This is a genomic window from Magnetospirillum sp. (genome assembly GCA_027532905.1).
Classification (GTDB): domain Bacteria; phylum Pseudomonadota; class Alphaproteobacteria; order CACIAM-22H2; family CACIAM-22H2; genus Tagaea.
Map to the genome: position 1 here is coordinate 1 of JAPZUA010000002.1, position 115343 is coordinate 115343.

A 115343-nucleotide genomic window follows, 5' to 3' on the forward strand; every position below is an offset into this window, starting at 1 on the left:
CATTGAAGTGGTCCTCCCTGAGGTATGGTTTTGGAGAAGGAGGAACAGGCAATGGCAAGGAAAAGACATACGCCAGAAGAGATCGTCGCGAAGCTAAGGCAGGTCGATGTGCTTATGGCCCAGGGGCGGCCGGTTGCAGAGGCCGTTCGATCGATAGGGGTAACGGAGGTTACGTGCTATCGGTGGCGCAATGAATACGGCGGATTGAAGGGCGACCAGTCATGCCGGATCCAAGGAGTTGGCTCTTTTCCACCTGCGCCAGGGTTACAGTCGAAAGTCAATTCCTCTGCCTTTGAGTAAATGCTGGGCCAACCTGAAAATTTTTCACTGATTTCAATATCAGTCATAAGTCTTCTTAATAGTAGAAAATCGAGCGGCAATTGACTATACAGCCTCGTGAAATGTCTGCGTTGCCCAAATGAACGGAAACACCCCAATGAAGAACATCCCCATTGCGCCAAAAATCTACGCCGCTCTGTTGCTGCTGTCTGTGGTGGCCGCCGCATTGTCAGTCAGCGGAATCCGCGCACTCTCGGACCTCAAAGGCGACGTAAACGTAATCACCGGCGAGGCCACGCGCATTCTGCACGGCGGGCGGGGCACGGCAAATTTGCTTGCTTATGCCCGTGCAGTCGAGTTTTTGCCGATCGAATTGACGGCCGACGCGCGCACAAGAATGGAAGCGTTGGTCGAGGATGAGCATCGCCGCTTTATCGCGCGGCTCGACCAGTTGCAGCCGCTGCTCGTGTCGGAGGAGCCGCGAGCGGCGCTCACGCGGGCGCGCGCGATCCTGGCACGCCATAAGGCTCAAGCTGACACGATCAAAAAACTGTCGCGCGACGGAAAGTTCGAGGAAGCCGGCAAGATTGCTTATGAGATCAGCGGCCTGATCGACGAAGTCCGCATACAGATTCGCCCGATCGAAGACCGAAGCCTGGCCGGATTTACTGCGGCAGCGAAAACGGCAGAGGACAATTATCAGAGCGCCAAAACGCTATCGATCAGCCTCGCCGCCGGCGGGATACTGGGGGCATTGCTTCTGGGCACGGCGGTTATCTTCATCGGCATTCTGATGCCGCTCAAGCGCATCATGGGCGCGATGCGCGAAACGGCCGCCGGCAATTTGGATATCGCGATCCCGCATAAGGACCAGACTGAAGAAGTTGGCAAACTCGCAGCGGCTCTGCAGGTGTTTCAAGACGCCGGCAAGGAGAAGCTGCGGCTGGAAGTCGAACAGAAAGCTGCCTCGGCCGAAGCCGAGCGCCTCAAGAAAAAGGCGCTACTCGACATGGCCGAAACGGTCGAGCGCGAAACTTCGGCGGCGGTCGAATCAATCGCCGCGACCACACGCCAAGTCGACAATGCTGCCCAAGGCATGACGAAGCTGGCACAGGGCGTGTCGACCGACAGTCAGTCGGTCGCGGCGGCGTCGGAAGAAGCGCTCGTGAACGTGCAGACCGTATCGTCGGCGGCCGAGGAGCTTTCGGCTTCGATCCGCGAGATCTCGGGCCAAGTCGCGCGCGCCTCGAGTGTAACCAAACACGCGGTCGCCAGTGGCGAAAAAGCGCAAACGACAATCCGCTCGCTGTCCGAAGCGGTCGCGAAGATCTCGGAGGTGACCAAGCTCATCGGCCAGATCGCGGGCCAAACCAATCTGCTGGCCCTCAACGCGACGATCGAAGCGGCGCGTGCGGGCGATGCCGGCAAGGGTTTTGCCGTCGTGGCCTCGGAGGTCAAGAACCTCGCGAACCAGACGGGCCGATCGACCGAAGACATCGACCGCCAGGTCGGCGAAATCCAGGCGGCGACCGAAGCGGCCGTGGCCGCCGTTGCCGAAATCGGCGAACGCATCCGCGAGGTGGACGAAGTGGCAGGCGCCATCGCGGCCGCAATGGAAGAGCAGGGGGCGGCTACGCAGGAAATTGCGCGCAATGTCGGTCAAACCGCCGAAGCCTCGCGCGAGGTGTCGTCGAAGATCCAAAACGTCAGCCGCGAAGCAGATTCGGTCGGCAACTCGGCGGCCGAGGTGCGGGCCGCCATCGCGTCGGTCACCAAAAACGTCGAAGGCTTGCGCCAGATCCTCGTGCGCGTGGTCCGCACATCCACGCAAGACGCCAACCGGCGCAAGTTCCCGCGTTTTGCGATCCAGGCCGGCGTTGACGTCTACGACGGCAGCGGGGCGCGCATCGAGGGCACGCTGGTCGATGCCTCGGAGGGTGGAGCGCACGTGCGCACGGCGCATGCGATGCGCAACGGCGAGCGCGGTACGCTGCGATTCGACGGTCTGTCGCACACGCTGGCCTTCGCCGTGCGCGAGCGGGTGAACGACCAGATCCATGTCGAGTTCGAGAAGCCGCCCGCCGACTACGCGCAATGGCTTGCCCGCCGCAGTGCGGGCCTCGCGGCGCTATAAGCGCGGGGTCCAAACAGCGTCAAGTTCCCCCGCGCCGCGCTTGGCACCGGAATTCAATCGCGTGCCGCCGGCGTCGGCATTAAGGAACACAGCGTCGGCGCGATGCTGGTTGACCAATGTCCGCGGCAATTGTCCCGACGTTGGCGCGACCATTGTCGCGACGAGGAAAGACAGCACTAAAACGACCGTCACTTCAGCTATTGCAACCTCGTGTTGTATCAATGGTGGAACGCGACGAAGATCGAAAGCCGTTTGCACTCGGTCATGCGCGTCTTGGAGAGAGCGTGCTGCGCGTGCAGGACACAAGCCACGGTCTTGGCGCCACATTCGAACAGTGTCATCTGGGCGACGACCAGCCCGATCTCGGATAACTGACCAAGCAGATTCCTGATCTCGACGAAGACTTTTAGATGATGGTGCATCGCGATCTTCGCCGGGTCATCGCACTACGGCACACAGCCGACGCAATTGGTGCGTCACTTCGGCTTGAAGCACGCGTCTTCGCCGGCCGGCAATCCGGGCAGATTACCGGGACGGTCGAGTGGCCATCGGGCCAATGCGTAATTTTCCTACATTTATCGGCCCGCTCAGGCATACGGGAATTATTGGCTTGCGTTGAGTTCTTTTTTGGGTTTATGACAGTAATGTGACAATTTAGGCATCGCTTGCTTGTTATGTCTCCTAAAAACGTAACAAAACTACACAGGGCGCGGCGCCTTTGGCGCGGGCTCCGAAGCGGAGGAAACCATGGTCAGGAAATCGATTGCGATCACTGTTGTGACGCTTGGCTGGTGCGTCGTGTCGGCGAGCCCCGCTTCGGCGCAAGGAACCCTCAATCTTGCGTGTTCGGTTCAGGTGGAATGGTGTCAGGCCGTGGCCACACGTTTCCAGGTAGCGACGGGCATCACCGTCAACATGACGCAGCGCGGTTCGGGTGAAGCCCTGGCCCAGTTGCGCGCCGAAGCGCAGAACCCGCGCACCGACGTTTGGTTCGGCGGCACCGGCGATCCGCATTTGATCGCAGCGGAAGAGAACCTTACTGCCGAGCACCGGTCGGCGGCGAACGACCAGTTGCAGCCGTGGGCACTGCGCCAGTACGAGATTTCCAAAGGTCGGTCGATCGGGATCTACTCGGGCGCCGTTGGATTTGGCTTCAACAGAGAGTTGCTCGCCAAGAAAAACATTCCGGCCCCGACGAGCTGGTCAGATCTGCTGAAGCCGATCTACAAAGACGAAGTCCAGATCGCCAACCCGAATTCGTCGGGTACGGCCTATGTCGTGATCGCGACGCTCGTGCAGCTGATGGGCGAGGCCAACGCGTTCGACTACCTCGCGGCACTCCACAAGAACGTCAATGCCTACGCGCGCTCCGGGACCGGCCCCATAAAGGCGGTCGCGCGCGGGGAGACGGCTGTTTCGATATCCTTCGTGCACGATGCCGTGACGGAATCCAACGCAGGATTTCCGGTGGGCTGGGCGACGCCCAGCGAAGGTACGGGATACGAAATCGGTTCGATGTCGATCGTCCGCGGGGCGCGAAACATCGCGCAAGCGCGTCGCTTCTACGACTGGGCACTGACGCCCGAAGCCCAGCGCCTCGGCTTCGAGGCGGCCGGCCAGCTGCAGATGCCATCCAACAAATCGGCGCCGTTACCACCCAATGCGCCCGACCTCTCGAAGCTGCGTCTTGTCGAGTACGACTTCGTCAAATATGGCCAAGCGTCCGAGCGGCGTCGCTTGCTGGCGAAGTGGGACAAGGACATCGGCTCGCTGCCGCGCTGAAAGTCGGTTGCGGACGCGAACGCGCGTGGCCGCGAAGGGAAAGCGCGCGATGAAGCGGATCGATCCAGCCTTCATCTGGTGGCTCGTTGCAGCCATCGGCTTCGCCGTGCTGCCGTGGCATATGGCGCAAGAGAAACTTGCGCTTACCGGCTACTTTGCCGCATTCGCGCAAGACGCCGATGCGGCATCCGCCTTCGCGCAGGCGGCAGCTTACGGGCGCTGGTGGTTCTGGCCCGTTGCGGCAGCACTTGTTCTCGCGGTGCCGGCTTTCGCCTTCGATCTGCCGCGAAGTGCGCGCGCGAACTGGCTTCTTGCCGCCGGGCTCGTCGGGTGCGGCATGGTCGCCGCGCAAGGCTGGCTGATCGGCGTACGCGGGTGGCGCTACGACGGGCTCGAGAGCGCTTTCGGGGTTCTGGACGAGCGCCAGTTCGGTATCGGCTGGGGCGGCACGCTCGTATTCTTCGCTTTCATGATGATGGTGACGGACGGATTGGCGCTGAAGGGGCGATTCGGCGGCGACCGTTTCGTGTCCGCAAGCGTCGGAATTCTGGCCGCGTCGATTGCGCTCTTCACCGTGTGGCCGGTAGCCACGATGCTCAGCCAGATGTTTTCGGCACCGACGGGACTTTCCCTGGTTGAGGCGACGGCCGAACGCCTGTTCGCGCCGAAGATTTGGAGCCTCGCTTGCGTCGTGTCGGCGTCGAACTGCGGCGTTGCCTGGAACACGATCGTGTTGGCGCTTTCGACCGCATCTTGCGCCACGTTATTGGGACTCGCGTTCGCCTTGGTCGTCACGCGGACCGGCTTTCGCTTCAAGCGTCCGCTGCGCATGCTCACCGTGATGCCGATCATCACACCGCCCTTTGTCATCAGTCTCGGCCTGATTTTGATTTTCGGCCGTTCGGGTCTCGTGAATCAGGCCGCGAGCGCTTGGTTCGGCATTGAACTCGGCCGCTGGATCTACGGCTTCGAAGGCGTTCTTCTAGCGCAGGTCTTCAGTTTCACGCCAACGGCCTTTCTCGTTTTGATCGGCGTCGTCGAAGGTATTTCGCCGACGATGGAAGAAGCTTCGCAGACGCTGCGCGCCAGCCGCATGCGTTCTTTCTTTACGGTCACGCTTCCGCTGATGCGGCCGGGCCTTGCGAACGCTTTTCTCATTGTTTTCATCGAGAGCATCGCCGATTTCGGCAATCCGATCGTGCTGGGCGGTTCGTTCGGCGTGCTATCGACCGAAATCTTCTTCGCCGTCGTCGGTGCCCAGGCCGATTTCGGCCGCTCGGCCACGCTCGCCTCCATTCTCCTTCTCTACGCTCTCGGCGCCTTCTTCCTGCAGCGGCACATTGTCGGGCGGGGATCGTATGTTTCGATGTCGGGCAAGGGCGATGCCGGACTCGTCGCACCGCTGCCGGCGCCGATCCGCCGCGCCGCTTTCGCGCTGGCGCTGCCGTGGGCGGCGCTGACAATCATCGTCTATACGCTGGCCCTAGCGGGCGGTTTCGTAACGGTCTGGGGCCGCGACTGGACGCCGACCTTCTCGCATTTCCAGCGCGCATTTTCGTTCGAATTCGCGGCAAGCGGCATCGTCTGGTCTGGCGGCGCATGGAACTCGTTCTGGACGACGATCCAGCTTGCGACCCTCGCTGCACCGGTCACAGCAGGGTTGGGCCTGCTCGCGGCGTGGATCATCGCGCGCCAGCGCTTTGCCGGGCGCGCGATGCTGGAGTTCGCCCTGATGCTCAGCTTCTGCGTGCCCGGGACAGTCATCGGTGTGGCCTACGTGCTAACCTACAATATTCCGCCCGTCGAGATCACCGGAACGGCCGCAATCCTCGTCATCTGCTTCGTCTTCCGCAATATGCCGGTCGGTGTGCGCTCGGGACTTGCGGCGATAAGCCAGCTCGACCGCAGCCTCGACGAAGCGTCGTCGACTTTGCGCGCCTCGACGGCGCGCACGCTTCGCAAAGTGGTACTGCCGCTGCTGAAGCCTGCGATCATCACGGCACTCGTCTACAGCTTCGTGCGTGCGATGACCACGGTGAGTGCGGTGATCTTTCTTGTCTCGGCGCAGCACGAAATGGCGACCGTCTACATCATCAATCGCGTAATCAACGGCGATTACGGGCTCGCCATCGCCTATTCGACGGTGCTGATCGCGCTGATGATGGCGGCGATCGGCCTTATCCAGCTTCTTGTCGGGCGCCGTCGCATCGGTCGGCGCGCTGCGGGTGCGACGCCGCAAGTCGCCGGAGTGCGAGCATGACGAACGAAAAACGCAAGAATGCCGGAGTCAGGCTCGAGGGCATCGTCAAGCGCTACGGCAGCGTGGTCGCAGTCAAGAAGCTGTCGCTGGACATAAAGCCAGGCACTTTGGTGACGCTGCTCGGGCCCTCGGGCTGCGGCAAGACGACCCTGTTGCGCATGGTCGCAGGCCTCGAAACGCCCAGCGAGGGCCGCATCGAAATCGGCGGCACGGACGTGACGGGGCTGTCCGCGCGCGAGCGAAACGTGTCGATGGTTTTCCAGTCCTACGCGCTTTTTCCGCATATGAACGTGGCAGAGAACGTCGCATACGGTCTCATTTCGAGCGGCTTCAACAAGTCCGATGCGGCGGCGAAGGCAGCCAAGGCGTTGGAGACGGTCGGGCTTGCCGGATACGGCGAGCGGTTGCCGTCGGAAATGTCCGGCGGCCAACAGCAGCGCGTCGCAGTGGCGCGCGCACTCGTGCTCGAACCCGACGTGCTGCTGTTCGACGAGCCGCTCTCGAATCTCGACGCACGTCTGCGCCGCTCGATGCGCGAGGAGATACGCGCGCTCCAGCAGAAGCTGGGGCTTACGGCCGTCTACGTCACGCACGACCAGAGCGAGGCGTTGGCGGTTTCCGACACGATCGTGGTGATGCGTGCAGCCGAGATTGCCCAGGCGGGGACCCCTGCCGAACTCTACGATGCGCCGCGCGATGTTTTCGTCGCGACTTTCATGGGCGAGGCGAACCATGTGCGCGCCAATCTGGACGCTAAGGAAGGAGCGGCCGGGCGCGTGGCGCTTGACCGCGCGTTTGTGACGCTGCCGCATCGCGACCTTCCGCTGGGTCCGGTCGATTTGGTCATTCGGCCCGAGGCGATCTCTTTCGCGGATCCGGATGAGGCTGCGGATGCCTTGGAAGGGCAAATTGCGCGCGCAACTTTCATGGGATCGCATGTCGAGTACCACGTGGACACGGCACTCGGCGATCTGTTCGCCATCGTGCCGCGCGCCGCACCGTTTCGTCCCGTCGGCTCGCGCGTGCGCGTCATGCTCGATCAGAAGGGCGCAATCCTTGTGCGGCCTTAGATGAATTCGGCTTTCGGATCACGTCGGACTTATCTTGTGTCGCAGTACTGCCTGCGCGCCGGTGTCTATGGCGGTGTGTTGTGAACGAAGAATGTGCCATTCGCGTGCCTTCGTTGCGGGCCGTATTGTTCGACATCGACGGTACGCTGGTCGATACCGAAGACATTCATTTCGCGACCTGGAACGAGATACTGGCGGAATATGGGATGGTGCTGGATCGAGGGCACTACGACCGGACTTTCGTCGGGCTGACCAGTGGCGACATCGTGTTGCGTAATTTCGCTCACTTGCCTGCCGCCGCTCGCGAAAGCCTGCCGGAACGCAAAGAAGCGCTCTTCCGTTCTAAGCTTTCGGCGTTGTCGCCCACAAAGGGACTCGTCGCGTTTCTCGAACGTATCTTAGCGATGGGGATCCGCGTTGCGGCCGTCACCAATGCGCCGCGCGCCAATGCCGAGCGCATGCTGTCCGGGTTGTCGCTGCGCGAAGTGTTTCAGACATTGATCAGCGGCGAAGAACTGGCGCATGGCAAGCCGGACCCAATGCCCTATGCCGAAGGGTTGATGCGGCTTGGCGTTGAGGCCGGGCAGGCACTCGCCTACGAAGATTCGATAGTCGGCGTCACTTCCGCTGTTGCGGCTGGAATAGCGACCATAGGGGTCGATGCCGCAGGCCATCATCCTATCGAAGGGCACCCACTTCGGGTGGCCGGTGCGCGACGGGTCGTGTGCGACTTCGTCGGCGAGTGGCAGCAGATCGGTCCAGTTTAACGTCTGGTTTCCAAACGTCGCCGACGGAGTTTAACTCGCGCAGTACCGACGCCTCGATGACGTAGAAAGATTCAATCTTTTGGGTCATTCGAATGGAAAGCGCCTCAGGCGTGAACTTGTCAATGATGCTGAATATCCGAAGGGCTGTTCCGTCACGCGTACGGTCCTCAACAAAGTCCTCGGACCATACGTGGATTGACCGTAAGGCCGCAGACGGAAGCACGAACCGTCGTTGAGTCATATTCCTCGCGATAGCCTGAGCCTCCTATCCAGAACTCCTCCTTCAGGTGGGAGCACGTCGGTGGAGGGGAGGTCACGAATGCATGCCCGTATCAGAATTCAAGCGTCGGCGGCTCGGGCGTGTCCGCAGAGTAAGGCTCCGCATCAATCGTGCGGTCCGCCGACGCCGATAATCGAGGCTGATAGCTTGCAAGTCTCGCCAGACCCGGCGGGCGCCGCAAGTTTAGTCGCGGCTCAGAGCGGGCAATCGGATCTCGCGTTTAAGCTTGGCGTCGTAGGCGGCCTGTCGCTCGGTGGAAAGCTGAGCCAGGCGGAAAACCTGTCATGCGAGACTTCAATCGCTACTCTGGTGGGCACATCGCTCCTTTCGGGAATCAGGCTGCAGCTTTTTTCGAGATAGATCCAGACCTCATCGCGTTCCTCGAAGAGAAACGCTCTTTGATCTTTGCATAGACATTAGATGATCTTGGAACGGATGCGCGACGTGACGATCTCGGTGAGAACGACCACGGCAAAGATCGTGGCAAGTACTAACCCGGCTTGGTCCCAATAGAGATTGCTGATCGCCGTATCGAGGGCTACGCCAATGCCGCCCGCACCCACCAGCCCCAGCACGGCGCTTTCGCGAACATTGATGTCCCACCGGAACAGTGCCACCGACCAGAAGGACGGCTCCACCTGCGGCCAAAACCCTTTGAGCAGGATTGCAGGCCGCGAAGCGCCCGTCGCGGTCAGCGCTTCGATCGGCCCGACATGCGATTCGTCGATCGCCTCGCTCAAAAGCTTGCCGACAAAACCGATGGAGCGAAACGCGATCGCGAGCGTGCCCGCCAAGGCACCGGGGCCAAAAATAGCGACGAACAGCAGCGCCCATATTAGCGAATTGACCGAGCGCGACGAGACGAGAATGAGATTGGCAAACTGGTTCAGCAACACCGACTTCGTGATAGTGCGGGAAGCCAGCAGTGCCACAGGTGCAGCCAGCACCAGTGCGATCAATGTTCCGAGCGTCGCGGTATGCAGCGTTTCGACCAGCCCGGTCAACACGGTTGGCCAAAAGCGCCAGTCGAACGGCCACATGCGCTGGAACAGATCGGCCGACTGTGCCGGCGCGTCGTAGAGAAACTCCGGGATCACCTCGATCGTGCGCAACGACCAGACGATGGCAACGGCACTCGCCACATAAACGGCATAGCGCGCCATCCGCTCGGCGGGCGTGAAGCGCTGCCACACACGGGCAATTCCGGTGCCGACGGCGGCACTCACTGGAACACCCGGCGAATGCGCGTCGAGACTACTTCGAACAGCATGATGATGGCGATGATTACAAGAAGAATGGTCAGCACAACATCGTAGTCAAAGCGCTGGTACGCCGTGAACAATGTCGCGCCTATACCGCCGCCGCCAACGATGCCAACCATCGTCGAGTTCCGTAGATTGGAATCGAGCTGGTAGATGACGAAACCGACGAAGCGCGCCATGACTTGGGGCAGCACGCCCATAATCAGCACGCTCAAGAAGCCGGCGCCCGTGGCACGTACGGCCTCGACCTGCTTCATCGAGATTTCTTCGATCGCTTCGGCAAAGAGTTTGCCCACAAAGCCCATTGAGGCAACGACGAGTGCGAGCACGCCCGCAAGCGCGCCGAAACCAACCGCCTTGACGAACAGGATAGCGACGATCACCGGATGGAAAGTGCGCAAGAGCGCGATGAACGCGCGCGCCGCCCACGATGCCCATGCTGGCGTCAAATTGCGCGCCGCCAGCAGTCCGAGCGGCAGCGCCAGCAACACTCCAAACGCTGTCGAAAGCACGGCGATCTGAAGACTCTCGAGCATGCCATCGACGATAAGCTGGACCTTCTGCGCCTGGACGTTCGGCGGCCACATGCGGCCAAGAAATCGCTCGCCTTGATCAAGTCCGATGACAAAGCGCGCCCAAGTGATCTGCAGAATGCCTGCCGCATGCGCGACGTAGAGCACAAGCCCTAACCACAGCGCACGCACCTTCCAATTGGTCGGAAACGCATCGCGCAGGGTGCGGCCGACTCCGATAGCGCTCATTCCTGCAGCCAATCCTTGCCGCCGTAGATTTCGATCAGGTGACGTTCCTCGAGCGCCGACGGATTGCCGTCGAACACGATCGCACCTTTGGACATCCCGATGATGCGGTCTGCAAAACGCTTGGCGAGTTCGACGTTATGGATATTGACGACAACCGGAATGTCGCGCTCAGACGCTAATTTTTCGAGAATCTCCATGATTTCGACCGAGGTTTTTGGATCAAGCGAAGAGGTCGGTTCATCGGCAAGAATCAGATCTGGATTCTGCATGATCGCACGGCAAATCCCGACCCGTTGGCGCTGGCCGCCGGAAAGCGCATCGGCTCGGCGCGTCGCCATGTCGCCCAAGCCGACTGCATCGAGAAGCGCGAAGGCGCGTTCCACGTCTTCGGCCGAGAAGCGGCGCAGCAGCGCACGCCACCACGCTATGTAGCCAAGCCGACCGCACAGGAGGTTCTCGATTACCGACAGCCGCTCAACTAGATTGTACTCTTGGAAGACCATGCCGATGGTACGGCGTGCGGCGCGCAGCTCGGCGCCTTTGAGGGTCGCAAGATCGCGCCCCATGAAGAGGATTTCGCCCGCCGTCGGATCGACAAGGCGATTGATGCAGCGAATCAAAGTCGATTTTCCGGTACCCGACGGGCCGATGATCGCCGTCAGTCCGCGTCCGGCGATCGTCACCGAAACGTCCCGTAAAATCGGCTGGCCCGCGCGATATTCTTTGCGCAAGGCACGGATTACAACGTCGCGGTTCGGCGCGTACGGCCGCCCTTCGCGTTCGGCAGTCCTCACGGCCGCGGGGCTGCGGGTGCCGGAGCGGCAGGTGTTGGCGCCGCTGCCGGCGGCGCGGCACGGCGCGCGGCGGCTTCAGCCTCACGCCGCGCTTCGGCATCATACGCAGCTCGGTTGTAGGGTGTGTTGGTCTTCTCGGCGACCTCGCGCACAGGTGCCCAATCTTTCAGGTACGTGATCGGCAAGAAGCGGTCGTCGCCGTTGAACTCCTTGACCATCTCGGCCGGGAATTTGAAATCGTAGAAACATTGCTTGACCTTCGCCGCCAAGGCCGGCGCAAGGTCGTGTGCGTGGGCAAAGGAAGAGGTTGGGAAGACTGTGCTCTTGTAGATGATGCGGAAACTGTCGGCCTTTACGGTGCCGCGATTGCCCATGCGATCGAAAACGTCGGATGCCACGGCACCCATGTCGTAGTCGCCTGTGTTGACGCCCAACACCGAACGGTCATGCCCGCCCGACATGATCGGCTGGTAGTCTGTGCCGGGTGTCAGGCCCTCTGCCGGAAAAAGGGCTCGCGGCGCAAGATTGCCCGAGTTCGACGACGGCGATGTGTGTGCAACCTTTCGGCCCTTTAGATCGGCCAGTTTTTGGAACGGCGAATCGGCTTTGACGATGGCCAGAAGATGGTATCCCCGCACACCCTCGTTCGAACCCTTTGCAGCGAACGGGACTGCACCTGCGATATTCACGGCAAAGCCGGTTGGGCCCGTCGAAAAACCGGCCACATGCAGGCGGCCCGAGCGCATCGCTTCGATTTGGGCGGAATTCGATTGCACCGGGAAATACACCCAGCGCTTGCTCGTGCAGGTACCCAGATAGTCCATCAACGGCTTGAAAATGTTGGCATAGACGGCCGGGTCTTCCACCGGCGTGTAGGCAAAGATCATCGTCGAGGGATCGCGTTGCCGATTTGCAGCCGGGAGATCAGCAACAAGATCGTTGTTGGCGTCGCAATACAGCGTATCGAGCTGTCCGCGATTGGAGCACGTATCCTGTGCGGCGGCTTCGCGCGACACAAACGGGCCTATCGACGCCAGCATAGCAACTGCAATAGCGCCAGCGCGCACATGGAGGAACGGCATGGTTTTCTTCTCCCTGGAATCACTGCTCTTTCGGCCTAACGCCGTTTATGTTACCATTTTATGACAGTTTATAATCAACCTTACAAGCGTCGTCGCTTGGCGTTTTACTATGCAGCTTCGGAGTTGATTGAAAAAGTGATCTATCCGACTGGGTTCCTGGCGCTTCTGGGCGCGATCGCACTGCTTCTATGGGCCACGCATCTGGTCAAAAGCGGCGTGGTTCGGGCTTTCGGCGGGGAACTGCGCGTCATCTTGGCACTCGCAGCAGGCAACGCACCGCGCGCCGCTGGTCTTGGGTTGGGAATTGCGCTGGCGTTGCAAAGCTCGACCGCCACGGCATTGCTTCTGACATCCTTGGCGACGCGCGGTTTTATTGCGCTTGCCCCGGCGATCGCAGTGATGCTCGGTGCCGATGTCGGCTCCAGCCTCGTTGTGCAGCTCCTGTCTTACGATCTCAAAGCGCTGGTCCCGGTGCTGCTGACGGCGAGCATAGCCGCGTTCATGATCTCAAGCTCGGCCCGCGTGCGTAAGATCGGGCGGATCGGCATTGGATTGTGCCTGATCGTGCTGTCGCTCAGCATGATCGTGGCGGCAACTGCGGATTGGCGCGGCGGCGGTACGCTCGACATCGTGCTGTCGCGTCTGGGCGACGAGCCGGTCTTGGCGATCGTCATTGCGGCTTTGCTGGCATGGGCGATGCACTCGAGCGTGGCATTTGTGCTGCTCGTCTTGGCGCTGTCGACGTCGGGTGTGGTGTCGGTGCAGATTGGGCTGTATCTGGTTCTGGGCGCCAATGTTGGATCGGGCCTGACTGCGCTGGCATTGGTCTGGCGCGAATCCACCATCGCGCGCCGCATCGCTCTTGGCAATCTTGGCTTCCGCCTGATTGGTGCCGTCCTCGCGCTTGCTGTTCTGCCGTTCGCCTGGCCGCTGATGGCGCAGATCGATTGGCCGCCTGCACAGCTATTGGCGGCCGCCCATGTCGGCTTCAATCTGGGGCTTCTTTTTCTTTTTCTCCCGTTTGTTGCGCTGGCGGCGCGGCTTCTGGTCAGGCTTGTCGTTGCCGACGAGAAGGCGGCGGGCGAATACAAGGTGCTGCATCTCGACGAAGCGCTGCTGACTACGCCGCATCTGGCGCTGGGAGCGGCGTCGCGTGAGGTGTTGCGGCAGGCAGAGCGGGTCGAGACTATGCTTGGTGAGACGATGCTGACTTTTAACGAGGCGGACGGAGCGCGCCTCAAGGCAATTCGCAAGCTCGATGACGAAGTCGATGGCTTTCAGGATGCCATAAAGCTCTATCTCACGCGCCTGACGCGCCAGCCCTTGACTGAAGCCGACGCGCGGCGAGCGTTCGACCTTATTCTTTTCACCACAAACCTCGAACATGTAGGCGACATCATCGACAAGAGCCTGCTCGAACTCGCTGCCAAGCGTCGGCGCTCGGGCGTTTCATTCTCGCCCGAAGGCTGGCGCGAACTTAACGAATTTCATGCCCGCGTCGTCAAGCAGCTCAAGCTTGCAATCGCCGTGTTCATGACCAACGATCCGGAGATGGCGCGCGAACTGATCCGCGAGAAGGATCAGATTCGGTCCGCCGAGCGCGTGGCGATGGAAAGCCATCTTGCGCGATTGCGCGAAGGCGCTGTCGCCTCGCTGGAGACGAGCGCGCTGCATCTCGACATCTTGCGCGATCTCAAGCGCATCAATTCACATCTGGTTGCCGTTGCCCACCCCATTCTCGAAGCCGCCGGGGAGTTGCGCGGCTCGCGCCTGACGTCGCCTGCGGCTTGAGCATCTCGTGGTCCTTTCGCTTCGCTCAAGCCGACTGTATCGTTTGCGTAAACGACCTTGCGGCCGTCGATGGCCGCAAAGGAAAAGATCAAAACCAAAGAGGAAAGCCCCCGATGCCGAACCGACGCTTTGCAATCTGTGCGACCGCTGTAACCGCCGTTGCCCTGGCGCTTGGGCTCTCGATTGGCGACGCCCATGCCCAAGCCCCCAGCGGCAAAGTGACCGTCGTAACCTCCTTTTCGAAGGACGTAACGGATCCATTCAAAAAGGCGTTCGAGGCGGCCGTTCCGGGCGTCACCCTTGAAGTGCAGAATCGCAATACGAATGCCGGCGTGCGTTTCGTGCAGGAAACCCGCGCCAACAATCAGGTCGATCTTTTCTGGGCGTCGGCGCCCGATGCGTTCGAGGTCCTTAAGCGCGCGGGGCTTCTCCAGGCGCACAAGCCCAATACGCCGGGCATCCCGGCGAAGCTCGGGCCCTACAACATCAACGATCCCGACGGCATGTTTTTCGGTTTCGCCGCGTCGGGCTACGGCATCATGTGGAACGAGCGTTATACGCGCGCTAACCGTCTGCCCGATCCCAAGGAATGGTCCGATCTGGGCAAAGCCGTCTATTTCGATCACGCCATGATCACCACGCCGTCGCGCTCGGGAACCACGCACTTGACGGTGGAAACCATCCTGCAGGGCGAAGGCTGGGACAAAGGCTGGGCAACTTTGAAGGCAATGTCGGGCAATATGCGCACGATCACCGACCGCTCCTTTGGCGTGCCCGATGCCGTCAATTCGGGCCAAGTCGGACTTGGCGTCGTGATCGACTTCTTCGCGTTCTCGGCGCGTGCGGCAAACTTCCCAGTCAAGTTCGTCTATCCGACCGTCTCGACAGTCGTGCCGGCCAATGTCGGCATCATCGCCAATGCGCCCAATCAAGCTGCGGCGCGAGCCTTCGTCGATTATCTTCTGTCCGACGCAGGCCAAGAGCTTCTGCTGATCCCGGCGATCAGCCGCTTGCCTGTGAATCCGGCGATCTATGCCAAGGCGCCGGAGGGCTACCCCAACCCGTTTACCGGCGCCATCGGGTTGCCAGGGTTCGAATTCGATGTCGGCCTTTCCGAGCGACGCTACGCGGTCGTCGATGTGCTGTTTGACCAGCTGGTGACCTTCAATCTCGAGCCGTTGAAGGCGGTCACCAAGGCAATGCACGATGTCGAAGCGCGCCTCGCGCGCCGCGACAATGCGGCCGCGCGTGCCCGACTGGCAGAGGCCCGTGCCCTGATCTCGGCCATGCCGATCACGGCGGAGCAAGCCGCATCTGAGGAAATTCGCGCGTCGTTCCAAGCGAGCACCCCGCAGGCCAAGGCCCCGCGCCAAGCCGAGCTCGAGCAGCAATGGTCGAGCTTCGCCAAAGAGAAGTATGCCGCCGCGATGGCCAAGACCGCCGAAGCGGCGCGGCTCGCACCTTGAACGCAACTGCCGCCGCCGCTGTTTCGCGCAGGCAAGCGGTTCCGCTCGGCCAGTATCTGCTGGCCGGGGCGGTGGCGGCATTTCTGCTTCTGTTTCTGGTCGTGCCGGTCGCGACGGTGGTCGTCGTCGCTTTTGTCGATCCGCGCACGGGCAGTTTCACGCTCGTGAACTTCGCCGATTTTCTACGCAACGATCTATTCGTCCGCTCGCTCTGGAACTCGATCTATGTTTCGACAATGTCAGTTCTCTGGGGCACGGCGTTTGCGCTGCCGCTGGCCTACATCACCTCGCGCTTCCAGTTCCGAGGGGCAATACTGATCCAGACGCTGGGGGTCGTGCCGCTGATCATGCCGCCTTTTGCCGGAGCGGTCGCCATGCAGCTGCTGTTCGGGCGGAACGGAACCTTCAACCTGTTGCTGGGCGATTGGTTCGACATCAACATCCCGTTCATGGAGGGCTTGAACGGCGTCATTCTTCTGCAGGCTGTCCACTATTTCCCGTTCATTCTCCTCAACGTTTCGGCGTCGCTTGCAAATATCGACCGGGCCATGGAGGAGAGCGCCCAGAATCTCGGCGCTTCGGGCTTCCGGCTCTTCGCCAAAGTTGTCTTTCCCCTCGCGATGCCGGGATATGTGGCGGGGGCCAGCCTCGTCTTCATCAAGGTCTTCGACGACCTTGCCACGCCGCTGCTGCTCAACGCCAAGGACCTGCTCGCACCGCAGGCCTATCTGCGCATCACCTCGATCGGATTGAACGATCCGATGGGCTACGTCATTTCGGTCGTGCTGATTTCGGTGTCGATGCTTGCCATGTGGATCGCCACCTTTGCTACGCGCGGGCGCGACTACGCCACCGTCCAGCGCGGCGGCGGTGGCCTTGCTAAGCGCGAGATGAAAGGGTTCGACAAGGTGGCGGCCTATGGCGTCGTGATTCTGATCCTGGCATTGACGCTTGCGCCGCATGTCGGACTGATTTTGCTGTCTCTCGCCACGGTCTGGTCGTTCGCGCCTTTGCCGGACGACTACACGCTCGCGCATTACGGCAAGGTGCTGACCGAGAGTCCGCAATTCATCTGGAACACGCTGATCTATTCGACGCTGGCGGGCATCATCGCCGTCGTCGTCGGGTCGGCGATCGCGTGGCTGGTGCAGCGCTCGAAGATCCCCGGTCGGCACATGCTCGACTATCTTGCGATGGGCGCGCTTGCCGTACCCGGCGTGGTGATCGGCATCGGCTATCTGCGCACCTATTACGGCGTGACGCTGCCCTCGGGCCAATCGCTTGCCACGTTCTGGTTCATCATTGTGATCGCTTTGGCCGTGCGGCGGCTTCCCTACGCGTTGCGCGCCTGCACAGCGGGGCTGCAGCAGGTCTCGCCGCAGCTCGAAGAAGCGGCCGAAAATCTCGGGGCGACCAAAGCGCGCACGGTGCGACGGATTCTTCTGCCGCTGATGGTCGGCGGCATGCTCGCTGGATTTGTCACCGCGTTCGCCACTGCTTCGGTCGAGCTTTCGGCCACTATGATGCTGGTGCAGAACACGTCCGACGCGCCGCTGGCCTACGGGCTTTACGTCTATATGCAATCTCCTGCGGGCCGCGGCCCTGGCGCAGCTCTTGGTATGATCGCGGTCGCGATCGTGGGCTTGTGCACCTTTCTCTCCCACTGGCTGCTCGACCGTGAGCGGTCGGGTGCAGTCAAGAACTGAGGCATCGCATGTTCGAGAAAGCAATTGCCCCGATCAATGCGGCGGGCGTTCTTGTCGAGGGCGTGAACCTCTCCTACGGCGCTACGCATGTGCTCAAGGACGTCAATCTCGAAGTGAAGCCGGGCGAATTCTTTGCATTCCTCGGACCGTCCGGCTGCGGCAAGACCACGTTGTTGCGACTCATCGCTGGTTTCAATATTGCGCAGTCGGGCCGGGTGATGATCGGCGATAGAGAAATTTCCGCGCTCCCGCCGTGGAAGCGCGATGTCGGCATGGTCTTTCAATCTTATGCGCTATGGCCGCATATGACGGTCGCCAAGAACGTCGCCTTTGGGCTCGAAGAGCGCAGGCTGCCGAAAGCCGAAATCGCCCGGCGCGTGGCATCGGCGCTCGAACTCGTTGGTCTTGGGCATCTTGCCGAGCGCCGGCCCTCGCAGCTCTCGGGCGGGCAGCAGCAGCGCGTGGCCGTGGCGCGGACCGTGGTCATCGAACCGAAGGTCCTTTTGCTCGACGAGCCATTGTCGAATCTCGATGCCAAGATGCGCGTGCAGGTACGCCGCGAACTTCGCGACTTGCAGCAGCGCTTGGGGCTGACGACAATCTTCGTCACCCACGACCAGGAAGAGGCCAACACGATCTGCGATCGCATCGCGGTGATGAACGACGGCGTCATCCAGCAGGTCGGCACGCCCATGGAACTCTACGAGAAGCCAGCGAATCTCTTCGTCGCGGGCTTTCTGGGAGCCGCCAATATTCTCGAAGGCGAGGTGCTAACGGACGGGACCGATCGCATCTTCAAAATCAAGGGCGGCGCCAAACTGCCGATCCCGCGTGGCGTCGCTGCGAGCGATACCGCGAGGCTGGTCTTTCGTCCGCAATACGCCGATCTGGTTCTTGCAAAGGCAACCGACGCCGATAACGCGCTGACGGGCAAAGTCGTCCATCGCGAATTTCTTGGCGCCACGGTGCGCTATAGCGTGACCCTGAGCGGCAGCGAAGTGACTGTCGAGGCGCCGTTCCAAAGCGTGTCGAGCCTGATCGAGGTTGGAGCTTGGGTCGCAGTCTCGTTGGCACCGGAACGCATGCAGTTCCTGGCTGCTTGAGCGTCCAGGAACTGCATGCTTTGAACCTATAGCTTTTGAATCGTTGTCGCGTCGGGCAATCCTCGAGCGCGAACGCTGATTGTGCGGTTTTCCTTCAGCTGCCGATTTCGCCACCGTCGATTTTCTCGATCGCGACGACCGACGGACGCGGCGGCATGTCGGGGCGGAAATCGGGCCATCGCGTCGACGGGTTTTCGAAGTTCGAGCCGCGGGCCTCGCCTGGATGCTGGATCGCGAGGAACAGCGTCTTGCCGTCGGGCGTGAAGCAGGGCCCGCAGACTTCCGCCCCCGACGGCGCGCCGTAGAGGCGTTTAGTCACGGCGCGGCCGGGCCCTTCGAGCTCGGTCGCAAAAACTCCGTCGGATCGGGCAGGCACGGCTTGCGTCGGCATGCCGTCGGTCGCGATCCACAAGCGCCCCTTCGGATCGAAGGCGATGTTGTCGGGCGCTGCGACCCAGCCATGCGGCCCCACGCCGGGGCCGTACTTCGTCCGCGCGGCCGGATCGGCGGGATCGCCTGCCAGCAGCAGGATGTCCCACCGGAACGTATCGGCCGCATGGTCGGCGCGCGGGCCGCGGCCGCCGGGCGGAATCATCTCGACGATATGGCCCGTGCGGTTGTCGGCGCGCGGGTTGGGACCGTTCGCGCGCGTGCGCGCGTCGGTCGCGTCGGCGGTAGCACGGCGTTCGTTGGAGGTGCACACGACGTAGGTGCGTCCCGTGACGGGATCGGTTTCGACGTCTTCGGGTCGATCCATCGGCGTCGCACCGACGAGATCGGCAGCGCGGCGCGCTTCGATCAGCACGTCGGCTTGGCTTGCAAAGCCATTGGCGGCCGTAAGCGGCCCTTGGCCGTGCACGAGCGGCAGCCAGCGCAGCGTGCCGTCGGTCTGGAACTGTGCGACCGACAGCGTGCCGTCGTCGAGAAGATCGCGATTGGCGCGCCGGTTCTTTGGATCGTAGGTGCCGCGCGTGACGAAGCGATAGACGTATTCGAACCGCTCGTCGTCGCCCGAATAGACGGCGACGCGCCCGTCGGGACACACCACGCAGGTCGCCCCCTCGTGCTTGAAGCGCCCCAAAGCCGTGCGTTTGACCGGCGTCGACTGCGGATCATAGGGATCGTATTCGACGACCCAGCCAAATCGATTGGGCTCGTTCCAGTTCGTCTCGACCTGGAAGCGTTCGAAGTAATTGGCCCAGGGCGCGCCCTGCCACGGCGACACGCCATAGCGGCGATGGTTGGCCGCCTCCGGCGTCTTCGACGCGTCGCCGCCAAAATAGCCGTTGAAGTTCTCTTCGCCCGACAGAACCGTTCCCCACGGCGTTACACCGCCCGCGCAGTTGTTCAGCGTGCCCACGACGAGCGTGCCGGTGCGATCCTCGTTCGAGCGCAGCCGCGGATGGCCGGCTGCCGGTCCCGAAACCCGGAACGCGGAACCCGCCGCGCTGAGGCGGCGATTGTAGCGGCTGTCTTTGACTACGCGCCAAGCCCCGTCGATCTTGGCGATCTCGACTGTGCTGAGGCCGTGCGCCGCCATTTCGACTTCGCACTGTGCTTTGGTTTGGTTGCCGCGCTCGCCGATGCCCGGGAACATCAAGTTCCCGTTGCAGTATTCGTGGTTCGCATGCAGCAGGCCGCGCGTGGAACTGCGCGAGCCGTAGGGCAGGGGGAAGAACCACATGAAGTCGTTGTTGTAGCCGAATTGGCGTTCCTGTTTGGCGCCGGTCTGGGCGGTTGGATCGAACTCGGGCGCATTCGCGAAGATCGGATCGCCCCAGCGCAGCACCACTTGGCGTTTGTAGCCCGGCGACACGTGGTCGTTGGCGTCGAGATCGCTCGTCGCGTCGGCAAAGCGCAAGGCTGTCTGCCGCGTTTGGGCTTCGGCCGGCATTGCCGCCGCAAGGCCAACGGAAGCCGCACCCGCGAGCACGGCGCGCCGCGACAGGCGTTCGGCCGCAATGTCGGCAAATACACGCCCCATCGGCCGCTCGATGCCGTAGGTTTCGGGATCGTCGTTTGTATCTGCCATTCTCCCCTCCCAAAACAATTTATGACATTTATGTTACTGACGGGTCGCGGTACGTGCCAGCGCAATTCGAATTTCCCTGCGTTTGAAGCCGATTTCGACACGGGTGTCGAAGTGAATTGAATATCACGAGAGATTTGTGACCTGACCGGTTTCCTTTCCAAACTGATTATTTCAATCAGCCTGGTCCATGAAAACCCGGTCAGGTCAACGCCTCCCCCTGGCCTCAGCCGAGATTTATTCGGCACACCCCCTTCTGCGGAGGCACCCCGCAGCGCACCGGTTTTGCGTCTCGCTCATGGGCGTTCCCTTCTGTCACTGAAGGGCGGGGGCCTTATCCCCGGCCGCGTAAGATGGTTACATCTCATGGTTTGAGTTTCGGCTTCGATTTTTGCTTTGCTGGTTATTGAGAAGGTCAGCGATACTGTCACTCTGGCGTGTCGTGGACGTCGATTTCTCAGGTTGTTTTGACGAAGATTTTGAAGTCTGCTCCGAAGCTAGATGAGCATCTTTTTCGGGATTTTGCTGAATGCTTTTTGTTAAAAGACTTAGTGGTCTGCGAGATTGAGTCGGATTTGAATACATCTGGTCTGCCGAGAGCCTTAGCGCCCCACGGTTCGAACCATGGAGAAACTGTCGATTCTGGGCTTGCGTAACGGAAGTCGTTTGACTCGGAATTGTTGTATTGATGGAGTTCTGAGCTTTTTCCCCAGTCCCCGCTTCGGCTTGGGAATTGGACTGTCTAAGTCCTTCCCTCGCTGCCTCTCTTTGATTTATGACCTTGGAAATCCGTTCGAAATTTTCAATTCGCCTTTTGAGACTACTCAGCGCATTTTCAGCTTCTTCGAGCGCACTGCGTAGACGTCGCGTAAGATTCTGAAAGTCGCAATCGAGCAATTGACGCAAACTAATCACTGTTTTTATGTCAGAAATACCTTCGTTTTTGGCGACGCTTTCGGCAAGACGTGTGTAGGCACCATCGTCGTCGAGAGACGATAGATAGCCCAGATATCTTTCTAAAACGGTGGCAGATGGTGAGAAATTTTTGTTGTTTTGCCGTTCTCGTCCGCGCGCTCGCGTGATGGCTTGTTCCGTATGCGGATGCGTAAGGGGGTAGTGTCTTGCTCGGATTGAGTCGTAAAGCTGCAGAAGAATATTTGAGGCTAAATCAATTGCGGACAGCAACCGAGTTTCCTCTGTTTCGATCATTTTTTGGTGATTGCAATTGGTGATCGACGGCTGTTTTGGAGAGTCCTTTTGGTAGGTTTCTAAGATAGCGATAGCATCAGAGCCTAACTTCTCGAACAGTCTTCGGAGGCTTTCGATCTCGGCATCATCTTGGGCCTCGATGATCTCGATGTTTTTCTTTTCTGTTTTTGACAGAATCCCGTTGCGCGATAGAGCTGTTTCCTTCGGGCCGCGGTGATGCAGCGGCGCGACTTCGATCCCCAAATCCTTGTATGTACCCTCGAAAAATAGTCTCTCGGGTTTTTCGCCGCTGAGCAATGCCGTCTCGACAAGTTGTGAATTCACCGTATCAGCCATTCTTTTTTTGAGAAATTTTATCCAAGCCTCGCCTTGCGCAGTGCGATCTTTTTTGTCGGATAAGCGCTTTTCTTTTTCGATATCTTCTGAAAAGGGACGATCTGAATAGATTATATGAAAATGAAAATTTCTCGGATCGCTGCCAATTTCTACGTCCGGCTTGTGGCACACGGCCCAAAATGGAAGGCGTTTCTCTTCGAAAATCTTACAAAACTCTTCCATTATCCTTCGGCGTTCGCTCGCAGAAATCCAGTGAGGCAGCTCACCAATGATTCGACATTGGAGCCGCGCGTCGGCTCTCCGTTCGAACTGTGCAAGGTAGTTCCAGAACAATACCCGCTCAGAGGAAGTTGCTCCAAGATTGCCAAAAGAGATTTCTCCCTTTGCGTCGGATTCAATTGATTTTTCGCGTGTCTTTTCGTTCTCGCCCGTTCGCTCGAGATAAGCTTGGAACCTTGATGCTATCGAGTCTTTTTTGAAGTTCGACGCTTTGTTGTTCTCAAGCGCTCGGGAAATCGCTGCAAAATTTGATCGTAGTTGGATGCCTATAGTAGTCTCAAGAAATGGATGGTTTGGCGCGATTGTCCACACGCGGTGGCGCGAATTTCGGATGACACCTTTGACTTCATTTAGCGCTACGAGATCGCGGCGTTGCGGATAAAGTGCAACGCGCTTGCCTGAGAGCACCGATGGTGGAAGAGAGAATGTTTTTTGACGAGACACAAACGTGTGGGAAAAATGAAACGGTGCAAGTTTCAACGAATTCTGCATCCATTTAGGGAGTTTTTGTCCGTTCGGAATGTGCTCGACGCGATCACCTGCTGGAGCCGACCTGCGGGCTCTGGAAAGGATTCGGCGGCGGAGATACAACGCTGGCTGACCGCGCGATCGCGAACCTGCTGACTCGAGCAGCGTTGCCTCATGTTCGTCGAGTTGTCCCGCCTTGAGCCGATCCCATTCTGAGATGTCTTTACCCTTTGCCATCTTTTTTGCTCCTTCGCGTCGTCGCAGAAAATTGCACGACGCGTTATTGCGCTTCCCGTCAAGCCTCCGGCTTGACGGGAAGTAATCGTCGGCCTTCGGCCGATGACCTGCTGTTCGCGCCGCCTTCGGCGGCGGCAGAGACTGATCGACCGCACGTGGATGTCTTAGCCCGATCGGCCTTAACATCCAGTGCGGCGGAAGGCGGAATTGGAAATTTGGCGTCTGACGCGGTTACCGCTCAGAGAGAGAGCAGTCGTGTTTACGCGATGAGCGTCGTTGAATCATGAAAAAGGCCGTCTTCGGAAAATGACCCTGGAGCTTCAGCGACTGTCCGTGACAATGGTCCGGGCACCAGAATTGGAGCCTCCGGCGCGCCGGATTTTAAGAGGCTCTATGCATACTGACATGGTCGTAACCCTACGAAAGGTGATGCCATGCCCCAAGATGAAAGCGCCGCAACCTCAAAGCAATCCAAGAGTATTCTTGCGCTCAACAACACGCTCGCGCGCACGCGTTCGGCTATTGGAGACAGGGAGAACGAGATCGAGAAGTTGCGGGAGAAGGAGTCTCGAGCACTCAAGCGTCTAAAACAGTTGGAACTCAAAAACTTCAGCAAGGAGGTGACCAAACTCCAGAAGTCGCTGCCGACGGACACGGGCTTTTCAATTTCTGCCCTCGGCGAGATTGCAGCCCTTGCCGCTGTCAGAAACGTTTCCGCAGGTGATTTGATGCATTTTGTTCTTACGTCGCGTGAGGATACTTCCCCCGAGGCAGGCGGTGCGTCGACATCGGCTCAAACGGCAAAAAGCCAGCCCGACACCCCAACAATCCTCCCGAGCGACCGCCCGTCGAAGCTTTCGACCAAAGAAAATGAAACTGAATCAAGCTAGTAGGAGTTAACCTTTTCAGACGCGCTTCCGCCGCGGCCGATTTTAAGACGGTTGCCCCCATGATGGGATGCGTCGATCATGGGGAAGCAACCAATGGCCTTCTATATCTATCGTCGAAGTTGGGAGTCCGCAGGCGGGCGCGGGACCGCGTTTGTCGTAGAATTTCGCGAAAATGGTGAGAGCCGGCGGCGTCAGTTTCCGACTCGCGCGGCCGCATGCGCATACGCTGCTGCCCCTAGGACTCCTACTAGCGGGCGAGATACCGCTGAAATCTCATTCAAAGAAATCGCCGAGATCTACCTATCCGAGACGAAGTTCAGCGGCCTCGAAGTTAGCACCGTGAATCAGTACCGCTGCCATGTATCTGCGCACCTGAATCCAGCGTTCGCCGATATAAGGCTTCAGCAACTCACTCGCGACGTAGTCATCACCAAAACGAGCGAATTGCGGGAAAGGCTTTCGCCTGTACAGGCGAAAAACGTCTTTCAGACGATGCGTCGGATTTTCAAGTTCGCAATGGTTCGGGGCCACCTGAAAGAAGATCCGTCGTCTGGATTGCGCGGCGGATCAAGGCGAAAAATTGGCTTTTTGCGGGAGGGCAACATGGAAAACAATGAGCGGAAGCATCGGTTTTTGACCAAATCGGAGTTGGGTACTCTTACAACTGCCCTGGGTGGGGTAGGTCCAAAAGGCCCATTGCCCTTGAGCAATGTGATCGTATTTTTGAATATCGCCCTCTTTTCCGGGCTCCGCGCATCGGAGATTCGCGGGCTATCCGTCGCGGATCTGAATCTTGACGCTCAGCCGGCCACGATTTCTGTAAGGCGCAGGGCGGATCATCAGCGGAATCTGGGGCCGCTGAAGACGTATAGCAGTGCCAGGATTGTCCCAGTCCCGAGCCGGTTGGCGATGCTTTTGCGGCATTGGATTTCCAAGAAAACACTGGGTCCTGCGGATCTAATTTTGTCGGTGCGAGCCAAGCCGATCAACCCGAACAACTTCTATAATCGCGATTTCTTTCGATTTATGAATGATGTCGGGCTGATTTCTGGGGCGCCAGAAACGGATGAGGGCGACCAGTCGGATAAACTGAGAAAGGCAGACAAAAGCGGCTCAACCTCTCTTAGGCCGGCTTTTACGCTGCATTCCCTGCGGCATACATTTGCATCGATTCAAATCGATATTGGCCTTGATCCGAAGCGAATTCAGGCGCGCATGGGGCACTCGAATATTCTGCACACGCTCAATTTCTACGGTCACTTGTGGCGAGATCCGGCGCGAGATCTTCAGGAAATGGACGAGATTTCGAAAAAAATCGAAGAGATTTCGGCTTCGGTGACGGGCGCTGACGTCGAGTTTTTGCCGAGTGAGGACGAATGATTTTCAGAATTTTCCGGCGAATTTTGAGCCGAAACTGAAAAATAAATTTGCGTGGAGGATTTTATTTATGGTATAAAAATTGTGCGAGTTCCATCGACGGGAAATTTTCTCCTCGCAAGGTCCTCTCAATACTGTATCAGGTACTTTGAATATGGCACTTGCAATAGAAATCATAATCCCTTGGTCGGGGGTTCAAATCCCTCCGCCGCTACCAGTTTAGAATCAATAACTTAGCTTGATTCAAGAGGGGGCTTAGGCCCCCTTTTTTGTTGTTTTGCCCAGCTGTCTAACCCATTGATTTATCGATGTTCAGAAAACGGCAGAAATACTCAGTGGTACATCGACGGTACTGAGGTCACCGAAACTGCCGCGGCCTCTGACCAAGGGAATACTGATCCCCTAGTCGGCCGGCGCCCAACTCTTCTCCTATCTCTGAAAATCGGGACTGTCAGAAAGAGCGATGTTTTTCATGCAGCAGCATTCTTTCCAGAATTCTATCTTAAACCGTGGCTTGATAGCGCAGGAAAGCTGCAATAGTTTTCGCTTCGCCGCGAAAGGCTCGTTATTGACAAAATGCATCCGTCTCAAATCTGCGACCAGCGCGACATCAACACATTTGAACATTCAATGCTTCAAAATCGGACAAAGAAAGATAACATCTGGCACACGAGATTGGTTGTATTTTTCAACGTTTTTTTCCCGTAGACGATTCTCAGATGAGGGTCGGAATGGATCTTTCAGAACCCTTTCGGTCCGTCACGATAGTGAACTCAGGCTCTTGGGTTCATGCCTCAAATACGAGGCTGTGACCGGCATCAACGACAAGCGTAGATCCCGTCATCCAACTTGACGCGTCGGAAGCGAGCAGGAGCAATGGACCATCTAGATCAGACGGATCAACAAACTTTTTTAGCGGAATCTGATCAATAAGTTTTCCAGCTTTCCGATCGAAGAACTCTTTGCTGAGATCGGTCTTTACGTATCCAGGCGCAATTGCATTTACGCGAATTCCCTTGCGGCCCCATTCAAGTGCGAGCGATCTGGTCAGGCTGAGCAACGCAGCCTTTGACGCAGCGTAGATTGCAACACCCAGCGCGCTCTGCAGAGCGAGGATCGACGCGATGTTGATGATCGATCCTCCGGAGAGTTTTGCATCGACCAATCGCTGCGCAGCGGCCCGAGCAACATTGGCGGCCCCGATGAGATTTGTATCGAGTACTTGCCGCCACTCACCTTCGTCTCTGTCGAGCATTCGTTTAGTGGCAGCAACCCCCGCGTTGTTGACGATGATCTGGACGGGGCCCATAAGCTGCCACGCCTGTTCGAAAGCGGCTTCGATGGATGCATCGGATGTGACGTCCATCTTGACTATTTCGGCGCGCCCGCCGCCAGCTTCAATCTCTCCTCTTAAAGCCTGGAGCTGCTCAACTCTCCGAGCTGCCAGGATCACATTCGCGCCCGCTCCAGAAAGTGTCTTTGCAAAGCTTCGCCCCAGACCCGACGATGCACCTGTTACGAGCGCTGTTTTTCCCGATAGATCGAAATTGGCCATTGTTGCCCCGCCCGAACATGATTGGGTCTGCGTGGAGCGATTGTATGATTGGAATGGCGGGGTGTCGATCCTACTGCCGCGAGTAGATGCTTCGTGCAGCCATTTGGGCTGCATAGCTTGCAATTGACAATGTCTTCGGGGGTATGACAAAAGCTCGTGTTTTCAAACGTTAAGTGATGATCGACCGGCGTGCAGCAGAAAAAGAAGTTATCCGAACGGCGTATTGTGAAGATCCGTCAGGGCAAGCCCCGCTCGACACGAGCTGAGCGGGCTGAGCGCGTGCGTGACGCCCTTTTCAAAGCGGCCGCAGAGGTCGTCGGCAAGTATGGATACGTCGGTGCCTCGATTTCTCGGATAACCGCGAAAGCCAAGGTCGCTCAGGGGACCTTTTACAATTATTTCGAATCGCGACAGCACCTTCTTGATCAATTGCTGCCTGTGCTCGGCGAGGGAATGCTGGACTATATTGCAGCCGAGACGCGAAAATGCACCAGTGAGCGCGAGCGGGAAGAAAAGAGATTCAGCGTTTTTTTTCAGTATCTGATCGAAGCGCCAGAGTTCTATCGAATCTTAAACGAAGCCGAACTTTTTGCTCCGACAGGGCACCGTGAGCATCTGGAAAACATTTCCGCCAAATACCTGCGTGCCTTGAAGCGCGCCTGGGCGGCGGGCGATCTGCCGGGATACGAGGAGGATGAACTCGAAGCCATCGTGTTTGTGCTGATGGCTGCTCGCAGCTATCTGAGCCTTCGCTACGCTTATTGGGATGGCAAAGTGAAGCAACCGCCCGAATCGATGTTTCGAGCTTACGGGAAATTCATTCGACACGGACTTTTCGGCGGTAGGCGCTCGAAGCCCTAGGGCAAGTTTTCGGTCGATTTCGTGAAATGTTGAAATTCACGTCCGACGATTGATGCGCAGAAACATTCTCGGCAAAATATGAATATCGACTCATAATTCATAACTATTGACCGCAATATTTGATGTCGATAGCCTATTCAACGTGAATGGGCGGGTGCCTTTCTGTCCTGCGGCCCACGGTGACAAGCGGTTGTACGGATTGGAATATCGCCATGCAGTACAGACCTAGTTCCAAAGCGGCAATTGGCCTTCCGCGACACGACCAAACCCAATCTGGCAGGCAGATGGGCGTGTCCGGGATGCTTGTGGCGGACCAGATCGGCCGGTCGCCCGAATATGCAAAGGTCAGAAAGCTGGTTTGAGATGCCCGCGATCGAAAATACGAAACTTCTTTCGCTCTATGAAACGATGGCGCTGGTGCGCCAAACCGAGCTCCGGCTATCGCGTCTTTTCGCCGATGGGGAGGTGCCGGGTTTCATTCATCTGAGTATCGGTCAGGAGGCCGTTCCGGCAGGGATCGGGGCGGTTCTTCGCGCCTCTGATACGATCGCTTCGACCCACCGGGGCCACGGCCATGCGTTGGCCAAAGGTATGCCGCTTGATCGGTTCTTTCTCGAGATCATGGGAAAGGAAGAGGGCGTTTGCGGCGGCCGCGGCGGCTCGATGCACGTCGCTGATCTTTCAATCGGAATGCTCGGCGCAAACGGCATCGTCGGTGCCGGAATTCCGATCGCGCTTGGCAGCGCGTTGGCGCATCAGACCCGTGGGACCACCGACATCGCTGTCGTGTTCTTTGGTGATGGCGCGATGGCTGAGGGCGTGCTCCACGAAAGCCTCAACCTGGCTGCGCTGTGGAAGCTGCCACTCCTGGCTGTTTGCGAGAACAACGGCTGGGCAGAGTTCTCGCCGACAAGCCGTCAAGTCGCCGCCAATCTCGCGGATCTTTCTAAAGCCTATGGGATCCCGCACGAGGAGCTCGACGGCAATGACTTCGAGGCGGTGTGGCTGGCGGCCGACCGCGTTGTTGCGGCTATTCGCGGTGGCGGTGGCCCCTTTGTGCTCGAATGCCGGACTACCCGCATTCGGGGTCACTACGAAGGCGATCAACAGAAATACCGGGAGCCGATTGCGGCTCTTGGCCCCGATGACGCGGTCGCGCGGGCGCGACGAAAGCTGATTGATTCGGGAGTCTCGGTGGCTTCGCTCGAAGCGATTGAAGCCGCAATTGAAAGTCGGATCGACTCGGCAGTCGAAGCCGCCCGTATGGGACAGGCCCCCGATTATGCGCGCGCGTCTCGAGACGTGTACGCGCCGGTGAGGAGCTGACGATGGCCGAGGTCAGATATGGAAAGGCAATCGGAAACGCGCTGACCGATGCCATGGCGGAAGATCCGTCGGTCATCCTTCTGGGCGAAGATATCGCTGCGGCAGGTGGGCCTTTCGGCGTCACTAAGGGCCTTGCGGAGAAATTCGGAGAAGGCCGCGTCCGGGATACGCCGATCTCCGAGGCCGCGATTGTGGGGGCCGCGGTTGGAGCCGCGTTGTCTGGTCTGCGTCCGGTCGTTGAAATCATGTTCATGGACTTCATGACATTGACGATGGATGCGCTTGTCAACCAAGCCGCGAAGGCCCATTTCATGTTCGGCGGCCAGCGGTCAGTGCCGCTCGTTATCAGGACCCCGCATGGCGGCGGACTGAATGCCGGGCCACAGCATTCCCAATGTCTTGAGGCTTGGTTCGCACATATCCCCGGTCTGAAGGTTGTGTGCCCAGCGACCGTTTCCGATGCGTACGGCCTGATCCGGAGCGCCATCGCCGATCCCAATCCGGTCGTCGTCGTCGAAAACAAAGCGCTTTATGGGATGAAGGGCGAGCTTCCGGACAAGCCGCAGGCTGTGCCGATCGGCAAAGGAAACATCGTCCGGTCGGGACGCGATCTCACGATCGTTACGTACGGCGCGTTGGTTCATACCGCGCTGGATGCCGCGCAGATCCTCGAGGCCGAAAAGATCGATGCCGAGATCGTCGATTTACGCTCCATCCAGCCTTGGGACGAGGAACTTGTGCTTTCGTCGCTTGCGCGCACGCACCGGCTCATTGTCGCGCACGAAGCAGTCGAGGCGTTCGGGGTTGGTGCAGAAGTTGCCGCCCGTATGGCTGATATTGGCTTCGATGAACTCGACGCTCCGATCCTTCGGGTGGGGGCACCGTTCATGCCCATTCCTTTCGCCAAAAGTCTCGAAGTTGAATGTCGGCCGGACAGTAGCCGCCTCGTGGCGGCGGCGAAAAAGTTGCTGGTCTGAAATCGCGGGAAGCGCCCAACAATGAAACCCGGCCAGAACATCCTCATGCCGAAGCTCGGTCTCACGATGACCGAGGGGCTCTTGGCCGAGTGGAAGGTCAAGCCCGGCGACCGTGTCGCGCAAGGCGACATCATCTGCGTCGTCGAAACCGAAAAGATTGCCAATGAAGTCGAGGCGCCGACTGCAGGTGAAATGATCGAACTTCTCGTCCCGGCGGGAACGACTGTGCCGGTCGGGACCGCAATCGCATCCTGGACTGGCGCCGGAATGGCGGCTGCGGATGGCGATTCCGCGCCGCCGCCGGTCGCTGACGCCGAACCATCGACGGTTCTCCCCTTATCCCGGAACCCAGGCAGCCGCATACTCTCGACGCCGCTTGCGCGCCGATTGAGCCGTCAATCGAATGTTGATCTCGCAGTCGTCGCCGGATCGGGCCCGCGCGGGCGGATCAAAGCAGCCGACGTACTCGCTGCGATTTCGCAAAGGCCGAGACGCGTCGCTTCGGCCGACGGCGGGTTTTCGCAGGCCGACAGCGTTCAGCTGGCGATCGCCAAGCGACTGTCGGCGGCTAAACGGGATATCCCGCATTTTTACGTGGCGACCGAGGCGGACGTGGCTGCCGCCTTGTCGCTGCGCGAGCAGCTCAATTTGGGTGCATCGCGGCGGCTCACGCTTACCCATGTCGTTGTATGCGCGGTTGCGCGCGCGCTGACCGAGTGCCCGGACGTAAATCGCGTATGGCGAGATACTGGATTCGCCAAATTCGAATCGATCGATGTCGGAATCGCCGTTCAAACCGATCGAGGCCTTATGGCGCCGGTGTTGCGCGACGCAGGCCGCATGGATCTCGATGAAATCGCAGCAACGTCGGCCGCTTTGATCGAGCGCGGCCGCGCCGGCCGGCTTACCTTGGACGATCTCGCGGGTGGTTCAGTGACCGTCTCAAACGTGGGAATGCACAACGTCACATATCTGACGCCGATCGTGAATCCGGGGCAGACGGCAATCCTCGGCGTCGGGAGCGTGCGCGACACCTTCCGGCCGGGTGCGCGCGGCGAAGCGCTGTTGAAACACGAACTCGGCTTGGTGCTCGCCGCCGATCACCGGGTGCTGGACGGAGTCGGGGCGGCAAAATTTCTGAACCGAATCGTCCACTACATCGAAAATCCGGCGGCGTTGATGCGCAAGCCTCAATAGCCCTTAAAATTCGGCTCCCGTTTCTCCGCAAATGCGGCTCGACCTTCCCGGTAGTCTTCGCTCTTGAAGCAAGCGGCGACGAGCGCATCCACCTTCGATACGTCCCTTGCCGCAACCGGCTTCACTATTTCGTTGAGCGCCGCCTTCGCGGCCCGAAGCGTGATCGGTGCGTTTGCCGCGATCCTGCGGATATAGTTTTCGGACTCCTGCGCGAATGTGGCTGCGTCAAACACGGCATTCAGGATGCCGATCGCGCCGGCCTCCTTCGCGTCGATGATTCTCGCGCTCATCAAAAGATCCGCTGTCTGGCTTATGCCGATCTTTTTTGCGATTAGTTCGACTCCGCTGAAGGCGTAACCGAGGCCCAGACGTGCCGCTGGTATGCGGTACCTGGAGTCGGTAGCGGCGATTCGCAGATCGCAGCACATGGACAGGCCGAACCCGCCGCCAAAGCAGATTCCGGAGATCGCGGCGACGGTCGGTTTGCAGGCATTCGCGAGCGCCGCCGTACCGGCGGAAACGGCTTTTTCGTAGCTGGCCACGGCATCGTCGCTATCCCGCATGGCGCCGAACTGCGAGATGTCGGCACCGGCGCAGAACGCGCGCGTGCCGTCGCCACGCAGCACGATGACGCGTATGTCGGGATCTGCTTCGGCCGCCCGGACACTGTCCGCAAGGCTGGACCACATCTCAAACGTCATCGCGTTCAGTTTGCTCGGCTGCGATATCGTCAACGTCGCGGCTCCGCCCGATTTGCCGTAGAGGATACGCGGCGAAGCGGGAGTTTCACTATTCGGCATCGGTCTCTCCACTGGATTGAAGTGCCTTGGGGGGCCTATCTGCCCGTAAATCTCGGCCGACGCTTTTCCCTGAAGGCCTCCTGGCCCTCGCGAAAATCTGCGCTTGCGTCGCAGGCGGCAACGAGGCGGGCAATTTCGGCCCGCTCCGAATCGCTTACCGTTGTCCGCATTGTGGCGATAGACCGCTTGATCGCCGCCATAGAAAGCGGCGCGTTTCCGGCGATTGCGGCGATATAGGCGTCGGCGCGTTCCCAAAATGAACTGGCGGGCCACACCCGTTGAACGATACCGGCCAAAAGGGCCTCATGAGCTGGAAGGGGAAGGCCGCTGAGCAGAAGGTCGGCGACAGCACTTCTTCCGATTTTCGTTCCGAGGACAAGCACCTCGTCGAGCGAATAGCCGATCCCCAGTTTCGCTGCCGGAACGCAGAAGGCCGCCGTGTCTGCGGCCAGGCGGACGTCGCATGCCATCGCGAGGTTTAGGCCGCCTCCGTAGCAAATTCCTCCAATTGCAGCGATCGCCGGTTTGCCGAGGCATTCGAGGGCGCGCTGGACTTGCATGCAGACCCCCTCGTAAGTCGCGATCTGCTCGGGGGTCGAACGCACAAGCTGGAACTCCGATATGTCGGCACCCGCACTGAAAGCCTTGTCGCCTGCGCCGCGAAGCATGACGACTTGGATGTTGCGGTCGTCGTTCGCATCCGCGAGGGCGTCGTGCAGTTTTTCCCACATGCGGAGCGAAATCGCGTTTCTGCGCGACTCGTTCGAAATTGTGATCCGAGCGACGCCCCCTTCTTTGCTGAAGTTTACGGTGCCCGTTTCCATGGTCCTGTGTTCTAGACGGCGCCAACGGCGCGTAGTCGGGCCTTATCCGCTTCGCTGAAACCGAGTTCGTCGAGCAGTTCGTCAGAATGCGCCCCCGCGTCGGGCGACGATTTATGAATGGCGGCGGGCGTCCGGGACAGCTTCACGGGCTGCCCTACGAGGGAGATTTCGCCACGAATAGGATGGGTACAGGGGACCGCCATACCTAGATGCCGAACTTGCGGATCGTCGAAGACTTCGTCCATTCGGTAAATCGGCCCGGCGGGAACGCCGGCATTTGCGAGATCCCGCATCCATTCTTCGCTGCTCCGCGATCTGAAAAGCGGCTCGATCATCGCCTTGATCTCGGGGCGATTCTTGAGGCGGGCCTCGCCCGTCGCAAATTTCGGATCGGAGACCCAATCGGGCTTTTGGAAGACGCCGCAGAGACTCTTCCAATGTCCGTCGCCGCCCACGCCGAGATTGATGAACCCGTCCGATGTGGCGAAGACGCCCATCGGCGTCGAGTACGGATGATCGTTGCCAGATTGCTCTGGAACGACGCCATCGACGAGATATCGAGCCGCCTGAAAGTCGAGCACCGCAATCTGGGCCTCGAGCAGCGAAGATTGGACCCACTGGCCCTCGCCGGAGCGCGCCCGCTCCTGAAGGGCTACGAAGATGCCGATCGCGGCATAAAGCCCGGACGAAATGTCGGCTATCGCTGCGCCTGCCCGAATAGGGCCCTGACCCGGCAGCCCGGTAACCGCCATAAGGCCGCCCATTCCCTGGGCGATCTGATCGAATCCTGGCAGCGATGCATACGGACCGTCTTGGCCGAACCCCGAAATCGACGCGAGTATGATGCGTTTATTGATCGCTTTTAGGTTCTCGTACCCGATTCCCAGCCTGTCTTTTACGTCAGGGCGGAAATTCTCGACGACGATATCGGCCGTTTCTACGAGGCGCTTGAAGACATCTACCCCCTCGGGCTTCTTCAGATTGAGCGTCAAGGAACGCTTGTTGCGGTGAAGATTGAGCATGTCGTAGCCGTGGCGGGGGCCGCTCATTCCTTCGTTCGGATCCGCGCCTGCCGTCGCGTCGATCTTGATGACGTCCGCGCCGAAGTCCGCGAAAACGCGGCAGCAGGCCGGTCCGGCACGGACTCGCGTCAAATCGAGGACGCGCAGTCCCGAAAGTGCGTTGGACGGTCCCTGGTGCGCCATCAGACTTCCTCCGAACACATCAATGGCGGACTTTCAGCCGCCAAAACATCGACTCGCGTTCAGGTCGATACCGCCGCCTGCACGAAAATCTCGACCCCGAAGCCCGGCGTGACGAGCTTTGCCTCGACGACCGCGCGCGCTGGCGTGGAGCCGGGCACTACCCATGCCATCCAGACGTCATTCATTTCGTCGAATCGTCGGAAGTCGGCCAGGAAAATCGTCGAAGTGATCAGCCTGGATTTGTCGCTTCCGGCGGCAACAAGAAGACGGTCTATGTTGCGCAAGATTTCGTGCGTCTGCGCAGCGACTGATGCGTTCTCTGAACCGCGCGCCACTTGCCCTGCCAGATGCACGACGCCGTTGTAGACAACTGCCTGGCTGCTTCGCGGCCCCGTCTCGATCCTGACGATATCGCTCATTGATTACCTCAAGCGTTACGGTTGCTTGCCCCGCCGTCCACCGTGACGATCGTGCCGCTAACATAGGCGGCGCGGGGCGACGCGAGGAAAGCCACGACGTCGGCAACCTCCTTTGCCTCTCCCATGCGTCCGAACGGAAGATCCAGCTTTCCGATGAAGTCGGCCCAACGATCCGGCGTCCCGTACGCGTCCCGGCTCCATCCTTCGAGCATGAACATCGCCCGATCCGTGGCGGTCAGGCCCGGATTGACCCCGACAATACGGACATTGTGGTCCGGCGAGCGAGCGCCAAGGGCTTTTGTCATGCTCATCAGCGCGCTGTTTCCAGACGAACCCAAAATGTAGCGCGACTGCATTCGCTCGCCGGAATTGCCGATGACGTTCACGATCACACCCGACCGGCGTTGCTTCATCTTCGAATAGAAGGCGCGTGTCATGTTTATGTAGCCGAAAACCTTTAGGTCCCAAGCGCGCCGCCACACCTCTTCGGTGATGTCGTCGATTTCGCCTGGAGGATTTGAGCCGGCATTGTTTACGAGAATGTCGACGTCGCCAAATTCGCTTGCCAATCTCGCCTGGTCGTCCGCCTTGCCGAGATCGGCGACAACAGTATCCACAGATCCGCCGCCGTTGGATCGCAGCGTTTGCGCTGCCTTTGCAAGCCTCTCCCCGTCGCGGGCCGCAAGAATAATGTTGCAGCCCTCGGCAACCAGAACTTCGCCGACGGCGAGTCCAATACCTTTGCTGCCTCCCGTAACAAGTGCTCTCCGGCCGCGCAATTGCAAGTCCATGGCATTCTCCTCGCTAAAAGGACCAACAGGCGACCTAGTAGCCCTTCGGCAGGCCGAGATCGTGGATCGCGATGAAATTCAGGATCATTTCTTCGGACACGGGCGCGAACTGGAAGAGACGCGCATCGCGCCACAGTCGCTCAACGTGCATGTCTTTCGCAAAACCCATGCCGCCCATCGTCTGCATCGCCCGCTCGATCGCTTGGGTCGCGCCGCGCACTGCTAGAAACTTCGCCGTATTCGCCTCGGAGCCGTAGGGCATGCCGTTGTCGTGGAGCCAGGCGGCTTTAAGGTTCATGAGGCGCGCGCATTCGATTTCAGCGTGGGCCTCGGCCAGCGGGAACTGAAGGCCTTGATACGCCCCAATGGGGGTGTTGCCGAAAACTTTGCGATTTTTTGCGTAGTCGACGCCGAGACGGAGCGCGAGCTTGCCGGCGCCGACGAGTCCCGCCGTCGTCACGATTCGTTCGGTATTCAGAACCTCAAGAAGCTCGGGCCAGCCGCCGTCCACCGTGCCGACGACTTCGTCATCGCGTGCGAACACGTCGTCGAAATAGACATTGCTGGAAGGATTCGTATTTGTCCCGACCTTGTCGATCTCACTATGCGTCAGCCCGCCGCGGTCCCGGTCGATCAAGAACATCGTTATGCCTTGGGTCCGGCGCGGTGCATCTTCGATCTTCGTCGTTCGCGCGATCACCAAGACTTTCTGCGCTTGCGGCATGCATGTAATCCAAATCTTGCTGCCGTTTATCTTCCAGCCGCCGTCAGCGCGGCGCGCGAAGGTCTTCATCGCCAGCGTGTTCGATCCGACGTCCGGCTCCGTCAGTGCCATCGCGAAACGCATGCGCCCTTCGACGAGTGCGCGGAGCATTTCGTCCTTCTGCGCTTTGGTTCCGAACTTCACCAGCGGAACGCCGCCGAAGATCGGATTGTTCATGAAAATCTGGCCAAGCGTCGAGCCGCCGCCGCCGACGGCAAGATTCTCGATGATCAGCGCCATTTCGAGCATTCCGAGCCCGGAGCCGCCGTACTCCTCTGGAAGAGCAACCCCTGCGAGGCCCGCGTCACAGATCGCCTGCCAGAACTCCCCAGCGAACTTCTTGTTCTCATCGCAGTTCCGCCAGTAGTCCAAGCCGAATTTGTCGCCGACCTTTCGCGCCGTATCGATAAGGAGTTGATGTTCGCTCGTCAGTGAAAAATCCATAGTCGATCTCCATTGCAAATCGGCGTGTTACTTTCCGGTAAAGACCGGCTTCCGCTTCTCTAGAAACGCGCTGCAGCCTTCGTGTGCATCCGCGCTGTCGAAAACAATGCTTGCCATGGCTTTCTCGTGCGCCAGCGCGGACGTCAGCGTCATGTCGGCACCATCCGTCAAGGTCCGCTTGAGGATCTTCAAAATCAGCGGCGATTTAGCCGCGATCTCTTCCGCAAATCGGAGGGTTTCCGGCATGAGCTGTGCGGGCTCTACGATCCGGTTGATCAGCCCGATCTCCAGCGCGGTTTCGGCTGGAAAATGTTTTCCCGAAAACATTATTTCTTTGGCACGGCACAACGGCACCTGCCGCAGTAGCCTCTGCGTGCCACCGGCGCCCGGAATGATTCCAAGCGTAATCTCAGGCAGTCCGAAGCGGGCAGTGGATGCAGCGAATCGGATGTCCGTTGCCAAAAGCAGTTCGGTCCCGCCGCCCAGTGCGTAGCCATTGATCGCTGCAATAACCGGCTTGTCGCAGACTTCAATGCGCCGAAACACTCGGTGGATTGTCTCCGCGAACTCCTGATAGTGGGTGAGCCCACCCCGTGAGTTGAGGTCGCTTATGTCGCCGCCGGCGACGAAGGCTTTTTCGCCAGCGCCGGTGACGACGATGACGCGGACAGTATCGTCGGCTTCGAGCGTGGCAAAGGTTTTCTCGAGGACCAGGAGGGTCGGCACATCGAGGGCATTTAGGGTTTTTGGGCGGTTTATTGTAAGGATGGCGACCGCGCCGCGAACTTCGGAGAGAATCACGTCATCTGCCGTGCTCATTCGATTTTCCCTTTCATGTCGACTGTCGAATCGACTGGCATTCGACAGTCATCGTCCGGCTGCGTCAGCAGTCGCGTTGATGCGCGTCGCGCGATCTCGTCTTCGACATGGCGGACGCGCGGACGATTGATCCGGAAGCTCAGGCTGACGTTCCTCCACTCGAGAAAGCATATTCTCACCTCAAAATAATGAAACATGATTCATGTTTCAATGTTTTATCGACATCGCAGCTTGACAAATGAACCATGGTTCATGTTTCATCAATGTCAATGGACGAGATATTCCCGTCCCGTCGGAGGGCGAACATGGTTCGGCCACAAGTTCCGCAAACTCAGCGCTTGATCTTTCAAGCGGCGCGGCGCGTTTGTTTTGAACGCCGCACTGGTTGCGGCATGTCGGACCGGCGGCACGGATTTGGCATTACGGATTTGGCATTGAAGTCGCACGGAAGCTCAAAAACATAATCCACGAAGGAGGCGGAGCATGAATCGCGGAAAACTTTTTATGGGAGCAATGCTTGTCGCGGGTGGGGTACTTCTTCATAACCCGACCGGCGCAGCGGAAGTTGGCGTGACCGACAATGAAATTCTCATTGGCGCGTTGGGTGTCTTGACCGGACCGCTTTATCATAACGGCAAGACGATCTACGACGGGGTCGAGTCGGTTTATAACGAAGTGAACGCCGCTGGTGGGATTCACGGCAGGAAACTTCGTTACGTAAGAGAAGATGATGCGTGCAGGCCTGATCAGGCAGTGGCAGCCGCGAAGAAGCTGATCCACCAGCACAACGTTTTCATGATTCACGGTGGCGGCTGCTCGAACGCCAGCCTGGCGGCGATGCCTGACATTGTCGCTGCGAAGATCCCGTGGGTGATTACTGCATCGACTGCTCCCCAGCTGACCGATCCGGTCAACCCAATGATCTTCACGACCATGCTTGCTGGCTGGATGGAGACGGAGGGGCAGCTTCAGCGCGCGATCGATCTGGGAGCAAAAAAGATTGCGATCGTAAGGCAGCGGGATGCTTGGGCGGACAGCCGTTATGCGCCGCTGCTTGAAAGCCTCAAGACCCGGAACATCACTGCGGTTGCAGATGAGGATCTGTCGCCGGATCCGAGCGACGCAACGGCGGTGGCGCTGCGGCTGAGGGCCTCTGGTGCTGACGCGGTTATTGCCGTTCTCTTCCCCAAGGCGGCAACGATTCTGATGCGCGACATGTACAAGATTGGATATCGTCCGATCGTGGTCGGTGGATCGGCAATCAGTGACATGCGTGCGATGGAACAAAGTATTGGGGTCCGTGGCGCGATGGACAAGTTCGAGGCGCTCGCTCCCACCAAACTTCCGGACGATCCGTCAGTTGCCAATTGGAAGGAAGTCGTCAAGAAGCACTATCCTTCTGACACATTCATGACTTGGCACCTGTTTGGCGTGGCGAGCGCCGAGTTCGTTGTTGCTGCTCTTAGAAAGGCCGGGCGGGATCTCACGCGTGAGAGCATCGCAAAGGCTATGTCGGATCTCACGGTTGAAAGCCAAGCGTATGCCGGCCCAATCTCTTGCAAGCCAAGCAATCACCAGTGCTACCGGTCGATGGCGTGGTTTTCTCTCCGCGGTGGAGACGTAATCCAGGTTGGTACAACTAATCTGAAGTGATGCAAGTCAAGGGGCAGGGATTGAAGACCGATCCCTGCCCCTAACTGTTTTTGTTTACAAAGGATCCAAGCCCGATGTTTCCATTTTTGCTGACGAGTGGCCTCACGACAGGCGCGCTGTATGCAATGGTCGCAATCGGTCTCGTGCTTGTATATCGATCAACTGGTCACATAAACTTTTCGCATGGCGAACTCTTTATGCTCGGCGGGTTTTTCGCCTACAGCCTAATCGAGTATCTTGCCTTCCCATATGTAATTGCCCTCGTTATCGCTGTCGTCCTTTCTTTCGGTCTGGGCGTGATATCAGACCGCCTTGTTTATAGGCCGCTTATCAAGGCGCCTGCCCTAACAATGGTCTTGGCGACTGTCGGCTTCTCGTACCTTCTTAAGGGCATTGGTCGATATTTCTGGGGCGGGAAGGGAGAGTATCTCAGCATTCCTGCCTTCATCGACCCGGCTCCAATATTCATCTACGACATTCCCATTTTGCCGCAGCAGTTGATCGTCCTGGGTGCGGCGATCGTCTTTATGCTCGCCTTTGCGATCTTCTTTTCACGCACGCAAGCAGGCAAGATTATGCAGGCAACCAGTGAAAACAGCTCAGCGGCCTATCTTGTCGGCATTCGTGTTGAAAACGTCTACACCTGGACCTGGGCCATTGGCGCAGCAGTCGCCGGTGCGGCCGCCGTTCTAATGGCGCCTCTTACGCTGATTTCTCCAGATATCGGGGCCGGCTTCTTGATCAAAGCTTTTGCAGCGACGATCTTAGGCGGACTGGGAAGCATGGTCGGTGCAGTTGTCGGCGGGCTGTTGGTGGGGCTCATCGAGCAGTTTGCATCGGGCTACATTGACTCCGCCCTGCAGGAGATTGCGGCCTTCATTGTCATCATGGTGGTGCTTGTCTTCCGTCCCTCTGGTCTTTTCGGTGTTTATCAGCAGAGGAAGGCGTAAGGGAACATGCGTAAATTGTTGTCTCCAGTTCCCATCTTTGCCACGCTTCTTCTGATGGCTCTGATCGCGCCGTTCTTTCTCAATCAATACAAGATCTTTGTTGGAAACCTCGTCTTTATCTACATTATTCTGGCGCTTGGCCTGAATTTGCTGCTCGGATATGCAGGACTTCTAGCGTTCGTGAACGCTGCGTTGTTTGGCATTGGCGCATATGCAGCAGCAATCGCTCGTACGAAGCTCGGCATTCCCTATGGGATTGCCCTGCCGCTTGGTGGATGTGCGGCGATGGTTATTGGCGTGCTCGTAGCGCTCCCCGCGTTGCGACTTTCCGGACTCTATCTGGCGCTCGCGACGGTTGCTTTTGCGCAGTTTGCTGTTTGGGTATTCGCCCACTGGGACGCTGTGACCGGAGGGCCCACCGGCATCCGAATGGCAGCGATCAACTACGGAACTCCGGGTGCTTGGGAGACCACGCACTATTACGTCAGCCTGGCAATTGCCGTAGGCTTGACTGTCGTCACGCTTAACATCCTGCGATCCCGATTTGGGCGCGCATTCGTCGCGATTCGCGAAAGCGAGGTAGCGGCTGAAGGCCTTGCGATAGATCTCACTCGAACCAAAACGACTGTCTATGCACTGAGCGCCTTCTATGCCGGGACGGCCGGCGCACTCTTCGCGCCAATCCTGACGATCGTAGTTCCGGAAAGTTACGATCTCTTTCAGGTGATTGTGCAGTTTGCTATGGTTGTCGTCGGCGGGCTTGGTTCGATCACCGGCGCCATTCTCGGCGCAATCGGGCTGATTGGTGTTCAGGAAGTATTGCGGACAACAAAAGAACTCCAAGAGATTGCGTTCGGGGGAATGATCCTCCTCACCGTCCTGTTCCTTCCCGGCGGGCTCGCCGGTCTCTTGCGGAAGCATCTTCACGAATGGCGCGAGCCTCTGCGTCGGAAGGGCGACCACAGATGATCGCCGCCCATCCCAAAATCGAAGTTCGAAAGCTCGGCGTCAGTTTCGGCGGCGTTGTCGCCCTCGATGAAGTGTCTTTGGAGATCGCGCCTGCGGAAATTCGCGGAATCATCGGTCCGAACGGTGCGGGAAAAACGACGCTCCTCAATGCAATCACTGGCGTTAGCAAACAGACCTCCGGAGAAATTCTTCTGGATGGAAGTTCACTGTTCGGGTTGAAGTCGAGCGAGATTGCATCTCGGGGAATGCGCCGGACGTTCCAGTCGAGCCAACTCTTCAAGGGCATGACGGTCCTTGAGAATGTGATGGCCGGACTGCATTCAACGATGAAGACGAACCTTCTGGATGCGATATTCACCACCGGAAGATTGCGCCAGGAAGAACGTGCGGCCGCCGACAAGGCGTGGGCTGCTCTCGAGTTCGTCGGAATGACACAGTTCGCTGATCGTGATGGTGGCGAGCTTTCTTTCGGGCAGCAGCGAATTATCGAGATTGCTAGAGCTCTTGTAAGTGAGCCGAGCGTGATTCTTCTTGATGAACCTGCCGTCGGGCTATCCCTCAATCGTGTTGTCGAACTTGAAGAACTTCTTCGGAAGGTTCGCGGCGAACGAGGCGTTACTGTCGTTATGATTGAGCATGTCATTCGCGTCGTCATGAATGTCTGCGATCGAGTGACCGTCATGGCTTCAGGGCGCAAGATTGCCGAAGGAACCGCCGACGAAGTGACATCAGACCGAAAAGTCATCGAGGCCTATTTGGGAAGCGGGTTCAATGCTGACCGTCACTGACCTCAATGTTTGGTATGGGCCCACTGAGGTGGTCCGACGTGTCAGTTTTGAGGTGCCGGCCGGGCGCATAGTCGGTCTGATGGGTGGCAACGGCGCTGGAAAGTCGACGATCCTCAAGGCGTTGAGCGGCCTTGTGCAAGCTCGCTCCGGTTCGATCTCTTGCAACGGGGTCTCGCTGATGGGCCGGCACCCAAGAGAAATTGTAGTTGCCGGAGTGGTGCAGGTTCCACAAGGGCGTTTCGTTTGGCCCGGCATGTCTGTCCGAGACAACCTAGACCTTGGCGCAGTAACGCGCTCAGACAAGGCAGAGAAGAGCAGGACAATCGAGGAAGTGATGGCTCTGTTCCCGACGCTTGCTCGCAAAAGTGGGGATCGCGCTGGATTGCTTTCCGGTGGCGAGCAGCAGATGGTTGCCATTGGCCGGGCGATGATGTCGAAACCGCGCTTGATGATGATGGACGAACCTTCCGCTGGTCTTTCGCCAAAGGTCGTTGAGGAGATGATCGACGCCATCCGAACCCTCAACAGGGGCGGCCTCTCAATTCTGCTTGTTGAGCAGAATGTTGGGGTTGCTGCGGCACTGGCCGAAGAAGCGCATATCCTTGCAAATGGGGAAATTTCTTTCACGACAAGCGGGCGGCAACTTGCATCCGATCCGCAAGTCATCCGGAGCTATCTCGGGCGGTAGTTCCGGTCCTGAATTCGCTAGAAAGGCAGTTTGAGCATGCTGTGGATTGGTATTGACGTTGGCGGCACCTTTACCGATGCAGTTGCTTACGACGATGTCGGAAAGTCTTTTGCTTATGCCAAAGCCTCTTCGACGCCGTCGGACCCGACGATCGGCGTGATTGACGTTCTCGATCTGCTCAAGGCGGATATGGCGAACGTCGAGCGATTTGTGCATGGCGTCACAATCGGCACGAACGCAATCCTTGAGGGCAAGGGTGCGGAATGCTGGATGCTTGTGACAAAAGGCTTCAAGGACGTTCTTGAGATCGGACGAACGAACCGTCCTGTTCTGTACAATATTCGATCGCAGAAGAAGCCACCGCTCATACCACGAACCAGAACTCGGGAAGTCGACGAGCGTCTGCTCTATGACGGTACCGTCCTGCAGAAGCTCAACGAAAGTGATGTGGCAGTTGCGGTTTCGGATCTGCCGAAACACGACAACTTGGCAGTGGCAGTATGCTTCTTGCACAGCTACATCAATCCAGAGCACGAGCGCGCCGCCAAGGCAGCCCTTGCGTCGGCGCTTCCGGATGCTTTTGTCTGCACGTCTTCGGATGTTTTGCCCCAGTTTCGCGAATACGAGCGCTTCAATACGACCGCGCTGAACGCCTATATCGGACCTTTGATGCGGCGATATCTGTCGCGACTCAAGTCGAGCCTTGAGAGCAAGGGATTTCGACGCGATCTCTACATCATGACTTCAAACGGCGGCGTTTCAACGGCCGAACGCGCGAAGCAGCTTCCCGTTGCCACGGTTCTTTCAGGGCCCGCTGGGGGTGTCGCTGCAGCCGTGCATCTTGGCGGCTTGCTGGATGTGCCGAACATCATCACTTGCGACATGGGCGGAACCTCGACGGACGTCTGTCTCATTGAGAATCTCAGGATACCTGTCACGAATGAGCAGAAGATCGCCGAGTATGCCAACCGTACGCCCCAGATCGAGATCAATGCTGTGGGCGCGGGTGGCGGATCGATCGGATGGATCGATTCAGGCGAAATTCTCATGGTTGGACCGCAGAGTGCCGGAGCAGCTCCAGGGCCTGCCTGTTACGGTCGTGGAGGCACCCAGCCAACCGTTACAGACGCCAACCTTGTACTGAATCGTCTCGCGGCCGAGTCGCCGTTGGCCGGTGGCCGCATCAAGCTCGATCCAGAGCTCTCGATGCGGGCTCTCAAGCCATTGGCTGAAAGGCTCGGGCTCGACGAGATCAAGCTTGCTGACGGAATAATCCGGATTGCAGTGGCGCGGATGGTGTCTGCAATCAAGCAGATATCCATCGCGAATGGGTTTGACCCAAGAGAATTTACGCTCCTTCCCTACGGTGGTGCCGGACCGATGCATTCGGTCGCGATCGCGGAAGAGCTGGAGATTCCGCGCGTGCTTGTTCCGCTGGGGCCCGGAAATTTCGCGGCTTTCGGGTCGCTCATATCCGACATTCGCCGGGACTATGTCCGTACGCGGACGATGCATGTCACTCCCAACTCTTGGAACGATCTCGACGCTGCATTTGCGGATATCGAGTTGCAGGCGACGAAAGATCTCATAGCCGAAGGTGTCCCAGAGGACAGGATTCGCATGCGCCGTTCGGCTGGCATGCGTTTTCTTGGACAAAGCTGGGAGCTGAATGTCGAACTCGGGCAACACGACAAATCTATCGACCGGTTGATCGCCGCATTCGGTGAGGTTCACGAGCGACGATTTGGCCATCGTTCCGGAACGAACGTGGAGATCGTCAACTTCCGGGTTACTGCGGTCGGGCTCGTCGATAAGCCGGGGCTGCACAGGCTGCCGACCGCTTCGCCGCGTTCCGACGCTTATCTGCGCAAGCGCGACGTCTTTTTCAATGGAGACTTCGTAGCGACGCCGGTTGTCCAGAGAGACCGTCTTGTACTGAACGAAACGATCATAGGGCCCGCCGTAATTGAAGAAAGCGGATCTACGACCGTTCTTCCGCCAGGTTGGAAGGCCGTCGTACTTGCGCACGGCGAACTTATGCTCGAGCGTATTTGACGCAAGACGACAGCGAGGACTATTGCCGTGAAAAAGAATCCAGTTAAGGCAATCGACCCGATCACCCTTGAAGTGGTTTGCGAAGGGTTGGTGGCGATTGTTCGCGAGATGCGCGCAAACATCATCCGTGCGTCTTATTCATCCGTGATCTATGAGTTTGACGATTTCTCCTGCGCGCTTTTTGGTCCAGACGGCCAGATGGTCGCCCAATCCTGGGATCATCCCGGCCATGTTCTGCCGTTACCGTGGGGCGTCAGGTGCGCATTCGAAGACTTCAAGGACGACCTGGCGCCGGGCGACGCGATCCTTCTGAATGACTCGTACCGCGGCGGGACCCACCTGAACGATGTGACCCTGCTGTGGCCGGTTTTCGACGAGAACGGCAAGCTGATGATTTTCCCGGCAGTCCGGGCGCACTGGGTGGACGTCGGAGGAATGGTGCCTGGCAGTTACTCCGGCCTCTCGACCAACATCTATCAGGAAGGCGTCCGAATTCCGCCGATCAAGATCTATGAGCGGGGCAAGATCAATCGGGCGGCTATGTCGCTGCTGATGGCAAACATGCGGGTCCCTGAAGAGCGGGAAGGCGACCTGAATGCCTCTTTGGGAGCCTGCAAGGTCGCGGAAAGCCGGATCAGGAAGCTCGTCGGCAAATATAGCGACAAGACCGTCTCGGAAGCGCTCTCGATCAATCTTGATCGAACGGAGCGTCGGCTCCGAGACAAGATTCGGGAATTGCCTGATGGCGACTACTACTATGAAGACTATTTGGAGTTCTTCAACGCTGGGAAGTTGGATCCAGTTCTTGCGCGCATAAAGCTCACTGTCGCCGGGGATCAGATAATCGCTGATTTCGCGGGAACGAATCCCCAGGTGCCGGGCGTGGTCAACAGTTCTCTCGCCGTTGCAGGCGCGGGCGTGTTTGTCGCAGTAAAGTCGATGCTCGACCCGGGAGGGGCCGTCAATGAAGGTGCGTTCCGGCCGATCACACTGAAGGCGCCACCGGCGTCCATCTTCAATGTCGCTCTGGATGCCCCTGCAGGCGCACACGGAGAAGTTCGCAAGAGAGCGGTTTCCGTTTCGTTGGGCGCACTTGCGCAGATTATTCCTGAAAAGATTTCCGGAGACCTGTGCGGCAGTTCATTCCCCAACGCTATTGGCGGCTGGAACAAGCGCCGCAATCGCCAGTATGTCTATTACGAGTCGCCGGCCGGCGGAAACGGCGGACTTAGTGATGCTGATGGTCCGAGTGCATTCGTCAATATCGACTTCGGGAACCTACCCTCGATCCACAATGTTGAAGCGATCGAGAATGAGATGCCGCTCGTTATCGAGAGCTGCACTTTGAGGACCGATGGCGGCGGCCCCGGAAAATTCCGCGGAGGCGTGGGCATGGTTCGCCGGGTTAGGCTGCTTGATGATGAGGGGCAGTACTCGGTTCTCAGCGATCGCGCCGTGATTCCGCCTTGGGGGGTCGTCAAAGGTGGTTCTGCGAAGCCCTATCATTTGTCATTGGAGCGGGATGGAAAGCAGTCCGATTTCGCCACGCCTGGAAAAGTCACGGGGCATCCGATCTTCCAGAACGACGTCGTCGTCATTCGTTCGTCCGGCGGCGGCGGTTATGGAGACCCCTTGGAACGCGATCTCTCCCGCGTTGTCGCGGACATTGAGTATGGGTACGTATCGGCGGAGGCTGCAAAGGACGTCTATGGTGTGATCCTGAAGAGCGACGGTCTCGTCGATGAGTCTGCCACAAAGAAACAGCGGGCGGCTCTTGCGGCAGGGCGCCACTACTTCCGCTTTCGGAACGAGGATGCTGTCGAACCATATGTCGGTGCGAAGGGTAAGCGCCGCATTCTGACCATGGATCCGAAGGATGCGGCGGCGCTCGGAGTGTCGCCGGACGATCTCGTCGAAATGTACGGACGTAACCCGGCGCCGCTTCGTGCGTGGGTGCGCATCGCACCTGGCAAGTCAGGCGAGATTCCGATGGATGATTTCGGCCGACGTGTTCTGGGAGTTAAGGAAGGCGACAATATCCTGGTTCGCTTTGTGCCGACGCCGAAGGTCGAGAAAGGCTATGCCTAGTATTGGGCTGTTCGCCATCGGCGCCCGTTGGACAGTGTAAGTTGTTCGCGTCCCGGAGTGTTTCCGGCTCTTCGTCACCTTGAAAGGGGTAAGGATGAGACCAATGAAACAACTCCCGCCGCCATTGGCCGACGCATCACGCGATATGTGTGAAACGGATGCGTTCGAGGCGGCGATGGATGCGAAGATTCTCGTCTTCGACCAGATGAAATGATCCCGCGGAGCCGGATTGAGTGCTGAACATCGCTCTTGATTGCATGCCTAGAAGTCGCATGATAATCGCTGCAATGATTTGAGGCTGCGTTCAACTAGCTCCGAAATCAGTCACTAAACAGGCGTTAGTGCCTTGTTTAATCGACATTGAACGGGAAAATCGCAATCTCTTGGTCGGGGGCTCAAATCCCTCCGCCGTGACCAATTCTTCTGTTTGAATTCAGAGCCTGAAGCTGCTTCGGCAGCGATCGGCAAACGCAAGAAAATGACGCCAATCGTCATGCGTCAGCGCGTGGCCGCCTTGGCGCAGATGGGTCCCTATCGCCTCGCTTGCACCGTAAAGATCGTAGACGGGCCGTGCCGCTTCGAGACCCGCCAGTTCGCCCGCCGGGCCCGCCCACGCGTCGTCGTGCGCGCGTGCGACGTAAAGTGGGCGTGGGGCGACGAGGGCCAGGACGATATGTTGGTCGGCCGTCAGCGCCGTTTCGCGGCCCGCAAAATCGCGCAAGGCGGGGGCAAACCAATGCGGGAAGCGCGCGAACAGGTCGCCGATCGCCTCGCCTTCGCGCCAACGGAAGGGCCGCGCACCGCCCGCACCCGAGTTGTTCGCGACGGCACCGGCGATGCGCGTGTCGCACGCGGCGGCCCACAAGGCCGCTTTGCCGTGGCGCGAATGGCCGATCGCGATCGCCTTGTCGGTAGGGACAAGGCCGCTTTGCGCGAGTGCGTCCAGTACCAGCGAAAAGCCCCAGGCCCAAAACGCGATCGCACCCGCCGGCGTCGCGTGTTTTTGTCCGCGTTCGGCGCATAGTTCGGGATCGTCCGGGCAGATGTCGCCGTCGTATCAAGTTGCGGCCGCATAGCCGCGCGCCAGGATCTCGGCAAGTGGCCAGCGTGAAGCGTGCACGCCGCGCGTGGCCTCGGTGGCGCGGTTGTCGGCAATGCCCCAGGCAGGCTCGGGCCGCATCCAGCCGCGATCGAGCGGGATTGCAGGATCGGGATCGATCGACGCATTGCCCGCGAAATTCGGCCCGAAAAACACAGCGTGGGCCGGTCGGTCGGGCAGATAGAGGGCAACGTTCGCGGGCGGCAAGGCGGGGTCGAAGGTGACGGCAATGGGGATGCGCGCACCGCGCCTTGCGCCGATCTCGACGCCTGGGGAAGTTGCGGGCGGCAGCGGCCCGTAGATTTCGCGTGTGCAGGCCGCAAGCCAGTGTGGGCGCAGCTTGTCACGCCATAAATGCACGTCGCGCACCCGCGCGCCGTCGGGGCCGCACAGCGGATCGGGCAGAGCGGGGTGTGCGGCCAATGGTCATTCCTTTGCGATTGACAGCGATCTTCCCCGGATGTCAGCTTGTTGCCAAGAAAAACCGGCGCCAAGCGCCGGTCCGGCTTCAATAGGGGAGGAAAACCATGCGTAAACTGGCAGGTGCGGCCGCCTTTGCCGCTTCGACTCTGACCGCCGTTTCGGGCTTCGCCCAAGCGCCCGTCGAACTCCGTTACATGTGCTACGCCGACGCCAACGAATGCGAAGTGTCGCGCGAATTGCTCGACAAGTTCGAGCGCGCCAATCCCGGCATCAAAGTCGTGGTCGACAAGGTCGGCTTCAACGTGGTGCGCGAACAGCTCGAGACGCGCCTGCAGGCCGGCCAAGGCCCCGATATGGCGCGCGTCACCAATCTCGCCGGCCTCAATAAATACTATCTCGACCTGCGCCCGCTCGTGAACGCCGCCTATTGGGAAGAGAATTTCGCCCAGACGCTGAACTGGATGCGCGTGGGCAGCAACGACAAGGGCATCTACGGGTTCCTCACGCAGCTCACCGTCACCGGGCCGTTCGTCAACAAGACGATGTTTGCCGAAGCCGGCGTGGCCGTTCCGCCCGCCGGTGCCACGTGGGACGATTGGGCGGCTGCGATCAAGCAGGTGCAGCAGAAGCTCAACGTCTATTCGGGCATCGAGATGGACCGCTCGGGCCATCGCTTCGCCGGACCCGCCATGTCGTACGGGGCCAAGTATTTCGACGCGAACGGCCGTCCGGCCCTCATCGACGACGGCTTCAAGGCCTTCTCGGAGCGCATGGTGCGCTGGCATCGCGAAGGCATCATGAAGGAAATCTGGCCGGGTGCATCGGGTGCGCGTTGGCGCAACGGGGCGGACCAGTTCATCAACCGTGACACGGTCATGCATGTCGCGGGCTCGTGGATGATCCAGCGCTATTCGGAAACGATCGGCGACCGTTTCGACTGGGTTGCGATCCCGCAGCCTTGCGGCCCGGCTGGCTGCGGTGCGATGCCCGGCGGTGCGGCGATGGTGGGCTTCAAGGCCACGCGCAATCCGCAGGCCGTGGCCCGCGTGATGGAGTTCATGGCGTCGGAGCCCGTGCTCAAGGAATACTACGAGCGCACGCTCCAGATCCCGGCGCACAAGGGCCTCGCCGCGCGCGGCCTCGACTACGGCAAGGACGTGTCGCCCGCCGCCATTGCGGCCTTGAAGGCGTTCACGGCCAACTACGACAAGGTGCCGGCCCAGGCGCACCAGCTGCAGGGCTATGAGCGCAACGTTGCGGTCTTCAACGCGACGGTGAACCATATCTCGCAGGCGATCACCGGCACCCTCACGCTCGACGAGGCGTACCGCAAGATCAACGAAGAGGTTACCCAAGCGATCGGGAACTAAACCACCCCGATGGCTGCTGAAGCCGAACCGGGCCCGTCTGCGGTCGTCGACACGACCGACGGCGGGCCCGCTATGCGTTGGGTCGTAACGCCGCTGCTTGCGGCGTTCGAACCGCCGATGCGCTGGCTGCAGACGAAGCTGGGCTTGCGCGGCCTGCCGTACGTGTTTTTGCTGCCGACGATGGCGATTTTCGGGCTGTTCAGTTTCCTGCCCGCTTTGCTGAATATCTACATTTCCTTCACAGGCGGCGCCTCGACGATCCTCGCCGACCGGCCCTTCGTGGGCTTGCGCAACTACGAAGCGCTGCTTGCCTGCGAGTCCATCTTCGTGCCCAAAAGCTGCCCCGTGTCGGGTTTCGGCTTCTGGACCGGCATGTGGAACACGCTGCTCTTCGCCGTGATCCAGGTGCCGATCATGACGGCGGTAGCCCTTGCCACCGCGATCGTTCTCAACCGCGAAATCCGCGCGCGCGGCTTCTGGCGCGCTTTGTTTTTCTATCCCGTCATGCTGTCGCCGGTCGTGGTCGCAGTCGTGTGGGATTGGGTGTTGAAGCGGCGCGGCATTCTGAATGCGTTGCTGGCGGAACTTGCCGAGACGCGCAACGCGCTGGCCGCCTGGGGGCCGCTCGAAATGGTCGCCAAGATCGCCGCCCTCCTCGTCGTGGCCGCGATCGCGCGTCGCTTATGGGCGCTGCGTGCCAAAGGCGGTTTGGCGATCGCGGCCCTTGTTTTGTGCGCATGTGCCGCCGCGTGGCTCGTGTTCGCGTGGGATGTGCGCGCAAGCATCGCCACGCAAGCCTGGCGGCCGGTCAACTGGCTGGCCGATGCCAATTCGTCGTGGCCGTTCTTCTGGGTTGTGTTCGTCTATACCTGGTCGCATCTGGGCTTCTTCATGCTGATCCTGCTTGCAGGTTTGCAGGCGATCCCGCGCGATCTCTACGAAGCAGCCGAGATGGACGGCACGCCCAAATGGCGCGCCTTCGTGCGCATCACGGTGCCGCTCTTGATGCCCACGCTGCTTGTGGTTCTCGTCCTTTCGCTGATCCGCGCCTTCCAGATTTTCGACGAGGTCTATGTGCTCACCGGCGGCGGGCCCGGGACCGCCACGCGCATGGTGATCCAGGAAATCTACGAATCCGCGTTTGTCAGCGACGCCAAGCTCTACGGCGTGGCGGCGGCGGCCTCGGTGCTGCTGGCCGGCGTTGTTTTGGTGCTGACCTTGGTGCAGCTCGCACTCACGCGGCGAAAGGCAGGAGCCTGATATGGGACGCGCAATCGCCTTCCTCACGCGCACGCGCAACCCGGGCCGCGTCGATTGGACCGACATTCTGGCCTATGCCTATCTCGTCTTGGGCGTGCTGCTGATCCTTGCACCCGTCGTGTGGCTGTTCGTGTCGTCGTTCAAATCGCAGCGCGCATTGATCGAAAGCGATCCGCGCTTTTTGCCCTACGAGCAGGTGACGGCGGTGCTGCCGGGGAGTACGCGACCCGTCAATCTCGTCGAATGGACGGCACCCGACGGCACAACACGCATCTTGGCCCAGCTGCGCCTGTCGGGCGCCAACGTCGTGCTCGCCGACCCGGCGAAACCGGACGAAACGATCCAAGTGCCGCGCCGCGACACGCGGCCGCACGAAACCGTGCGTGCACGCTTCGAGAATTACAGCGAGCCGACGTTCGGCGGCGGGGCGGCGGGCACGTTCCGCTTCGGCCTCTATTTCGGCAATTCGGTGTTCGTCACTGTCGTGGCGACGCTGATGACGCTTGCGATCAGTTCGATGGCGGCGTTCGCGTTGGCCAAATACCGCTTCGCCGGGCGCGATGTGTTCATGCTGCTGATCGTGGCGACGTTGCTGATGCCTGCGACCGTCATTCTGGTGCCCCTCTTCATCGTCGTGAAAAACTTCGGCATGCTCGACTCTTTGTGGGGCGTGATCATCCCGGGTGCTGCGACGCCCACCGGCGTGTTCCTGCTGCGCCAATACATGCTCACGATCCCGGACGAGCTCATCGAGGCCGCGCGCATGGACTCGGCCTCGGAATGGAAGATCTACTACAAGATCGTGCTGCCGCTCGCGCTGCCCGCGATCGCAGTACTCGCGATCCTGTCGATCATCTGGCGCTGGAACGATTTTCTGTGGCCACTCGTGGTGCTGTCGCGCTCCGAGACCTTCACGCTGCAGCTTGGCCTTTCGTCGTTCAAAGGCGAGATGCTCGACGCGACCCATTATCTGCTGGCGATGACGGTGCTCACGCTGCTGCCCGTGACTTTCGTGTTCGCCTTCCTGCAGAAATACATCACCACCGGCATCGCCAACACCGGGATGAAATAGCAATGGCCACGCTGGAACTTTCCGCTGTCCGCAAGTCGTTCGGCGCCACGAACGTCATCCACGGCATCGACCTGGCCATCGAACACGGCGAGTTTTGCGTGTTCGTGGGCCCTTCGGGCTGCGGCAAATCGACCTTACTGCGCATGATCGCGGGACTCGAATCCGTCAGCGGCGGCGAGGTGCGCATCGACGGCAAACGCGTGAATGAGCTCGGCGCCTCCGAGCGCGGCCTTGCCATGGTGTTCCAGTCCTACGCGCTCTATCCGCATATGAGCGTGCGCAAGAACCTGTCTTTCGGGCTCGAGAACGTGCGCATGCCGCAGGCCGAAATCGACCGGCGCGTGGCGGAAGCCGCGCGCATGCTGCGCCTCGAGCCGTATTTGGAGCGGCGGCCGGGGGCTTTGTCCGGCGGCCAGCGCCAGCGTGTCGCGATCGGCCGGGCAGTCGTGCGCGAGCCCAAGATTTTCCTGTTCGACGAGCCTTTGTCCAATCTCGACGCCGAATTGCGCGTGCGCATGCGCGCCGAACTCGGCGCGTTGCACGAGCGCATCGGCAACACGATGATCTACGTCACGCACGACCAGGTCGAGGCGATGACCTTGGCCGACCGCATTGCCGTGCTGCGCGACGGGCGGTGCGAGCAGTTTGCCGCCCCGCTCGAGCTCTACAACGCGCCCGCCAACGAATTCGTGGCGGGTTTCATCGGCAGCCCGCGCATGAATTTCCTCAAAGGCACGCTCGCTTCCGCAGGGGCGGGCGATGTCACTGTCGCCCTTGCCGTGGGCGGGAAGGTGCATGCGACGGGCTTGGCGGCGGCAGGTACGGCCCAACCGAAGGCGGGTGCAACGGTTACGCTCGGCGTGCGGCCCGAGCATCTGCTTCTGGTCGAGCCCGGTGCAGGCCAAGCCGACATGAAAGTCGATTTGACCGAGCAATTGGGCGGCGAGAGCTACATTTATGGCAGTCTCGCCGAAGGGGCCACGCTCGTCGTGCGGCTCGCGGGCCAGACGCGCATCGAACGCGGCCAATCAGTCGGTGTGGATTTTGCCGGCTCGTCGTCGCTACATTTGTTCGACGGCGAGGGCAAAGCATTGGCTCGGAGAACGGCGTGATTTCATTCCAACGGGTCGTTGCGGCAACCGCATCGGCGCATCAAGCAAGCTTCGAACTCGAAGACGGCTATACGCTGCGCGTGGCGCTGCTGTCGGCAGCGCGCGTACGCGTGAGCCTTACGCCGCAAGCGGGTTTTCCGGTCGACCGCAGCTGGATGGTCGCCCCCGACGGCGACGTGCCGTGGGAAGGCCGGTCGCGCCACGACGATGCGGGTTTCGCGAACCCGGCCGCAACGCTCGCCAAGTCCGAGGCTGGCTACGCGCTGACGGCAGGAAATCTGCGCGTGCGCGTGACGGCGGCCCCTGTGCGCCTCGCTTTCGACAAACGCAACGCGGACGGCACGTGGGAAACCGTCCTCGAAGACCGCGAAAGCGGTGCGTATCTGCGCTGCGACGAAGGACGTCGCTTGCGCCACTACCAGAACCGCGTCGGCAGCGAGCGCTATTTCGGGCTCGGCGACAAGACGGGGCCCATCGACCGTGCCGGCCGGCGTTTTCGCATCCTGCAGCTCGACGCACTCGGCTACGACGCCGAGCAGGGCGATCCGCTCTACAAACACGTGCCGTTTTTTGCCGTCGAAAGCGCGCCCGGAAGCTGGGCGGGGCTGTTCTACGACACGCTCGCACCGCTCACGATCGATCTCGGCTGCGAGCGCTCGAACTACCACGGCTTTTACCGCTATGTCGAAGCCGAGGAACCGGCACTCGATTTCTATGTGACGCTGGGCGCGAGCTTGCGCGACATCGCCGAAGATTTCGCCCATCTCACGGGCCTGCCGCATCTGGCTCCGCGTTGGGCCTATGGCTTTGCCTTCACCTCGATGCACCATGCGGACGACGCCAAAGCGCAAGCCAAGATCGGCGCGTTCGCCGAGCGCTGCCGCGCCGACGGCATTCCGATCAGTTCGATCCATTTCGGCTCGGGCTATTCGAGCCGCGGCAAGCGGCGCTACGTCTTCACCTGGAACCGCGACAAGTTTCCGGATCCCGCCGCTTTGTTCGCAAAGCTGCGTGCAGCCGAACTCAAAACGGTTGCCAATCTGAAACCCGTGCTGATCGACGACCACCCGGCCTATGCGGGGCTCGCGGCCGAAGGCGGGTTCCTCGCCACGAAGGACGGGGCCCCCGTCGTCGAGCAATTCTGGGACGGGCACGGCAGCTTCCTCGATTTCACCAATCCCAAGACGGTTGCGTGGTGGCAAGACGGCTTGGCGCGCCAAGTGCTCGATGCCGGCTTCGATTGCGGCTGGAACGACAACAACGAATACGAAGCCTGGCGCGAGGGCGCATCCGGGCGCGGCTTCGGCAAGGAGATCGCGGTCCAGGCATCGCGGCCTTTGCATGCGCTGCTGATGTCGCGCGCGACGTTCGAGGCAAGTGCGCGCCGCAATCCGGACAAGCGCCCCTACACGATCACGCGCGCAGGCCCGCCCGGCATCCAGCGCTACGCCGAAACCTGGAGCGGCGACAATTTCACCTCGTGGCATACGCTCAAATGGAATATGCGCAACGGCCTTTCGATGGCGCTGTCGGGCCTCGGCAAGATCGGTCACGATATCGGCGGCTTTGCAGGCCCGCAGCCCGATCCTGAGTTGCTGTGCCGCTGGGTCGAGATGATGGCGCTGCATCCGCGCGCGGTGATGAATTCGTGGAAACCCGATGTGGGCGAAGCGACCGAGCCGTGGACGCATCCAAGCGTGCTCGATGCGGTGCGCGCAGCCTTGCGCCTGCGCTATCGCTTTCTGCCGATCCTCTACACGCGCGGCTATCTGGGTGCGGCACAAGGTGTTCCCTCGATGGTGCCGCTGCTTTACCACTACGATGCCGATCCGCACTGCCGCGGCGAACACGACACGTTTTTGATCGGCCCCGATCTGCTGGTCGCACCGGTGGTCGAGCCGGGCCAACGCCAACGCGCGGTGTATCTGCCCAAAGGCCCCGAAGGCTGGGCCGATTTCCATACGGGCCGTCTCTATCCGGCCGGCGAGACGGTCACGGTCGATGCCCCCTTGGGCCGCCCGCCAATCTTCGTGCGGGTCGGTGCAGTACTTGCCCTTGCAGGTCCCGACATCCCGGCTGTGCGGCCGCACGATGCGCCCGCACGTCATCTCTATTTTGTGCCCGGCGCCGCGAGCGGCCAGAGCCTCGCTCCAACCCCGCATTTCGAGGACGACGGCGAAAGCTGGAGCCTGCGCAGCGGCGACTATCTCGCGATGGCGGCCCGTCTCGAATGGACGCGCGACGCGGTGCAGCTCGTTCTTGCGCGGACCGGCGGGACGCGGTCGCTTCCCGCCGTCGATGAATTCGTACAGGCCGGTGCTGGTCTATTGGGCCGCACCGTGCGCATCGTTCGCGCGTGAGCTGCGTTGCCGCTTTCTAGGCAGGGCTGCTCCACAAGGCGATCGCACCGGCGATCACGCCCACGCCGCGCTTGAAATCGGCAACGTCCACCCATTCGTCGCGCGCGCCGTTCTGCGTGAGATCGCCGCACAGCGGCCCGAGCCCCACGCACGGAATGCCGTTCTGCACCATCGGATTGCGGATGTCGGACGAGGTGTGCATGACGTTGGCGTGCGGCGCTTGGCCGGTTGCCGCCAGCACGGCCGCATCGACGGCATTGCGCAGCGCATGGCCGTCCGGCACTTCCGCACCCGTGACGCCCGACAGAAACTCGACCTTGGGCGGCTTGGCGCTGAGATATTCGTCGGCCTTCACGATCGCAGCGATCGCGGCGGCGACTTCGGCCTGCACGTCGGCGAGTTTTTCGCCGGGCGGGAACGACAGCGCGCAGGAGAGCCGCACCGCCGGTGCGATGCGCGCGGCGCGCCCATCGCCGAGCGTGGAAAAGTCGCCGATCAGCAGATTGGTCGATCGGCCGATGGCGGCCTGCAACGAGGGATTCGTCACGCGGCTGCCGCGCCGTTCGTCGAGGGCGCGCAACGCGCCATGGATCAGCACGGCCTTGTCGATCGGGTTGACGGCCGTGTGCGCGAAGGCCGCGTGGCCGGGCTCTTGCGTGTCGGGCAGGCGGCCTTCAACCGTGACGCGGAACACGAGCTGGCCCGAGGCGAAAGTCTTGACCTCGCGCATGCCCACTCCCGATTCCGCCGGGTGCAGATAGATCGCAGCGTCGGCAACGAAGCCCGCCTGCAGCAGCGCATGCACGCCGCGCGCATGGCGCTTGGACGGCGTGCTGCACAAGATAAGGTCGCCCGCCGGGCGCAGGGAGGGATCGCTCAGCACCTGCAAGGCGCCCGCCATTGTCGCAACGCCGGCAAGATCGTCGGCAACGCCCCAGCCATAGAGGCGACCGTTTTCGATTTCGCCCGCAAACGGATCGTGGCGCCAGCCATGCTGCGGCTGGAACGGCTCGCCGTCGGGATGCGCAAACACGAGCATGCTGCGTCCGCCGCCCGTACCGGGCAAGCGCGCCACGACCGCTTCGCGCATGTCGGGTGCGATCGCAATGCCGGAAGCGAACTCGTCACGCGGATTCACGTCGGCGGGCAGATAGCGATGGCGCACAACGGTCGCCCCGAAGGATTCGCACGCGGTTGCAAAGCGTGCCTGCACGGCCGCTTCGCCCTGGCGCTGCAGGGCGATGAATTCGCGCAGCAGAGAGACAGCTTTGTCGCCCGACGCGGCGGCGGCGGCTTGTGCTTTTTGGGCTGCGTTCATTGTCGATACCGGCTCCGTTTTGCGATTGCGCTGCGTCTTGTGCCGTTTTCTGGCACCGTAATTGCTTGATTTGTAGGTCATCTACTGTAGTTTTTGTATAACAATCGCGGTGCGGCCGGGATTGAAGCGGAGCGGAGGGGGCAATGGGGAAAGGCAGTTTGGGGCGCCGTGGTTTTCTGGGCGCGGCCGCCGGCGTGGCGGCTTCGGGCTTTCTTCCCGGTGTTGCGACAGCACAGAATCGTACCACCGTCACGGCGTCGTTGCTCGGCAATCTGCCGAACATCCATCCCTGGCATGTCGGCAATGTCGAGACGGCGGCGGCCAATCTGCTCGTCTATTCCAATTTGCTGAAAGTCGGCCCCGACGGCACGATGGTGCCCGACGTCGCAGCGTCCTTGCCGACGATCAGCGCCGACGGTCTTAACTATACATTCGAGCTGCGCCGCGACGTGCGCTTCCACAACGGCGACAAGCTGACCGCCGAAGACGTCGTCTATTCGTACGACCAGTATCTGTCCACGGCGCGTCGGCGCGGCAATCTGCGGCGCTTCATCAAGAACGTCACCAAGGACGGCGATTACGTGGTGAAGGTCGAGCTTGTGGAGCCGTGGGTCGGCTGGATGCAGCTGATGGGCTACGAGGCCGCGATCGTGCGCCGCGGCACCGATGTGGTGAACGAGGGCGCGACCGGCGAGAATCTCTATCGCGGCAGCCGCATGGCGGGTTCCGGGCCCTACATCCCGACCAGTTTCCAGGCCGACGTGTCGGCCGAGTTCGAAGCTAATCCCGACTATTTCGGCGGCAAGCCCGCCACGCAGACGATCAAGCTGCTGCGCATTCCCGATGCGGCCACGCAGCTTGCCAATCTGCGCGCCGGCACGGTCGACATCATTTCGAACTGCCCGCCCAAGGATTTCGCCGCGATGGCCCGCACGCCGGGTTTTGCCGGCGCTTCGCGTCCGTCGGCCGGCATCTTCTACATGCCGATGAACACCGCCAAGGCGCCGTTCGACAACGTGCATCTGCGCCGAGCGGTGTCGTGCGCAGTCGATCGCGACTATATCTGCGATGAGATCTATTCGGGCCTCGTGACCCCGTCGGCCCTGCCGGCCGCACCGACGGAGTTCTGGTACGACGCGAACCTCGCCAAGCAGCTTGCCTACGACCCGGACCGCGCGCGTTTCCATCTGCGCGAGGCGGGCATGCCGCGCGGCTTCGCGTTCGAGGCGATCGTGCCCGCACCCTCGGCCTATGTCGAAGCGCGCGAAGCGGCGATCGTGATGCAGGCGAATCTCGCGGATGTCGGCATCCGCATGAATATCCGCCAGACCGACTTCGTCAGCATGTATCGCAGCGCCCAAAACGGCGACTGGCAGGCCTTCCCGCATCCCTCGATGCAGTCCTCGATCGAGGGCTATCTGATCTGGAACAACTACCACAAGGACGGCAACCAGGCGCGCTGGATGGGCTACCGCAACGCCGCGTTCGAAGAAGCGACGATGGACAGCTTCCGCTATCTCGAAAACGCACGCAAAATGCCCGGCCTGCAGCGTGTGTCGAAAATCCTCGTCGAAGACTGCCCGGCGCTTTGGATCGGGCGCCTCAACGCCTACCATCTGTGGCGCGCCGACATTTCGGGTTTTGCACCGCGCTATTCGCACTTCATGGACCTCACCCAGGTCAAACGCGGATGATCGGGTTCCTCGCGGGACGGGCCGCGTCTTTGGCGCTGGTCCTGTTCGGCGCGAGCGTTCTGATCTTCCTCGTGGTGCGCGCGTTGCCGGGCGATCCGGCCGTGGCGCTGATGACCCAGAATGCGACGCCCGAAATGGTCGCCGAAATGCGCCGCGCGCTCGGGCTCGAGCGGCCGTTGCCGGTCCAGTTCGCGCTGTGGCTGGGGGCCGCGCTGGGCGGCGATCTTGGCCGCTCGTTCATGTTCAGCATGGACGTGTCGGCGCTGATCGGCGAACGCTTTCCGGTCACGCTGCATCTGGCGCTCGCGAGCCTGGCGATCGCCCTTGCGATCGCGATCCCGACCGGCGTTCTGGCGGCCGCAAACAAGGGCAAGGCGCTTGACCATCTGTGCCGCGTGGTCGCGATGGTCGGCATCTCGATGCCGGTCTTCTGGCAGGGGCTGCTGATGATCCTGCTGTTTGCGGTCACGCTCGGCTGGCTGCCGCCGGGCGGCTATGTTTCGCCCGCTTCCGGGTTCGCCGACTCTTTTGCGCATATTCTGCTGCCGGCGGTCGCCCTCGGCACGGCCTATGCGGCGACCGTCATGCGCATGCTGCGCGCCTCGATGCTCGACGTGCTGGGGCGCGAGCATATTGCGGTTGCGCGCGCGCACGGCATTCCCGAGCGCACGCTCGTCTGGCGCGACGCGCTGCACAATGCCGCGATCCCGACATTGACCGCCGTCGGTTTCTCGTTCGGCTATCTGCTGGCGGGTGCGGTGCTGACCGAAGTGATCTTCAACCTGCCCGGCATGGGGCGGCTGCTCTACGAGAGCATCCTCGCGCGCGACTATCCGCTCGTGCAGGGCTTGGTGCTGCTCAATGTGACGGTGTTCGTCGCGATCAATTTCGCGATGGATGCGCTCTACGTCGCCCTCGATCCGCGGATCAGGCGATGAGCCGCACGAAGACACTCGGCCGTCTGCTCGGCATCGTGCGCCGCGATCCTTTGGCGGCGGCGGCGTTCCTGTTTCTGCTATTGCTCGCGGTCGCGGCTTTGTTCCCGGAACAGATTGCCGCATTGTCGCCGAACCGGCCGAGCCGCTTGCGGCTGCTGCCGCCGGGCGACATCTATCTGTTCGGCACCGACCAGTTCGGGCGCGACATCTTTGCGCGCTGCGTCCATGCCACCAGCGTGTCGCTGGCGGTGGGCTTGACCACGGTTGCGATCGCGCTGCTGTTCGGCGTGCCGCTGGGGGCGATCGCGGCGTTTCGCAGCCCCGGCAAAATCGATTCCGGCATCATGCGCACGATGGACGTGCTGATGGCGTTTCCGCCGATCGTGCTGGCGATCGCTGTCGTTGCCGCTTTGGGCACGCAGGACATCGAAGTCGGCCCCTTCACCGTGCCGCATATCACCAAGGTGATGGTCGTAATCGGTCTGCTCAACGTGCCGAAGGTCGCGCGCATCGTGCGCGCCTCGGTGCTGGTCGAGCGCAACGAACAATACGTGATGGCCGCGCGCGCCGTGGGCGCATCTGAACTGCGCGTGCTGTTCCGCGAAGTGCTGCCGAACTGCGCGTCGCCTGTCGCGGTCTACGCGACTTTGCTTGTGGCGACGTCGATCCTGACTGAGGCGTCGCTGTCCTTCCTGGGGCTCGGCATCCAGCCGCCGCAGCCCTCGTGGGGGGGCATGCTGGCCGACAGCCGCACCTACGTGATGTCGGGGCAATGGTGGCTCACGGTGTTTCCGGGCCTGCTGATCTTCCTGTCGGTCGCGGCTTTCAATCTTGCCGGCGATCTGCTGCGCGATGCGCTCGATCCGGCCCAAATCACGCGGCGCGGCGATGCTTGAACCAGAGCCCTTGTTCCGCGTGCGCAATCTCACGACGCGGCTGCGGACTGACGCCGGCGTCATCGTGCCGTCCGACGACGTGTCGTTCGACATTGCGGCGGGCGAGGTCTTGGGTCTGGTCGGCGAGAGCGGGTCGGGCAAGTCGGTCACGGCGCGCGCCTCCGTGCGCCTGCAGAAGCCTGACGATGCGATCAAGGCGGGCGAGCTTTGGTTTGCCGGGCGCGATCTGCGCAAGCTCGATGCGCCGCAGTTGCGCGCCTTGCGGGCAAGCGAGATCGCGATGATCGTGCAGGACCCGGCGGCGGCCCTCAATCCCGTGATGACGGTCGGCACACAGCTCACGCGCGTCGCGCGCGAGAAGGGCATGTCCGAGGAAAACGCTGCCGCGCGCGCGCTCGAATTGCTCGTGCAACTGCGCATCGCCGACCCTGAGCGCCGACTTGCGGCGTATCCGCACGAATTGTCCGGCGGCATGCGCCAGCGCGTGCTGATCGCACTCGCACTGATGTGCAAGCCAAAACTCCTGATCGCCGACGAGCCCACGACGGCGCTCGACGTCACGGTCGAGGCCGACATTCTGTCGCTGCTCGATGCGTTGCGCCGCGAGCTCGGCATGGCGATGCTGCTGATCTCGCACAATCTGTCGGTCGTGGCACGCCTGTGCGACCGCGTCGCGGTCATGTATGCGGGGCGCCTCGTCGAAATCGGACCGACGCCTGCCGTGCTGGCCGATCCTCGGCATCCCTATACGGCCGCTTTGCTGGCCTCGGTGCCGCGTGGGTCCAAAGAAGACGGGAAGCTGCCGGCCATTCCGGGCGAGCCGCCGGATCTTGCAAACCTCGCACCCGGCTGCGGCTTTCGCGCGCGCTGCGCGCAAGCCGGGGCCGAATGCGAACGGCTGCAGACACTGCAGCAGGTCAGCGACGGGCGGCAGAGCGCTTGCTGGCGGGCGGTCGCATGAAAACGCCGTTGCTCGAACTTGTCGCCGTGTCCAAGCACTACGACGTCGCCGCTGCACCGCTGGCCGGATTGTTGGCCGAACGCCCGAAGGTGCGCGCGGTCGAAGGCGTGAGCCTCGCCGTTGCGCCAGGCGAAATCATGGGCTTGGTCGGCGAGAGCGGCTCGGGCAAATCGACATTGGGGCGCTTGGCCCTGCTGCTGGAACCGCCCACGGCGGGCAGCGTGCGTTTTGCGGGGGCGGATCCGAGTGCTGATCTCAAAGCGTTTCGTCGCCGCGCGCAGATGGTCTTCCAGGATCCGCAATCGTCGCTCAATCGCTCGAAGACGGTCGGCGAAATCCTCGAAATGCCGCTGCAGGTGCACGATGTGGGGGCAAGCCGTGCGGCACGTCGTGCACGCGTCGCCGAACTTCTGACGAGCGTGGGGCTGCGCGCCGATGCGGCTGGGCGCTATCCGCACGAACTTTCGGGCGGTCAGCGCCAGCGCGTCGGCATTGCGCGCGCTCTGGCCATCGCGCCGTCCTTCATCGTGCTCGACGAGCCTACGAGTGCGCTCGACGTGTCGATCCAGGCGCAGATCGCCAATCTGCTGGTCGAGCTGCAGCAGCGTCTCTCACTCACCTATCTTTTCATCAGCCACGATCTGCGGCTGGTGCGCTGGCTGTGCGACCGCGTGGCGGTGATGTATCTGGGGCGCATCGTTGAGACCGGCAGTGCCGCATCCTTGTGGCAAGCGCCGCGCCACCCTTATGCGCAGGCGCTACTGGCGGCGGCGACGGCCGAACGCGCGGCCCCGTCGGGCATTGGCGGCGATGTGCCGAGCCCCATCGCACCGCCGCCGGGCTGCGCGTTTCATCCGCGCTGCGCGGCGGCAGGCCCGCGCTGTGCGCGCGAAGTGCCGGTCCCGCGCGGCGACGCGCAGGCGCTTGTCGCGTGCCATCTTTACGACGGAGGGGTTGCATGATGCGTCTGATCGTCGGCGGCAAATGGTCGTCGTCCTGGACGATGCGCGGCTGGCTTGCCTGCCGGCTGTCCGGGCTCGCTTTCGAATCAGAAACGCTGTTTCTATCGCGCCCCGATAGCAAGGCGAAGCTTGCCGCGATTTCGCCGACGGGCCTTATCCCGCTGCTGATCGACGGCGACTTCCAGGTGACCGATACGCTGGCGATCGCCGAATATCTGTGGGAGCAAGCACCCGGCTCGGACATCTGGCCGCAGGAAACGCGCGCACGCGCAGCCGCCCGCATGTCGGCTTGCGAAATGCACGCGCATTTCGCGGAGCTGCGCGCGGCCATGCCGATGAATCTGGTCAAGCGGTGGCCGATCGCCAATGGCGTGCCGTCGAACGTGAAGCTTCTGGCGCGCCCCGGTGTGGGAGCCCAAGTCGCGCGCGTGCAGGAAAGCTGGCGCCAGACGCGCGCCGTGTGGGGGGCAGGGGGCCCCTATCTGTTCGGGCGCGACTTCAATTTCGCCGACGCGATGTGGGCACCAATGGCGAGCCGTTTTCGCACCTACGCGGTCGAGATCGCACCGGACGCGCAAGCCTATTGCGATGCGGTGCTTGCCCATCCGCTGGTCGCCGAGTGGATCGCCGGGGCGCAAGCGCAGGCGCGCGAAATCGGCTGGGAAGCTTGCGCGGCATTTCCTTAGGCGCGTTGAGCGCGCGGCCGTCAGCGCGCGGCGGCGACGTTTCGGTTGACGAAGTCGAGCTTGAAGGCGGATTTCCAGTCGAGATTGGCCGGATAGACGCCAGCCTGCGACATCGTGTCGAAAATCTGCTTCCAGCGCGCCTCGGTCATCGCACCGATGCCGAGTTGCTTGGCGTCGCCGCCGTCGACGAGCTCGTAGCGCTTCATCTGCGCGATCTTGAAGGCCGAAAGTTCGGGCGACTGCTCGGCACTCGCCGCCAGGATCGCGCGGAACGCCGGGGTGGGATCGCCTGAAATGCACTGCGCGTAGCCGCGAATGGTCGCATCGACGAAACGCTGGGCCACTGTCGGGCGCGCCGCGATCTCGGCGTCGGTCGTGAAGATCGTCGTTTGGTAGTCGGGATAGCCGTAGTCGGCCAATAGCAGCGAAACGGGCTCGGCGCCCAGCGCCTTGCCGAGGAAAAACGCGTCTTCGGTGATGAAGCCCTGTTGCACGGTCGAGGGATCGGCCACGAACAGCGATGGATTGTAGGTGTAGGGCCGCAGATTCGCGTCGTCGAAACCGTGGCTGGCTTTGAGCCAGGCCCAGAACTGCGTGCGCGAGAAATTCGCAACCGAGATGCGCCGCGTCTTCAGGTCTTCGAGTTTGGTGATGCCTTGACCCGGATGCGCCACCAAGGTCTGCGGGCTTTTTTGAAACAGGGCCGCGATCGTCACACCCGGCACGCTGTTCGAGCGCATGTTGAGCGTGGTGAGGGCAGTGCCCATCGCATAGTGGTAGCGACCGGCGGCGACGAGCTGGGCCGTGTTGATGCCAGGGCCGCCCGGAACAAGCTCGACATCGAGCCCGGCCGCCGCATAAAGCCCGGTTTCGCGCGCTTGGAAAAATCCGCAATGTTCGGCCTGCGGCAGCCAGCTGAGACCGTAGACGACGCGTTCGCGCATTTGCGCTTGGGCAACGCTTGCCGCCGCACCGAGCAGTGCCAGCCCCAAGGCCATAACCGCCAATTTGGATTTCGTGGTCATAGGCTGGCCTCCGAACGTTGCGAGGTGAGAATGGCATGCCGATTGCGTCGAAACGCGGACCGTACAGAAAGGTAGCAAGCCGCATGCCAGCTGTTCCTATCGTCGATATCGGTTCCATCTACGGCCAAGCGCCGGATGCGTTGGCAAAAACGGCGCGCGAATTCGGCGCTGCGTTCGAAACATTCGGCTTTGCCACGATCGTCGGGCACGGCGTGTCGCCGGCCACGATCGCTTCGGCCTACAAGGCCGGCAACGCGTTTTTCGACCTGCCGCTTGCACATAAATTGGCCAGCACGGTGCCCGACCGCGTCAAAGGGCGCGGCTATGTGCCGGCAGGCGTAGAGAGCGTGGCGCGCACGCTGGGCAGCGACCGGCCACCCGATCTCGTGGAAGCGCTCGTGTTTGGCTCGATGCAGGACGAGACGCTGCCGCTGCCATTGGGCGCTGCGAGTGCGGCAACGGGCAACCTATTTCCGGCTGAACCGGCGGAATTGGGGCCAGCGTTCCATGCCTATTTTATGGCGATGCGCGAACTTTCGGGCACGCTGATGCGCCTTGCCGCCGCCGCCCTCGATCTGCCGGCCGATTATTTTGCACCCTATATCGACCGGCGGCGCGGCACGCTGCGCGCGGCCTTCTATCCCGAGCAGAACGATCCGCCGGCCCCCGGCCAGCTGCGCTACGGTGCGCACACCGACTATGGCGGCTTCACCATCCTGCGCCAGGACGATGCCCCCGGCGGGCTGCAAGTCGACCTCGACGGCAACTGGATCGACGTTGCGCCGATGCCGGGCGCCTTCGTCATCAATATCGGCGATCTCGTGTCGCGCTGGACCAACGGGCGCTGGCGCTCGACCTTGCACCGCGTCGTCAATCCGCCGCGCGACACGCACGCCTCGACGCGCCGTCTGTCGTTGGTGTTTTTCTCCGGCCCCAACGACGATGCGGTCATCGAATGCCTGCCGACCTGCCGAGGGCCGGAGCGGCCCGCACAATATCCGCCGGTCGTGGCGCGCGACTATATCCGCGCCAAGCTCGACAGTTCGATGCCGACGACGCTCGAAAGGCGCTAAGCTTTAGGTGCCAAGCGTTCGATCCAGGCCGCAAACGAGTCGAGCGTCTTGGCGAGCGCCTTTTGCGAGGCTTCGGCCACAAGGTCGCCGTTCGCGTCGAACGCCGCATAGGCGGCGGGGACCGCGCAATCCGCACCAACGAGCTGCAGCATGCCCATCGCCGCCAAGGTCGGGCGCAAGGTGAGCTGGGCGCGCGCCGAGCCGCCGCCGCCGGCCGCCGCGCCGATCAGTGCGGTGGGCTTGCCTGCACACGTCGCTTTGCCGGGCGGACGCGACATCCAGTCGAGCGCATTCTTGAGCACGCCTGAGGTACCGTAATTGTATTCCGGCGTTGCGATCAGCAAGGCGTCGGCAGCCCCCACGGCCGCCTGCAGCTTGGCGACCGCATCGGGATAGCCCTTGGCTTCGACGTCTTCGTCGAACATCGGCAGGCCTGCAAGATCGTAAGGCGTAATCGCGAGCGACGCAGGTGCCGTCTTGGCTGCGTAAGCGATAAGCGCGCGGTTGAAGGATTTGGCGCGCAAGCTGCCCGCGATGCCGAGGACCTTGTAGATCTTGCTCATATGTCGTTTCTCCGGATCAGGAACGAGCTTGTTGGATGGCGGCCCACACGCGCTGCGGAGTGGCGGGCATGTCGATATGGCGAATGCCGTAGATCTTGAGCGCATCGACGATCGCGTTCATGACACTCGGCAAGGCGCCCGCACAGCCTGCTTCGCCGCAGCCTTTGGCGCCCAGGATGTTGGTGCGCGCGGGCACGTCGTGCGTCGCGGACTCGAAGAACGGCACGTCGGCCGCGCGCGGCATCGCATAGTCCATGTAGGAGCCGGTCAGAAGGCTGCCGTGCTCGTCGTAGCGCACGCTCTCCATCAGCGCTTGGCCGATACCCTGTGCCACGCCGCCATGCAGCTGGCCTGCGACCAGCATCGGATTGATGACTGTGCCGAAATCGTTGACCGCCGTGTAGCGCACGACATCGACCACGCCGGTTTCGGGATCGATCTCGACTTCTGCGATATGGCAGCCGTTCGGGAAGGCTGAGGGGGCCGCCTCGTGCACGTGCTTCACGTCGAGCGAACGCGGCATACCGTCGGGCAGTTTGAGTCCGCCGCGCAGCTTCGCTGCAAGTTCCATGATGCCGATGCCGCGATCGGTCCCTGCGATCGTGAAGCGGCCTTGCGCGAATTCGATGTCGGCCTCGGCGGCTTCGAGCGCCACAGCTGCAATCTTGCGCCCGATCTCGACCACCTTGCCGCTCGCTTCGACGATCGCGGCACCGCTTGCCATGATCGACTTTGAGCCACCCGTACCGCCGCCGGCGATGAGTTCGTCGCTGTCGCCCTGCAAGAGGCGGATTTTGTCGAACGGCACGCCCAGATGCGTCGTGAGAACTTGCGCAAACGGCGCGGCGTGGCCCTGGCCGTAGTCGAGCGTGCCGGTCACGATTGTGACGGTGCCGTCGGCCTCGAAGCGAATGCCGCCCATTTCCTTCATCGGCGGGGCGGTCACTTCGAGGAACGAGCCGAGCCCCAGCCCGCGCAGCAGGCCGCGCTTTTCGCTGTCGGCCTTGCGCGCGGCAAAGCCGTTCCAGTCGGCAAGGGCCACCGCCTTGTCGAGCAACGCGGTGAACTCGCCGCTGTCGTAGCTCATGCCCGAGGGCGCCGCCCACGGCAATTCGGCGGGCTTGATGTGGTTGCGGCGCCGCAGTTCGAGGCGGTCGATGCCTAGCTTGGCAGCCGCCTCGTCGATCAGCCGTTCCATGTAGTAGTTGCCCTCGGGCCGCCCTGCACCGCGATAGGGCCCAACGGGCGAGGTGTTGGTGAAGACCGAGCGCGAGGCGACTTCGATCAGTGGCGTGCGATAGACGCTGATCGAGTTCTTGACGAGGTTCAGCGTCGACATGATCGTGCCGACGCTCGTGAGATAGGCGCCGAGATTGCCGTAGCCTTCGAAGCGCACGGCGAGGAATTTGCCGTCCGCATCGAGGGCGAGTTCGCCCGTGATCTCGTGGTCGCGGCCGTGGCTGTCGGAGACGAAACTCTCGCTGCGCTCATCGGTCCATTTGACTGGCAGGCCGAGCGTGCGTGCGGCGTGCAGGATGCAAGTATACTCGGGATAAGGCTGCGCCTTCATGCCGAACGAGCCGCCGACATTGCCGGTGAGCACGCGCAGTTTCTCGCGCGGCACTTTGAGGATGTCGTCGGCAAGCTGGTTGCGCAGGCCGAACACGCCCTGGCTGCCGACATCGAGGGTGAAGCGGTCGCTTGCCGCATCGTACCGGCCGACGGCCGCGCGCGGCTCCATCGCATTGACGACGATGCGCGAATTCGCCATCGCCAGCTTGACCGTGTGCGCGGCCGCGGCAAATGCGGCTGCGACTTTTTCACCGTCGCCGTAATGGTAGTCGAGCGACACGTTGCCCGGCACGTCATCGTAAAGAAGCGGTGCGCCCGCAGCGGCCGCGAGGCTTGCTTGGGTGACGGCCGGCAGCGGCTCAATGTCGAGTTCGACCGCCTCGGCCGCGTCTTTGGCTTCCGCCACGCTGCGCGCGACCACGAACGCCACCGGATCGCCTACGAAGCGCACTTTGCCGCGCGCCAGCGACATGCGCTGCGGCTGCAGCATGATCGTCCCGTCGCGGCCTTTGAGCGGCATCATGCAGCGCAAGGGCCCGAAGCCCGCTTGGTCGAGATCGGCGCCCGTGAACACGCCGAGCACGCCCGGCATGGCTTTGGCGGCATCCGTGCCGATGCCGCGCAGGATGCCGTGCGCGTAGCGGCTGCGCACCATCACGGCATAGGCCTGGCCTTCGAAATTCACATCGTCGGTGTAGCTGCCTTCGCCGCGCAGCAATTTGGGATCTTCGGTGCGCGACACAGGCTGGCCGACGCCGAATTTCGCCAATGCCATCTGGGCGGTCGTATCGAGCATGTTCATGGACTCTCCGAGGGACAATGCAGACGCAAAGGCAGATCAGCCCTGCGCGGGCGGGGGCGGCAGGCTCGCCACCAGGGCCGAGAGCCCGTCGCTGTAGCCGCGCCGCAGTTCGATCCAGTAGGGATCGGTTCTTTCGAACGTGGTCAGGTTCTGGGACGAGAAGCTGTCGGTGCGGTAGCGCAAGAGATCGATGGGGGCGTCGACCGAGAGATTGCTGCGCATCGTCGCATCGAACGACAGCAGCGAGAGCTTGGCCGCTTCTTCGAGCGAGCTTGTGCCGGTCAATGCGCGGTCGAGGATCGGCTTGCCGTATTTGGTTTCGCCGATCTGCAAAAAGCGCGAGCGATCCGACGCTTCGACGAAATTGCCGGCCGAATAGACGTTGAACAGGCGCGGCGCTTCGCCCGCAATTTGCCCGCCTACCAGGAAATTGCCGTTGGGATCGCCGAAGGGCTGCACGAAGGACGCGTCGTGCGCCAGCACCGCACGCAGCTTGTTGCCGACGGTCTGCGCCACGTCGAACATCGTGCGCGCGGCATAAATGTCGAAACCCCATTGGCCGGAGCCTGCGGTCTCGCGCAGGCCCGTGACGACGGCCTGCGTGGTCGCAAGATTGCCGGCGGAGAGAATCGCGATCACGCGCTGGCCCGGCACTTCGAATACGGCGAGTTTTTTGACCAGCGCCACCTGGTCCACGCCCGCATTCGAGCGCGAGTCCGAGGCCATGACCAAACCGGCCGGCAGGATAATTCCAAGGCAGTATGTCATCCCCAACCCCTCCAACACCGCAGCATCGACTTTGCCGCGCCAAGCTGCAAGTCTGTAGTTCCGGACAAACGCCTTCGCGAGGCAGGTATTCTCGTCATGGATTTGCAGGAATTGGTCGATTCGGTCTGCGCGGATGTCGGCGGGCATCTCGGGCGCGGCCGTGTTGCGGACTATATACCGGCTTTGGCACGAGTCGATCCTCGGCATTTCGGCCTTGCGATCGCAAGCGTGGATGGGCGCCACGCGGCCGGCGGCGACGCCGACACGCCGTTTTCGATCCAGAGCATTTCCAAGGTCTTTGCGCTCACGCTCGCACTCGATCGTATCGGCGATCCTTTGTGGCAGCGCGTGGGCCGCGAGCCGTCGGGCTCGCCGTTCAATTCGATCGTGCAGCTCGAGCGCGAGCAGGGCATCCCGCGCAATCCGCTGATCAATGCGGGCGCTTTGGTCGTGACCGATTGTCTGCTCGCCGGGCGCCCGCCCGATGAAGCAATCGAGGATATTCTGGCGTTCATGCGCGTGCGCGCGCACGACCCAGCCGTCTGTGTGGATGCCGAGGTGGCCACCTCGGAAGCCGAGACGGGTTTCCGCAACGCGAGTCTTGCCAATTTTATCCGCGCCTTCGGCAATATCGCGCACCCGGTCGAAAACGTGCTGGCGACCTATTTCAGCCAATGCGCGCTCAGCATGGATTGCCGACAGTTGGCGCAGGCGGCGCTCTATCTCGCCAATGACGGCATCGACCCGCGCGACGGCGAGATCGTGATCGATGCGGAGGGCGCGCGCCGCATCAATGCGATCATGATGACGTGCGGGCACTACGACGCGTCGGGCGATTTTGCGTTCCGCGTCGGCCTGCCCGGCAAAAGCGGCGTGGGCGGCGGCATCCTTGCGATCGCACCGGGCAAAGCCGCGATCGCGGTCTGGGCACCTGGCCTCAACGACCAGGGAAACTCGCTCGTCGGCGCCTTGGCGCTCGAGTGCCTGTCGCGCCGTACGGGCTGGTCGGTGTTTTGAGGCGGTGCTTCTAGAAGCGGTCGCTGCGCGCAAGCTGCCAGGCTTCGGCGAAGCCCGGATGGTCGGTATCGCCCAGGATCTCGCCAGGCTTCAGGAAGCGGTAGACCTGCGCGAACGTCGCGACCTCGTTGGGCCCCAAACGACGCGATACGTGGTGCGGACGCAACTCGCGTGGATGCGTGAGGCCCGCCGCCGCGATGAGTTCGGCAAGCGCCGTAACGGTCGATTTATGGAACTGGGCCACGCGTGCGGCCTTGTCGGGCACCACGAGGGCGAGCTGGCGCACTTTGTCTTGCGTCGCCACCCCGGTCGGGCAGCGGTCGGTATGGCAGCTTTGCGACTGGATGCAGCCAACCGCGAACATGAAACCGCGCGCCGAGTTGCACCAATCGGCCCCCAGCGCCATAACGCGCGCCATGTCGAAGGCCGAGGTGATCTTGCCGCTGGCGCCGATCTTGATGCGGTCGCGAATGCCGAGGCCGACAAGCGCATTGTGCGCGAACACAAGCCCGTCGCGCAGCGGCGTGCCGACATGGTCGAGGAATTCGAGCGGGGCGGCGCCCGTTCCGCCTTCCGAACCGTCGATCACGATGAAATCGGGATAGGTATTGGCCTCAAGCATGGCTTTGCAGATGCCGAGGAACTCGGTCGGGTGGCCGATGCACAGCTTGAAGCCGACCGGCTTGCCGCCGCAAAGCGCGCGCAGTTGGGCGATGAACTGCACAAGCCCCATCGGCGTCGAGAAAGCCGGGTGGGAGGCAGGCGACACGCAATCGACCCCCAGCGGTACGCCGCGTGCGGCCGCGATTTCGGCCGAGACTTTCGGGCCCGGCAGCACGCCGCCATGGCCGGGTTTGGCTCCTTGGCTCAGCTTGATCTCGATCATCTTGATTTGCGGATCGACGGCTTGAGCTGAAAAACGCTCGGCCGAAAAACTGCCGTCCGGATTGCGGCAGCCGAAATAGCCGCTGCCGATTTCCCAAATGATGTCGCCGCCGTTTTCGCGATGGTACTGGCTGTAGCCGCCTTCGCCGGTGTCGTGCGCGAAACCGCCAATGGCGGCCCCCTTGTTGAGGGCGCGAATGGCGTTCGCCGAAAGAGCGCCGAAGCTCATTGCCGAAATGTTGAAAACGGAGGCCGAATAGGGCTGCTTGCAGTCCGGCCCGCCGATCGTGATGCGCAGCGGCTCGCTATGGTGCGTCGCGGGTGCGATCGAATGGTTGATCCATTCGAAGCCGGTTTCGTAGACATCGAGCTGCGTGCCGAAGGGGCGTTTGTCGAGATCGGCCTTGGCGCGTTGGTACACGATCGAGCGTTTGCTGCGGTTGAACGGCACGCCGTCGGTGTCGCTCTCGAGGAAATACTGGCGGATCTCGGGCCGCATCTCCTCGAACAGAAAGCGGATATGGGCGGCGATCGGATAGTTGCGCAGGATGCTGTGCTGCTTTTGCAAAATGTCGCGAGTCCCGAGGCCCGCAAGTGCCGCCGCCACGAGGAACGGGGTTAAGAACCAGCTGTTCGCGAGCATCGCGAGCCCGAAGCCAAGCGTGGCGACCACGGCAACGCTGTAGGTTATGTAGCGCGGCGAAACGGCGAGCTTGATCCATTGCAGCGGGGAAAGGGCGGGAAATTCGGTTCTGGCCGTATTCTGCACTGTCTGTTCTCCCCGGAGCCGCAGCGCGTTTTTGCGCTTGCCGCCACGACTCTAGCGAGGATCGGGCGAATCGCCAACAGCACTTGCGCCGGGCCTAGAACTCCGCCCACTGCAAATCGCCGCGGTAGCGGCGGATCGAGCGGCCTTCGTCGGCGAGCGCATAGAGATGTACCCAGCCATTGTCGACGAGCTGGCGCACGCCTTCGTGCTTGGCGATGATGCGGTTCATCTCGGCCTCCGGCGCTTCGATGAACACATTGAGGCGCAGCGGCTCGTGCACAAAGCGTTTGCCGTCATGCACCGACTGGAAGGGCAAGCCGGTTTTGAGATCGCCCCCATTGCCCTCGAGCACGCCGAGCGTGCCCACCACATTGTGCAGCACTTTGTTGCCGCTGCCGAAGCTGCGGTTATTCACGGTCGATCCATAGTACTGCAGATTGATCCAGCTCGCGACGACCATCGGCGCAGTCATGATAAGTTCAAGAACGCCGAACGAACTGTCTTGCGTCCAGTCGTAATTGTGGAGGAATGCGCGCCCGCCGAGATCGAGACCCTGCGTGCGTTCGCGCGGCGCCGCAATGAAGGCCGCATTGCCCGCGAGCCCCCATTCGGGGCGCACTTGCGACCAGTCGCGGCTGCGCGCGATGATCTGCGCATCGATGGCACCGCCCGCATCGAGGGCGAGCAGGCCTGCGCGTTCGGCGCGCGCCAACGCACCGGCTTTGGCCAGTACGGCTTCGAGCTGCGCCAACTCCGCGCGATGGCTCTGCGGCACGTCGCTCGCGTTGTAGATCGTCACTCTGTCCGTCGCCGTGTCGTGCAGACAGCCGAGGAACCAGGTGTCGACCGGGATATCGAGCCCGCGCGTGCGCAAGCCCTCGCGCACGCCCGCATCGTTGAGGATGGCGGCCGCGACGCGCGCATTGGCTTCGCCCGTATGCCCGCCGCACGCACCGCAATCGAGGCCCGAGGCGTGCGGATTGTTGACCGTGGTGCTGCCGTGGCCTGCAAGCAGCACGAGGCGTGCGAAATTGCCGGTCATCGACATGGCGCGCAGCACGGCCTCGGCCATGGCCACGCGCCGCTCGGGCTCGAAGCCGGTTGCCCGGCCTGCGACCATGCGGGGCTCGATGCGCGGCCCCAGCCTTTCGGACACGAACCGGTCGAGCCCGTCATGCGCCGGATTGGGTACGGGCCGCGTGAGGCCGAGCCCGTCGCCCGCGAGTTTGGCGCCGAAGGCAAGGCCCAGCGTTTCCACGTAGGTGAAGGAAGAGACGGCAGACAATTTGAACGACTTCCACGCCTTGGCCGCGCGCCGCCGCAGCAGGCGCAAGCCGAGGATCTCGGTCTCTTCGTCGGGCGAAGCATTGGCGACTTGCTCGCACACGACAATGCCGGGCGTGAGCAGCACCGGGCATTGCGCGCCGCCGCGCAAGTTCCCGATCGGCACATATTCGATCGGAAAGCCGAAAAAGCCTGCGAACCCGATCGTCTCGACGCTGGGGGCGGCGGTCTCGAGCGCGCGGCGAAAAATCTCGGAACGCACGTCGATGCAAAACGCGGCCTGAACGGCTTTGCGGGCTTGGGGCGCGTTGGGACGCGCGGCGATGTTTGATTTCAGGCGCTGCAGCAAGCCGCGCTGATACGCGATCTCGAACGCGTTCTGCAGCACGATATCGACTGCAAGATCGCGTTCGGCCGTCGCGAGTTCGTCGTCGGGCGTTGCAGCGGCTGCTTGCATCTCGGCCGCCCACGCGGCGAGAAACGCCGGGTCGTTGCGCTCTTTGAACAGCGCATAGCCCCAGGCCAAACGGATCGCGAGCAGTTCGACCATATGTTCGTTGCGCCGCCCGTAGAGCGCATCGTCCCACACGCGGTAACGGACATAGGCGGCCCAGCCTTGGATGTCGAACAAAGCGCGGTGCAGATAGTCGGCGACCGCACGTTCGGGGATGCCGAGCGCTGCGACAATGGCCGCGATGGCTGCGCGCGCATCTTCGGGCAGGGAAGCGACATTCTGCCGGAAATGCGCCACACCCATCGCTTCCGGATTGCGGTCGAAGCGCATGGCGGCCCGCCATGCCGCGTAGGGTGCCAAATCGCGCCACGGCATTTTCCACGCGGCCTGGGCTTCGTCGTAATAGCCCGCGCAGAATTTCGAGATCTCGTCGATCATGAAGGCCGTGCCGGCGGCGAAACGGTCGCCGTGCGCGAGCTTCTCGAGCACGTCAGCGACTGTCGCAATTACGCGCGGCGGCGTTTTGGCATCACTCGGAGCGGCAAGGGCACCGTGCTTGAATGCGGGGAAATCGCGCGGCAGATCGAGCTTTGCGTCGGCCGCTTCGAGGGCAGCGGCAAGATCGGCGTCGGTCACGAACCCGTCGGCGATGCGCGCCTGGTAGAAGCTGCGCGGCATCAGCATGTCGGTGCGCGCGACGCGCTTCAGCGTGGCGCAAGTTGCGGCAAAGCTCCGCTCGGCGAAGCCCAGGAACGGATTGACCGCAACAAAATGTTTAAGCGGCCAGAGCGGGGCGATGCGGTTGCACGCCGCACCGATCGCGGTTTCGAGAGCAGGCGAAGCAGTCATTTCGTGTCTCCTTGCGGCCACAGGCGGAGTGTCAGCCGGTTGGCCCAACTGTTCACGTAAAGCCCGTTCGAGAGATGGACGTAGAGCGATTGCCAGAACGGCCCGTTTGTGCGGCGGCCGAGCTCGCCCTGCAGCAGCGTAACGGCGGCAAAGGCGAGGATGACGAAGCCCACGAGCACAAGATCAAACGGCCCGTCGAGCGCTTGCGTCGGGGCGACCGCACCTTGCAGCATGGCTTCAGTACCGGCCTGCAGCGCAAAGTAAATCACTGCAACCGCGGCGGCGGTCGCGGCGGCGACACCGAGCACATACATGTTGGGCCGCTCGTCGATCGCGTTCGACACGTAAAGGGCTACGCCCAGCAGCATGATCGCGCCGAGCGCGAAAACGCCCGGCTTGTCGCCGAGATCGGCCCCGAACAGGGCTGCGACGGCAAACGCCACGCCAAGCACGCACGCAAGTGCGATCGCATTGCGCGCGGGATGCGGCTGGCCGCCGGGGCTCGGGCTCCACGAGGCGCGCAAAAGATCGATCACGCTGCCCGACGACAGGAACGCATGCGCCTTGTAGAGCGAGTGCGCCACGATATGCAGCAACGCGGCCGAAAACGCGCCGAGCCCGCATTGCAACAGCATGAAGCCCATCTGCGCCACGGTCGAATAGGCGAGGCTGACCTTGACCGAGGTCTGCGTCAGCATCACAAGCGAGCCGAGCAAGGCCGTGACCGCACCCACGACGGCAAGCGCATCGAGGGCAGTTCCCGACAGCGCCATCGCATCCGACAGGCGCAGCACCAGAAAGCCGCCCGCATTGACGATCCCGGCATGCAGCAACGCCGAGACGGGTGTGGGCGTCTCCATAACTTCGAGGATCCAGCCATGCAGCGGAAACTGGGCAGATTTGAGCAGGGCGGCCAGTACAACGAGCAGGGCTGCGACATGCAACGAGAGCGTGGCATCCTCGGGGGCCGCTGCCTTGGCGGCTGCGGCGATTGCCTGCACGTCGAAGCTGCCGAAATTCGCGAACAGCAGCAGGGCAGCGAGGGCAAGCGCCGCATCGCTCAAGCGGCTCACCACGAATTTCTTGCGCGCGGCAAGTCGGGCGGCCGGGCGCTCGGCATAGAACAGCAGCAGCTTGTTGAGCAGTAGGCTCGTGGCGATCCAAGCGGCGAGCAACTGCACGAGGTTGCCGGAGACGACGAGGAACTGCACCGCGGCGACCGTCAGGCACAGGCGACGCACGAAGCGTGCGTGCTGCGGATCGCCGTCGAGATAATTGCGGCTGAAGCGCACCACGACGAGCCCGACGAATCCCACAAGCACGAACATTGTCGTGCTCAGCGCATCGAATGCGAAGCTGATGCCCGCACCTTTGAGCGTGAGGATGTCGGCGTGGCGTGCACCCGCGAAAGCGACGGTTGCGGCGGCGGCGATAGCGCAGGCAAGCGCAAAAGCGGCGGCCAGCGTCGCGCGATCGGCGAGGGCGCGGCCGGAAACTGTGGCCGCAGCCGCAAATCCGATGCCGGCAAGTGCCGCAGGTCCAAGCGCAAAAATCCAGGAAAATTCGGCAAACATGGCGGCTCCGTGGGGGGCGGACGGGGACGATCGATTGTCGGGCAGGGGGTAACGCAGCCTCGACCATGCGTTCCAGTTCAAAGATTGAAAAAAATCGTTCTGTTTTATAAAATAAGGAATGGCCGCTCTGAATTTCCGCCATCTGCTGTATTTCCACGCGATCGCTGCCGCCGACGGGCTCACGCACGCGGCCAAGCGGCTCAACGTGTCGCCGTCGGCCCTGTCGATCCAGCTGCAGCAGCTCGAGCACCAGCTCGGCCACAAACTATTCGAGCGGCGGGGCAGGCGCCTCTTGCTGACCGAGGCCGGGCGCATGGTGCGCGAGCGCGCGGGCGCGATTTTCGCGGCTGGCGACGAGCTTGTGGCGAGCCTCAAAGGGGCCGCATCTTCGGCGCGCGGTGCGGTGCGCGTCGGCGCACTCGCCACCTTGTCGCGCAATTTTCAGATCCAGTTCCTGCGCCCGCTTCTGGGCCGCAAAGACGTCGAGATCGTGCTGCGCTCAGGGACATTGCGCGAATTGCTGCGGGGGCTCGAGGCGCATCGGATCGACGTACTGCTGGCCAATCTCGCCCCGCCGCGCGATGCGGCAACGCCGTGGATCTCGCGACTCATCGCCGATCAGCCGGTCAGCCTCGTCGGCCACCCGCGCCACGCGCGCAAGCGCCGACGCCTCGACGATCTATTGGCGCACGAGCCGCTCGTGGTGCCAACGGCCGAAAGCAGCGTGCGCGGCGATCTCGACGCGTTTTTGGCCCGGCGCGACATTCGTGCGACGTTCGCCGCCGAAGTCGACGACATGGCGATGCTGCGCCTGCTGGCGCGCGAGGATATCGGGCTTGCAGTGGTGCCGCCCATCGTGGTGCGCGACGAGCTGGAGGCGGGAACGCTCGTCGAACTGCGGCGCTTGCCCGATCTCAAAGAGCGGTTCTACGCGATCACGCTCGCGCGCAAATTCCCGAACCCGCTGCTGTCGGCTTTGTTCAAGTAGACGACGCGCTCAGTCGCGGCAAACGCGGATATGTGCCACGCGCCCGACCGAGCCTTCGGGCTCTTGGCCGAAGCGCACTTCGCGCTCTTCGCGCGCCAGAGCGAGTTTTTCGCCTTCCGCGTCTTCGTAGAGCAGCACGCGCAGGCCCGCATTCTCGCCCGAGCCGCAGTCGAAATGAGCGAGGGCCTGCATGCTCGAGACGCGCACATTGCCGGCCTGGATCGGTTGGCGATACACGACGCGCACCCAGGCCGTACGCAGATTGCCGGCCGTACGCATGCTTTCGATATCGACGAAAACCTCGTTGTCGCCTGCCGTCTCGCCGGCCGGTTCCCACGACGCTGCCTGCGCCGCGAGGCTCGATGCGGCGAGAATAAAGGCAGAAATGACGACGGCAATTTTTCGCACCAGGATACCTTTTGGCTCGGAATCGCGAGCCAATATAAGGGGCAACCGCGCAAATGTCGCGCGGCCCCGTGGCGAAATTGCGGCGTGCGTTTTTGCCTTTTAGGCCAGGGCGCTCTCGAGAATCCGGGCGACATGCACGGCGTCGCGGCCGGCCCCGTCGGCGATCTGGTGGCGGCAGCTCGTGCCGTCGGCGACGATCAGCGTGTCGGCATCGGCCGCACGCACCGCCGGCAGTAACGCGGCCTCGCCCATCTTGCGCGACGCGTCGAGATTGGCGGGCTCATAGCCGAAAGCACCTGCCATGCCGCAGCAGCTGCTCTCGACGAGTTTAGCCGCAAGGCCGGGGACGAGGCCTAGCACGGTCAAGGTTGGCTTCACCGCGTCGAAGGCTTTCTGGTGGCAATGGCCGTGCAACAAAGCTTTTGTCTGCGGCAATGCTTTGAGTTTGAGATCGAGCCGCCCAGCCGCATGTTCGCTCGCCAAAAATTGTTCGAACAATTGCGCGTGTTCGCCGATGGCGACGGCCTCGGTCCCCGGCAGCAGCGAGGCCAACTCGTCTTTGAGCGCGAACAGGCACGAGGGCTCGAGCCCGACGATCGGCACGCCGCGCAGCGCGTAGGGCAGCATGGCGGCCATCAGGCGCTTGGCTTCGTTGCGGCCCTCGTCGATCAACCCTGCCGACAAGAACGTGCGGCCGCAGCAGAGCGGGCGTTCGCCGTCGCCAGCCGTCGGCACGATCACGCGATAGCCGGCCGCTTCGAGCACGCGCATTGCCGCGCGCGCATTCTCGGGCTCGAACCACGTGTTGAACGTGTCGACGAACAGGGCCACTTCGCGGCCCTGGTTCGCGTGTTTGGCTTCCTCGGCGCGGAACGGCGTTTGCGACCATTCGGGAAGGCTGCGTTCGGCGGCAAAACCGGTGAGCCACTGCCCGAGCTTTGCGGCAACGGGCGATCGGTTGCGCGCATTGAGCAGGCTGCCGACTTTGGCGGCCCACGGCGCATAGCGCGGCAGATAGCCGACCAGACGGTCGAACAGGCGCAAGCCGTGGCGCTTGCGGTACTGGTGCAGGAACTCGACCTTCATCTTGGCCATGTCCACGCCCGTCGGGCATTCGCGCTTGCAGCCCTTGCAGCCGACGCACAGGCGCATGGTTTCGTACATCGCGTCGCTGGTGAGTGCGTCGGCCCCGAGCTGGCCGGAGATCGCCAGGCGCAAGCTGTTGGCGCGGCCGCGCGTGAGATGCTGCTCCTCGCCCGTCACACGGTAGGAGGGGCACATCGTGCCGGCGTCGAATTTGCGGCAATGGCCGTTGTTGTTGCACATCTCGACAGAGGCCGCGAAGCCGCCGCCGTTCGACCAGTCGAGACCCGTGTCGATTTTTTGGGGCGCGTAGCCGGGCTTGAAGCGGAATAGGGAACGGTCGTCCTGCTTGGACGGGCGCACGATCTTGCCGGGGTTCATGATCCCGGCCGGGTCGAACATGTCTTTGATCTCTTCGAAGGCACCCGTCAGGCGCGGCCCGAAGAAGGGGGCGATCCATTCCGAGCGCACAAGCCCGTCGCCGTGCTCGCCCGAATAGGCCCCCTTGTATTCGCGCACGAGGGCGGCGGCCTCTTCGGCGATCGCGCGCATCTTCTTGGCCCCGTCCTCCTTCATGTTGAGGATCGGGCGCACATGCAGGCAGCCGACCGACGCGTGCGCGTACCACGTGCCCTTGGTACCGTGCGCTTCGAACACGCGCGTGAGGCGGGCGGTGTATTCGGCCAGATGCTCGAGCGGTACGGCGCAATCCTCGATGAACGACACCGGCTTGCCGTCGCCTTTCATCGACATCATGATGTTGAGCCCTGCCTTGCGGACTTCCCACACGTCTTTCTGGAAATCGGCTTCGACGATTTCGACGACCGAGTCCGGCAGGCCGAGATCGCCCATCAACGCCACGAGATCGCGCAGCTTGCGCTGCTGTACGTCGAGCGTGTCGCCCGCGAACTCGACGAGCAGCACGGCATCGGGCTCGCCCTTCAAGAAGCGCTTCACGATGCCGGCATAGGCCGGGATGCTGCGCGAGAGATCGATCATCGTGCGGTCGACGAGTTCGACCGCGACGGGTCCCAGCGCCACAATGTGCTGCGTCATTTCCATGGCTTGGTAGAAGGTCGGGAAATGCACGACGCCGAGCGTTTTGTGGCGCGGCAAGGGGGCGAGCTTCAGATGCACCGCGCGCGAATAGGCGAGGGTGCCCTCCGAGCCCACGAGCAGATGGGCAAGATTATGCGCTTCGTCGGGCTTCACCGTGTCGAGATTGTAGCCGCCCACGCGACGCAGCAATTTCGGATAGCGCGCTTCGATCTCGTCGGCGTCGCGCGCGGCAATGGCGCGCACGCGGCGCACAATGTCCTGGAAGCGCTGCGGCCCGGCGAGGTCCGAAAGATCGGCCGCAACGGGTCCGAAATGCGCTTGCGTGCCGTCGGCCAGCAACGCATCGACGCCCAGCACGTTGTGGACCATGTTGCCGTAGAACAGCGAGCGCGAGCCGCAACTATTGTTGCCGGTCATGCCGCCGATCGTCGCTTGTGCGGCCGTCGACACGTCGACCGGGAACCATAGCCCGTGCGGCTTCAAGGCGGCGTTCAGATGGTCGAGCACCATGCCGGGCTCGACGATCGCGGTGCGCGCCGCGACGTCGAGATGCAGCAGCTTCTTGAGATGTTTGGCGTTGTCGATGACGAGGGCGGCACCCACCGTCTGGCCGCATTGCGAAGTACCGCCGCCGCGCGGCAGCACCGGCACTTTGGCTTCGCCCGCAATTTGGATCGCGATGCGGGCATCTTCGCCGTCTTGCGGCACCACCACACCGACCGGTTCGATCTGGTAGATCGAGGCGTCGGTCGAATAGCGGCCGCGGTCGAACTTGCCGAACAGCACGTCGCCTTTGATCTCTTTGCGCAGCCTTGCTTCGAAGGCGGACTGGGAAGGTGTGGCGTCGTCGCGCGGCATGGCTTCGATTCTCCGGTTCAGTCGTAGGCTTCGGCCGATTGTTCGGCGGCAAAGGCGGCGAGCACGCTTTCGCGTTTGCCCGCCAGATGCGCTTCGAGGATCGTGCGCAAAGTGCTGCCGTCGCGGGCACTCAAGGCGGCGATCATGCTGTCGTGTTCGGCGATCGCCTTGTCCCAGCGCGCACGGCCGAGATTGGCTGCGTAGCGCACGCGCTTGACGCGCGCGTTGAGCTTTTCGAATGTCTCGGCCAGCACCGCATTGCCGCCGGCGGCCGCAATGCGCGCATGGATCGCCTGGTTGGCGGCGAAATAGGCGGCGCGGTCGCCGCGCGCATGGTGGGCGCGCATTTCGAAATGCAGGGCCTTGATCTCGGCAAGCTCGGCGTCCGTGATGCGCGCACAGGCAAGCTCGCCCGCAAGGCCTTCGAGTGCGCCCAGCACCTCGAACGTCGCCTCGATGTCGGCGCGTTCGATGGGAGCCACGACCGCACCGCGATTGGGCTCGACACGCACAAGCCCTTCGGCCGCCAGCATGCGCAAGGCCTCGCGCAGCGGCGTGCGCGAAATGCCGAGCCGTTCGCACAGCACGCGCTCGTTGAGCCGTGTGGCCGGGGCGAGGGCACCGTCGAAAATCATTTGCCGCAGCTGGCCGGCGGCACTTTGCGGCAAGGTGGCGCGCTCGAAGGGGCGGGAATCGTCAGGCATAGAAAAATTGTATACCAAATAGACCGCGCTTGTCATCAAGCTTGACGAGTTATGGATGAATTTGTATACCAAGGTAACCAATCAGGAGGGATGCCCCAATGATAAAGCTGAGCAATGCGCCGAGCGGCCGCCATTTTCTGCAGATCCCGGGGCCGACCAACGTACCTGACCGCATCTTGCGCGCGATCGACAACCCGACGATCGACCATCGCGGACCGGAATTCGGCGTGCTCGGCCGCAAGGTGCTCTCGGGCCTGAAGGGCATTTTCAAGACGCAGCATCCCGTCATCATCTATCCGGCGTCCGGCACGGGTGCGTGGGAAGCGGCGATCGTCAACACGCTGTCGCCCGGCGACAAGGTGCTGATGTTCGAGACCGGCCATTTCGCAACGCTGTGGCGCAAGATCGCCGAGCGCATGGGGCTCGTCGTTGAGTTCGTGCCCGGCGATTGGCGGCATGGCGTCGATTTCGCCGTCGTCGAAGAAAAGCTCGCCGCCGACAAGAGCCATGCCTTCAAGGCCGTGATGGTCGTGCACAACGAAACCTCGACCGGCTGCACCACGCGCGTGGGCGAAGTGCGCAAGGCGATGGACCGCGCCAAACATCCGGCCTTGCTGCTGGTCGACACGATTTCGTCGATGGGCTCGCTCGACTATCGCCACGACGAATGGGGCGTGGACGTGACGGTTGCGGGTTCGCAGAAGGGGCTCATGTTGCCGCCGGGTCTGTCCTTCAACGCCGTGTCGCCTAAAGCGCTGGCCGCGTCCAAAACGGCGAAGATGCCGCGCGCCTTCTGGAACTGGGACGAGATGCTGGCCGCGAACGCCACCGGCTATTTCCCCTATACGCCGGCCACGAATATGCTTTACGGCCTCGCCGAAGCGATCGACATGCTGAACGAGGAAGGGCTCGACAACGTCTTCGCGCGCCACGACCGCCATGCGGAAGCCACGCGCCGTGCCGCGCGCGCCTGGGGCCTCGAGATCTTGTGCCTCGAGCCCAAGGAATATTCGAGCGCGCTCACGGCATTGCTGATGCCTGAAGGGCACGATGCCGACCGTTTCCGCAAGTTGACGCTCGAAGCGTTCGACATGTCGCTGGGGGCGGGGCTTGCGAAGGTTGCGGGTAAGGTGTTCCGCATCGGCCATCTCGGGAGCTTCAACGATCTTACGCTGATGGGCACGCTCGCAGGCGTGGAGATGGGGCTTGAGATCGCGGGTGTGCCGCATCGCAAGGGCGGCGTTGCCGCAGCCATGGCGTATCTGGCCGACTGCGCGGCGAAGCCGGCTGCCAAGGCGGCGCAATAGGCATTTCGGCGATGGACGACGACACCATCGACCGGCCGGCCTTTGCGCAGTTGCTCGGCGAGGTCGGCCCCGAAGTGATGGCGCGACTTCTCGCGGCCTTCGCTCGCGAAGCGAACGCGCGCATCGCGCGCTTCGCCGAATTGTCGGAAGCAAGCAGCCCGCTTGGCGGAGGCAGCGAATTGCATCGCGAGGTGCATTCGCTCAAGAGTGCGGCGGCCAGTTTCGGTGCGGCAGCCCTCGCCAAACGTGCCGGCGCGCTCGAAACGGCCGTGGAAACGCGGCAATACGACCACGATCCAGCCGCTGCCGCCGATCTTGCGGCGCTTTTTGGTCGGTTTTCAGACGCCGTGGCCGCACATCGCCACGCACTGGAAACGCCGTAGCGCATCGGCCCGAACGTTGGCGCGATTTGCGGCGGGCGTGCTGCGCTTGGGGCGCCTTTGAGTCGTGGCTGGTCCTATCGGCGGGTACGGCGATCTGGGCCCGGTTCGTGTGGCCGCATCGCGGAAACCGCGAAGCGCTGGGGTGCGAGCAACCGCAGCCGATCCCCGATTTTTGCGCCGTGCATCCCCCACAAATACACCGCCAGTGTCGAATGGCGCGCGAAACCCGAGAAGCCGACTTCCTCGAGATCCTCGTGCAGACGTTCGGCCGTGAGCCCGCGCGCATATGGGACCTGCGACAGGATGCGTTTGTGCAGATCGGGATCGGCGCCGGCCTGGCCTTGTTTGCCGTCGAGCATGTTCGCGAGCCCGCGCAGCAAGCGCGTGCGCGGCGTTTCGCTCACCCAATCGCCGTCGATGACGAGCAGGCGTGCGCCCGGCTTCAGCACGCGGTGGATCGCGGCATAGGCGGCGGTCGGATCTGTGAGGGTCCAGGCGAGGTGGCGGGTGACGACGCCGTCGAAAGACGCCGGCGCCAGCGTCTCGAGACGTTCGGCATCGCCCAGCATGCCCTTCCAGCTTCGCCCCCGCAGTTTCGACTCGGCACGCGCCAGCATCGGTTCGGCGAAATCCACGCCGGTCACTGCCGCGCCCAAATCGAGCAGCATTCGGCTGATCTCGCCCGTTCCGCAGGCGAGATCGAGCACGTTCCGGCCCGCGACATCGCCCAGGCCGTTGGATATCAGGCGGCGCCACGCGCGGGCTTCGGCGCCGTCCGCGATGCGATGGCCGCGCGAATCGTCGAACGTTTCGGCGCGCCCCGACCAGTAAGAACGGATCTCTTCTTTCAGCGTCCAGTTCGATGCTTTCACGGCAAGCTTGCCTCTATGTGAAGGGCGCCCGATAGCGACCGCGTTGCGGCGATTGCGACGCCGTAGGCGGCCCCGCATGCGGGGTCGGAAAACACCTCGTCGGGCGATCCGTCGGCGACGATCGCACCGCGCGACAGCAGAATCACCCGGTCGGCATGGCGCGCGGCCAGTGCCAGATCGTGCATCGCGACGGCGACCGTTATTCCATCGCGCGTCGCCGCCTCGCGCAGCAGGCGTAGCGCCTCCAGCTGATTGCGCAGATCGAGGGCGCTGGTCGGCTCGTCCAATAGAAGGACAGGGGCGGCGCGGACCAGACCTTGCGCGAGCGCCACCAGTTGCTGCTGGCCACCGCTCAGGTCGCAGACCAGGCGTTCGGAAAGTTCCGCCGTTCCGGCGCGCGCCAGCGTTTCGGCGACGGCAAGACGGATTTTGCGCGGCGCCTCGGCGGGTGCCGCGGCACGCGCTGCGACATGCACGGCGTCGTAGACCGAAAGCCGCGCGTTGGTCGCGTATGTCTGCGGCACGTAGCGCACGTACTGCGCGCGCTGGCGCAGGCGGAACGCTTCGATGCGTGTGCCGTCGACCGCGACGGTGCCGCGTACGATCGGCACAATGCCTGCGATGGCGCGCATCAAGGTCGACTTGCCGGCCGCGTTGGGGCCGACGAGTGCCGTGACGGTGCCGGGCAGCAGCGGTGCAGCACCGACGCCGCGCAGGACGCTGCGCGTCCCGTAATCGACGGCGAGATCGCTGAAATGGAGCCCCTTCATCGTCCCGCACTCCGTCTGCTGCCGATGATCGACAGGAAAACCGGCACGCCGACAAGCGCCGTCACGATGCCGATCGGATAGATGACGCCGGGTGTGATCGATTTGGCCGCGATCGACGCCGCGGAAAGAAGAGCTGCCCCGCAGACGGCCGAAAGCGGGGCGAACCAGCGCTGGTCCTCGCCGACCGCAAGGCGCGCAATGTGCGGGCCCACCAGCCCGATGAATCCGATCACGCCGGCATAGGATACCGAAGTCGCCGACAACACGGCGACCAGCAGCAGCGTCTCGAGGCGCAGGCGGCGCGGATCGACCCCCAGACTCGCGGCGCGGTCGTCGCCGAAGCGCATTGCGGTGAGTGCCCAGCGCCGTCGCCACATCACGCCGCCCACTGCGGCCAGAATGGCGAAACCCGCCGCCAGACGTTCGGGCGTCGCGCGCTGCAGGGAGCCCATCATCCAGAATACGATCTGCACGAGCTGCGTTTCCGAGGCGCGGTACTGCAGCATCGCCAGCAGCGCGTTGAAGGCGAACATCAGTGCTATGCCGAAGAGAATCATCGTTTCGGACGTGGCCCCGCGCGCGACGCTGAAGAAGAAGACGAGCAGAGCGGCCCCGAAGGCGAAGACGAACGCGTTCGCGGAGACGAGAAACGGTCCCGTACCCGGGATCAGCGAAAGTCCCGTCACGATCGCGATGGAGGCGCCCACACCGGCAGCGGACGACACGCCCAGCGTGAAGGGATCTGCCAGTGGATTGTCGAGGATCGTCTGCATCTGCGCGCCGGCGAGGCCCAGCATCGCGCCCAGCAGACACGCCTGCAGGGCAACCGGCAGGCGGATGTCCCACACGATCACGCCGAGGCGAATGTCGACCTCGCTGGGGTTCGCCAAAGCGCGCAGCACGTCGCGCAAGGCGATATCCCCTGGCCCGGTGCCGAGATCGACGAGAACGAGGAGGACGGCAACGGCCGCAGCACCGAAGAGAATGCGGCCCTTGCGGCGTTCGGCGGCGGCGATGCGCGTTTCGGCGAGAAGTGGCTGTGCGGCCAAGCTCATGCGAGCTGCGCCCAGAACACACCCGACAGCGGAATCGGTGAGAAGCGCGCGTGATATTCCTGCCAGACCGCGTCTGGATCGAGCCCCGCAAACTGTTCGGGATAGAGCCACTTCGCGAAGACCTGCATGGCCACCAGATGTGCCGGGCTCGTGTAGAACTGGTGGTAGATCGAATAGAAGCGCTTCGATCTGACCGCGCGCAGGGCCGACCAGCCCGGCCGTTCCGCAAGCGCTTTCAAGGCCGCCTGCACCTGTGCTTGCGTGGTTTCGTAGCCGAACGGCACGCCGCTTGAGCCCGGGGTGCTCTCGCTCCAGTCGGCACCCGTGCCAATGATCGCTTCCGGATCGAGCGTGAGGATCGCTTCGGGACTTGCCGTGCCGCCGATGCCGGGGAATCGGGCTGCCCCCCAGTTGATGCCGCCTGCATCCTGCAGCGTTACGCCCAGATTGGCGTTGCCGAACGTCATGCAGCAATTGTTTGGGTCGAAGCCGGCAGCGCGCTCCATGAACACGGTCGTGCGCTTGTTGGCCGGAATGTTCCAGACCGCCGACGAAACGCGCCTTGTCTCGCGCAGGTAGAAGCGGTTGAACGCCGCCGCTTCGCCATCGAGCCCCAGCAGCGCTCCCATGATTTCGATGCTCGGCTGCGTGTTCTGGGCAAGCGCTTCGCGAAGATCGACGACTGCCGCCGGAATGCCCGCGCGCTGAAGCTTGTCGAAAGTGCCGGCCTGGACCTGGCGCTGATAGGCGGACAGCGGAAACAGGACGAGATCCGGATTCACGGCGATCGCGCGTTCGACGCTGAAGTCGGAGTTCACGGCCGAGCCGAAGCGGGGCACCTTGTCGCCCGACGGATGCTTGGTGCGGTACTGGCGATAGGTGCCGGGGTCGAACAGGGCCATATCGTCGCCCCAGCCGACCAGGCGTTCGAAAGGCTTCGCGGGCTGAAGCACCGAAAAACCGTACATCAACCGACCTTCGCCGAGGATGATTCGGCGCGCGGGCGCTTTCAGACTGACTGTGCGTCCGGCGATATCCACGACTTCGACGCCCGTGGACGCGATCGCCGGTGCCGCCAAAAGCGCTGTGCCTGCTGCTGCCCCACCCAAAAAGCGCCGACGGCCGAAAGAAGCCACCATTTGCGTACGTGCCATTTTAATCGCCCCCACCAAATCGATAATGATAATCATTCTCATATAATAATGAGAATGAGAGTCAATATCAAAATTTCAGTGCGTCTGTTTCGATCAGGGTTCTCGATCTGGGTCGCGGCAAGAATTGATATATCGACTGCGGCTTTCCCAATGCATCGCAATGCTGCGAAGGCCGCTCTAAAGATCTCTGCGATAGACGATAAAGCCGTAATGCTTGGCCACGCGGTCGTAGAGCCGACGTGCCGTCGCGTTGCCGGCTTGCGTCTGCCAATAGACGCGCGCGCTGTCGTGCGCTTTTGCATGCGTGTAGACGGCTTCGATCAGCGCTCGCCCGATGCCACGGCCGCGCTGGTCGGGGGCCGCGAACAGATCCTGCAGATAGCAGACCATGCCCTGCATCGTCGTGTTGCGGTGGTAGATGAGGTGCGCCAAGCCCACGAGCTTGGCGCCGTCTTCGGCGACGAGTGCGTGCATGGGCTCGGCTGGATCGAGAAAGCGCTCGAACGTGGTCGCCGTCATTTCGGGCGCGATCGCGCTCGGCCCGACGCGTTCGTAGAACGCATTGTAGCCGTCCCACAGCGTGCTCCATTGCGCGCGGTCTTCGGCGCGCAACGCACGGACGATTGGGGCAGCCGCGCTCAATCGACGGCCGCGAGATCCGGCAGGCCGCGCCATTGCTGGGCATGGTCGAGGCCGTAGCCGACGACGAAGCGGTCCGGGATCGTGAAAGCCACAAAATCGGCCTGAAGCGGGATCACGCGACGCGTGGGCTTGTCGGCGAACACGGCGACCTTGACCGGATTGCCGCCGAGCCCTTCGAGCAGCGATTTGGCGAAACTCAATGTGCGTCCGGAATCGAGAATGTCGTCGATCAGGAGCACGGGCTGACCACGCAGATTTTCGGGCAGCGTGCCGAGGACCCGCACCTGGCCCGAGCTTGTGGTGGCGTCGCCGTAGCTTTTGAGATTCACGAACTCGACGCGCGGATGCACGTTGCGCTTGGCGAGTGCCCGCATGAGGTCGGCCGTGAACACGAACGCGCCGTTGAGGATCGAGATAATCGTGAACTCGGCCGGGATCGCAACCGCAATCTCGCCGGCCAGGGCTTCGACGCGGTCGGCAATTTCGGCGGCGGAATGGAGCGTTTCGCGCGGAGCAAGGGCCATGGGTTTAGAAACTACCAAGAAAAGGGTTGCTGCAAAGGGATCGGGCCGCTAAGCCCAACCCCATGTTCGCCCATCCGACCGAGCCTGCGCAAGCGCGCCGCCTGTGGTTTGCCGATCTCGTCGTTCTGGCGGTGGTCCTCGGCGCGTTTTTGCTCGCGTTCTTGGGTGCAAGGCCGCTCGGCGTGCCCAGCGAAGCGCGCTATGCCGAACTCGGCCGCGAAATCGCGGCGACCGGCGACTGGATCACGCCGCGCATCAATGGCGTCAAATATTTCTTCAAGCCGCCGCTATTCTACTGGATCCAGGCGGTCTCGATCCATGCGCTCGGCCTCTCGGAATTCGCGCTACGCCTCGCGACCGCTTTGTTCGCATTGGGCGGCTGCCTGCTTGCCTATGTCGGCGGGCGCGCCCTGTTCGACCGGCCCACGGGCCTGCTTGCCGCGGTCGTGCTTGGCACAATGCTGCTGTGGTTCGCACTCGGGCGCATCGTCCTGCTCGACGTGCCGGTCGGCGTATTCCTGAGCTTGAGCCTGCTTGCCTTCATGCTGGCCGTGCAAGCGGCCCCCGAGAGCCGGGCACGCAAAGTTTGGCTCTACACGATGTATGCGGCGGCTGCCGCCGCGACGATGACCAAGGGCCTCATCGGCATCGTGCTGCCGGCCTTGGTGATCGGCCTGTGGATCGTGCTGACCTGGAACTGGCGCCTGCTCTTGCAGGTGCGCTTGCTCTCCGGACTCGCACTGTTTTTGGCGCTCACGGTGCCGTGGCATGTCGCTGTCGGCGTGCAGTCGCCGGAATTCTGGCATTTCTATTTCATCCGCGAGCATCTCGAGCGTTTCACCACGACCGTGCATGGCCGCTATCAGCCGTGGTGGTTCTTCGTGCCGATCATCATCGTCGGCAGCTTTCCGTGGCTCGGTTTTCTCGGCCAAGCGCTCGTGCGCAATCTGCGCGATTCGGCCGTGGCGGGTCCGCATCGCGCGGTGGAGCTTTATCTCGCACTTTGGTTCTGGGCGATCCTGCTGTTCTTCTCGATTTCGGATTCGAAGCTGATCCCTTACGTGACGCCGATCATGGTGCCGCTTGCGATCCTGATCGCGCGCTATGTGGGACCGGCTTTGCAAGCACCTGTGCCCGGCTTTGGTTTGCGCGCAGGCCTGTGGATGCTGGTGGGCTTTGCCGCCCTCGTCGCGGTGGCAGCCCTTGCCGTCGGCGTTGCGGGCCCGCAGCTGGCGAGCGGCGACCTCGCGCAAGACCTTGCTTCGGCGCGGCCCTATATGGGTTGGCTGTGCGCAGGGGCGGGGGCAACCGCAGCCGCGATGACGTTTGCGTTGCTGCGCGGCAAACGCGCACTTGCCTTAAGCCTGTCGGTGGCGGCGGCCGCCGTGCTTTATCTCGGCGTCGATACGACGATGGCCGACCATCAGCCGCGCTCGATCAAGCCGATCGCGGAAGTCTTGCGCGAAGTGGCGCAGCCCGAGGACGAGATCGTCGCCTACCGCACCTATACGCAGGACCTGCCGGTCTATCTCGGGCGCCGCATCGCCTCGATGGGCTGGTCGGGCGAACTCGATTTCGGCCGAGCGGCCGAGCCTGCGACGCAAGCGTGGATGTTCGACGACGAATCCGAATTGTGGCGCCGCTGGAATAGTGCGCGCACGGTCTATATGGTCGTGCCGCTGCCATTCGAGGCGACGGTGCGCGCGAGTGCGGGCGAACGCTATGTCGAACTTTTGCGCACGCGGCGCCATCTTCTCGTCGTCAATCGCATACCCTGATCGGGAGGGACGATGCTTCAGTACATGCCCCTCATCCTGGCCGGCGTGCTGCTCAATGCGGGCGCGCAGCTGGCGCTCAAGCAAGGCATGAATCAGATCGGCCGGTTCGAATTCGCCTGGGCAAATCTGCTGCCGATCGGCCTGCAGGTCGGTCTCAACCCGTTCGTCGCACTCGGCCTGTTCTGCTACGTGGTCAGCGTCGGGCTGTGGCTGCTCGTGCTAAGCCGTGTCGAGGTCGGGCTTGCTTATCCGATGCTGTCGATCGGCTACGTGGTCAACGCGCTCGCCGCGTGGTGGCTGTTCGGCGAGGATTTGACGGCGACGCGCATCGCAGGCATCGTCGTGATCTGCTTTGGCGTTTGGCTTTTGTCGCGTGCTTGAACCAATGGCGTCCGCATTGCCCGAGATCACCGTCGTCGTTCCCGTCTACAACGAGGAAGACAACCTTCCGCTTCTCTACCGCCGCCTGACGGCCGCCCTCGACGCGATCGGGCGGCCGTGGGAAATCCTGTTCACCGACGACGGCAGCCGCGACCGCTCGGTCGAGATCCTGAAATCCTTCCACGCCGAGCGCCCTAAAGAAGTGCGCGTGATCGAGTTCGAGCGCAATGCGGGCCAGCACATGGCGATTATGGCGGCGTTCGAGCGTGCGCGCGGGCGCATCGTCGTCACGATCGACGCCGATTTGCAGAACCCGCCCGAAGAAATCGCCAATCTCGTCGCCGCGATGGACCGCGGCCACGACGTGGTCGGCTCGATCCGCAAGGACCGCCAGGATGTGGGATGGCGAGTTTGGGCGTCGCGCGCCATGAACATCGTGCGCGAGCGCATCACCGGCATCAAAATGACCGACCAGGGCTGCATGCTGCGCGCCTACCGCGCCGACGTGGTGCAGCAGATCGTCGCGACCGGCGAGCAGACCACCTTCATACCCGCACTCGCGCAGTTCTTCGCGGCCAACCCGACCGAGATCGTGGTCGCGCATGCGCCGCGCGCGGCCGGCGAAAGCAAATACAATCTCTACCGCCTCGTGCGCCTCAATTTCGATCTGATGACCGGCTTCTCGGTCGTTCCGCTGCAGATTTTCACCATTGTCGGCATGCTGGTCAGCTTCTTCTCGCTGCTGCTGGTGGCCTATCTTGCCCTGCGCCGCATCGTGATCGGCCCGGAAGTGGACGGGCTCTTCACGCTGTTCGGCATCCTCTATTTCCTCGTGGGCGTGCTGATCACGGGGCTGGGACTCGTCGGCGAATATGTGGGGCGCATTTACCAGGAAGTGCGCAAGCGCCCGCGCTTCCGCGTGCGCGCCGTCCACGAATCGCTCGACTGAGCGCAAGGCCGTCCCGCATGCCCGGCATCGTCCTTTTCGGCTATTCCGACGTCGGTTACGAATGCCTCGATCTGCTCGTGGGCCAGGGCCGCGATGTGCGCCTTGTGGTCACGCACGAAGACTCCCCAACCGAAGCCAAATGGTTCCGTTCGGTCGCCGAGCGCGCGCGCGCGGCCGGCATTGAAACCACGACGGCCGAGATCAAGGACGATCCGACAATCGAGGCGCGCATTGCAGCCCTGGCACCGGATCTGATCCTGTCCTGCTACTATCGCCGCATGATCCCGGCGCGCATTCTCGATCACGCGCGGTTGGGGGCTTTCAACATGCACGGCTCGCTGCTGCCCAAATATCGCGGCCGTGCGCCCGTGAATTGGGCGATCCTGCACGGCGAAACCCAAGTCGGCGCCACGCTGCACCGCATGGTCAAGCGTGCCGATGCGGGCGACATCGTCGATGCCGAAGCAGTAAAGGTGGCGCCCGAGGAAACCGCCTTCGAGGCGATGGGCAAGGTCGTGGGTGCCGCGCGCCGCATTCTGGAACGGCAGATCGACGCCTTGCTGGCCGGCAGGGCTCCGCAAACGCCGCAGGACGAGGCGCAAGCCACCTATTTCGGCGGCCGCACGCCCGAGGACGGGCGCATCGACTGGACATGGCCGGCTTCCCGCATCGTCAATCTCGTGCGCGCCGTGGCCGCCCCCTTTCCTGGGGCCTTCAGCGACGGGACCGGCGGGCGCTTGTTCGTGTGGCGTGCGCGAAAAGCATCGGGCGCAGGCGTTCCTGGTACGGTTTTGACGACGGCACCGCTCGTTGTGGCCTGCGGCGATGGGGCGATCGAAATCCTCGAAGCGAGCCTCGGTGCGGGGGCCACGGTTCCAGGGGCCGCACAGGGGCTAGCCGTGGGCGCCCGGATCGGCTAGAAGGCGCCATCGTTTTTGCGGGGAGCAAATTGGCGTGAGCCTTAAAATTCTCATTCTGGGCGTCAACGGATTCGTCGGTTCGAACCTGTCCGAGCGCATTCTGAAGACCACCGACTGGTCGGTCTACGGCATGGATATTCGCCAGGACAAGATCGAAGACCTGATCGGCAATCCGCGCTTCCACTTCGTCGAAGGCGACATCACGATTAACCGCGAATGGGTCGAGTACCACGTCAAGAAGTGCGACGTGATCCTTCCGCTCGTCGCGATCGCTACGCCGGCGACCTACGTGCAGCATCCGCTCAAGGTCTTCGAACTCGATTTCGAAGCCAATCTCGCGATCGTGCGCGATTGCGTGAAGTACGACAAGCGCGTGCTGTTCCCGTCCACCTCCGAAGTCTACGGCATGTCGACCGACACGCCGTTCGACGAGGAGACGTCGAATTTTGTGCTCGGCCCCATCCACAAGCAGCGCTGGATCTATTCGTGCTCCAAGCAGCTCCTTGACCGCGTGATCTACGCCTACGGTGCGAAGGGCGAGCTGCGCTACACGCTGTTCCGCCCGTTCAACTGGATCGGCCCCAAGCTCGACAATATCTGGGCCGCCAAAGAAGGCTCGTCGCGCGTGCTGACCCAATTCGTGGGCAACATCGTGCGCGGCGAAAACATCAGCCTCGTGGCCGGCGGGGCGCAGCGCCGCTGCTTCCTCTATATCGACGATGCGCTGGACGCGATGGTGCGCATCATCGCCAACAAGGACGGCTGTGCGGACGGGCGTATCTTCAATATCGGCGATCCGCGCAACGACTATTCGATGCGTGCGTTGGCCGAAACGCTGCTCGACGTGATCCAGCAGTACGACGGTTATGCCGACGTGAAGTCGCGCATCAAGCTCGTCGACGTCGATCCCGACGGCTACTACGGCAAGGGCTACGAAGACATCCAGGTGCGCGTGCCGTCGATCGAAAACGCCGCCAAGTATCTGGGCTGGACGCCGACCACGGATCTGCGCACGGCCCTCAAACTCACGCTCGACTACTATCTGCTGGCGGGCCGCAAAGACACGGGCGATCTGACCGGCACGCCGGTGTGACGGCCGCGATGGCGGAATCGCCGCGGCTTGCGATCAAGATCGATGTCGATACCGATCGCGGGACCCGCGAAGGGATCGCGCCGCTCGCCCGCATTCTCGACCGCCATCGCATTCGCGGCACGTTTCTTTATTCGATGGGCCCCGACAATACCGGGCGCGCCATTCGCCGCGTGTTCCGGCCCGGTTTTTTCAGCAAGGTCAGCCGCACTTCGGTCGTCAAGATCTACGGGCTGCGCACGCTGATGAACGGCGTGCTGCTGCCGGGACCGGACATCGCCAAGCGCAATGCCGCAACCATGCGCGCGGTCGCGGCCGGGCACGAGGCGGGCATCCATTGCTGGGACCATGTGCGCTGGCAAGACGGGCTTGCGCGCATGGACTTGGCCGACGTGCGCGCCGAGTTCGCAAAGGCGCAGGATGCTTTCCAAACTGTGTTCGGTAAACCGGCGCGTACGGCGGGTGCGGCGGGCTGGCAGGCCGACGAAAAGAGCCTGGCGGTGTACGACGAAGCCGGGCTCGATTACGGCTCGGACGCGCGCGGCACGTCGGCCTTTGTGCCGGTCGTCGGCAGCCATGTTTTCGCCACGCCGCAGATCCCGACGACCCTGCCCACGCTCGACGAGCTGATTGGCCGGCCCGAATATCCGCTCGACCGGCTCGTCGATTTCTATCTCGACAGCTTGGTGCCGGGTGCGCTCAACGCCTTCACAGGCCATGCCGAGCTCGAGGGCATGCAATATCTCGACTGGTTTGCGGCCTTTCTGGCGGCGGCAGAAAAACGTGGTGTCGTCTTCGTCAATCTCGCCGACGAGGCCGCAATTTTTGCCGACAAAATGCCGCGGCGCGCGCAGTTTTTGCAGGGGTCCATCGACGGGCGGAGCGGCACCCTGGCGCTGCAGGGGCCATTCGTCTAGCATCCGGCGAATCTTGCAAGAGGCTGCTCCTTGATTTTCCGTTGTTTTCTGGCGATCGCGATTCTGCTGCTGCTGCCGACCGTGCTCTTCGCGCAGACGCCGAAGCCTGGGACACGTGTGTCCTTTCAGTCGGGTACGTCGACCGTGATCGAAGGCTACGAGGGCGGCCTCACGAAAACCTCGAACGGCGACGTGTGGCTCGGCTTCATCGATCGTCCTTCGAACGCCGAATTGACCAAGGGCAATCTGGACAATTTCGAGTTCCGCACCGGCAACACGTTGAATTTCGAATATGCGCGGCGCCAGGGCAACCGCACGCCAAGCTACATTACGGTCGATCTGCGCGTGCTGCGTGCGGAATCGATGACCGTGCGCGGTGTGGCGCACGACGTCGTTGTCGTCGAAGCCACGGTCTCGTCGACCCGCCCAGTCTGGAGCTACCGCATGCAAGCCTGGGTCGATCCTAAATTGCGCTATATGCTGCGACGGGAAATTCTCGGCATGTCGGATACCACGCCCAACGTGCCTTCGGCCTTGCGCGCCAACAACATCCTTCCCCCGCCCTAACGGCGGCTCCGTCCTTCCGGCGGCTGCGTGCGGCTCTTCCGCTTGGCGGTCGATTCCGGCATATTCCTTTTTTAGTCGGAGACGCCAGACCATGCCCCCGTCCGATTCGACCGATGCGATCCCGCCCGTCGAGGCGCCCCCCTCAGCGACCGGCAAGCGCTCCCATATCGTCCTCACCTCGCACCCGACGCGCAGCGGGCCGCAGCCCGTGCGCATCGAGTGGGGTGCAGGCGGTGCTCAAGCGCGCGGGCCCGTGATCGGCACCGTCACCAATCCGCAGCAGCGTAACGTTATCGGCACGCATTCGGGCAGTTACATGCTGTACCGCGCACTCGCCGTGGCGGCGGGTGCGCTCTCGCCCTTGCACAAGCCAGATCTTACGAACACCGCACCGGCCGAGCCGATCGGCCCGTTCGCGCAATGGTCGGATCCCGAAAAAATCGTCAGCATCGATCCCTACGGCCATATGGTCGGCGACGTGTTCGCAGGTCTCATCGCGCAAGGCTACGACATCCGCCCCACGATTGCGGTCACCCGCGCGCATATCAACATGCCCGAACTCAAAGACGCGCTCGCAGCCGGCCGCTTGAAGCCCGACGGGCGCATCGTCGATGCCAATGGCGACGTGCGCACGACAAAGGTGGCCCTCGAGCCGGTCTGGTATCTGCCGGGCATCGCCAAGCGCTTCAAGATTTCCGAGACCGATCTGCGCCGCGGTCTGTTCGAATATACGGGCGGCATGTTCCCCGAGCTCGTCACGCGCTCGGACATGAAGGTGTTTCTGCCGCCGATCGGCGGCATGACCGTCTATCTGTTCGGCGATGTCTCGAAGCTCGGCGATTCCAAGACCAAGATCGGCGGGCGCGTGCACGACGAGTGCAACGGCTCCGACGTGTTCGGCTCGGACATCTGCACGTGCCGGCCTTATCTCGCGCATGGCATCGAGGTCGCGATCGAAACCGCCCAACAGGGCGGGGTCGGCTTCATTGTCTACAACCGCAAGGAAGGCCGGGCACTCGGCGAGGTCACGAAGTTCCTGGTCTACAATGCGCGCAAGCGCCAGGAAGGCGGCGACCAGGCTTCAACCTATTTCAAGCGCACCGAATGCGTGGCGGGCGTGCAGGACATGCGCTTCCAGGAGCTGATGCCCGACGTGCTCCACTGGCTCGGCATTTCGCGCATCGACCGTTTCGCGTCGATGAGCAACATGAAGTCCGAAGCGCTGATCCGCAGCGGCATATCGATCGTCGAACAGGTCGAGATCCCGCCCGACCTCATTCCGGCCGACGCCAGCGTCGAGATGGAAGCCAAGAAGGCGGCCGGCTATTTCACGGGCGGCGAAGCGCCCGACGCGCAGAAACTCGCCGACACCAAGGGGCGCGGTCTCGATGGTTGATGCCATGTCGGCGGCGCCGCATTTTGCGGGCCCCACCAAAGCCGTGCGCGTGCTGCGCGACCCGGCGACGATCCGCGCGCGCGCGGGCGAGGTGTTCGATGCCGCATGTGCGGGGCGCACCGCGCATTTCTCAGTCGATCTCGGCAAGCTCGAACTTGCCGCTGAGCGCACGGTTGCGGCGATCCGTGCCGACTACCCCGCGCTCGACATTCCGTACCATTCGCGCTGGCGGCATTTCGATGCGGGCGGGGTGGATCGCTGGGCGCGCTTGGCCGCCCAATTGCCGGACGACAAGCTCGAGCGCGCGCGCGTCGGCGTAGATCTTGCCGTCGCGAGCGTGCTGCTCGATGCCGGGGCCGGCCCCGAATGGCGCTATCGCACGCCGGACGGCGTCTATGCGCGCTCGGAAGGGCTTGCGGTTGCGAGCGTGGATCTGTTTGCGTCCGGCGTGTTCTCGGCCGATCCCAAAGCGCCATTGCGCGCCGATGCGGCCGCCTTACAGCGTTTCGATGCGCAGGCGCTTGCGCAAGGGTTCCAAGTATCGGCGGAAAATCCGCTGGTCGGGCTCGAGGGGCGGGCAGGGCTTTTGCGCAATCTTGGCACGGCCATCGCCGCACGCCCCGATCTGTTCGGGCCGGTTCCGCGTGTCGGCAATCTCGTCGATCGGCTGTTGTTCGATGCCAAAGACGGCACCTTGCCGGCCGCACGCATTCTGGCCTTGCTGCTCGACGGGTTCGCCGATGCGTGGCCGGCACGACGCGTGGTCGACGGCGTGAATATCGGCGATGTGGGAGCCCATCCGGCCGCGACCGACGGGCTTGTGCCGTTCCACAAGCTCAGCCAGTGGCTCGCCTATTCGCTGCTCGAACCGTTCGAAGCGCTCGGCTTGCGCATCGTCGATCTCGATGCCCTGACGGGCCTGCCCGAGTATCGCAATGGCGGCTTATTTCTCGATACGGGCGTGCTTGCGCTGAAGGATCCCACGGCCGCCGCGCGCACGCACGACGCCACGAGCGAACTTGTCGTCGAATGGCGTGCCCTCACGGTCGTGCTGCTTGATCGTATTGCCGATCTGGTGCGCGGCAAACTCGGGCTTGAAGCCGCCGATTTTCCGTTGGCAAAGGTTCTGCAAGGCGGCACATGGACCGCCGGGCGGCGCATTGCCGCCGAACTGCGCGAAGGCGGGCCGCCGCCGCTTGCCGTCGCCAGCGACGGCACGATTTTCTGACCAAACTGGGAGCATACGTCATGTCGGGCAGTCTGCACGTCGTCGGCCATCCGCTGATCCAGCACAAGCTTACGCATATGCGCCGCAAGGAAACCGAGACGCGCGATTTCCGCCGCCTCGTGCGCGAGATCGCGATGCTGCTCGCCTACGAGGTCACGCGCGATCGGCCCTTGACGATGGTCGAGATCGAAACGCCGGTGCAGAAGATGCGCGCCCCGACGCTGGCCGGCAAACCGATCTGCCTCGTGTCGGTCCTGCGGGCCGGCAACGGCATTCTCGACGGCATGCTCGAAATCCTGCCCTCGGCCGCCGTCGGCCATATCGGCCTCTATCGCGATCCCGAGACGCTCGCGGCCGTCGAGTATTACTGCAAACTGCCCGAAGATGTGGCAACGCGCGACGTGTTGATCCTCGATCCGATGCTTGCGACCGGCCATTCGGCCGTGGCGGCTGTCTCCCGCGTCAAGCAGTCGGGCGCTTCCTCGATCAAATACGTTTGTATTCTGGCCGCCCCCGAGGGGGTCAAGGAAATGCACGCCAACCATCCCGACGTGCCGATTTTCACGGCGGCGCAAGACAGCCACCTCAACGACCACGGCTACATCGTGCCGGGCCTGGGCGACGCGGGCGATCGGCTGTTCGGCACCAAATAGGCATGCCGATTGCTAATCCCCCGGCGACCGACTAGCCTTTGCTGGTCAAACGGGGGGTATCCAATGAAAACCATGCGTCTTTTTGCCGTCGCCTGCGCGCTCGGCATGTCCGTTGCCGCACCGGCTTCGGCACAAAAATTGGTGACAGGGCTCGACGGCACGTTCGCGCCGCATGCGATGCCCAAATTGGGCGGCGGCGTCGAAGGCTTCAATGTCGACATGGCCAACGAAATCGGCCGTCGCTTGGGCCAGCCGATCGAAATTGTGGCCCAGGAATTCTCGGGCCTGGTGCCGGGTCTCCTGTCCAAGCGCTTCGACTTTCTCGCCGCACCCACGACCGTGACCGAGGAGCGCGCGCGCGCGCTGCTGTTCACCGAAGGCTATCTCAACACCGACTTCCAGTTCGTCGCGCGCCGCAACAAGCCCGAGATCAAGGAACTCGACGCCTTGCGCGGCCTCAAAGTGTCGGTCAATCGCGGCTCGGCCTACGAGAGCTGGGCGTCCGCCAACAGCCAGCGCTACGGCTTCACCTACGACGTCTACGGCTCGAACCCCGAGGCGGTGCAGGCCGTTCTCGCCGGCCGTGCGGACGCGAACCTTACGGGCAACACGGTCGCGGCCTGGGCCGTCAAGCAGAACGCAAGCCAGCTGCGCTTGGGCGCCAAGATCTCGACCGGGCTCGTGTGGGCCATTCCGTTCCGGCCCGACGACAAGGCCGGGCGCGACCGCATCTCGATGGTCGTCAAATGCATGAAGCAGGACGGCACCTTCTCGCGCCTCCACAAAAAATGGTTCGGCTACGATCCCGCCCCCGACTCGGTCACGGTCAATATCGCGGCCGGCCATGGCGTGGCCAACATGCCGGGCTACGATCCCACGCCGATCGCCCTCGTCTGCCGCTAAAAGGGTGAATTCCGCCGAAGCAGTCCCACCGGCTCCGATCCTGGAGCTGGTGGCGCTGCACAAGAATTTCGGACCTCTCAAGGTTCTCGACGGCATCGACCTTGCCGTGCGCCCGCGCGAGCTCGTTTTCGTGATCGGGCCGTCGGGTTCGGGCAAAAGCACGCTGCTGCGCTGCTGCAACCGTCTCGAAGAACCGGACTCAGGTGCGGTGATCGTGGACGGGGCCGATATCATGCGCCCTGGCATCGATCTCAATGCCGTGCGCCAGAAGATCGGCATGGTCTTCCAGTCGTTCAATCTCTATCCGCATATGACGGCACTGGGCAACGTGACGCTCGCCTTGCGCAAGGTGCAGGGCCTTGACCGCGAAGCGGCCGAGGCCCGCGGGCGTGCAGCCTTGGCGCAAGTCGGCCTTGCCGACAAAGAGGCCTCGTACCCCAACGCGCTGTCGGGCGGCCAGCAGCAGCGCGTGGGCATTGCGCGCGCGTTGGCACTCGGCCCCAAGATCGTGCTGTTCGACGAGCCGACCTCGGCCCTCGATCCCGAGCTTGTCGGCTCGGTATTGGCCGTGATGCGCGAACTCAAAGCCGCCGGCATGACGATGGTCGTGGTCAGCCACGAGCTTGCGTTCGCGCGCGCGGCCGCCGACCGTGTTGTGTTCATGGAAGGCGGGCGCATCGTCGAGCAGGGACCGCCGGAAGCGATCTTCGGCAATCCGCGCGAGGCGCGCACGCAGGCTTTTGTGTCGCGTCTGTCCCAAGGCCACGGCTAGACGATGGACAACGGGCTCGAGCGCCTGGTCTTCGCGTTTTTCAATGCCGAGATCGCGGCCGAATGGGCGCCCAAGATCCTCGAAGGCGTGTGGGTCACGATCCTCGTGTCGCTGGCGGTCGTGGCGACGGGCCTGGCCTTGGGTCTCGCCCTTGCGGCCTTGCGCGCCTACCGTTTTCGCGCGGTCAACGTCGCGATCGTGGCCTTCGTCGATATCCTGCGCGCTTTGCCGCCGCTCGTCGTCATCATCATTCTGTTCTTCGCGTTTCCGTATCTCGATCTGCCGATGAGCGCTTTCACGGCGACCTGGCTGTCGCTGTCCTTGGTGCTCGCCGCCTTCGCCGAGGAGATCTGGTGGGCGGGCATTTTGGCCGTGCCGCGCGGCCAGTGGGAGGCCGCCCGCTCGACCGGTCTCGGCTTCGGCGCCACGCTCGGATACGTCGTGCTGCCGCAGGCCGTGCGCATGACCGTACCCCCGCTCGTCAATCGTGTGATTGCGGTCACGAAGGGCACCGCCTTGGGCTCGGTCGTGGCCCTGTCGGAAATCGTGAGCCAGGCAAGCTCGGCCGCAAGCCTTGCCGGCAACCCCACGCCGCTCACGCTCGGGGCTGCTGCGTATCTTGCGATCTTCGTGCCCGTGGTAATCCTCGGGCGCTGGCTCGAAACGCGTTTTGCGTGGAAGCGCTAACGGCCATGGCGGAAATTCTCGACACGTTTTTCAATATCGAAATCCTGCTGCGGGTGCTGCCCTTCATGCTCGAAGGGCTCGGCATGACGCTACTTTTGTGCGCGATCACCGTGCCGATTGGCCTTGCGGGCGGGCTTGCCGTCGCCTGGGTGTGGAGCCTCAAGAAGCGTTACGTGAACTGGGCGCTCGTCGTCTATGTCGATTTCTTCCGCGCCTTTCCGCCCCTGGTGTTGCTGATCTTCGTCTATTTCGGCCTGCCGTTCGTCGGCATCGATCTGTCGCCCTTTGCGGCCGTGGCGATCGCGTTCCTGCTCAACGCGTCGAGCTACTATGGCGAGATTTTCAGGGCCGGGATCGAGAGCGTGCCGCATGGCCAGTGGGAGGCGGCACGCGCAAGCGGCCTCTCGCGCTTCCAAACGATGCTCTACGTGGTGCTGCCGCAGGCCACGCGCAACGTGCTGCCCGATCTCATTGGCAACACGCTCGAGGTCGTGAAGCTCACGACCATCGCCTCGGTCGTGGCCTTGGGCGAGTTGCTGCATGCCGCACGCCTTGCTCAATCGCTCGTCTACAATCCCACGCCCATCGTCGCAGCCGCGTTGATCTATCTGGCGCTGCTGTGGCCGGCCGTGCGACTCTTGCGGCATTTCGAACACCGCCATCTCGTCGCCCGCTGAATCGGAGCACCTTCGATGTCCAAGCGCATCCTCGTCGTCAATCCCAACTCGAACCGCAACGTCACGGCCGGCATCGATGCGGCCGTGGAGCCGTTCCGCATCTCTGGCGGCCCGGCGGTCGAGTGCGAAACGCTTGCCGAAGGCCCGCCCGGCATCGAGACCCAGGCGCATGTCGAAAGCGTGGTGCTGCCGCTGTCGCGGCTCGTGGCCAAGCGCGACAACGACTGCGATGCGTTCGTGGTCGCGTGCTTCAGCGATCCGGGGCTGTACGCCGCGCGCGAGGCCACCAAGAAGCCGGTGCTTGGCATTGCCGAATGCGGCCTGCTGACGGCCCTCACGCTGGGCGAGCGTTTCGGCATCGTCGCGATCCTGCCGCGCTCGATCCCGCGCCATCAGCGTTATGTTGGGGCACGCGGTCTCGAAGCGCGCTTTGCGGGCGACCGCGCCATCGGATTGACGGTGGCCGAACTCTCCGACGATGCGCGCACGCTCGCGCGCATGATCGAAGTCGGCAAGGACCTCAAGGAACGCGACGGGGCCGACGTGATCGTGATGGGCTGTGCGGGCATGGCACGCTATCGCGACCGCCTGCAGGACGCCGTCGGCATCCCGGTGGTCGAGCCGACGCAAGCCGCCGTCGGCATGGCGCTGGCACGCGTGCAACTCGGCTGGTAGCAGCTATTTCTTCTTGGCGAGATCCGCCGCCGACACGCGCGGCATCGCATAGCGGTCGGTGAGGCGCACATAGTCGCTGGCCGCCAGGCGCCCGATCAGCGCCATGCGCGCCGTGTCCACGCGGTCGTTCGCCGGATCGACGAGATCTTCGCGGATGCGCATAGCCAGCACTTCGCCCAGCAGAATGGCGCGCTTGTTGTCGGCCCCGAGCCGCACATCCTGCAAGATGCGACATTCGAGGGCGACCGGTGCCTGCGCAATGCGCGGCGGGCGTACCTTGAGCGATGGGGCGGCATCGAAGCCCGCCAAGACAAGCTCGTCGATGCCGGGCTCGACGTCGGCCGCACAAATATTCATGCCGGGCCCCATCGCCTCATCGACGAGATTGACCACGAACTCGCCATTGAGGTCGATATTGCGGACCGTGTCTTTGGGGCGCCCGTCGGGGCGCCGTTCGATGCCGAGTGCCACGACCGCCGGATCGTGGCTCAAGACGTTGAAGAACGAGTAAGGGGCGGCGTTCACGTTGCCCGCCGCGTCGATCGTGGTCACGAGGGCGATGGGACGTGGTACCACGCTGCCGACCAGCAGCTTGTAGCGCACGGCAGGTGCGGTCGCGGCGAAATCGTAGTCCCTCATGCGGGTTCGATCGTGCCGGTCTGGCTTGCGATCAGTCCGTAATGTTCGATGCGTCGGTGCTTGGAAAACGCGAAAACGGTTTCCTTGCCGTAAGTGCACAGGCTCAAATCGCAGTCGGCGACGATGAGTTCGTCGGCGACCGACCTTGCCAGCGCCACGATCTCGCCGGTGGGGGCGACGATGCAACTGCCGCCGATCAGCGAGCAGCCTTCTTCGAAGCCGGCCTTGGCCGTCGCCACGACCCAGGTCGAGTTCTGGTAGGCACCGGCCTGCATCACGAGATGGTTGTGGAACTGGCGCAGATGTTCGGGCTCGGGCGCCGAGTGCACGAGGGCCGAGCCGTTGATGGCCGGCGTGTTGTAGCCGAGGACCAGCATTTCCACGCCTTTCAGGCCCATCACGCGGTAGGTTTCGGGCCAGCGGCGGTCGTTGCAGATCGCCATGCCGAGAATGCCGCCCATCGTGCGCCACACCGGAAAGCCGATGTCGCCGGGTTCGAAATAGCGCTTCTCGAGATGCTGGAACGGGCGCTGCGGCTCGTTCTCCGCATGGCCCGGCAGATGGATCTTCCGGTATTTGCCGACGATGGCCCCTTGCGTGTCGACGAGGATCGCCGTGTTGAAGCGATGCCCGTCCGGCGTCTTTTCGGCGTATCCCAGATAGAAGCCGATCTTGAGGCGTTTGGCCTCGGCGAACAGCGGAGCCGTCGCGTCGTTCGGCATTTCGGTTTCGAAGAACGCATCGACTTCGCGCCAGTCGGTCATGTACCAGCGCGGGAAGAAGGTCGTGAGTGCGAGCTCCGGAAACACCACGAGCTGGCAGCCTTTGCGGGCCGCCTCGCGCAGCATGACGAGCATGCGCTCGACGCACGAGGCGCGCGTCTCGCTGCGCGCAATTGGCCCCATCTGGGCCGCCCCGACCGTCATGATGCGGGGGACGAGTTTGCTGTTTGCCATCAGAAAATATCCGATATGTCTTCGGGGAAGATCGAGCGGCCAAGCGGCTTCGACCAGTCGCTGGGTCCGTGCGCAAGGTAGCGGCCGCGCCCGGCTTTGGCGACCGGTTTGCCGCCTTTGGCCACAAGCTCGCCGCGCGAAAACACCTCGTCGCACCAGCCCGTGACTTTCATGCCTTCGTAGGGCGTGTAGTCCATCGCGTCGTTGAGCAGTTTTTGCGACACGGTCACTTCGCGCGTCGAATCCCAGATCACCAGATCGGCATCCGCCCCCACCGCGATCGAGCCTTTTTGCGGGGCGAGGCCGTAGAGCTTGGCCGGGTTGGTGGCCGACAGTGCCACGAATTTTTCGAGGCTCAAGCGGCCCTTCAAGACGCCTTCGGCGAACAGCAGCGGCATGCGAACTTCAAGGCCCGGAACGCCGTTGGGGATATTCTTGAAGTTCGCGTCTTTGCCCGCGAACATTTTGCCTTTCGGGTCGTTGAAGCGGTAGGGCGCGTGGTCGGACGAATAGACGTCGAACAGCCCATCGCGCAAACCTTGCCAGACATATTCTTGGTTGATCTTGTCGCGCGGCGGCGGCGAGCACATGCACATCGCACCGTCGAAGCCCGATTTGTCGAGATCGTCCTGCGTTAAAAACAGATATTGCGGGCAGGTCTCGGCAAACACTTTGAGGCCGCGCGCGCGAGCACGCCGAATTTCGTCCATCGCCTGGCGGCCCGAAACGTGCACGATCAGGACGGGCGTATCGACGATTTCGGCGAGCGCGATCACACGGTGCGTGGCCTCGCTTTCGACGGTCATATTGTGGCTGAAACAATGGTATTTGGGTCTTGTGCGGCCGGAGGCGACGAGCTTTTCGGCCAGCCACGTCATCGCGTCGTGGTTTTCGCAGTGGACCATGGTCATCGCCCCGTGGCGGCGCGCAAGCGCGAAAATGTCCAGGATCTGGCGGTCGGAAAGTTTCATCGCGTCGTAGGTCGTGTAGATCTTGAACGACGTGAGACCGTCGGCGATGAGGGCGGGCAGCTCCTGGCCCAGCACCTGCTCGTTCGGGTCCGTCACGATCAGGTGGAACGCGTAGTCGATATAGGTCTTGCCGTCCGCGCGGGCGTGATACTCGTCCACGACCTTGCGCAGCGACTGTCCGCGATGTTGGGCGGCGAACGAAATCGTCGTCGTGGTGCCGCCGCACATCGCCGAGCGCGTGCCGCTCTCGAAATCGTCGGCTGTCCACACGCCCATCGATGAAATCTGCGCGATATGGACGTGGCTGTCGATGCCGCCGGGGGTGACGATGCGGCCGCTCGCGTCGGTCTCTTCCTCGCCCTTGACGAGGTCGTGGCCGATGGCGGCGATTTTGCCGTCTTTGATGCCGATGTCGGCTACATATCTATCTGACGCCGTCGCGACGATGCCGCCCCTGATCACCCGATCGTATGTCTTCATTTTTCCCCCTATGCGCCCCTTCCGCTGAAGCGGCACTTCGCGGTAGAAGCATTGCAAGGTTTGGGCCTGGAGGACAAGCAAATGCCGCAGCTACTCGACGAAACTGCCAAGGGCGTCTACATCATCGCCGCAACACCCTTTGCCGACGACGGCGCTCTCGATCTCGAGAGTGCGGAGCGCATGACCGACTTTTATCTCGAATGCGGCGTGTCGGGCATGACGATCCTCGGCGTGATGGGCGAAGCGCCCAAGCTGAGCGCCCAGGAATCGGTCGATTTCGTGGCGCGCGTGCTGGCACGCGTCAAAGGCCGCGTGCCGGTGATTGTCGGCGCATCGTCCGCCGGCAACCGCAATCTCGGCGCCTTCGTGAAGAAGGTCATGGATATGGGGGCTGCGGGCGTGATGGTCGCCCCCATCGCCGGCCTAAAGAACGAAGAGCAGATCGAAGGCTATTACGATGCCGTTGTGCGCGAAATCGGCACCACGCCCATCGTGCTGCAGGACTATCCGCAGCTCACGAACGTGCACATGTCGGTGAGCCTCATCAACCGTATGCTGGCCAAGCACGACAGTATCAAGGTGCTGAAGCACGAAGACGTGCCGGGCTTGCGCAAACTTTCCAAGGTGCGCGCGGCCGATAGCGACGGCAGCCGCAAGCGCCGCATTTCGATCATGGTCGGCAATTCGGCCCTGCATCTGCCGCAGGAGATGCGCCGCGGGGCCGACGGTGCGAACACCGGCTTTGCCTATCCCGAGATGCTCGTCGAAGCCGTGAAGCTGTGCCTCGAAGGCAAGTTCGACGCGGCTGAAGATCTTTACGACGTCTATCTGCCGATCGTGCGCCACGAGCAGCAGCCGGCTTTGGGCCTTGCGGTGCGCAAGGAAGTGCTGCGCCGGCGCGGCGTGATAAAGTCCGCGCATGTGCGCGCACCCGGCTACGCGATGGACGCGGCCGAGCATAAGGAGCTCGACGAGTTGATGGCGCGGCTCGAGCGCAAGCTGGCGGCGATCGGGCGCGCGACGAAGCCGTTCAAAGGCTAGCGTCGCGCGGTCGAGGTCGAGGCGGGCGTGGCCGAGGGTCTTTGCCGCGACTGTTTCGTGCGCATTGACGCGGCCGCGGCACGCGTCTGCGGCCATTGCGGCGGGGGACGAATTCTTCGCCATCCGGAATTGGCGGATCTGAGCCTTGCGCATATCGACTGCGACGCGTTCTACGCGTCGGTCGAGAAGCGCGACAATCCTGCCCTTGCCGACAAGCCGACGATCGTGGGCGGGGGCACGCGCGGCGTGGTTTCCACCTGCTGCTACATCGCGCGCAAATACGGCGTGCGCTCGGCCATGCCGATGTTCAAGGCGCTGCAGCTGTGCCCGCAGGCTGTCGTGATCCGCCCGGACATGGCCAAATACGCGGGCGTCTCGCGCCAGGTGCAGGCGATTTTCGCCGAAGCCACGCCGCTCGTCGAAGCCGTGTCGTTGGACGAGGCCTATCTCGATCTCGGCGGCACCGCGACCTTGCATCGCGCAGCCCCCGCTTTCGTGCTTGCGCGCATCGCCAAGCGTATTGCCGACACGATCGGCATCACCGTGTCGATCGGGTTGTCGTTCAACAAGCTGCTTGCAAAGCTCGCCTCCGAACTCGACAAGCCGAACGGCTTCGGCGTGGTCGGCCGGGCGGAGGCACGCGCGTTCCTGGCCTCGCGGCCCTTGCGCGTGCTGCCGGGTGTGGGGCCGCGCTTGGCCGAGCGCCTGGCGGGCGACGGCTTCGCCGACGTGGCCGCCTTGCAGCGCGCGGGCGCACGCGAGCTTGGCGCACGCTACGGCGAGACGGGTGCGTGGCTCGCGCGCATTGCCGTGGGCGAAGATGCACGCACCGTCGAGCCCGAGCGCGACGCCAAGGGTGTTTCGGCCGAAACGACCTTTGCGCGCGATCTTTCTGCTCTGATCGATCTCGAGGCCGAGCTATGGCCGCTTGCCGAAGAGGTAGCCGAGCGGCTCAAGCGCCATCATCTCGCCGGGCGCACGGTGCAGCTCAAACTCAAGACGCGCAGCTTCAAGCTGCTCACGCGCCGCACGACGTTGTCCGGCAGCACGCAGCTTGCCGAGACGCTGTTCAAAGCCGGCCAGAAGATGCTGGCGGCCGAGGTGCAGCGCGACCCACGCCAGCAATACCGGCTTATCGGCATCGGGGCGGCCGAGCTTGGGGCCCCCGGCGGGCCAGCCGCCCAAAGCGATCTGTTTGCCGCCGCAGCACCTTCCGTCGACGATCCCAGATCGGCGGCCGTCGAAAAGGCGATGGACGCCGTGCGGGGCAAATTCGGACGTTCGGCGATCGCAAAAGGGCGGGGACTGGGCTCCGGTGCAGCACGGCGGGGCCGGCGCGACTTGCCCAAGGTGCCGGAGTAACGTAGGATTTGCGGCTTAAGAGTCGAATAAACAAGCCGCAAAGCAGGGCGATGACCGCGACGCTCACTCCCCAGGAAATCGTCAAAATTCTCTCGGATCACGAGAAGTTCTTGAACCGCAAGCCGGGCGGCGTGCGCGCCAACCTGACCTTGGCGGACATGCACGGCATATCGCTCACGCGTGCCAATCTGCGCCAGGCGAAGATGCCGGGCGCCAATCTTTCGCGCTCGGTTCTGGCGGGGGCCGACCTGTCGGAAGCCGATCTTTTCGCGGCCAATCTCGACCGCGCGGATCTGAGCCTCGCGAATCTTTCCAAGACCGATCTGCGGGGGGCTTACTTGCGCGGCTGCCGCATGCGCGGGGCCAATCTGCGCGGGGCGGATCTGCGTGGCGGCACGCTGATGCAGTCGCGGCGCGGCGACGGCATTGCGCTCGTGTCGGCCGATCTGCAGGGCTCGGATCTCGAGCAGGCGATCCTTGCGCGCGCGAACGCGCAGGGGGCCGATCTCTCCAAAGCGAACTTGACCGAGGCCGACTGCTTCGGCGCGCGCCTGACCGGCTGCAATCTCGAAATGGCCACGCTTGCGCGCGCCAATCTCGAGACCGCGAATCTCAAAGGTGCGAACATCATGGGGGCGAGCCTCGTCGGCGCCAATCTGAAGGGCGTGGACCTCACGGGCGCTCTGATCGACGGGGCCGATTTCCGCGACGCGAACATGGTGGGGGCGGTTCTTGTGGGCGTCGATCTCGCGCGCGCGAATACCGAAGGTGCGGCGATGGCCGAGCAGCTCGAAGCGCTCAGCGATGCCGTGCGCATTCAGCTGCGCGACCATCAGCTGTGGATCAAGTCCGAAGGCAAGCTCGGCCGGCGCGCCGACTTCACGAAGGCCGATTTGGCGGGCCTCGACTTTTCGGGCGCCAATCTTTCGGGTGCCGCAATGAATGGGGCGGTTTTGCGCGGCGCCAAGCTCGTCAAAACGCAGTTCGTGATGTGCGAGATGGTCGGGGCGGATTTCGCCGAAGCCGACTGTACGGAAGCGAACTTCAACGGCGCCAATTTGAGCCGCATCAACGCCATGGCCGGCGTGTTCGTGCGTGCTTCGCTCGCCCCTGTGAACATGCCGCTGCCCAACGGCCAGCCGTCGGGCCGGTTTTGGCCTGCGAACCTGGCGGACGCGAATTTCCGCAAGGCCAATCTTGCGGGTGCCAATTTGAACCGCGCCAACGTGCTCGACGCCGATTTTTCGGATGCGAATCTGCGCGAGGCGAACTTGGCCGACGTCGACCTCACGCTCGCCAAAAGCGAGGGCGCCGATCTCGCCGGCGCAAATACGAAACGCTAGGGAACCAGGTTGGCCACGAAGGCGGGCAGGGCGAAGCTCGCCCGATGCAATTCCGGCGTGTAGTAGTGCGTTTTGAGGCGGGCGGCGGCGAAACGCTTTTTGAGTGTGGCCAACGGCACGTCGGCCGCCTTGGCGTCGTCAGTGGCCCAGCCGAGCGCCATGAGCCCGCCATAGTACGACGGTACGGCCGCCATATAGAAGCTCGCGACCTTGAAGGCCTTGCGCCGGCGGCGCACGGTCATCGGGATTTCGCCGGGCTGCAGGAACGGCACGCCGTTCTGGTTCACGAGAATGCCGCCGGGCTTCAGGCAGCGCTTGCACGCCTTGTAGAAGCGCTCGGCGAACAGCACTTCGCCGGGCCCGACCGGATCGGTGCTGTCGACGATGATCACGTCGAAGCGCTTGTCGGTTTTGGCGACGAACGCAGCACCGTCCGCGATCACGATGTCGGCGCGCTTGTCGTCGAATGCGCCCGCACTCACCGACGGCATCCATTTGCGGCACATGTCGACGACCGAGCGGTCGATTTCGACGAGCGTGGCGCTCTTGACGGAGCGGTGGCGCAGCACTTCGCGCAGGATGCCGCCGTCGCCGCCGCCGACGATGAGCACGTCCCTGGCTTTGCCGTGCGCCAGGATCGGCACGTGGCTCATCATCTCGTGGTAGACGTATTCGTCCTTCTGCGTGACCTGGACCACGCCGTCGAGCGCGAGAACGCGGCCATAGACCGGATTCTCGAAAACGACCACGTCCTGGTGCTCGCTTTGCGCGCGATGCAGTATCTTCGAGACCGCGAAGCTCTGCCGCACCTCGCGATAGAGCTTCTCCTCGAACCAGCCCAATCCCGCGCCTTGGGCCATCGTCAGGCCATCACGCCGCGGCGGCTTTCGACGATCTGCACCGAGGTGGGCGCGAAGGCGCGCTTGATCGCCGGGATCGCCTGGTAGGGATCGCATACGCCGCACATGAAGATGTCGATGGCCGCGTATTCGCGCTCGGGCCACGTGTGGATCGAGATATGGCTTTCGGCCAACACCAGCACGCCCGAGAGCCCGGCGTTGGGGCCGAAATGATGGAGATGGCAGTGCAGGATCGTGGCGCCTGCCGTGACGGCGCCCTCGCGCAAGGCCGCTTCCGTCAAAGCGCTGTCGCCGAGATTCTTGGCACCCCAAAGTTCGACGAGCAGATGCGTACCGGCATATTTGATGCCGTTGCGCTCGATGAAATGGTCTTTGGCGACCGTGGTATCGCTGTTCTGGACCTGGAACGAACGTTCGTGCGCCGCACTCTTGAGAGCTTTGCTGACCGGCATCCGGCTTTCGCCATCGACCACTTTCAGATTGCGCATCGCCGATTTGTTCGCCATTCCTTGCCCACACCTTTCCTATAGCCCTAGACGGAAAAAGGGGCGGCCGACTCTCCATCGACTGCCCCGCGCCATTTCTCGAGGCCTATTTGGGGCCAATCGGCCCTGGGCGCAAGAAGTTTTTGCCCCTGGTGCAAAAAAATTCATACAAATGCCGCCGCCATGCGCGCAGCAGTTCCGCGTCCGGCCTCGATCGTGTGGACAAAACTCGGCGCGCGCGCGAGTTCCGCATCGGCGAAAAACCGCGCGACGGCGATGCGTGCAGCGAAAAACGGCGCATTGTCCGCACCGCTCTGCACGCGCCGAAAGGCCTCGGCAGCCCCCTTGGCGAGAAGTGCCCCGCCGGCGACGATCCCGAACAATTCGAGATACGGAACCGCGACGGCACCCACGGCTTGCACATCGCTCTTGGCGTTCGCGACGACAAAGGCGGTTGCCCGGACGAGTGCAGCGCGCGCCGGTCCTAGCAGTGCGGCGATCGCGGCAAGATCGTCGTCGCCGCTTGCGACCAGCAAGGCTTCGATGGCGGCGACTTCGTCTGCGAAGGCGTGTGCGGCCGCCCCGCCGTCGCGGGCCACCTTGCGGAACGCAAGATCGTTGGCCTGAATGCCGTTCGTCCCTTCGTAGATCGGCAGGATGCGCGCATCGCGATAATGTTGAGCCGCCCCCGTTTCTTCGACGAAGCCCACCCCGCCATGGATCTGCACGCCGGTGGACGCGGCCGCCACGCCGATGTCGGTCGCCCAGGCTTTTACGACCGGGGTCAGCAGATCGACGCGCAACTGGTGGGTGTGTCGCAACGCCGGATCTTTGGCGCGTGCGGCCAGATCGAGCGACAGATGCGCGCTGTAGGCCAGCGCGCGTGCCGCTTCGATCTTCGCTTTCATGTCGAGCAGCATGCGCTGCACGTCGGCATGGCGCACGATCGCGACCGCTTCGTGCGAGGCGCTGTCCGCCGCGCGGCCCTGCACGCGCGTCTGCGCATAAGCTCTCGCGGCCTGGTAGGCGCGCTCGGCGATCGCAATGCCCTGCAGACCCACGGTGAGGCGCGCATTGTTCATCATCGTGAACATGCATTCGAGCCCGCGTCCCTCTTGGCCGATGCGCCAGCCCAGCGCCCCGCCATCGTCGCCGAACGCCATCACGCAGGTGGGCGAGGCGTTGATGCCGAGCTTGTGCTCGAGCGACACGCAGCGCAGATCGTTGCGCTGGCCGTTCGGCAAAAACTTCGGCACCAGAAACAGCGACACGCCCTTGGGGCCGGGCGGCGCGTCGGGCACGCGAGCCAGCACCATGTGCACGATGTTCTCGGCCATGTCGTGCTCGCCGTAGGTGATGAAGATCTTGGTGCCGACGATGCGATAGGCCTCGCCAAGCACGCCGTCGTTCGCGGCATCGCGCCGCGCGCGGGTTTTGAGGGCCCCCACATCCGAGCCTGCCTGCGGCTCGGTCAGATTCATCGTGCCCGTCCATTCGCCGGAGACGAGCTTGGCGAGATACGCATCCTTCTGGCCCTCGCTGCCGTGATGCGCCAAAAGCTCGACCGCCCCTTGCGTGAGCAGCGGGCACAGGCTGAAAGACAGCGACGCCGCCTGCCACATTTCCTGCACGGCGACGGCCACACTCCACGGCAGATCCTGGCCGCCGTAGGCGCTGTCGAACGGCAGCGCGTTCCAGCCATTGTCGACGTAGCGGCGATAGGCGGCAACGAAGCCGGGGGCCGTGCGCACCACGCCGTTTTCGAGCGATGCGCCGGCACGGTCGGCCGGCCAGTTCAGCGGGGCGATTTCGCGGCCCGCAAAATCGGCGGCCGCATCGAGAATCTGGGTCAGCGTTTCGCCGTCCGGAATGCCGCCCGGCGTAGCGCCGAGGGCGTCCAACCCGGCACTTGCTTCCATGGCAAAACGCATCTCGGCAACGGGGGCGCGATAGCTCATGCCGCACCGCCCGAAATAGGCGACATCGGGCGACAAAGGGCAACCATCGGCGACCTCTGCAACCTATATTCAAGCTGCTGAATCCGCGCGAGAAAACCACGATTCTGGGGGCTCGGTAACCTCAATTTCGCTGTCGCCAAAACCACGTTCTTCGATCCTTTTTGCCGTCGGCCAACCGACAAAAAGCATAGCAGAACAGACATAGAATTTCCAGCCGCAGCACCTATCGCGCGGCAGCGCCCTGCCGACGCTTAAAGGAACAGACCAAGCAGCACGTTCGGCTGCTGATTGGCGATCGCAAGCGACTGCACGCCGAGCAGCTGGCGCACCTGTTGCGCCTGCACAAGGGCGGCGGCCTTGCCGATATCGGCATCGACGATGGCGCCGAGGCCCGTAGTTGTCGCGTCCACGATCGCGTTCACGAAGTTCGACTGCAGCGCGAGCGTGCGCGTGTCGGCAGCACTGGCGCCGAGCGACGTCGCCACGGCCTGCTGGAAGGTCGAGAGATCGTTGAGCGAATTGGCGGCCGCCGAGGCCGACGTGATGACCGCGGCCCCCGTGAAGGTCGTGAAGGCGGCACCGACCGTCGACTGGCTCGAGATGGTCAGCGTCGCGGCGTTCGTGTCGGCGAGGAACGTCTTGCTAGTCGATGCGGCCGACAGAAGATTGACGCTATTGTAGTTGGCTTGGGCGATGAAATTGCTGATCTGCGAGGTCAGCGCGTTGAAGTCGCCCGTGTAGATCGTGCGCTGGTCGCTCGAGATCGAGCCGTCGGCAAGCTGGGTGATCTTGGCCTGCATGTTGCCGATCAGATCGGAGATGTTGGTGAGTGCTGCTTGCGTAACCGAGCCCAGCCCAGCACCGCTCGCGAGCGAGCCTTGGATCGCCGTATAGGATTGCAGATTGGCGCGGATACCCTGGGCCACCGAAAAAGTCGAGGCATCGTCGGCCGCGTCGGCCACACGGTAGCCGGTCTGCATCTGCTTGGAGGCGGAATCGAGCGAGATCTGGGTTACGCGCAGCGAAGCGAGTGCCGTAAAGGCCCCGACATTCGTATTGATCGAATTCGCCATTTGATTGGTCCCTTTCTGGCCGGTGCAGTGTCGGCTTCTGCCGACGCCGGTATTGCGCGTTTCGCACGCGGCAGGGTGCTAATCCCGCCGGGCACGCCGACTTCGCCAAGTCCGCGCAAGACCGATTGCAACCATAATAAATTTGTTTACCTTACAATTCAAGAAAAACCGCAAATCTTGCGGTCAAAAAATACACAAAATATGGTTAACGTAAAATAATTTCATTTGTATTTTGAATTCGCAAATTGCATGGACATCGCCGGACGAACCCACGAAAAAAACGCAAAAGGCACACGATTTTGGAACACCGCGTGCCTTTCGGCCGGCAGGCCTTACCGGAACAGCCCGAGCAGCACGGTGGGCTGCTGGTTGGCGATCGCAAGCGACTGGATGCCGAGCTGCTGGCGCACCTGCTGCGCCTGCACGAGGGCGGCGGCTTTGCCGATATCGGCATCGACGATGGCGCCGAGCCCCGTTGTGGTCGCATCCACGATCGCATTGACGAAGTTCGACTGCAGGGCAAGCGTGCGCGTTTCAGCCGCGTTGGCGCCGAGCGATGTGGCGACCGCCTGCTGGAAGGTCGACAGATCGTTGAGCGAATTGGCCGACGCCGACGCCGACGTGACGACGGCACCGGTGGCGAAAGTCGTAAACGCCGTGCCGACTGCGGCTTGGGTCGAGATGGTGAGCGTAGTCGCGTTGGTGTCGGACAGAAAGGTTTTGCTGGTCGAGCCGGTCGACAGCAGATTGACGCCGTTGTAGTTGGCTTGGGCGATGAAGTTGCTGACCTGCGAGGTCAGCGCGTTGAAATCGGCCGTGTAGATGGTGCGTTGGTTGGCGGAAATCGAACCGTCGGAAAGCTGCGTGATTTTGGCCTGCAGATTGCCGATCAGATCCGAGATGTTCGTGAGCGCTGCCTGCGTGACCGAGCCGAGGCCCACGCCGCTGGCAAGCGAACCTTGGATGGCCGTGTAAGCCTGCAGATTGGCGCGAATGCCCTGGGCCACCGAGAAGGTCGAGGCGTCGTCCGCCGCGTCGGCGACACGGTAGCCGGTCTGCACCTGTTTGGAGGCGACGTCGAGAGCGGTCTGAGTGATGCGCAGCGACGCAAGCGCCGTGTACGCGCCAACATTCGTGTTGACGGAATTCGCCATTGGTCTGGTCCCTTTCTGGTCGTCGCGGTTCGGCTTCTGCCGGTTCCAGTTCCCTACGCTTCGTACAATCCAGGGATAATCCCTGTATCGCCCGCTGACTTCGCCAAGTCCGCAAGAAACCAAACGCCACAAATCTGCGGCAGGTTGCAAAAAGAATCAAGCAGATTCGATATTTCTTTGCGTATATTCGCGACGATCGCAGGCGCTTGAGGCAGTACAGGCCCTGAAAAAGGGCATGCGAAAACCGTCGCCTGAAAGGCGACAGTAGAACGCGTGAGCAATCTTAAATTATGCCGGCTCGCCTCAGCGGAACAGACCGAGCAGGGCGCTTGGCTGCTGGTTGGCGATCGACAGCGATTGCACGCCGAGCTGTTGGCGCACCTGCTGGGCCTGGACGGCGGCCGCGGCCCGGCCGATATCGGCATCGACGCTGGCGCCGAGGCCGGTCGCGACGGAATCGACGACTTGGTTGATGAAGTTCGACTGCAGCGTCAGCGCGCGCGCTTCCGAGGCGTTGGCGCCGAGCGACGTCGATACGGCCTGCTGGAAGGTAGAGAGCGACCCGAGGGCGGCGGCCGCATCGGACGCGCTCGCCACGCTTGCGGCACCTGTGAAGGTCGTAAAGGCTGCATCGACCGACGACTGCGCCGTTAGGGTCAGCGATGTCGCATTGGTGTCGCTGAGGAAGGTCTTGGCGGTCGAACCCGCCGACAGGAGATTGCTGCCGTTGTAGCTCGCCTGGCTAATGAAATTCGCGACCTGGGAGGTCAGCGCGTTGAAGTCGCTCGTGTAGATGGCGCGTTGATTGGCGGAGATCGATCCGTCGGCGAGCTGCGTGATTTTGGACTGCAGATTGCCCACGAGATCCGAAACGTTGGTGAGGGCGGCTTGCGTGACCGCACCCAAGCCCACACCGTTGGCAAGCGAGCCTTGCACGGCCGTGTAGGCCTGCAGATTGGCGCGAATGCCCTGCGCCACCGAGAAGGTCGAGGCGTCGTCGGAGGCGTCGGCAACGCGGTAGCCGGTCTGGACCTGTTTGGAGGCCGTGTCGAGATTGGTTTGCGTCGTTCGCAGCGACGCCAAGGCGACATATGCCGCGGAATTCGTATTGACGGAATTCGCCATCGAACCGGTCCCTTCTGGTCAAGCGCATCCTCGACTTCTGTCGAGACCGGGAAATTTACATCGACGTCGGCCAGCCTTGCCGCGCGCGCAGGTTCCCAAGTTCCATAACGTTAGCGAATTTTCGTGGCCGTTTCAAGCACTTTTTCTAATGCTGGGTTTGAGCGCGATCTCAGCCGATTCCGGGCACGACTTTGCCGGGGTTCAGGATGTTGTTGGGGTCGAAGCTGCGTTTGAGCGTGCGCATCATCTCGAGGGCGACCGGGTCTTTGTAGCGCACGAGATATTCGCGCTTGAGCTGGCCAATGCCGTGTTCTGCCGAGATCGAACCGGAGAGCTCGGCGACGAGATCGTGCACCGCATCGTTCATCGTGTGGCGCAAAGCCATGAAGGCGTCGCGGTCGCTTGCTTCCGGCTGGCTCACGTTGAAATGGATGTTGCCGTCGCCGGCATGGCCGAAGGCGCATACGCGCACGCCCGGCACCATCGCCTCGCAGAGTGCGGTTGCGCGCGACAGAAAGGTCGGCACGGAAGAGACGGGGACGGACACGTCGTGCTTGATCGATCCGCCCTCGTGCTTCTGCGCCTCGGTCATGCTCTCGCGCAGTTTCCACAAAGCTTTGCGCTGCGCGTCCGAACTTGCCACGGCCGCATCGAGCACGAGCCCGTCTTCAAGCGCCTGTTCGAGCAGGCGCTCGACCATGTCTTTGAGCGCGCCGCCGATGTCGCCCGACGCGAATTCGATCAGCACGTACCAGGCATGTTTTTCGGCGAGCGGATCGACCGTGCCCGGAATATGTGCGAGCACAAAATCGATGAGGCGGCGCTGCGTGAGTTCGAAAGCGACGCAAGAGCCCCCACTTTGGCTCTTGGCACGCTGCAGCAATTCGATCGCGGCTGCGGGCGAGGGGACGGCGACAAAACATGTCTGCGTTTCGCGCGGTGCCGGGAAGAGTTTGAGCACGGCGGCCGTCACGATGCCGAGCGTGCCCTCCGCCCCCAAAAAGAGCTGCTTCAAATCGTAGCCTGTATTGTCCTTGCGCAAGCCCTTCAATGACGACCAGATGCGCCCATCGGCCAGCACGACCTCGAGACCCAGCACGAGGTCGCGCGCCATGCCGTAGCGCAGCACGCCGATTCCGCCGGCATTGGTCGAAAGATTGCCGCCGATCTGGCACG

Annotated in this window: 100 protein-coding genes and 1 pseudogene (1 of these 101 running past the window's edge); 57 read left to right on the forward strand and 44 right to left on the reverse strand. The window is 62.4% G+C overall.

Annotated features, from left to right (window positions below; genetic code table 11):
- The first annotated feature begins 51 nt into the window (after positions 1-51).
- Positions 52-234: pseudogene (locus tag O9320_07970) on the forward strand (transposase).
- 202 nt (positions 235-436) lie between these two features.
- A complete protein-coding gene (locus O9320_07975) occupies positions 437-2413 on the forward strand; it encodes a methyl-accepting chemotaxis protein (GenBank protein ID MCZ8310775.1) in 1977 nt (658 codons plus the stop codon).
- 218 nt (positions 2414-2631) lie between these two features.
- Here the strand turns inward: O9320_07975 and O9320_07980 are convergent, their stop codons facing one another.
- Positions 2632-2835 carry a hypothetical protein gene (locus tag O9320_07980; protein ID MCZ8310776.1) on the reverse strand — a complete coding sequence of 68 codons (204 nt, stop codon included), beginning with the start codon at positions 2833-2835 and terminating at the stop codon, positions 2632-2634.
- A gap of 325 nt (positions 2836-3160) precedes the next feature.
- Here O9320_07980 and O9320_07985 point away from each other — a divergent pair, with 325 nt between their 5' ends.
- From O9320_07985 to O9320_08000, 4 genes are all read left to right on the forward strand, one after another.
- Positions 3161-4195, forward strand: a complete 1035-nt coding sequence (locus O9320_07985) for an ABC transporter substrate-binding protein (GenBank protein ID MCZ8310777.1) — start codon at positions 3161-3163, stop codon at positions 4193-4195.
- A 49-nt stretch (positions 4196-4244) separates the two neighbouring features.
- The gene (locus tag O9320_07990; GenBank protein ID MCZ8310778.1) at positions 4245-6455 is read left to right on the forward strand and encodes an iron ABC transporter permease; all 2211 of its coding nucleotides are present in this window, start codon (positions 4245-4247) and stop codon (positions 6453-6455) included.
- Positions 6452-7525 carry an ABC transporter ATP-binding protein gene (locus O9320_07995; protein MCZ8310779.1) on the forward strand — a complete coding sequence of 358 codons (1074 nt, stop codon included), beginning with the start codon at positions 6452-6454 and terminating at the stop codon, positions 7523-7525. Before O9320_07990 ends, O9320_07995 begins: the two co-directional genes overlap by 4 nt.
- 125 nt (positions 7526-7650) lie before the next feature.
- The gene (locus O9320_08000) at positions 7651-8292 is read left to right on the forward strand and encodes an HAD family phosphatase (GenBank protein ID MCZ8310780.1); all 642 of its coding nucleotides are present in this window, start codon (positions 7651-7653) and stop codon (positions 8290-8292) included.
- A gap of 696 nt (positions 8293-8988) precedes the next feature.
- Here O9320_08000 and phnE (O9320_08005) read toward each other — a convergent pair.
- From phnE (O9320_08005) to phnD, 4 genes are read right to left on the reverse strand one after another with little or no spacing between them, the layout of a single operon-like run.
- Positions 8989-9798, reverse strand: a complete 810-nt coding sequence (phnE, locus tag O9320_08005) for a phosphonate ABC transporter, permease protein PhnE (GenBank protein MCZ8310781.1) — start codon at positions 9796-9798, stop codon at positions 8989-8991.
- Positions 9795-10595, reverse strand: a complete 801-nt coding sequence (phnE, locus tag O9320_08010; GenBank protein MCZ8310782.1) for a phosphonate ABC transporter, permease protein PhnE — start codon at positions 10593-10595, stop codon at positions 9795-9797. Before phnE (O9320_08010) ends, phnE (O9320_08005) begins: the two co-directional genes overlap by 4 nt.
- Complete coding sequence (gene phnC, locus O9320_08015; GenBank protein MCZ8310783.1) at positions 10592-11389, reverse strand: phosphonate ABC transporter ATP-binding protein; 798 nt, start codon at positions 11387-11389, stop codon at positions 10592-10594. The genes phnE (O9320_08010) and phnC overlap by 4 nt, the downstream gene beginning before the upstream one ends.
- Positions 11386-12471, reverse strand: coding sequence for a phosphate/phosphite/phosphonate ABC transporter substrate-binding protein (gene phnD / locus O9320_08020; protein MCZ8310784.1), 1086 nt, complete (start codon positions 12469-12471; stop codon positions 11386-11388). Before phnD ends, phnC begins: the two co-directional genes overlap by 4 nt.
- 135 nt (positions 12472-12606) lie before the next feature.
- Here phnD and O9320_08025 point away from each other — a divergent pair, with 135 nt between their 5' ends.
- The 4 genes from O9320_08025 (at position 12607) to O9320_08040 (ending at position 18537) form a co-directional block, all read left to right on the forward strand.
- Positions 12607-14262: a Na/Pi cotransporter family protein gene (locus O9320_08025; protein ID MCZ8310785.1), complete on the forward strand. Its 1656-nt coding sequence runs from the start codon at positions 12607-12609 to the stop codon at positions 14260-14262.
- A 113-nt stretch (positions 14263-14375) separates the two neighbouring features.
- Positions 14376-15728, forward strand: a complete 1353-nt coding sequence (locus O9320_08030; GenBank protein MCZ8310786.1) for an extracellular solute-binding protein — start codon at positions 14376-14378, stop codon at positions 15726-15728.
- Positions 15725-17434, forward strand: a complete 1710-nt coding sequence (locus O9320_08035) for an iron ABC transporter permease (GenBank protein MCZ8310787.1) — start codon at positions 15725-15727, stop codon at positions 17432-17434. Before O9320_08030 ends, O9320_08035 begins: the two co-directional genes overlap by 4 nt.
- Before the next feature lie 8 nt (positions 17435-17442).
- Positions 17443-18537 carry an ABC transporter ATP-binding protein gene (locus O9320_08040; protein MCZ8310788.1) on the forward strand — a complete coding sequence of 365 codons (1095 nt, stop codon included), beginning with the start codon at positions 17443-17445 and terminating at the stop codon, positions 18535-18537.
- A gap of 94 nt (positions 18538-18631) precedes the next feature.
- On the opposite strand, the gene O9320_08045 is transcribed toward O9320_08040, so the two are convergent.
- Both O9320_08045 and O9320_08050 read right to left on the reverse strand, forming a co-directional pair.
- Entirely contained in the window at positions 18632-20569 is a 1938-nt protein-coding gene (locus O9320_08045) for a PhoX family phosphatase (protein ID MCZ8310789.1), read from the reverse strand.
- 354 nt (positions 20570-20923) lie between these two features.
- Positions 20924-23095, reverse strand: coding sequence for a MobA/MobL family protein (locus O9320_08050; GenBank protein ID MCZ8310790.1), 2172 nt, complete (start codon positions 23093-23095; stop codon positions 20924-20926).
- A 434-nt stretch (positions 23096-23529) separates the two neighbouring features.
- Here O9320_08050 and O9320_08055 point away from each other — a divergent pair, with 434 nt between their 5' ends.
- Positions 23530-23985, forward strand: coding sequence for a hypothetical protein (locus O9320_08055; protein ID MCZ8310791.1), 456 nt, complete (start codon positions 23530-23532; stop codon positions 23983-23985).
- Positions 23986-24078: 93 nt separating this feature from the next.
- A complete protein-coding gene (locus O9320_08060; protein ID MCZ8310792.1) occupies positions 24079-25365 on the forward strand; it encodes a site-specific integrase in 1287 nt (428 codons plus the stop codon).
- A 784-nt stretch (positions 25366-26149) separates the two neighbouring features.
- On the opposite strand, the gene O9320_08065 is transcribed toward O9320_08060, so the two are convergent.
- Entirely contained in the window at positions 26150-26917 is a 768-nt protein-coding gene (locus O9320_08065; protein MCZ8310793.1) for a glucose 1-dehydrogenase, read from the reverse strand.
- 189 nt (positions 26918-27106) lie between these two features.
- On the opposite strand from O9320_08065, the gene O9320_08070 reads away from it, so the two are divergent.
- From O9320_08070 to O9320_08085, 4 genes are all read left to right on the forward strand, one after another.
- Positions 27107-27778 (forward strand): TetR/AcrR family transcriptional regulator, encoded by a 672-nt coding sequence (locus O9320_08070; protein MCZ8310794.1) that lies wholly within the window; start codon positions 27107-27109, stop codon positions 27776-27778.
- Positions 27779-28141: 363 nt separating this feature from the next.
- Positions 28142-29104, forward strand: coding sequence for a thiamine pyrophosphate-dependent dehydrogenase E1 component subunit alpha (locus tag O9320_08075; GenBank protein ID MCZ8310795.1), 963 nt, complete (start codon positions 28142-28144; stop codon positions 29102-29104).
- A 2-nt stretch (positions 29105-29106) separates the two neighbouring features.
- Positions 29107-30081, forward strand: coding sequence for an alpha-ketoacid dehydrogenase subunit beta (locus O9320_08080; GenBank protein MCZ8310796.1), 975 nt, complete (start codon positions 29107-29109; stop codon positions 30079-30081).
- Positions 30082-30102: 21 nt separating this feature from the next.
- A complete protein-coding gene (locus O9320_08085) occupies positions 30103-31278 on the forward strand; it encodes a dihydrolipoamide acetyltransferase family protein (protein ID MCZ8310797.1) in 1176 nt (391 codons plus the stop codon).
- Here O9320_08085 and O9320_08090 read toward each other — a convergent pair.
- Genes O9320_08090 through O9320_08120 form a run of 7 tightly spaced genes read right to left on the reverse strand, consistent with a single transcriptional unit; the run spans position 31272 to position 37343 of the window.
- Positions 31272-32078, reverse strand: coding sequence for an enoyl-CoA hydratase (locus O9320_08090; GenBank protein ID MCZ8310798.1), 807 nt, complete (start codon positions 32076-32078; stop codon positions 31272-31274). The two genes, O9320_08085 and O9320_08090, sit on opposite strands and share 7 nt — an antisense overlap.
- 35 nt (positions 32079-32113) lie before the next feature.
- Positions 32114-32902, reverse strand: coding sequence for an enoyl-CoA hydratase-related protein (locus O9320_08095; protein MCZ8310799.1), 789 nt, complete (start codon positions 32900-32902; stop codon positions 32114-32116).
- A gap of 11 nt (positions 32903-32913) precedes the next feature.
- Positions 32914-34107 carry a CoA transferase gene (locus tag O9320_08100; GenBank protein MCZ8310800.1) on the reverse strand — a complete coding sequence of 398 codons (1194 nt, stop codon included), beginning with the start codon at positions 34105-34107 and terminating at the stop codon, positions 32914-32916.
- A gap of 59 nt (positions 34108-34166) precedes the next feature.
- Positions 34167-34526 carry a RidA family protein gene (locus O9320_08105; protein MCZ8310801.1) on the reverse strand — a complete coding sequence of 120 codons (360 nt, stop codon included), beginning with the start codon at positions 34524-34526 and terminating at the stop codon, positions 34167-34169.
- 8 nt (positions 34527-34534) lie between these two features.
- Positions 34535-35317, reverse strand: a complete 783-nt coding sequence (locus O9320_08110; GenBank protein MCZ8310802.1) for a short-chain dehydrogenase/reductase — start codon at positions 35315-35317, stop codon at positions 34535-34537.
- A gap of 34 nt (positions 35318-35351) precedes the next feature.
- Positions 35352-36524, reverse strand: a complete 1173-nt coding sequence (locus tag O9320_08115) for an acyl-CoA/acyl-ACP dehydrogenase (protein ID MCZ8310803.1) — start codon at positions 36522-36524, stop codon at positions 35352-35354.
- A gap of 27 nt (positions 36525-36551) precedes the next feature.
- Positions 36552-37343, reverse strand: a complete 792-nt coding sequence (locus tag O9320_08120) for an enoyl-CoA hydratase-related protein (GenBank protein MCZ8310804.1) — start codon at positions 37341-37343, stop codon at positions 36552-36554.
- A 483-nt stretch (positions 37344-37826) separates the two neighbouring features.
- On the opposite strand from O9320_08120, the gene O9320_08125 reads away from it, so the two are divergent.
- From O9320_08125 to O9320_08155, 7 genes are all read left to right on the forward strand, one after another.
- Positions 37827-38996 carry an ABC transporter substrate-binding protein gene (locus O9320_08125; GenBank protein MCZ8310805.1) on the forward strand — a complete coding sequence of 390 codons (1170 nt, stop codon included), beginning with the start codon at positions 37827-37829 and terminating at the stop codon, positions 38994-38996.
- A 74-nt stretch (positions 38997-39070) separates the two neighbouring features.
- Positions 39071-39946 (forward strand): branched-chain amino acid ABC transporter permease, encoded by an 876-nt coding sequence (locus O9320_08130; protein ID MCZ8310806.1) that lies wholly within the window; start codon positions 39071-39073, stop codon positions 39944-39946.
- Positions 39947-39952: 6 nt separating this feature from the next.
- On the forward strand, positions 39953-40915 hold the full coding sequence (locus O9320_08135) for a branched-chain amino acid ABC transporter permease (GenBank protein MCZ8310807.1): 963 nt from the start codon (positions 39953-39955) through the stop codon (positions 40913-40915).
- Positions 40912-41703: an ABC transporter ATP-binding protein gene (locus O9320_08140; protein ID MCZ8310808.1), complete on the forward strand. Its 792-nt coding sequence runs from the start codon at positions 40912-40914 to the stop codon at positions 41701-41703. The genes O9320_08135 and O9320_08140 overlap by 4 nt, the downstream gene beginning before the upstream one ends.
- The gene (locus O9320_08145) at positions 41687-42391 is read left to right on the forward strand and encodes an ABC transporter ATP-binding protein (GenBank protein ID MCZ8310809.1); all 705 of its coding nucleotides are present in this window, start codon (positions 41687-41689) and stop codon (positions 42389-42391) included. Before O9320_08140 ends, O9320_08145 begins: the two co-directional genes overlap by 17 nt.
- A 36-nt stretch (positions 42392-42427) precedes the next feature.
- Positions 42428-44446 carry a hydantoinase/oxoprolinase family protein gene (locus O9320_08150; GenBank protein ID MCZ8310810.1) on the forward strand — a complete coding sequence of 673 codons (2019 nt, stop codon included), beginning with the start codon at positions 42428-42430 and terminating at the stop codon, positions 44444-44446.
- A 27-nt stretch (positions 44447-44473) separates the two neighbouring features.
- Positions 44474-46534: a hydantoinase B/oxoprolinase family protein gene (locus O9320_08155; protein MCZ8310811.1), complete on the forward strand. Its 2061-nt coding sequence runs from the start codon at positions 44474-44476 to the stop codon at positions 46532-46534.
- Between the two features lie 433 nt (positions 46535-46967).
- Here O9320_08155 and O9320_08160 read toward each other — a convergent pair whose 3' ends face one another.
- Positions 46968-47399 carry a hypothetical protein gene (locus O9320_08160; protein MCZ8310812.1) on the reverse strand — a complete coding sequence of 144 codons (432 nt, stop codon included), beginning with the start codon at positions 47397-47399 and terminating at the stop codon, positions 46968-46970.
- Between the two features lie 192 nt (positions 47400-47591).
- Entirely contained in the window at positions 47592-48056 is a 465-nt protein-coding gene (locus tag O9320_08165; protein MCZ8310813.1) for a hypothetical protein, read from the reverse strand.
- 104 nt (positions 48057-48160) lie between these two features.
- Between O9320_08165 and O9320_08170 the strand changes: the two genes are divergently transcribed.
- The 5 genes from O9320_08170 to O9320_08190 are packed head-to-tail and all read left to right on the forward strand — an operon-like array spanning position 48161 to position 55230.
- Positions 48161-49426 (forward strand): ABC transporter substrate-binding protein, encoded by a 1266-nt coding sequence (locus tag O9320_08170; GenBank protein ID MCZ8310814.1) that lies wholly within the window; start codon positions 48161-48163, stop codon positions 49424-49426.
- A gap of 9 nt (positions 49427-49435) precedes the next feature.
- Complete coding sequence (locus O9320_08175) at positions 49436-50686, forward strand: sugar ABC transporter permease (protein MCZ8310815.1); 1251 nt, start codon at positions 49436-49438, stop codon at positions 50684-50686.
- Position 50687: 1 nt separating this feature from the next.
- Positions 50688-51758 (forward strand): carbohydrate ABC transporter permease, encoded by a 1071-nt coding sequence (locus tag O9320_08180; GenBank protein MCZ8310816.1) that lies wholly within the window; start codon positions 50688-50690, stop codon positions 51756-51758.
- Between the two features lie 2 nt (positions 51759-51760).
- A complete protein-coding gene (gene ugpC / locus O9320_08185; GenBank protein ID MCZ8310817.1) occupies positions 51761-52870 on the forward strand; it encodes a sn-glycerol-3-phosphate ABC transporter ATP-binding protein UgpC in 1110 nt (369 codons plus the stop codon).
- Positions 52867-55230: a glycoside hydrolase family 31 protein gene (locus O9320_08190; GenBank protein ID MCZ8310818.1), complete on the forward strand. Its 2364-nt coding sequence runs from the start codon at positions 52867-52869 to the stop codon at positions 55228-55230. Before ugpC ends, O9320_08190 begins: the two co-directional genes overlap by 4 nt.
- 16 nt (positions 55231-55246) lie before the next feature.
- Here the strand turns inward: O9320_08190 and O9320_08195 are convergent, their stop codons facing one another.
- Positions 55247-56548, reverse strand: a complete 1302-nt coding sequence (locus O9320_08195; protein ID MCZ8310819.1) for a M20/M25/M40 family metallo-hydrolase — start codon at positions 56546-56548, stop codon at positions 55247-55249.
- A gap of 143 nt (positions 56549-56691) precedes the next feature.
- Between O9320_08195 and O9320_08200 the strand changes: the two genes are divergently transcribed.
- From O9320_08200 to O9320_08225, 6 genes are read left to right on the forward strand one after another with little or no spacing between them, the layout of a single operon-like run.
- A complete protein-coding gene (locus tag O9320_08200) occupies positions 56692-58242 on the forward strand; it encodes an ABC transporter substrate-binding protein (protein ID MCZ8310820.1) in 1551 nt (516 codons plus the stop codon).
- Positions 58239-59180 (forward strand): ABC transporter permease, encoded by a 942-nt coding sequence (locus tag O9320_08205; GenBank protein MCZ8310821.1) that lies wholly within the window; start codon positions 58239-58241, stop codon positions 59178-59180. Before O9320_08200 ends, O9320_08205 begins: the two co-directional genes overlap by 4 nt.
- The gene (locus O9320_08210; GenBank protein ID MCZ8310822.1) at positions 59177-60076 is read left to right on the forward strand and encodes an ABC transporter permease; all 900 of its coding nucleotides are present in this window, start codon (positions 59177-59179) and stop codon (positions 60074-60076) included. The genes O9320_08205 and O9320_08210 overlap by 4 nt, the downstream gene beginning before the upstream one ends.
- Positions 60069-61037, forward strand: a complete 969-nt coding sequence (locus O9320_08215; GenBank protein ID MCZ8310823.1) for an ABC transporter ATP-binding protein — start codon at positions 60069-60071, stop codon at positions 61035-61037. The genes O9320_08210 and O9320_08215 overlap by 8 nt, the downstream gene beginning before the upstream one ends.
- Positions 61034-61999: an ABC transporter ATP-binding protein gene (locus O9320_08220; protein MCZ8310824.1), complete on the forward strand. Its 966-nt coding sequence runs from the start codon at positions 61034-61036 to the stop codon at positions 61997-61999. Before O9320_08215 ends, O9320_08220 begins: the two co-directional genes overlap by 4 nt.
- Positions 61996-62685: a glutathione S-transferase N-terminal domain-containing protein gene (locus tag O9320_08225; protein ID MCZ8310825.1), complete on the forward strand. Its 690-nt coding sequence runs from the start codon at positions 61996-61998 to the stop codon at positions 62683-62685. Before O9320_08220 ends, O9320_08225 begins: the two co-directional genes overlap by 4 nt.
- Positions 62686-62705: 20 nt before the next feature.
- Here O9320_08225 and O9320_08230 read toward each other — a convergent pair whose 3' ends face one another.
- Positions 62706-63710, reverse strand: a complete 1005-nt coding sequence (locus O9320_08230; GenBank protein MCZ8310826.1) for an ABC transporter substrate-binding protein — start codon at positions 63708-63710, stop codon at positions 62706-62708.
- A gap of 83 nt (positions 63711-63793) precedes the next feature.
- On the opposite strand from O9320_08230, the gene O9320_08235 reads away from it, so the two are divergent.
- Entirely contained in the window at positions 63794-64783 is a 990-nt protein-coding gene (locus tag O9320_08235; protein MCZ8310827.1) for an isopenicillin N synthase family oxygenase, read from the forward strand.
- Here O9320_08235 and O9320_08240 read toward each other — a convergent pair.
- From O9320_08240 to O9320_08250, 3 genes are read right to left on the reverse strand one after another with little or no spacing between them, the layout of a single operon-like run.
- Complete coding sequence (locus O9320_08240; GenBank protein ID MCZ8310828.1) at positions 64780-65346, reverse strand: NAD(P)H-dependent oxidoreductase; 567 nt, start codon at positions 65344-65346, stop codon at positions 64780-64782. The genes O9320_08235 and O9320_08240 overlap by 4 nt on opposite strands.
- A gap of 16 nt (positions 65347-65362) precedes the next feature.
- Positions 65363-67720: a xanthine dehydrogenase family protein molybdopterin-binding subunit gene (locus O9320_08245; GenBank protein MCZ8310829.1), complete on the reverse strand. Its 2358-nt coding sequence runs from the start codon at positions 67718-67720 to the stop codon at positions 65363-65365.
- Between the two features lie 36 nt (positions 67721-67756).
- The gene (locus O9320_08250; GenBank protein ID MCZ8310830.1) at positions 67757-68488 is read right to left on the reverse strand and encodes a peptidase; all 732 of its coding nucleotides are present in this window, start codon (positions 68486-68488) and stop codon (positions 67757-67759) included.
- A gap of 96 nt (positions 68489-68584) precedes the next feature.
- On the opposite strand from O9320_08250, the gene O9320_08255 reads away from it, so the two are divergent.
- Positions 68585-69505 carry a glutaminase gene (locus O9320_08255; protein ID MCZ8310831.1) on the forward strand — a complete coding sequence of 307 codons (921 nt, stop codon included), beginning with the start codon at positions 68585-68587 and terminating at the stop codon, positions 69503-69505.
- 10 nt (positions 69506-69515) lie between these two features.
- On the opposite strand, the gene O9320_08260 is transcribed toward O9320_08255, so the two are convergent.
- The 3 genes from O9320_08260 to O9320_08270 all read right to left on the reverse strand — a co-directional run bounded on the left by O9320_08260 (position 69516) and on the right by O9320_08270 (position 75320).
- Entirely contained in the window at positions 69516-71159 is a 1644-nt protein-coding gene (locus O9320_08260; protein MCZ8310832.1) for an FMN-binding glutamate synthase family protein, read from the reverse strand.
- A 94-nt stretch (positions 71160-71253) separates the two neighbouring features.
- The gene (locus tag O9320_08265) at positions 71254-73746 is read right to left on the reverse strand and encodes a DUF2309 domain-containing protein (protein ID MCZ8310833.1); all 2493 of its coding nucleotides are present in this window, start codon (positions 73744-73746) and stop codon (positions 71254-71256) included.
- Positions 73743-75320, reverse strand: a complete 1578-nt coding sequence (locus tag O9320_08270) for an NADH-quinone oxidoreductase subunit L (protein MCZ8310834.1) — start codon at positions 75318-75320, stop codon at positions 73743-73745. The genes O9320_08265 and O9320_08270 overlap by 4 nt, the downstream gene beginning before the upstream one ends.
- A gap of 118 nt (positions 75321-75438) precedes the next feature.
- Here O9320_08270 and O9320_08275 point away from each other — a divergent pair, with 118 nt between their 5' ends.
- Positions 75439-76308, forward strand: a complete 870-nt coding sequence (locus O9320_08275) for a LysR family transcriptional regulator (GenBank protein ID MCZ8310835.1) — start codon at positions 75439-75441, stop codon at positions 76306-76308.
- 9 nt (positions 76309-76317) lie between these two features.
- Here the strand turns inward: O9320_08275 and O9320_08280 are convergent, their stop codons facing one another.
- The 3 genes from O9320_08280 to O9320_08290 form a co-directional block, all read right to left on the reverse strand.
- Positions 76318-76716, reverse strand: coding sequence for a hypothetical protein (locus O9320_08280; protein MCZ8310836.1), 399 nt, complete (start codon positions 76714-76716; stop codon positions 76318-76320).
- 99 nt (positions 76717-76815) lie between these two features.
- Entirely contained in the window at positions 76816-79716 is a 2901-nt protein-coding gene (locus tag O9320_08285) for an FAD-binding protein (protein ID MCZ8310837.1), read from the reverse strand.
- Positions 79717-79733: 17 nt separating this feature from the next.
- Positions 79734-80420: a GntR family transcriptional regulator gene (locus O9320_08290; GenBank protein MCZ8310838.1), complete on the reverse strand. Its 687-nt coding sequence runs from the start codon at positions 80418-80420 to the stop codon at positions 79734-79736.
- A gap of 98 nt (positions 80421-80518) precedes the next feature.
- On the opposite strand from O9320_08290, the gene O9320_08295 reads away from it, so the two are divergent.
- Both O9320_08295 and O9320_08300 read left to right on the forward strand, forming a co-directional pair.
- The gene (locus tag O9320_08295) at positions 80519-81727 is read left to right on the forward strand and encodes an aminotransferase class V-fold PLP-dependent enzyme (GenBank protein ID MCZ8310839.1); all 1209 of its coding nucleotides are present in this window, start codon (positions 80519-80521) and stop codon (positions 81725-81727) included.
- Between the two features lie 11 nt (positions 81728-81738).
- On the forward strand, positions 81739-82110 hold the full coding sequence (locus O9320_08300; protein MCZ8310840.1) for an Hpt domain-containing protein: 372 nt from the start codon (positions 81739-81741) through the stop codon (positions 82108-82110).
- A gap of 74 nt (positions 82111-82184) precedes the next feature.
- On the opposite strand, the gene O9320_08305 is transcribed toward O9320_08300, so the two are convergent.
- The 6 genes from O9320_08305 to O9320_08330 all read right to left on the reverse strand — a co-directional run bounded on the left by O9320_08305 (position 82185) and on the right by O9320_08330 (position 87127).
- Positions 82185-82982 (reverse strand): class I SAM-dependent methyltransferase, encoded by a 798-nt coding sequence (locus O9320_08305; GenBank protein ID MCZ8310841.1) that lies wholly within the window; start codon positions 82980-82982, stop codon positions 82185-82187.
- On the reverse strand, positions 82979-83752 hold the full coding sequence (locus O9320_08310; GenBank protein MCZ8310842.1) for an ABC transporter ATP-binding protein: 774 nt from the start codon (positions 83750-83752) through the stop codon (positions 82979-82981). The genes O9320_08305 and O9320_08310 overlap by 4 nt, the downstream gene beginning before the upstream one ends.
- On the reverse strand, positions 83749-84807 hold the full coding sequence (locus O9320_08315) for an iron ABC transporter permease (protein ID MCZ8310843.1): 1059 nt from the start codon (positions 84805-84807) through the stop codon (positions 83749-83751). The genes O9320_08310 and O9320_08315 overlap by 4 nt, the downstream gene beginning before the upstream one ends.
- Entirely contained in the window at positions 84804-85961 is a 1158-nt protein-coding gene (locus tag O9320_08320) for an ABC transporter substrate-binding protein (GenBank protein ID MCZ8310844.1), read from the reverse strand. Before O9320_08320 ends, O9320_08315 begins: the two co-directional genes overlap by 4 nt.
- 177 nt (positions 85962-86138) lie before the next feature.
- Positions 86139-86603, reverse strand: a complete 465-nt coding sequence (locus O9320_08325; GenBank protein ID MCZ8310845.1) for a GNAT family N-acetyltransferase — start codon at positions 86601-86603, stop codon at positions 86139-86141.
- Positions 86600-87127, reverse strand: a complete 528-nt coding sequence (locus O9320_08330; GenBank protein ID MCZ8310846.1) for a phosphoribosyltransferase family protein — start codon at positions 87125-87127, stop codon at positions 86600-86602. Before O9320_08330 ends, O9320_08325 begins: the two co-directional genes overlap by 4 nt.
- A 62-nt stretch (positions 87128-87189) precedes the next feature.
- Between O9320_08330 and O9320_08335 the strand changes: the two genes are divergently transcribed.
- The 15 genes from O9320_08335 (at position 87190) to O9320_08405 (ending at position 100720) form a co-directional block, all read left to right on the forward strand.
- The gene (locus tag O9320_08335) at positions 87190-88905 is read left to right on the forward strand and encodes a phospholipid carrier-dependent glycosyltransferase (protein MCZ8310847.1); all 1716 of its coding nucleotides are present in this window, start codon (positions 87190-87192) and stop codon (positions 88903-88905) included.
- Between the two features lie 24 nt (positions 88906-88929).
- Positions 88930-89286, forward strand: coding sequence for an SMR family transporter (locus tag O9320_08340; GenBank protein ID MCZ8310848.1), 357 nt, complete (start codon positions 88930-88932; stop codon positions 89284-89286).
- 4 nt (positions 89287-89290) lie between these two features.
- A complete protein-coding gene (locus tag O9320_08345; protein MCZ8310849.1) occupies positions 89291-90235 on the forward strand; it encodes a glycosyltransferase in 945 nt (314 codons plus the stop codon).
- A gap of 17 nt (positions 90236-90252) precedes the next feature.
- Entirely contained in the window at positions 90253-91155 is a 903-nt protein-coding gene (locus tag O9320_08350) for a formyltransferase (GenBank protein MCZ8310850.1), read from the forward strand.
- Positions 91156-91189: 34 nt separating this feature from the next.
- Entirely contained in the window at positions 91190-92248 is a 1059-nt protein-coding gene (locus tag O9320_08355; protein ID MCZ8310851.1) for a bifunctional UDP-4-keto-pentose/UDP-xylose synthase, read from the forward strand.
- 8 nt (positions 92249-92256) lie between these two features.
- Complete coding sequence (locus tag O9320_08360; protein ID MCZ8310852.1) at positions 92257-93162, forward strand: polysaccharide deacetylase family protein; 906 nt, start codon at positions 92257-92259, stop codon at positions 93160-93162.
- A 30-nt stretch (positions 93163-93192) separates the two neighbouring features.
- Positions 93193-93729, forward strand: coding sequence for a hypothetical protein (locus O9320_08365; GenBank protein MCZ8310853.1), 537 nt, complete (start codon positions 93193-93195; stop codon positions 93727-93729).
- A gap of 91 nt (positions 93730-93820) precedes the next feature.
- Positions 93821-95125 (forward strand): GTP cyclohydrolase II, encoded by a 1305-nt coding sequence (locus O9320_08370; protein ID MCZ8310854.1) that lies wholly within the window; start codon positions 93821-93823, stop codon positions 95123-95125.
- Entirely contained in the window at positions 95118-96353 is a 1236-nt protein-coding gene (locus O9320_08375) for a URC4/urg3 family protein (protein MCZ8310855.1), read from the forward strand. Before O9320_08370 ends, O9320_08375 begins: the two co-directional genes overlap by 8 nt.
- A 20-nt stretch (positions 96354-96373) precedes the next feature.
- Positions 96374-97006, forward strand: a complete 633-nt coding sequence (gene upp, locus O9320_08380; GenBank protein MCZ8310856.1) for a uracil phosphoribosyltransferase — start codon at positions 96374-96376, stop codon at positions 97004-97006.
- 63 nt (positions 97007-97069) lie between these two features.
- Positions 97070-97909, forward strand: coding sequence for a transporter substrate-binding domain-containing protein (locus tag O9320_08385; GenBank protein MCZ8310857.1), 840 nt, complete (start codon positions 97070-97072; stop codon positions 97907-97909).
- A 4-nt stretch (positions 97910-97913) separates the two neighbouring features.
- Positions 97914-98681, forward strand: a complete 768-nt coding sequence (locus O9320_08390) for an amino acid ABC transporter ATP-binding protein (GenBank protein ID MCZ8310858.1) — start codon at positions 97914-97916, stop codon at positions 98679-98681.
- Positions 98682-98684: 3 nt separating this feature from the next.
- Positions 98685-99368, forward strand: a complete 684-nt coding sequence (locus tag O9320_08395) for an ABC transporter permease subunit (protein MCZ8310859.1) — start codon at positions 98685-98687, stop codon at positions 99366-99368.
- Positions 99369-99373: 5 nt separating this feature from the next.
- Positions 99374-100045, forward strand: a complete 672-nt coding sequence (locus O9320_08400) for an amino acid ABC transporter permease (protein MCZ8310860.1) — start codon at positions 99374-99376, stop codon at positions 100043-100045.
- A gap of 15 nt (positions 100046-100060) precedes the next feature.
- Positions 100061-100720 (forward strand): aspartate/glutamate racemase family protein, encoded by a 660-nt coding sequence (locus O9320_08405; GenBank protein ID MCZ8310861.1) that lies wholly within the window; start codon positions 100061-100063, stop codon positions 100718-100720.
- A 3-nt stretch (positions 100721-100723) separates the two neighbouring features.
- Here the strand turns inward: O9320_08405 and O9320_08410 are convergent, their stop codons facing one another.
- From O9320_08410 to hydA, 3 genes are read right to left on the reverse strand one after another with little or no spacing between them, the layout of a single operon-like run.
- The gene (locus tag O9320_08410) at positions 100724-101359 is read right to left on the reverse strand and encodes a flavin reductase family protein (protein ID MCZ8310862.1); all 636 of its coding nucleotides are present in this window, start codon (positions 101357-101359) and stop codon (positions 100724-100726) included.
- Complete coding sequence (locus tag O9320_08415) at positions 101356-102315, reverse strand: N-carbamoyl-D-amino-acid hydrolase (GenBank protein MCZ8310863.1); 960 nt, start codon at positions 102313-102315, stop codon at positions 101356-101358. The genes O9320_08410 and O9320_08415 overlap by 4 nt, the downstream gene beginning before the upstream one ends.
- The gene (gene hydA / locus O9320_08420; protein MCZ8310864.1) at positions 102315-103766 is read right to left on the reverse strand and encodes a dihydropyrimidinase; all 1452 of its coding nucleotides are present in this window, start codon (positions 103764-103766) and stop codon (positions 102315-102317) included. Before hydA ends, O9320_08415 begins: the two co-directional genes overlap by 1 nt.
- An 81-nt stretch (positions 103767-103847) precedes the next feature.
- On the opposite strand from hydA, the gene O9320_08425 reads away from it, so the two are divergent.
- The 3 genes from O9320_08425 to O9320_08435 are packed head-to-tail and all read left to right on the forward strand — an operon-like array spanning position 103848 to position 107512.
- On the forward strand, positions 103848-104807 hold the full coding sequence (locus O9320_08425) for a dihydrodipicolinate synthase family protein (GenBank protein ID MCZ8310865.1): 960 nt from the start codon (positions 103848-103850) through the stop codon (positions 104805-104807).
- A gap of 27 nt (positions 104808-104834) precedes the next feature.
- Positions 104835-106169 (forward strand): DNA polymerase IV, encoded by a 1335-nt coding sequence (locus O9320_08430; GenBank protein ID MCZ8310866.1) that lies wholly within the window; start codon positions 104835-104837, stop codon positions 106167-106169.
- Positions 106170-106219: 50 nt separating this feature from the next.
- Entirely contained in the window at positions 106220-107512 is a 1293-nt protein-coding gene (locus O9320_08435; GenBank protein MCZ8310867.1) for a pentapeptide repeat-containing protein, read from the forward strand.
- Here the strand turns inward: O9320_08435 and speE are convergent.
- From speE to O9320_08470, 7 genes are all read right to left on the reverse strand, one after another.
- Positions 107509-108372: a polyamine aminopropyltransferase gene (gene speE, locus O9320_08440; GenBank protein ID MCZ8310868.1), complete on the reverse strand. Its 864-nt coding sequence runs from the start codon at positions 108370-108372 to the stop codon at positions 107509-107511. The genes O9320_08435 and speE overlap by 4 nt on opposite strands.
- 2 nt (positions 108373-108374) lie before the next feature.
- The gene (speD, locus tag O9320_08445; protein MCZ8310869.1) at positions 108375-108878 is read right to left on the reverse strand and encodes an adenosylmethionine decarboxylase; all 504 of its coding nucleotides are present in this window, start codon (positions 108876-108878) and stop codon (positions 108375-108377) included.
- Positions 108879-109021: 143 nt separating this feature from the next.
- A complete protein-coding gene (locus tag O9320_08450; protein ID MCZ8310870.1) occupies positions 109022-110815 on the reverse strand; it encodes an acyl-CoA dehydrogenase in 1794 nt (597 codons plus the stop codon).
- Positions 110816-111066: 251 nt separating this feature from the next.
- Positions 111067-111888 carry a hypothetical protein gene (locus O9320_08455; GenBank protein ID MCZ8310871.1) on the reverse strand — a complete coding sequence of 274 codons (822 nt, stop codon included), beginning with the start codon at positions 111886-111888 and terminating at the stop codon, positions 111067-111069.
- A 332-nt stretch (positions 111889-112220) separates the two neighbouring features.
- A complete protein-coding gene (locus tag O9320_08460) occupies positions 112221-113042 on the reverse strand; it encodes a flagellin (GenBank protein ID MCZ8310872.1) in 822 nt (273 codons plus the stop codon).
- Positions 113043-113345: 303 nt separating this feature from the next.
- The gene (locus O9320_08465; protein MCZ8310873.1) at positions 113346-114167 is read right to left on the reverse strand and encodes a flagellin; all 822 of its coding nucleotides are present in this window, start codon (positions 114165-114167) and stop codon (positions 113346-113348) included.
- 169 nt (positions 114168-114336) lie between these two features.
- Positions 114337-115343: the 3' portion of an FAD-binding oxidoreductase gene (locus O9320_08470; GenBank protein MCZ8310874.1), read on the reverse strand. The gene runs 457 nt beyond the window's last position; 1007 of the gene's 1464 nt are visible here — the last part of the coding sequence; its start codon lies beyond the right edge, outside the window; the stop codon is at positions 114337-114339.

Coding starts and splice junctions, on each gene's coding strand:
- O9320_07975 (MCZ8310775.1), top strand. CDS start 437: ATGAAGAACATCCCCATTGCGCCAAAAATCTACGCCGCTCTGTTGCTG.
- O9320_07980 (MCZ8310776.1), bottom strand. CDS start 2,835: ATGCACCATCATCTAAAAGTCTTCGTCGAGATCAGGAATCTGCTTGGT.
- O9320_07985 (MCZ8310777.1), top strand. CDS start 3,161: ATGGTCAGGAAATCGATTGCGATCACTGTTGTGACGCTTGGCTGGTGC.
- O9320_07990 (MCZ8310778.1), top strand. CDS start 4,245: ATGAAGCGGATCGATCCAGCCTTCATCTGGTGGCTCGTTGCAGCCATC.
- O9320_07995 (MCZ8310779.1), top strand. CDS start 6,452: ATGACGAACGAAAAACGCAAGAATGCCGGAGTCAGGCTCGAGGGCATC.
- phnE (MCZ8310782.1), bottom strand. CDS start 10,595: ATGAGCGCTATCGGAGTCGGCCGCACCCTGCGCGATGCGTTTCCGACC.
- phnD (MCZ8310784.1), bottom strand. CDS start 12,471: ATGCCGTTCCTCCATGTGCGCGCTGGCGCTATTGCAGTTGCTATGCTG.
- O9320_08030 (MCZ8310786.1), top strand. CDS start 14,376: ATGCCGAACCGACGCTTTGCAATCTGTGCGACCGCTGTAACCGCCGTT.
- O9320_08040 (MCZ8310788.1), top strand. CDS start 17,443: ATGTTCGAGAAAGCAATTGCCCCGATCAATGCGGCGGGCGTTCTTGTC.
- O9320_08045 (MCZ8310789.1), bottom strand. CDS start 20,569: ATGGCAGATACAAACGACGATCCCGAAACCTACGGCATCGAGCGGCCG.
- O9320_08050 (MCZ8310790.1), bottom strand. CDS start 23,095: ATGGCAAAGGGTAAAGACATCTCAGAATGGGATCGGCTCAAGGCGGGA.
- O9320_08055 (MCZ8310791.1), top strand. CDS start 23,530: ATGCCCCAAGATGAAAGCGCCGCAACCTCAAAGCAATCCAAGAGTATT.
- O9320_08060 (MCZ8310792.1), top strand. CDS start 24,079: ATGGCCTTCTATATCTATCGTCGAAGTTGGGAGTCCGCAGGCGGGCGC.
- O9320_08065 (MCZ8310793.1), bottom strand. CDS start 26,917: ATGGCCAATTTCGATCTATCGGGAAAAACAGCGCTCGTAACAGGTGCA.
- O9320_08075 (MCZ8310795.1), top strand. CDS start 28,142: ATGCCCGCGATCGAAAATACGAAACTTCTTTCGCTCTATGAAACGATG.
- O9320_08080 (MCZ8310796.1), top strand. CDS start 29,107: ATGGCCGAGGTCAGATATGGAAAGGCAATCGGAAACGCGCTGACCGAT.
- O9320_08085 (MCZ8310797.1), top strand. CDS start 30,103: ATGAAACCCGGCCAGAACATCCTCATGCCGAAGCTCGGTCTCACGATG.
- O9320_08090 (MCZ8310798.1), bottom strand. CDS start 32,078: ATGCCGAATAGTGAAACTCCCGCTTCGCCGCGTATCCTCTACGGCAAA.
- O9320_08095 (MCZ8310799.1), bottom strand. CDS start 32,902: ATGGAAACGGGCACCGTAAACTTCAGCAAAGAAGGGGGCGTCGCTCGG.
- O9320_08100 (MCZ8310800.1), bottom strand. CDS start 34,107: ATGGCGCACCAGGGACCGTCCAACGCACTTTCGGGACTGCGCGTCCTC.
- O9320_08105 (MCZ8310801.1), bottom strand. CDS start 34,526: ATGAGCGATATCGTCAGGATCGAGACGGGGCCGCGAAGCAGCCAGGCA.
- O9320_08110 (MCZ8310802.1), bottom strand. CDS start 35,317: ATGGACTTGCAATTGCGCGGCCGGAGAGCACTTGTTACGGGAGGCAGC.
- O9320_08115 (MCZ8310803.1), bottom strand. CDS start 36,524: ATGGATTTTTCACTGACGAGCGAACATCAACTCCTTATCGATACGGCG.
- O9320_08120 (MCZ8310804.1), bottom strand. CDS start 37,343: ATGAGCACGGCAGATGACGTGATTCTCTCCGAAGTTCGCGGCGCGGTC.
- O9320_08125 (MCZ8310805.1), top strand. CDS start 37,827: ATGAATCGCGGAAAACTTTTTATGGGAGCAATGCTTGTCGCGGGTGGG.
- O9320_08130 (MCZ8310806.1), top strand. CDS start 39,071: ATGTTTCCATTTTTGCTGACGAGTGGCCTCACGACAGGCGCGCTGTAT.
- O9320_08135 (MCZ8310807.1), top strand. CDS start 39,953: ATGCGTAAATTGTTGTCTCCAGTTCCCATCTTTGCCACGCTTCTTCTG.
- O9320_08140 (MCZ8310808.1), top strand. CDS start 40,912: ATGATCGCCGCCCATCCCAAAATCGAAGTTCGAAAGCTCGGCGTCAGT.
- O9320_08145 (MCZ8310809.1), top strand. CDS start 41,687: ATGCTGACCGTCACTGACCTCAATGTTTGGTATGGGCCCACTGAGGTG.
- O9320_08150 (MCZ8310810.1), top strand. CDS start 42,428: ATGCTGTGGATTGGTATTGACGTTGGCGGCACCTTTACCGATGCAGTT.
- O9320_08170 (MCZ8310814.1), top strand. CDS start 48,161: ATGCGTAAACTGGCAGGTGCGGCCGCCTTTGCCGCTTCGACTCTGACC.
- O9320_08175 (MCZ8310815.1), top strand. CDS start 49,436: ATGGCTGCTGAAGCCGAACCGGGCCCGTCTGCGGTCGTCGACACGACC.
- O9320_08180 (MCZ8310816.1), top strand. CDS start 50,688: ATGGGACGCGCAATCGCCTTCCTCACGCGCACGCGCAACCCGGGCCGC.
- ugpC (MCZ8310817.1), top strand. CDS start 51,761: ATGGCCACGCTGGAACTTTCCGCTGTCCGCAAGTCGTTCGGCGCCACG.
- O9320_08195 (MCZ8310819.1), bottom strand. CDS start 56,548: ATGAACGCAGCCCAAAAAGCACAAGCCGCCGCCGCCGCGTCGGGCGAC.
- O9320_08200 (MCZ8310820.1), top strand. CDS start 56,692: ATGGGGAAAGGCAGTTTGGGGCGCCGTGGTTTTCTGGGCGCGGCCGCC.
- O9320_08205 (MCZ8310821.1), top strand. CDS start 58,239: ATGATCGGGTTCCTCGCGGGACGGGCCGCGTCTTTGGCGCTGGTCCTG.
- O9320_08210 (MCZ8310822.1), top strand. CDS start 59,177: ATGAGCCGCACGAAGACACTCGGCCGTCTGCTCGGCATCGTGCGCCGC.
- O9320_08215 (MCZ8310823.1), top strand. CDS start 60,069: ATGCTTGAACCAGAGCCCTTGTTCCGCGTGCGCAATCTCACGACGCGG.
- O9320_08220 (MCZ8310824.1), top strand. CDS start 61,034: ATGAAAACGCCGTTGCTCGAACTTGTCGCCGTGTCCAAGCACTACGAC.
- O9320_08225 (MCZ8310825.1), top strand. CDS start 61,996: ATGATGCGTCTGATCGTCGGCGGCAAATGGTCGTCGTCCTGGACGATG.
- O9320_08230 (MCZ8310826.1), bottom strand. CDS start 63,710: ATGACCACGAAATCCAAATTGGCGGTTATGGCCTTGGGGCTGGCACTG.
- O9320_08235 (MCZ8310827.1), top strand. CDS start 63,794: ATGCCAGCTGTTCCTATCGTCGATATCGGTTCCATCTACGGCCAAGCG.
- O9320_08240 (MCZ8310828.1), bottom strand. CDS start 65,346: ATGAGCAAGATCTACAAGGTCCTCGGCATCGCGGGCAGCTTGCGCGCC.
- O9320_08245 (MCZ8310829.1), bottom strand. CDS start 67,720: ATGAACATGCTCGATACGACCGCCCAGATGGCATTGGCGAAATTCGGC.
- O9320_08250 (MCZ8310830.1), bottom strand. CDS start 68,488: ATGACATACTGCCTTGGAATTATCCTGCCGGCCGGTTTGGTCATGGCC.
- O9320_08255 (MCZ8310831.1), top strand. CDS start 68,585: ATGGATTTGCAGGAATTGGTCGATTCGGTCTGCGCGGATGTCGGCGGG.
- O9320_08265 (MCZ8310833.1), bottom strand. CDS start 73,746: ATGACTGCTTCGCCTGCTCTCGAAACCGCGATCGGTGCGGCGTGCAAC.
- O9320_08270 (MCZ8310834.1), bottom strand. CDS start 75,320: ATGTTTGCCGAATTTTCCTGGATTTTTGCGCTTGGACCTGCGGCACTT.
- O9320_08275 (MCZ8310835.1), top strand. CDS start 75,439: ATGGCCGCTCTGAATTTCCGCCATCTGCTGTATTTCCACGCGATCGCT.
- O9320_08285 (MCZ8310837.1), bottom strand. CDS start 79,716: ATGCCGCGCGACGACGCCACACCTTCCCAGTCCGCCTTCGAAGCAAGG.
- O9320_08290 (MCZ8310838.1), bottom strand. CDS start 80,420: ATGCCTGACGATTCCCGCCCCTTCGAGCGCGCCACCTTGCCGCAAAGT.
- O9320_08295 (MCZ8310839.1), top strand. CDS start 80,519: ATGATAAAGCTGAGCAATGCGCCGAGCGGCCGCCATTTTCTGCAGATC.
- O9320_08300 (MCZ8310840.1), top strand. CDS start 81,739: ATGGACGACGACACCATCGACCGGCCGGCCTTTGCGCAGTTGCTCGGC.
- O9320_08310 (MCZ8310842.1), bottom strand. CDS start 83,752: ATGAAGGGGCTCCATTTCAGCGATCTCGCCGTCGATTACGGGACGCGC.
- O9320_08315 (MCZ8310843.1), bottom strand. CDS start 84,807: ATGAGCTTGGCCGCACAGCCACTTCTCGCCGAAACGCGCATCGCCGCC.
- O9320_08320 (MCZ8310844.1), bottom strand. CDS start 85,961: ATGGCACGTACGCAAATGGTGGCTTCTTTCGGCCGTCGGCGCTTTTTG.
- O9320_08330 (MCZ8310846.1), bottom strand. CDS start 87,127: ATGGCCCTTGCTCCGCGCGAAACGCTCCATTCCGCCGCCGAAATTGCC.
- O9320_08335 (MCZ8310847.1), top strand. CDS start 87,190: ATGTTCGCCCATCCGACCGAGCCTGCGCAAGCGCGCCGCCTGTGGTTT.
- O9320_08340 (MCZ8310848.1), top strand. CDS start 88,930: ATGCCCCTCATCCTGGCCGGCGTGCTGCTCAATGCGGGCGCGCAGCTG.
- O9320_08345 (MCZ8310849.1), top strand. CDS start 89,291: ATGGCGTCCGCATTGCCCGAGATCACCGTCGTCGTTCCCGTCTACAAC.
- O9320_08350 (MCZ8310850.1), top strand. CDS start 90,253: ATGCCCGGCATCGTCCTTTTCGGCTATTCCGACGTCGGTTACGAATGC.
- O9320_08360 (MCZ8310852.1), top strand. CDS start 92,257: ATGGCGGAATCGCCGCGGCTTGCGATCAAGATCGATGTCGATACCGAT.
- O9320_08370 (MCZ8310854.1), top strand. CDS start 93,821: ATGCCCCCGTCCGATTCGACCGATGCGATCCCGCCCGTCGAGGCGCCC.
- O9320_08375 (MCZ8310855.1), top strand. CDS start 95,118: ATGGTTGATGCCATGTCGGCGGCGCCGCATTTTGCGGGCCCCACCAAA.
- upp (MCZ8310856.1), top strand. CDS start 96,374: ATGTCGGGCAGTCTGCACGTCGTCGGCCATCCGCTGATCCAGCACAAG.
- O9320_08385 (MCZ8310857.1), top strand. CDS start 97,070: ATGAAAACCATGCGTCTTTTTGCCGTCGCCTGCGCGCTCGGCATGTCC.
- O9320_08395 (MCZ8310859.1), top strand. CDS start 98,685: ATGGACAACGGGCTCGAGCGCCTGGTCTTCGCGTTTTTCAATGCCGAG.
- O9320_08400 (MCZ8310860.1), top strand. CDS start 99,374: ATGGCGGAAATTCTCGACACGTTTTTCAATATCGAAATCCTGCTGCGG.
- O9320_08405 (MCZ8310861.1), top strand. CDS start 100,061: ATGTCCAAGCGCATCCTCGTCGTCAATCCCAACTCGAACCGCAACGTC.
- O9320_08410 (MCZ8310862.1), bottom strand. CDS start 101,359: ATGAGGGACTACGATTTCGCCGCGACCGCACCTGCCGTGCGCTACAAG.
- O9320_08415 (MCZ8310863.1), bottom strand. CDS start 102,315: ATGGCAAACAGCAAACTCGTCCCCCGCATCATGACGGTCGGGGCGGCC.
- hydA (MCZ8310864.1), bottom strand. CDS start 103,766: ATGAAGACATACGATCGGGTGATCAGGGGCGGCATCGTCGCGACGGCG.
- O9320_08425 (MCZ8310865.1), top strand. CDS start 103,848: ATGCCGCAGCTACTCGACGAAACTGCCAAGGGCGTCTACATCATCGCC.
- O9320_08435 (MCZ8310867.1), top strand. CDS start 106,220: ATGACCGCGACGCTCACTCCCCAGGAAATCGTCAAAATTCTCTCGGAT.
- speE (MCZ8310868.1), bottom strand. CDS start 108,372: ATGGCCCAAGGCGCGGGATTGGGCTGGTTCGAGGAGAAGCTCTATCGC.
- speD (MCZ8310869.1), bottom strand. CDS start 108,878: ATGGCGAACAAATCGGCGATGCGCAATCTGAAAGTGGTCGATGGCGAA.
- O9320_08450 (MCZ8310870.1), bottom strand. CDS start 110,815: ATGAGCTATCGCGCCCCCGTTGCCGAGATGCGTTTTGCCATGGAAGCA.
- O9320_08455 (MCZ8310871.1), bottom strand. CDS start 111,888: ATGGCGAATTCGATCAATACGAATGTCGGGGCCTTTACGGCACTCGCT.
- O9320_08460 (MCZ8310872.1), bottom strand. CDS start 113,042: ATGGCGAATTCCGTCAACACGAATGTTGGCGCGTACACGGCGCTTGCG.
- O9320_08465 (MCZ8310873.1), bottom strand. CDS start 114,167: ATGGCGAATTCCGTCAATACGAATTCCGCGGCATATGTCGCCTTGGCG.